General features: G+C 61.9%; 108 protein-coding genes and 2 pseudogenes (2 of these 110 running past the window's edge). 64 read left to right on the top strand and 46 right to left on the bottom strand.

The genetic code is table 11. The annotated features are described in order from the left end of the window. The 3 genes in view from CO666_RS10305 to CO666_RS10295 are tightly spaced (at most 47 nt apart) and all read left to right on the top strand, a layout consistent with a single transcriptional unit that may run on beyond the window. Nucleotides 1-947, top strand: partial view of a DUF4153 domain-containing protein gene (locus CO666_RS10305; RefSeq protein WP_097611976.1) — the 3' portion only. Its footprint begins 550 nt before the window's first position; 947 of the gene's 1,497 nt are visible here — the last part of the coding sequence; the start codon falls outside the window, past its left edge; the stop codon is at nt 945-947. Nucleotides 948-994: 47 nt separating this feature from the next. Continuing rightward, on the top strand, nt 995-1,699 hold the full coding sequence (locus CO666_RS10300) for a response regulator transcription factor (RefSeq protein ID WP_097611975.1): 705 nt from the start codon (nt 995-997) through the stop codon (nt 1,697-1,699). Beyond that, nucleotides 1,699-2,736 carry a HAMP domain-containing sensor histidine kinase gene (locus tag CO666_RS10295; protein WP_097611974.1) on the top strand — a complete coding sequence of 346 codons (1,038 nt, stop codon included), beginning with the start codon at nt 1,699-1,701 and terminating at the stop codon, nt 2,734-2,736. Before CO666_RS10300 ends, CO666_RS10295 begins: the two co-directional genes overlap by 1 nt. Before the next feature lie 130 nt (nt 2,737-2,866). On the opposite strand, the gene CO666_RS10290 is transcribed toward CO666_RS10295, so the two are convergent. The 3 genes from CO666_RS10290 to CO666_RS10280 all read right to left on the bottom strand — a co-directional run bounded on the left by CO666_RS10290 (nt 2,867) and on the right by CO666_RS10280 (nt 6,050). After that, entirely contained in the window at nt 2,867-3,697 is an 831-nt protein-coding gene (locus CO666_RS10290) for a carbohydrate ABC transporter permease (protein ID WP_097611973.1), read from the bottom strand. A 3-nt stretch (nt 3,698-3,700) separates the two neighbouring features. Then, entirely contained in the window at nt 3,701-4,630 is a 930-nt protein-coding gene (locus CO666_RS10285) for a carbohydrate ABC transporter permease (RefSeq protein ID WP_097611972.1), read from the bottom strand. A gap of 145 nt (nt 4,631-4,775) precedes the next feature. Beyond that, the gene (locus CO666_RS10280; protein WP_179869654.1) at nt 4,776-6,050 is read right to left on the bottom strand and encodes an extracellular solute-binding protein; all 1,275 of its coding nucleotides are present in this window, start codon (nt 6,048-6,050) and stop codon (nt 4,776-4,778) included. Between the two features lie 203 nt (nt 6,051-6,253). Here CO666_RS10280 and CO666_RS10275 point away from each other — a divergent pair, with 203 nt between their 5' ends. From CO666_RS10275 to CO666_RS10265, 3 genes are all read left to right on the top strand, one after another. Further along, the gene (locus CO666_RS10275; protein WP_097611970.1) at nt 6,254-7,762 is read left to right on the top strand and encodes a hypothetical protein; all 1,509 of its coding nucleotides are present in this window, start codon (nt 6,254-6,256) and stop codon (nt 7,760-7,762) included. A gap of 27 nt (nt 7,763-7,789) precedes the next feature. Next, nucleotides 7,790-8,812, top strand: a complete 1,023-nt coding sequence (locus tag CO666_RS10270) for a LacI family DNA-binding transcriptional regulator (protein ID WP_097611969.1) — start codon at nt 7,790-7,792, stop codon at nt 8,810-8,812. Between the two features lie 88 nt (nt 8,813-8,900). Then, nucleotides 8,901-9,836 (top strand): 2-hydroxyacid dehydrogenase, encoded by a 936-nt coding sequence (locus CO666_RS10265; protein ID WP_097612229.1) that lies wholly within the window; start codon nt 8,901-8,903, stop codon nt 9,834-9,836. Nucleotides 9,837-9,913: 77 nt separating this feature from the next. Here CO666_RS10265 and CO666_RS10260 read toward each other — a convergent pair whose 3' ends face one another. From CO666_RS10260 to CO666_RS10240, 5 genes and pseudogenes are all read right to left on the bottom strand, one after another. Beyond that, a complete protein-coding gene (locus tag CO666_RS10260; protein WP_179869663.1) occupies nt 9,914-10,924 on the bottom strand; it encodes a LacI family DNA-binding transcriptional regulator in 1,011 nt (336 codons plus the stop codon). 122 nt (nt 10,925-11,046) lie between these two features. Next, nucleotides 11,047-12,057, bottom strand: coding sequence for a zinc-dependent alcohol dehydrogenase family protein (locus CO666_RS10255; protein WP_097611968.1), 1,011 nt, complete (start codon nt 12,055-12,057; stop codon nt 11,047-11,049). A gap of 36 nt (nt 12,058-12,093) precedes the next feature. Next, nucleotides 12,094-12,864 (bottom strand): annotated as a pseudogene (locus tag CO666_RS10250) (L-iditol 2-dehydrogenase). Nucleotides 12,865-12,893: 29 nt separating this feature from the next. After that, entirely contained in the window at nt 12,894-13,301 is a 408-nt protein-coding gene (locus tag CO666_RS34885; protein ID WP_097611967.1) for a TOBE domain-containing protein, read from the bottom strand. After that, nucleotides 13,249-14,562, bottom strand: coding sequence for an ABC transporter substrate-binding protein (locus CO666_RS10240; RefSeq protein WP_179869653.1), 1,314 nt, complete (start codon nt 14,560-14,562; stop codon nt 13,249-13,251). The genes CO666_RS34885 and CO666_RS10240 overlap by 53 nt, the downstream gene beginning before the upstream one ends. Before the next feature lie 333 nt (nt 14,563-14,895). Here CO666_RS10240 and CO666_RS10235 point away from each other — a divergent pair, with 333 nt between their 5' ends. Together CO666_RS10235 and CO666_RS10230 are read left to right on the top strand one after the other, a co-directional pair. Then, nucleotides 14,896-15,879, top strand: a complete 984-nt coding sequence (locus CO666_RS10235; RefSeq protein ID WP_097611966.1) for a tagatose kinase — start codon at nt 14,896-14,898, stop codon at nt 15,877-15,879. Between the two features lie 3 nt (nt 15,880-15,882). Further along, nucleotides 15,883-17,151 (top strand): D-tagatose-bisphosphate aldolase, class II, non-catalytic subunit, encoded by a 1,269-nt coding sequence (locus tag CO666_RS10230; protein ID WP_097611965.1) that lies wholly within the window; start codon nt 15,883-15,885, stop codon nt 17,149-17,151. A gap of 64 nt (nt 17,152-17,215) precedes the next feature. Here CO666_RS10230 and CO666_RS10225 read toward each other — a convergent pair whose 3' ends face one another. The 7 genes from CO666_RS10225 to otsB all read right to left on the bottom strand — a co-directional run bounded on the left by CO666_RS10225 (nt 17,216) and on the right by otsB (nt 24,056). Continuing rightward, nucleotides 17,216-17,980 (bottom strand): SDR family NAD(P)-dependent oxidoreductase, encoded by a 765-nt coding sequence (locus tag CO666_RS10225; RefSeq protein ID WP_097611964.1) that lies wholly within the window; start codon nt 17,978-17,980, stop codon nt 17,216-17,218. 39 nt (nt 17,981-18,019) lie between these two features. Then, nucleotides 18,020-18,748 (bottom strand): SDR family oxidoreductase, encoded by a 729-nt coding sequence (locus CO666_RS10220; RefSeq protein WP_097611963.1) that lies wholly within the window; start codon nt 18,746-18,748, stop codon nt 18,020-18,022. A 25-nt stretch (nt 18,749-18,773) separates the two neighbouring features. Continuing rightward, nucleotides 18,774-20,033: a sugar ABC transporter permease gene (locus tag CO666_RS10215; RefSeq protein ID WP_097611962.1), complete on the bottom strand. Its 1,260-nt coding sequence runs from the start codon at nt 20,031-20,033 to the stop codon at nt 18,774-18,776. Continuing rightward, nucleotides 20,030-20,851, bottom strand: a complete 822-nt coding sequence (locus CO666_RS10210) for an ATP-binding cassette domain-containing protein (protein ID WP_097611961.1) — start codon at nt 20,849-20,851, stop codon at nt 20,030-20,032. The genes CO666_RS10215 and CO666_RS10210 overlap by 4 nt, the downstream gene beginning before the upstream one ends. Before the next feature lie 72 nt (nt 20,852-20,923). Next, entirely contained in the window at nt 20,924-21,997 is a 1,074-nt protein-coding gene (locus CO666_RS10205) for an ABC transporter substrate-binding protein (protein ID WP_179869662.1), read from the bottom strand. 241 nt (nt 21,998-22,238) lie between these two features. After that, on the bottom strand, nt 22,239-23,123 hold the full coding sequence (locus tag CO666_RS10200) for a helix-turn-helix domain-containing protein (protein WP_097611960.1): 885 nt from the start codon (nt 23,121-23,123) through the stop codon (nt 22,239-22,241). A gap of 201 nt (nt 23,124-23,324) precedes the next feature. After that, nucleotides 23,325-24,056: a trehalose-phosphatase gene (gene otsB / locus CO666_RS10195; protein WP_179869661.1), complete on the bottom strand. Its 732-nt coding sequence runs from the start codon at nt 24,054-24,056 to the stop codon at nt 23,325-23,327. 172 nt (nt 24,057-24,228) lie between these two features. Here otsB and CO666_RS10190 point away from each other — a divergent pair, with 172 nt between their 5' ends. Together CO666_RS10190 and CO666_RS10185 are read left to right on the top strand one after the other, a co-directional pair. Continuing rightward, a complete protein-coding gene (locus tag CO666_RS10190; protein ID WP_097611958.1) occupies nt 24,229-25,311 on the top strand; it encodes an ROK family protein in 1,083 nt (360 codons plus the stop codon). Nucleotides 25,312-25,474: 163 nt separating this feature from the next. Further along, nucleotides 25,475-26,266 (top strand): hypothetical protein, encoded by a 792-nt coding sequence (locus CO666_RS10185; protein ID WP_097611957.1) that lies wholly within the window; start codon nt 25,475-25,477, stop codon nt 26,264-26,266. A gap of 52 nt (nt 26,267-26,318) precedes the next feature. Here the strand turns inward: CO666_RS10185 and CO666_RS10180 are convergent, their stop codons facing one another. Then, nucleotides 26,319-27,803 (bottom strand): DUF1254 domain-containing protein, encoded by a 1,485-nt coding sequence (locus tag CO666_RS10180; RefSeq protein WP_097611956.1) that lies wholly within the window; start codon nt 27,801-27,803, stop codon nt 26,319-26,321. Between the two features lie 926 nt (nt 27,804-28,729). Here CO666_RS10180 and CO666_RS34130 point away from each other — a divergent pair. The 4 genes from CO666_RS34130 (at nt 28,730) to repC (ending at nt 32,896) form a co-directional block, all read left to right on the top strand. Beyond that, entirely contained in the window at nt 28,730-28,906 is a 177-nt protein-coding gene (locus CO666_RS34130) for a hypothetical protein (protein WP_164740441.1), read from the top strand. A 282-nt stretch (nt 28,907-29,188) separates the two neighbouring features. Then, on the top strand, nt 29,189-30,406 hold the full coding sequence (gene repA / locus CO666_RS10175; protein WP_097611955.1) for a plasmid partitioning protein RepA: 1,218 nt from the start codon (nt 29,189-29,191) through the stop codon (nt 30,404-30,406). Continuing rightward, complete coding sequence (repB, locus tag CO666_RS10170) at nt 30,403-31,392, top strand: plasmid partitioning protein RepB (protein WP_097611954.1); 990 nt, start codon at nt 30,403-30,405, stop codon at nt 31,390-31,392. The genes repA and repB overlap by 4 nt, the downstream gene beginning before the upstream one ends. 199 nt (nt 31,393-31,591) lie before the next feature. Further along, entirely contained in the window at nt 31,592-32,896 is a 1,305-nt protein-coding gene (gene repC / locus CO666_RS10165; RefSeq protein ID WP_097611953.1) for a plasmid replication protein RepC, read from the top strand. Between the two features lie 63 nt (nt 32,897-32,959). Here repC and CO666_RS10160 read toward each other — a convergent pair whose 3' ends face one another. Both CO666_RS10160 and CO666_RS10155 read right to left on the bottom strand, forming a co-directional pair. Next, nucleotides 32,960-33,283: a type II toxin-antitoxin system RelE/ParE family toxin gene (locus tag CO666_RS10160; RefSeq protein ID WP_097611952.1), complete on the bottom strand. Its 324-nt coding sequence runs from the start codon at nt 33,281-33,283 to the stop codon at nt 32,960-32,962. After that, nucleotides 33,283-33,564 carry a type II toxin-antitoxin system Phd/YefM family antitoxin gene (locus CO666_RS10155; protein WP_018099727.1) on the bottom strand — a complete coding sequence of 94 codons (282 nt, stop codon included), beginning with the start codon at nt 33,562-33,564 and terminating at the stop codon, nt 33,283-33,285. The genes CO666_RS10160 and CO666_RS10155 overlap by 1 nt, the downstream gene beginning before the upstream one ends. A gap of 207 nt (nt 33,565-33,771) precedes the next feature. Between CO666_RS10155 and CO666_RS10150 the strand changes: the two genes are divergently transcribed. The 10 genes from CO666_RS10150 to CO666_RS10105 all read left to right on the top strand — a co-directional run bounded on the left by CO666_RS10150 (nt 33,772) and on the right by CO666_RS10105 (nt 44,522). Then, nucleotides 33,772-34,764 carry an LLM class flavin-dependent oxidoreductase gene (locus CO666_RS10150; protein WP_097611951.1) on the top strand — a complete coding sequence of 331 codons (993 nt, stop codon included), beginning with the start codon at nt 33,772-33,774 and terminating at the stop codon, nt 34,762-34,764. A 23-nt stretch (nt 34,765-34,787) separates the two neighbouring features. Next, complete coding sequence (locus CO666_RS10145) at nt 34,788-36,137, top strand: LLM class flavin-dependent oxidoreductase (protein ID WP_097611950.1); 1,350 nt, start codon at nt 34,788-34,790, stop codon at nt 36,135-36,137. Nucleotides 36,138-36,154: 17 nt separating this feature from the next. Further along, a complete protein-coding gene (locus tag CO666_RS10140) occupies nt 36,155-37,354 on the top strand; it encodes a M20 aminoacylase family protein (RefSeq protein WP_097611949.1) in 1,200 nt (399 codons plus the stop codon). A gap of 8 nt (nt 37,355-37,362) precedes the next feature. After that, nucleotides 37,363-37,908: a GNAT family N-acetyltransferase gene (locus CO666_RS10135; RefSeq protein ID WP_097612223.1), complete on the top strand. Its 546-nt coding sequence runs from the start codon at nt 37,363-37,365 to the stop codon at nt 37,906-37,908. Nucleotides 37,909-37,945: 37 nt separating this feature from the next. Continuing rightward, complete coding sequence (locus CO666_RS34880; protein ID WP_097611948.1) at nt 37,946-39,721, top strand: amino acid ABC transporter permease/ATP-binding protein; 1,776 nt, start codon at nt 37,946-37,948, stop codon at nt 39,719-39,721. Between the two features lie 92 nt (nt 39,722-39,813). Continuing rightward, a complete protein-coding gene (locus CO666_RS10125) occupies nt 39,814-40,758 on the top strand; it encodes an ABC transporter substrate-binding protein (RefSeq protein WP_097611947.1) in 945 nt (314 codons plus the stop codon). Nucleotides 40,759-40,822: 64 nt separating this feature from the next. Continuing rightward, nucleotides 40,823-41,758 carry an ABC transporter substrate-binding protein gene (locus CO666_RS10120; RefSeq protein ID WP_097611946.1) on the top strand — a complete coding sequence of 312 codons (936 nt, stop codon included), beginning with the start codon at nt 40,823-40,825 and terminating at the stop codon, nt 41,756-41,758. A 4-nt stretch (nt 41,759-41,762) separates the two neighbouring features. After that, nucleotides 41,763-42,800, top strand: a complete 1,038-nt coding sequence (locus CO666_RS10115) for an LLM class flavin-dependent oxidoreductase (protein WP_097611945.1) — start codon at nt 41,763-41,765, stop codon at nt 42,798-42,800. A 61-nt stretch (nt 42,801-42,861) separates the two neighbouring features. Further along, nucleotides 42,862-43,458, top strand: a complete 597-nt coding sequence (locus CO666_RS10110; RefSeq protein WP_097611944.1) for a 2-hydroxychromene-2-carboxylate isomerase — start codon at nt 42,862-42,864, stop codon at nt 43,456-43,458. 146 nt (nt 43,459-43,604) lie between these two features. Further along, nucleotides 43,605-44,522, top strand: coding sequence for a fatty acid desaturase (locus CO666_RS10105; RefSeq protein WP_097611943.1), 918 nt, complete (start codon nt 43,605-43,607; stop codon nt 44,520-44,522). A gap of 180 nt (nt 44,523-44,702) precedes the next feature. On the opposite strand, the gene CO666_RS10100 is transcribed toward CO666_RS10105, so the two are convergent. The 3 genes from CO666_RS10100 to CO666_RS10090 form a co-directional block, all read right to left on the bottom strand. Beyond that, the gene (locus CO666_RS10100) at nt 44,703-45,053 is read right to left on the bottom strand and encodes a hypothetical protein (protein ID WP_245436764.1); all 351 of its coding nucleotides are present in this window, start codon (nt 45,051-45,053) and stop codon (nt 44,703-44,705) included. A gap of 99 nt (nt 45,054-45,152) precedes the next feature. Further along, nucleotides 45,153-45,773, bottom strand: coding sequence for a helix-turn-helix domain-containing protein (locus CO666_RS10095; RefSeq protein ID WP_097611941.1), 621 nt, complete (start codon nt 45,771-45,773; stop codon nt 45,153-45,155). Next, the gene (locus CO666_RS10090) at nt 45,763-45,948 is read right to left on the bottom strand and encodes a hypothetical protein (protein WP_097611940.1); all 186 of its coding nucleotides are present in this window, start codon (nt 45,946-45,948) and stop codon (nt 45,763-45,765) included. Before CO666_RS10090 ends, CO666_RS10095 begins: the two co-directional genes overlap by 11 nt. A gap of 374 nt (nt 45,949-46,322) precedes the next feature. Here CO666_RS10090 and msuE point away from each other — a divergent pair, with 374 nt between their 5' ends. The 7 genes from msuE (at nt 46,323) to CO666_RS10065 (ending at nt 49,174) form a co-directional block, all read left to right on the top strand. After that, nucleotides 46,323-46,883 carry an FMN reductase gene (gene msuE, locus CO666_RS10085; RefSeq protein ID WP_097611939.1) on the top strand — a complete coding sequence of 187 codons (561 nt, stop codon included), beginning with the start codon at nt 46,323-46,325 and terminating at the stop codon, nt 46,881-46,883. An 11-nt stretch (nt 46,884-46,894) separates the two neighbouring features. Further along, on the top strand, nt 46,895-47,092 hold the full coding sequence (locus CO666_RS10080; RefSeq protein ID WP_097611938.1) for a hypothetical protein: 198 nt from the start codon (nt 46,895-46,897) through the stop codon (nt 47,090-47,092). Between the two features lie 103 nt (nt 47,093-47,195). Beyond that, nucleotides 47,196-47,369, top strand: coding sequence for a hypothetical protein (locus tag CO666_RS34125; RefSeq protein ID WP_179869652.1), 174 nt, complete (start codon nt 47,196-47,198; stop codon nt 47,367-47,369). A gap of 12 nt (nt 47,370-47,381) precedes the next feature. After that, entirely contained in the window at nt 47,382-47,534 is a 153-nt protein-coding gene (locus tag CO666_RS34120) for a hypothetical protein (protein WP_179869651.1), read from the top strand. Beyond that, nucleotides 47,531-48,112 (top strand): RBBP9/YdeN family alpha/beta hydrolase, encoded by a 582-nt coding sequence (locus CO666_RS10075; protein WP_097611937.1) that lies wholly within the window; start codon nt 47,531-47,533, stop codon nt 48,110-48,112. Before CO666_RS34120 ends, CO666_RS10075 begins: the two co-directional genes overlap by 4 nt. Before the next feature lie 9 nt (nt 48,113-48,121). Further along, entirely contained in the window at nt 48,122-48,430 is a 309-nt protein-coding gene (locus tag CO666_RS10070; protein ID WP_097611936.1) for a hypothetical protein, read from the top strand. Between the two features lie 45 nt (nt 48,431-48,475). Continuing rightward, complete coding sequence (locus CO666_RS10065) at nt 48,476-49,174, top strand: gamma-glutamylcyclotransferase (RefSeq protein WP_425352408.1); 699 nt, start codon at nt 48,476-48,478, stop codon at nt 49,172-49,174. Nucleotides 49,175-49,198: 24 nt separating this feature from the next. Here the strand turns inward: CO666_RS10065 and CO666_RS10060 are convergent, their stop codons facing one another. From CO666_RS10060 to tauA, 3 genes are read right to left on the bottom strand one after another with little or no spacing between them, the layout of a single operon-like run. Beyond that, on the bottom strand, nt 49,199-50,053 hold the full coding sequence (locus CO666_RS10060) for an ABC transporter permease subunit (protein WP_097611934.1): 855 nt from the start codon (nt 50,051-50,053) through the stop codon (nt 49,199-49,201). After that, nucleotides 50,050-50,838 carry a taurine ABC transporter ATP-binding protein gene (locus CO666_RS10055; protein WP_097611933.1) on the bottom strand — a complete coding sequence of 263 codons (789 nt, stop codon included), beginning with the start codon at nt 50,836-50,838 and terminating at the stop codon, nt 50,050-50,052. Before CO666_RS10055 ends, CO666_RS10060 begins: the two co-directional genes overlap by 4 nt. A 56-nt stretch (nt 50,839-50,894) precedes the next feature. Then, the gene (gene tauA / locus CO666_RS10050; RefSeq protein WP_097611932.1) at nt 50,895-51,908 is read right to left on the bottom strand and encodes a taurine ABC transporter substrate-binding protein; all 1,014 of its coding nucleotides are present in this window, start codon (nt 51,906-51,908) and stop codon (nt 50,895-50,897) included. 224 nt (nt 51,909-52,132) lie between these two features. On the opposite strand from tauA, the gene CO666_RS10045 reads away from it, so the two are divergent. The 14 genes from CO666_RS10045 to CO666_RS09980 all read left to right on the top strand — a co-directional run bounded on the left by CO666_RS10045 (nt 52,133) and on the right by CO666_RS09980 (nt 66,164). Further along, nucleotides 52,133-53,503 carry an FAD/NAD(P)-binding protein gene (locus tag CO666_RS10045; RefSeq protein ID WP_097611931.1) on the top strand — a complete coding sequence of 457 codons (1,371 nt, stop codon included), beginning with the start codon at nt 52,133-52,135 and terminating at the stop codon, nt 53,501-53,503. A gap of 156 nt (nt 53,504-53,659) precedes the next feature. Beyond that, the gene (locus tag CO666_RS10040; protein WP_097611930.1) at nt 53,660-54,355 is read left to right on the top strand and encodes a GntR family transcriptional regulator; all 696 of its coding nucleotides are present in this window, start codon (nt 53,660-53,662) and stop codon (nt 54,353-54,355) included. 387 nt (nt 54,356-54,742) lie between these two features. Continuing rightward, nucleotides 54,743-55,345, top strand: a complete 603-nt coding sequence (locus tag CO666_RS10035; protein ID WP_097611929.1) for an amino acid synthesis family protein — start codon at nt 54,743-54,745, stop codon at nt 55,343-55,345. Nucleotides 55,346-55,361: 16 nt separating this feature from the next. Further along, nucleotides 55,362-56,207, top strand: a complete 846-nt coding sequence (locus tag CO666_RS10030; RefSeq protein WP_097611928.1) for an alpha/beta fold hydrolase — start codon at nt 55,362-55,364, stop codon at nt 56,205-56,207. Continuing rightward, entirely contained in the window at nt 56,204-57,139 is a 936-nt protein-coding gene (locus tag CO666_RS10025) for a flavin reductase family protein (RefSeq protein ID WP_097611927.1), read from the top strand. The genes CO666_RS10030 and CO666_RS10025 overlap by 4 nt, the downstream gene beginning before the upstream one ends. Then, entirely contained in the window at nt 57,136-58,176 is a 1,041-nt protein-coding gene (locus CO666_RS10020; RefSeq protein WP_097611926.1) for an LLM class flavin-dependent oxidoreductase, read from the top strand. The genes CO666_RS10025 and CO666_RS10020 overlap by 4 nt, the downstream gene beginning before the upstream one ends. A gap of 4 nt (nt 58,177-58,180) precedes the next feature. Continuing rightward, nucleotides 58,181-59,644: an aldehyde dehydrogenase gene (locus CO666_RS10015; RefSeq protein WP_097611925.1), complete on the top strand. Its 1,464-nt coding sequence runs from the start codon at nt 58,181-58,183 to the stop codon at nt 59,642-59,644. A 5-nt stretch (nt 59,645-59,649) separates the two neighbouring features. Next, nucleotides 59,650-59,982 (top strand): NIPSNAP family protein, encoded by a 333-nt coding sequence (locus CO666_RS10010; RefSeq protein ID WP_097611924.1) that lies wholly within the window; start codon nt 59,650-59,652, stop codon nt 59,980-59,982. A gap of 40 nt (nt 59,983-60,022) precedes the next feature. Next, nucleotides 60,023-61,033: an ABC transporter substrate-binding protein gene (locus CO666_RS10005; RefSeq protein WP_097611923.1), complete on the top strand. Its 1,011-nt coding sequence runs from the start codon at nt 60,023-60,025 to the stop codon at nt 61,031-61,033. Between the two features lie 77 nt (nt 61,034-61,110). Further along, the gene (locus tag CO666_RS10000) at nt 61,111-61,983 is read left to right on the top strand and encodes an ABC transporter permease (RefSeq protein ID WP_097611922.1); all 873 of its coding nucleotides are present in this window, start codon (nt 61,111-61,113) and stop codon (nt 61,981-61,983) included. A 1-nt stretch (nt 61,984) separates the two neighbouring features. Further along, a complete protein-coding gene (locus CO666_RS09995) occupies nt 61,985-62,785 on the top strand; it encodes an ABC transporter permease (RefSeq protein WP_097611921.1) in 801 nt (266 codons plus the stop codon). Beyond that, nucleotides 62,782-63,858, top strand: coding sequence for an ABC transporter ATP-binding protein (locus tag CO666_RS09990; RefSeq protein WP_097611920.1), 1,077 nt, complete (start codon nt 62,782-62,784; stop codon nt 63,856-63,858). Before CO666_RS09995 ends, CO666_RS09990 begins: the two co-directional genes overlap by 4 nt. A 10-nt stretch (nt 63,859-63,868) precedes the next feature. Beyond that, entirely contained in the window at nt 63,869-65,323 is a 1,455-nt protein-coding gene (locus CO666_RS09985) for an NAD-dependent succinate-semialdehyde dehydrogenase (protein WP_097611919.1), read from the top strand. Nucleotides 65,324-65,363: 40 nt separating this feature from the next. Continuing rightward, entirely contained in the window at nt 65,364-66,164 is an 801-nt protein-coding gene (locus CO666_RS09980; RefSeq protein WP_097612222.1) for a phosphate/phosphite/phosphonate ABC transporter substrate-binding protein, read from the top strand. Between the two features lie 33 nt (nt 66,165-66,197). Here the strand turns inward: CO666_RS09980 and CO666_RS09975 are convergent, their stop codons facing one another. From CO666_RS09975 to CO666_RS09935, 9 genes are read right to left on the bottom strand one after another with little or no spacing between them, the layout of a single operon-like run. Continuing rightward, complete coding sequence (locus CO666_RS09975) at nt 66,198-67,727, bottom strand: FAD-dependent oxidoreductase (protein ID WP_097611918.1); 1,530 nt, start codon at nt 67,725-67,727, stop codon at nt 66,198-66,200. Further along, the gene (locus tag CO666_RS09970) at nt 67,724-68,941 is read right to left on the bottom strand and encodes an NAD-dependent epimerase/dehydratase family protein (protein WP_097611917.1); all 1,218 of its coding nucleotides are present in this window, start codon (nt 68,939-68,941) and stop codon (nt 67,724-67,726) included. The genes CO666_RS09975 and CO666_RS09970 overlap by 4 nt, the downstream gene beginning before the upstream one ends. A 9-nt stretch (nt 68,942-68,950) precedes the next feature. Continuing rightward, nucleotides 68,951-69,931 carry a GHMP family kinase ATP-binding protein gene (locus CO666_RS09965; RefSeq protein WP_097611916.1) on the bottom strand — a complete coding sequence of 327 codons (981 nt, stop codon included), beginning with the start codon at nt 69,929-69,931 and terminating at the stop codon, nt 68,951-68,953. Further along, nucleotides 69,928-71,877: an HAD-IIIA family hydrolase gene (locus CO666_RS09960; protein WP_097611915.1), complete on the bottom strand. Its 1,950-nt coding sequence runs from the start codon at nt 71,875-71,877 to the stop codon at nt 69,928-69,930. Before CO666_RS09960 ends, CO666_RS09965 begins: the two co-directional genes overlap by 4 nt. Next, nucleotides 71,867-72,808, bottom strand: a complete 942-nt coding sequence (locus tag CO666_RS09955; RefSeq protein WP_097611914.1) for an SDR family NAD(P)-dependent oxidoreductase — start codon at nt 72,806-72,808, stop codon at nt 71,867-71,869. Before CO666_RS09955 ends, CO666_RS09960 begins: the two co-directional genes overlap by 11 nt. A gap of 32 nt (nt 72,809-72,840) precedes the next feature. Beyond that, nucleotides 72,841-73,800 (bottom strand): lysylphosphatidylglycerol synthase transmembrane domain-containing protein, encoded by a 960-nt coding sequence (locus CO666_RS09950; protein ID WP_097611913.1) that lies wholly within the window; start codon nt 73,798-73,800, stop codon nt 72,841-72,843. Continuing rightward, complete coding sequence (locus tag CO666_RS09945; RefSeq protein WP_097611912.1) at nt 73,797-75,767, bottom strand: hypothetical protein; 1,971 nt, start codon at nt 75,765-75,767, stop codon at nt 73,797-73,799. The genes CO666_RS09950 and CO666_RS09945 overlap by 4 nt, the downstream gene beginning before the upstream one ends. A gap of 20 nt (nt 75,768-75,787) precedes the next feature. Beyond that, nucleotides 75,788-77,026: a glycosyltransferase family 2 protein gene (locus tag CO666_RS09940; protein ID WP_097611911.1), complete on the bottom strand. Its 1,239-nt coding sequence runs from the start codon at nt 77,024-77,026 to the stop codon at nt 75,788-75,790. A gap of 17 nt (nt 77,027-77,043) precedes the next feature. Beyond that, a complete protein-coding gene (locus CO666_RS09935; protein WP_097612220.1) occupies nt 77,044-77,670 on the bottom strand; it encodes an SIS domain-containing protein in 627 nt (208 codons plus the stop codon). 344 nt (nt 77,671-78,014) lie between these two features. Here CO666_RS09935 and CO666_RS09930 point away from each other — a divergent pair, with 344 nt between their 5' ends. Beyond that, nucleotides 78,015-78,266 (top strand): ribbon-helix-helix domain-containing protein, encoded by a 252-nt coding sequence (locus tag CO666_RS09930; protein ID WP_097611910.1) that lies wholly within the window; start codon nt 78,015-78,017, stop codon nt 78,264-78,266. A 3-nt stretch (nt 78,267-78,269) separates the two neighbouring features. Next, a complete protein-coding gene (locus CO666_RS09925; RefSeq protein ID WP_097611909.1) occupies nt 78,270-78,620 on the top strand; it encodes a type II toxin-antitoxin system RelE/ParE family toxin in 351 nt (116 codons plus the stop codon). Between the two features lie 46 nt (nt 78,621-78,666). Here the strand turns inward: CO666_RS09925 and CO666_RS09920 are convergent, their stop codons facing one another. The 5 genes from CO666_RS09920 to CO666_RS09900 form a co-directional block, all read right to left on the bottom strand. Further along, nucleotides 78,667-79,644, bottom strand: coding sequence for an ABC transporter ATP-binding protein (locus CO666_RS09920; protein ID WP_097611908.1), 978 nt, complete (start codon nt 79,642-79,644; stop codon nt 78,667-78,669). A gap of 4 nt (nt 79,645-79,648) precedes the next feature. After that, nucleotides 79,649-80,476 (bottom strand): carbohydrate ABC transporter permease, encoded by an 828-nt coding sequence (locus CO666_RS09915; protein WP_097611907.1) that lies wholly within the window; start codon nt 80,474-80,476, stop codon nt 79,649-79,651. Beyond that, nucleotides 80,473-81,351, bottom strand: coding sequence for a carbohydrate ABC transporter permease (locus tag CO666_RS09910; protein ID WP_097611906.1), 879 nt, complete (start codon nt 81,349-81,351; stop codon nt 80,473-80,475). Before CO666_RS09910 ends, CO666_RS09915 begins: the two co-directional genes overlap by 4 nt. A gap of 65 nt (nt 81,352-81,416) precedes the next feature. Continuing rightward, a complete protein-coding gene (locus CO666_RS09905) occupies nt 81,417-82,700 on the bottom strand; it encodes an ABC transporter substrate-binding protein (RefSeq protein ID WP_097611905.1) in 1,284 nt (427 codons plus the stop codon). A 37-nt stretch (nt 82,701-82,737) separates the two neighbouring features. Further along, complete coding sequence (locus CO666_RS09900; RefSeq protein ID WP_097611904.1) at nt 82,738-85,056, bottom strand: alpha-L-rhamnosidase; 2,319 nt, start codon at nt 85,054-85,056, stop codon at nt 82,738-82,740. Nucleotides 85,057-85,197: 141 nt separating this feature from the next. On the opposite strand from CO666_RS09900, the gene CO666_RS09895 reads away from it, so the two are divergent. Further along, entirely contained in the window at nt 85,198-86,256 is a 1,059-nt protein-coding gene (locus CO666_RS09895) for a LacI family DNA-binding transcriptional regulator (protein WP_097612219.1), read from the top strand. A 47-nt stretch (nt 86,257-86,303) separates the two neighbouring features. Here the strand turns inward: CO666_RS09895 and CO666_RS09890 are convergent, their stop codons facing one another. Continuing rightward, nucleotides 86,304-87,215: a dihydrodipicolinate synthase family protein gene (locus CO666_RS09890; protein WP_097611903.1), complete on the bottom strand. Its 912-nt coding sequence runs from the start codon at nt 87,213-87,215 to the stop codon at nt 86,304-86,306. Between the two features lie 150 nt (nt 87,216-87,365). On the opposite strand from CO666_RS09890, the gene CO666_RS09885 reads away from it, so the two are divergent. Beyond that, the gene (locus tag CO666_RS09885; RefSeq protein ID WP_097611902.1) at nt 87,366-88,070 is read left to right on the top strand and encodes a GntR family transcriptional regulator; all 705 of its coding nucleotides are present in this window, start codon (nt 87,366-87,368) and stop codon (nt 88,068-88,070) included. Nucleotides 88,071-88,131: 61 nt separating this feature from the next. Further along, a complete protein-coding gene (locus tag CO666_RS09880; protein WP_097611901.1) occupies nt 88,132-89,274 on the top strand; it encodes a M24 family metallopeptidase in 1,143 nt (380 codons plus the stop codon). A 38-nt stretch (nt 89,275-89,312) separates the two neighbouring features. On the opposite strand, the gene CO666_RS09875 is transcribed toward CO666_RS09880, so the two are convergent. Continuing rightward, the gene (locus tag CO666_RS09875; RefSeq protein WP_097611900.1) at nt 89,313-90,650 is read right to left on the bottom strand and encodes an alpha-L-fucosidase; all 1,338 of its coding nucleotides are present in this window, start codon (nt 90,648-90,650) and stop codon (nt 89,313-89,315) included. A 26-nt stretch (nt 90,651-90,676) separates the two neighbouring features. Further along, complete coding sequence (locus CO666_RS09870; RefSeq protein ID WP_097611899.1) at nt 90,677-91,684, bottom strand: LacI family DNA-binding transcriptional regulator; 1,008 nt, start codon at nt 91,682-91,684, stop codon at nt 90,677-90,679. Between the two features lie 191 nt (nt 91,685-91,875). Between CO666_RS09870 and CO666_RS09865 the strand changes: the two genes are divergently transcribed. From CO666_RS09865 to CO666_RS33605, 11 genes and pseudogenes are all read left to right on the top strand, one after another. Further along, entirely contained in the window at nt 91,876-93,801 is a 1,926-nt protein-coding gene (locus CO666_RS09865; protein ID WP_097611898.1) for an ABC transporter substrate-binding protein, read from the top strand. Between the two features lie 104 nt (nt 93,802-93,905). After that, the gene (locus CO666_RS09860) at nt 93,906-94,892 is read left to right on the top strand and encodes an ABC transporter permease (protein WP_097611897.1); all 987 of its coding nucleotides are present in this window, start codon (nt 93,906-93,908) and stop codon (nt 94,890-94,892) included. 12 nt (nt 94,893-94,904) lie between these two features. Further along, entirely contained in the window at nt 94,905-96,032 is a 1,128-nt protein-coding gene (locus CO666_RS09855) for an ABC transporter permease (protein WP_097611896.1), read from the top strand. Beyond that, nucleotides 96,022-97,071 carry an ABC transporter ATP-binding protein gene (locus CO666_RS09850; RefSeq protein WP_097611895.1) on the top strand — a complete coding sequence of 350 codons (1,050 nt, stop codon included), beginning with the start codon at nt 96,022-96,024 and terminating at the stop codon, nt 97,069-97,071. The genes CO666_RS09855 and CO666_RS09850 overlap by 11 nt, the downstream gene beginning before the upstream one ends. Beyond that, the gene (locus CO666_RS09845) at nt 97,071-98,129 is read left to right on the top strand and encodes an ABC transporter ATP-binding protein (RefSeq protein ID WP_097611894.1); all 1,059 of its coding nucleotides are present in this window, start codon (nt 97,071-97,073) and stop codon (nt 98,127-98,129) included. Before CO666_RS09850 ends, CO666_RS09845 begins: the two co-directional genes overlap by 1 nt. Beyond that, on the top strand, nt 98,129-98,962 hold the full coding sequence (locus CO666_RS09840) for a 5-deoxy-glucuronate isomerase (protein WP_097611893.1): 834 nt from the start codon (nt 98,129-98,131) through the stop codon (nt 98,960-98,962). The genes CO666_RS09845 and CO666_RS09840 overlap by 1 nt, the downstream gene beginning before the upstream one ends. A 47-nt stretch (nt 98,963-99,009) precedes the next feature. Beyond that, a complete protein-coding gene (locus tag CO666_RS09835) occupies nt 99,010-100,875 on the top strand; it encodes a GH39 family glycosyl hydrolase (RefSeq protein WP_097611892.1) in 1,866 nt (621 codons plus the stop codon). 27 nt (nt 100,876-100,902) lie between these two features. Then, the gene (locus CO666_RS09830; protein WP_097611891.1) at nt 100,903-101,721 is read left to right on the top strand and encodes a sugar phosphate isomerase/epimerase family protein; all 819 of its coding nucleotides are present in this window, start codon (nt 100,903-100,905) and stop codon (nt 101,719-101,721) included. A 4-nt stretch (nt 101,722-101,725) separates the two neighbouring features. Next, the gene (locus CO666_RS09825) at nt 101,726-102,742 is read left to right on the top strand and encodes a hydroxyacid dehydrogenase (RefSeq protein WP_097611890.1); all 1,017 of its coding nucleotides are present in this window, start codon (nt 101,726-101,728) and stop codon (nt 102,740-102,742) included. Between the two features lies 1 nt (nt 102,743). After that, nucleotides 102,744-104,159, top strand: coding sequence for an enolase-like domain-containing protein (locus tag CO666_RS09820; protein ID WP_097611889.1), 1,416 nt, complete (start codon nt 102,744-102,746; stop codon nt 104,157-104,159). Between the two features lie 37 nt (nt 104,160-104,196). Beyond that, a pseudogene (locus CO666_RS33605) lies at nt 104,197-104,283 on the top strand (gluconate 5-dehydrogenase); the annotation flags it as partial. Nucleotides 104,284-104,306: 23 nt separating this feature from the next. Here the strand turns inward: CO666_RS33605 and CO666_RS09815 are convergent. The 5 genes from CO666_RS09815 to CO666_RS09795 form a co-directional block, all read right to left on the bottom strand. Continuing rightward, nucleotides 104,307-104,519: a type II toxin-antitoxin system RelE/ParE family toxin gene (locus tag CO666_RS09815; protein WP_097611888.1), complete on the bottom strand. Its 213-nt coding sequence runs from the start codon at nt 104,517-104,519 to the stop codon at nt 104,307-104,309. Further along, nucleotides 104,512-104,787: a type II toxin-antitoxin system ParD family antitoxin gene (locus CO666_RS09810; RefSeq protein ID WP_097611887.1), complete on the bottom strand. Its 276-nt coding sequence runs from the start codon at nt 104,785-104,787 to the stop codon at nt 104,512-104,514. The genes CO666_RS09815 and CO666_RS09810 overlap by 8 nt, the downstream gene beginning before the upstream one ends. An 83-nt stretch (nt 104,788-104,870) precedes the next feature. After that, the gene (locus CO666_RS09805; protein WP_097612217.1) at nt 104,871-106,052 is read right to left on the bottom strand and encodes a patatin-like phospholipase family protein; all 1,182 of its coding nucleotides are present in this window, start codon (nt 106,050-106,052) and stop codon (nt 104,871-104,873) included. A gap of 172 nt (nt 106,053-106,224) precedes the next feature. Beyond that, on the bottom strand, nt 106,225-109,371 hold the full coding sequence (locus CO666_RS09800) for an efflux RND transporter permease subunit (RefSeq protein WP_097611886.1): 3,147 nt from the start codon (nt 109,369-109,371) through the stop codon (nt 106,225-106,227). Continuing rightward, entirely contained in the window at nt 109,371-110,468 is a 1,098-nt protein-coding gene (locus CO666_RS09795; RefSeq protein WP_097611885.1) for an efflux RND transporter periplasmic adaptor subunit, read from the bottom strand. Before CO666_RS09795 ends, CO666_RS09800 begins: the two co-directional genes overlap by 1 nt. 206 nt (nt 110,469-110,674) lie before the next feature. Between CO666_RS09795 and CO666_RS09790 the strand changes: the two genes are divergently transcribed. The 3 genes from CO666_RS09790 to CO666_RS09780 form a co-directional block, all read left to right on the top strand. Then, complete coding sequence (locus CO666_RS09790) at nt 110,675-111,361, top strand: response regulator (RefSeq protein ID WP_097611884.1); 687 nt, start codon at nt 110,675-110,677, stop codon at nt 111,359-111,361. Nucleotides 111,362-111,363: 2 nt separating this feature from the next. Further along, nucleotides 111,364-112,632 carry a HAMP domain-containing sensor histidine kinase gene (locus tag CO666_RS09785; RefSeq protein ID WP_097611883.1) on the top strand — a complete coding sequence of 423 codons (1,269 nt, stop codon included), beginning with the start codon at nt 111,364-111,366 and terminating at the stop codon, nt 112,630-112,632. Between the two features lie 99 nt (nt 112,633-112,731). Then, nucleotides 112,732-113,687, top strand: partial view of an efflux transporter outer membrane subunit gene (locus CO666_RS09780; RefSeq protein ID WP_097611882.1) — the 5' portion only. It continues 499 nt past the right edge of the window; only the first 956 of its 1,455 coding nucleotides appear in the window; it begins with the start codon at nt 112,732-112,734; its stop codon lies beyond the right edge, outside the window.

The following is a 113,687-nucleotide window of genomic DNA, read 5'->3' as shown; positions in this document are numbered from 1 at the left end:
GCATTCGTTTTGCCGTTCTCTTGCAGTTTCTCGATCTTTGGCGGATCGGCTTCTGGATCATCATCGCCGTTGCGGTCTGGGCATTGCTGCGGCCGCGGCTGAAGCGTCGCGCTGCGCGGTTGCGGGCCGAAAGGGCCTTCATGATCGTGCCTGCCAGAAATGCGCCGCTCGGCCATGCCTCGCTGCTGCGCTCGCTCGCCCTGTTCAATGCGGTCTTTGCGGTGCAGACGCTTCTCGATCTCGTCTATCTCTGGGGCGGTGCGGATCTGCCCGATCACATGAGTCATGCCGAATATGCTCATCGCGGCGCCTATCCGCTGATCGCGACGGCGCTGCTTGCCGCCGGTTTCGTCCTTCTCGCCATGCGGCGCGGCGGTCCCGGCGATCATAGCCCGCTGATCCGCGGCCTCGTCCACGCGTGGATCGGTCAGAACATTCTTCTCTGCCTGTCGTCGATCTTGCGGCTCGATCTTTACGTCGGGGCCTACTCGCTGACGGAACTGCGTATCGCCGCGGGTATCTGGATGGGCCTCGTTGCCATCGGCCTTGTCCTGATCCTGCTGCGCATTCTGCTCAATCGATCCAACGAATGGCTGATCGCCGCCAACCTCGTTTCTCTGATCTCGGTTCTCTACGTCAGTGCGTTCGTCGATTTTCCCGATGTCATTGCCCGCTTCAACGTCGCCCACAGCCAGGAGAGCAGCCACGAAGGCCCGCCGCTGGATATCTACTATCTTTCCACGCTCGGCCCGTCCGCCATTCCGGCCCTTGATCTCCATATCAGCGCGCTACCGGAATACAGGACCGACAAGATCAGCGAAGCGCAGCTCATCCGGGGCTCGCTCGTCTGGCAATTCGAGCATCGCCCGCGCGACTGGCGGAGCTGGAGTTTTCGTTCTTGGCGACTGGAGGCCTATCTTCTGTCTCCCGCAGCCATTGCAAGATAGAACGAGAACGATAACAACAGGCACGACAAACCAACGCAGGACCGACAATGGCGCAGCGCATTCTCGTCGTCGACGACGAACCTCACATCCGCGATGTGATCTGCTTTGCCCTTGAGCGCGCCAGCCTGACATCGACGGCAGCCCGCAACGGCGCCGAGGCGATAGCGGCCTTTCGGCGCGGCAACATCGATCTGATCATTCTCGATATCGGCATGCCCGATATGGATGGTCTGGAGGTCTGCCGCCAGATCCGCAAGAGTTCCGGCTTGCCGATCCTGTTTCTTTCCGCGCGCGACGAGGAGATCGACAGAGTGCTGGGTTTTGAAATCGGCGGGGACGACTATGTCACCAAACCGTTCAGCCCGCGCGAACTCGTCGCGAGGGTCAAGGCGATCCTGAAGCGCAGCGGCAATGAAACGGGGCTCGACAAACGCCGCGCCACTCTCGTTGCCGGCGAACTCAGCCTGGATCGCCGCGGCAGAACGGTCACGTTTGGCGACAGCGCTGTCACGACGACGGCGCTCGAATTCGCCATCCTGGAGGCGCTGCTGTCACATCGGGATATGGTCTTTAGCCGCGAACAGCTGATGGAAGCGGCCTATGGCCCGAATACCTATGTTTCAGACCGGACGATCGACAGCCATATCCGCAACATCAGAGCCAAATTCTCCACCGCCGGCGGTTCCGGAATCATCGCAACCGTTCACGGCGTCGGCTTCAAACTCGGCGGCGATATCGGGAGGAAGAGCTGATGCCGGCACCGAAAGTCCGGCCGAAGTGGCGGCCGGCGCTGGCGCTGATCGTCTATGCCGTGCTTTTGACCGTCATGGCGCTGCCGGTCCTGATCGTCGTCTGGTTTCGCGCCGTCGAGGCAAATTCAAGCCGGATGGCGCCGGCCGAGATCGGCGCCCTCGGCATCGTCTTCCTCTTGACGCTCGGCGTTGCCTATGTGCTGACCCGCACCATCACCGGCCCTATCGACGCCCTGATCGCCCGCGCGGCAGAAATCGCCCGTGGCGGCAAGGCGGCGATCCGGCCGCTTGAAAGCCATGGAACCCGCGAGATCGCGGTATTGTCGCAAAGCTTCCTCGATCTTGCCGGGAAACTGGTCGATCGCACCGAATATGTCCGCTCCTTTGCCGCCCATGTCTCCCACGAACTGAAGTCGCCGCTGACGGCCATTCGGGGCGCGGCAGAGCTTTTGCGTGACGACGATGGCGAGAGGCCGATGACGAAGGCGGAGCGTTTGCACTTCCTCGACAACATCGTTGCCGACGCGCTGCGGCTCGATGCCTTGCTGCAGCGTCTGAGGGATCTTGCGCAGGCGGAGACGCCGGTGGCGGAGGGCAACAGCAGCGTCACCGACATCCTATCGTCACTGCGCCTGCGATTTCCCGCGCTCGGTATTTCGGCGAGCGGCGATACGGAAATATCGGTTGCTCTTTCCCAGGAGGCGGCCGGTATCGTCTTTGCCAATCTCGCCGAAAATGCCGTTCAGCACGGCGCTACGGCCTTGGAATTCACCGTGTCGCCAGACGTCCGGACAGCCGTCATTCTCCTCCGTGACAATGGCCGCGGTATTTCCGAGGCAAACCGCGAACGGGTCTTTCAGCCGTTCTTCTCCACCCGCCGCGAAGAGGGCGGCACCGGCATGGGTCTCGGTATCGTCCGCGCCATGCTGGGCTCTCACGGCGGGACCATCCGCCTGCTGCAGACGCCCGGCGCCGGCGCCGGCTTCGAAATCACCATGCCGATGCAATTGCCGAACGTGCTCGCACCCGATCCGTAGACCGTAGAAGACGCCGATGGAGAGCGTCGGCGCCGCCACACCGGTCGTTGAATGTCGAATTCGCGCGAGTGCGTCAGGCAATCGCCGGACTGGCCCGATCGGTTTCGGATCGGCAACAAGGCCGCGCCGCTCAGCCTTTCACGGCGCCCATCGTCATCACGTTCGTGATCTGCTTGTGCAGCAGAAGCACCAGCAGCAGCGGTGGCGCGAGATAGATTGATGCCATCGCCATGACGCCGCCCCACGCGACGCCGTCCTCGTTGCTCATCGCGATCGCGATGATGACCGGCGCCGTGCGAGCATCGTTCGAGGTGAACACGAGAGGAAAAAGATATTCGTTCCAGGAGCCGATCGCCACGACGAGCGACACAGCGGCGATTGCAGGCGTCAGGAGAGGCAGGGTGATTCGCATGAAGGCGCCGACGCGGGAGCAGCCGTCCATCATCGCTGCTTCCTCCAGTTCGATCGGGATATCGTCGACGAAGGTCTTGATGAGCAAGGTCGCCATGCTCACCGCGAATGCCGCGCCGCACAGAACGAGGGGCGTGATCGTATCCAGCCACCCCAGCGCGTTGAAGACGGGGTACAGCGGAATGACGACGATGATCGACGGAAACATTCTCACGAAGATCATCAGGAATGCGGGCACCTTCAACCAGGGTTGACGCAACCGGGAAAAGACGAAAGCGGCAGCAACCGCCATCACCAGCGTCAGAACCGTCGTCAGAACGGTGACGATGAAACTGTTGAACAGGCTGCGCCAGAACCGCGGAAACAAGGTGGCGATGTTCTGATAATTGCTCACTGTCGGCTCAGCCACCAGTGTCGGCGGATAAGACCAGATCAGTTCCCCAGGCTTGAACGAGCTGCTGATCATGAAGACGATCGGAAAGAACGCCCAGACGACTGCGACGCAAAGAAGCGCGAAGACCAGGATTCGACCGGTCGGATTTCCGTTCATTGCTCAGGCCTTGCTTTTGGGAAACATATCGCGATAGGCGCGCCAGATGATCAATGCGGCCATCGCCATGGTCAGTGCGAGCATCACCCAGCCGACGGACGCACCCATTCCGAACCGAAACGTTCCGAATGCCGTGCGGTAGAGATAATGCGACAGCAGCGAGGTTGAGGTGCCGGGTCCGCCGCCCGTCATGGTCTGTATGGTGTCGAACTCACGCACGGCGAAAATGGTCTCGAACAGCGCCATGATCGACAGCGCCGGCATGATGAAGGGGAGCTTGACGTACCAGAACACCTGGAACGAATTCGCGCCGTCCATTCGGGCGGCTTCCTTAACCTCATCGGGAATGCCTCTCAGTGCCGCAAACAGGATGATCGCGATGAAAGGGAAGCCGCGCCAGACGGCCACGATAACGACTGCGATCATCGATGTTAGCGGCGTGGACATCCACGGAACCGGCGGCAGTCCGAGAGACGAGATCACGTAATTGACCAGGCCGTAGGACGGATCGAGCAGGTTTTTCCAGATGACGACGCCGACGACCGGGCTGATCGCGAAGGGTGCGATCAAAAGCGCCATCCAGATGCGACGGTAGCGAAGGTCGTTGTCAAGGATCAGAGCGATACCGAGAGCGACGAGCAACTGCAGGCTGACGACGCCGATTACATAGACGATGTTGCGCAGCAGGATCGTATAGAACACCGAACTGTTGAACAGCGTCGTGAAATTCTTCCAGCCGACGAACTTCGTTGGAATCCCCGGTGAATAGTCCGTGAACGCGGTCGCGAGCAGGACGGCCGCGGGAATTCCGATGAACAGCAGAAGCAGCAAAATGGGCGCGGCCATCGCACCGATGGCGACGAAGTCCTCGGCCGTTCTGGTTTTTTTGTGCCGGCGTCTGCCCTGAGCGGCGGTGATGCTGTTCGTAGCCATGCTTGTCTTCCGATTGAAAAGGCAGGACGGAGCAGACGAATCGTCTCCGCGGCCGTGCCGGCGATCAGATTTCGCCTCCGGCTCAGGGCCGACCCGTAAGGGTGCGCGCCCCGAGCCTTGGCGATCGGGATCGCATTCGTCGAAATTACTCGTAGATACCCTTCAGGTCATCTGCGAGGGTGTCGAGCGTTTGCTGGGCTGCGGCGCCGTTCACGACAATATCCTGGACGGCGACCGCGACGGCATCGCTGGCTTCGCTAAGGCGAGGATTGCCCGGAAGCGGCGGGCGCGAGATTGCGAGCGTATCGATGCCCACCCTGTTGGCAGCGACCGTTTCGCCGAGCTTGGCGAGCGGTGCGGCGCGGCACGGCTGGTTGCCGTTGGACATCATCATCGCTTCCGGTCCTGGACCTGCGAGATATTTGATGAGGTCGTAGGCCTGCTCCTTGTTCTGTGAACCCTTCAGGATGCCGGCGCCCCAATAGAAGGACTGACTGCCCGCAAAGTCGACGCCGCCCTTGCGCAGTTCGTCGAGGATCGGAACGTGGAACGGGATGGTTCCGCCGGGACCAAGGGCCTGCGGCGACTCGAAGCGCGAGGTGAAGTTGTCGTTGCTGACGACCATCGAAAGACGGCCCGACGTGAACAATTGATCGGCGTCGATGCTGGACCAATTCGGAGGCATGATCCCCTCCGCATAGAGGCGATGCAGGAATTCGGCCGCCTTGACCATTGCCGGGCTGTTGACCACGACTTCGCCCTTCTGGTCGATGATCGATCCACCGAACATCGCTCCGATGGTGGCAAAGCCCGATGGAACCTGGTCGCTGATGCCGCGCACTGCGAAGCCGTAAACCTTTTCGCCATTGGGCTTGGTGAAGGTGGCTTTCTTCGCTGCTTCGTAGAGCTGCTCCGGCGTCTTCGGCGGCTCGGCCACGCCCTGATCGGTGAGATACTTCTTATTGCCCCAGAAGATCCAGACACCGCAACGTAGCGGCACGGTGTAGTGCTGATTGTCGATCGTTCCGGCTTCCACCGGCGCCTTGACCCAGTCCTGCGGGAAGCCTTCGACGGCATTCGCCGACATATATTTATCGAGCGGCTCGAGAAATGTGGCAAGGCGCGGGTTGGCCATCAACTGCGAGACCATGATGATGTCTTCCGCAGAACTGTTCAGCGTTCCCAAACGCGGCAGTGCCTCCAGGATACCCGGACCCGTCTCGACGTTGACCGCGACCTTGATGTTCTTCTCTTTTTCGAAGTCGGCCAGCGCATCCTTGCCGTTTGCGACGCCCACGCCGCGCATGGAGGCCTCATGGATGTTCACGCCGACAACGGTCAGCTTCTTTTCCTGCGCAAAGGCTGTCGACGAGAGCGCTGCGATGGCGGCAACGGACAGAATTCGAATAGTACGCTTCATTTGCATCCTCCCAACTGTAACGCGATTTGGTGCGCTGACGGCGCCTCCCCGGCACCGGGTCGCTGATTTCAAATTTCGACCGATCCAACGACATATTAAAACTGTTAGATCGGTCTAAATTTGTCAACTTCTTTTCCATTTTCTCTATTGTTGACACATGGATCGGTCTAAATTATCCAAAATACGGTCTTGGAGGAGCATTCATGGAAGCAGGCGTCAAGCCAATCGAACTCGGCGTCGGCCGCCAATTGCTGTTCGACGACCATCTGATTGCCACATCCGCACTCGAGCGGGTGTTCCATCAGCCGAAAGTGCATCCCGCAACGCCCGTGCTGAAGCCGGAAACGCCGATCGAGATGAACGGCGGCTATTGCCCGGTCGCCTGCACGTTCCAGGACGGCGCCTTCTTCGATCCGGAAGATCAGCTCTTCAAGATGACCTATCACGCCGGATGGTTCGCCTCGACCGCTCTGGCGACGAGCAAGGACGGCATCCATTGGGATCGACCGGTGCTCGACGTGGATGGCGTGACCAACCGTATTCTGCCGATCGGCTATCCGCGGATGAGGGATGGGGCCGGCTTCTGGCTCGACACCTTCGCCAGGGACCGGTCCGAGCGTTTCAAGATGATGGTCTACTACCGCCACGGCTCGCACCCGAGCACGCCCTACACCGACTACGACTTTGACGGCGTCAAGGAACAGTATGCGGAGGTTTATACCTCGCCGGATGCGATCCATTGGACGCAGAGGGGCCGGACAGGCGAGTGTGGCGACAACAGCAACTTCTATTTCAACCCGTTCGACGGCAGATGGTACTATTCGCTGCGCGTGCATGCCGACCGCGGCCGCCAGCGCAGCTACGTCGCCCACGCGGATTTCGTCGAGGGCCGTGCGTGGGCCAGGGAAGACCGGAAGAACCTGGTCGTTCCCGACGAATTCGATCATGCAAATCCGTCGGGCGAGCTTCCCTCCGAAATCTATAACTTCGACGCCGTCGCCTACGAGGGCGTCATGCTGGGCATCTACGGCATGTTCCGCGGTCCTCAGAACCCGGACAGCTTCTACCGCGGTCTACCCAAGATCACCGATCTCGAGATCGGTTTCAGCCGGGACGGCCTCGACTGGATCCGCCCGAACCGGGGAAAGCCGTTCCTCGCACCCTCGCAGCGCCCGGGACAATGGGACCGAGGCTACCTGCACGCGACCGGCGGCGTTTGCTTCGTCGTCGGCGACGAACTCTATTTCTACGTCTCCGGTTTTTCCGGGCATTCGCCGATGCTCGGCACGCACGCCTACGCCGGCGGATCGGTCGGCCTGGTCACCCTGCGGCGGGACGGCTTCGTCTCGCTTCATGCCAAGGACGCCGGCGAGATGACCACGAAGCCGATCGTCTTCTCTGGCGGGCACTTCTTCGTCAATGCCGATTGCGCCGCCGGCCGTTTGCGTGTCGCCGTCCTCGACGAGGAAGGACGCGCGATTTCCGGCTACGGAGAAGAGGACTGCCATGCGATCACCGTTGATAAGGTGACACAGTCGGTAACCTGGAAGGCGGGCGATCTGACCGCCTTCGCAGGCCGGCCGCTCCGTTTCCGCTTTCTTCTCGAGAACGCGCATCTCTACTCGTTCTGGGTCAGCCGCTCGGCGGCCGGTCAAAGCGGTGGATATCTTGCGGCAGGAGGGCCGGGCTATTCCGGCGTGATCGATGAGTGACATCCGCGGCAGAGTGAGGGCGATCCGATGAGTGACGAGACCGAACGCCGTCTGACGATCGACGACGTCGCGAAAGTGGCGGGCGTGTCCCGCTCGACCGTGTCGCTCGTCCTGCGCAACAGCGGCCTAGTGGCCGAACGAACGAAGATCGCCGTCCGAGAAGCCGCGGAGCGTCTCGGATACGTCTACAACCGGACGGCCGCGATCCGGGCCCGCCACAGCTATCTGGTCGGGATCATCATTCCCGACCTGACGAACCCGTTTTATTCGGAACTGACGGCGGGTGTCGACCAGGTTCTGAATGACAGCGGATGGATATCGCTTCTCGGCAATTCGTGGGAATCGTCGGCCAGCCAGGAGAAGATCCTGCGTCGCATGCACGAACAGAATGTCGACGCGGTGATCATCTGCCCGGTGACCGCCGCGGATCAATCCGCAGCCGAGAATCTGGCGCGCTCCGGGCTTCGGGTCCTGCAGGTGCTTCGTCGCACCGAGGCCGATACGAGTTACCTCGGCATCGATTATGCGCACGGCGTCGCGCTGGCGGTCGACCACCTGTCGGAACTTGGGCATACCGATATCGTCCTTCTGGGCGGAGAGCGTGTCTATTCGGCGGCCACCGAGCGCTACGAAGGTTATATCTCGTCGATGCGTTCGCATGGGCTTGAACCGAGGCATGTCCCATGTGCGCTTCGCCGCTCCGCCGCGGCCGAGAAGGTGCGAGAGCTATTCGACAAGGAAGAGCGACGGCCGACGGCGCTCGTCTGCTTCAACGACGTCGTCGCGATCGGCGCGATGGCGAGCCTGGAGCGCATGGGCCTCAAGGTCGGTCGGGACGTGTCAGTCGTAGGATTCGACAATGTCGCCGATGCCGAGTTCGTCCAGCCGCCGCTGACCACCATCGATACGCACGCTCGACAGCTCGGCGAACGGGCCGCGACGCTGGTTCTGGACAGCATCCGGAATGGGTCGCCCATGTCAGCCACGACGATCATGGAGACGAGCCTGGTCGTGCGAGACTCGACCGGCAAGGCGCCGCTCAGATCCTGATCAAGCGTCGCGTGCGGCCGATGGCCGCTTTCCGGACGTGGGAGAAGTCTTCCGCGTTCCCCATCATTTGACCGAAAGGAACGTCTTGATGAAACCCGATATCCTTCTTGTCGAACCGCTAATGCCGGTCATCGAAGCCGCGCTGGATGCGAATTACAGGCTGCATCGTCTCTACCGCGCTGACGACGCAAGGGAGATCGAGGCCGCGCTGCCACGCATCAGGGCCGTCGTGACCGGCGGAGGAAGCGGTCTCTCGAACGATTGGATATCGAGGCTGCCGGCCTTGGGCGTCATCGCGATCAATGGCGTGGGCACCGACAAGGTCGATTTGAAATTCGCCCGGAGCCGCAACATCGACGTGACAACGACCCCTGGAATCTTGACGGAAGACGTCGCCGACATTGGCGTCGCGCTCATGCTCGCGCTGCTGCGGCGCGTTACGGAAGGCGATCGATTCGTCCGCGCCGGCCGATGGCCGCAAACCGGCTTCCCTCTTGGAAGAAGTCCCAGGGGCAAGCGGGTTGGAATCCTTGGTCTCGGCCAGATCGGCAAGGCGTTCGGACGGCGAGCCGAAGCGTTCGGAATGCAGGTCGGATATTGGAACCGTTCCCTCGTTCCCGATTGTGCCTGGAAGTCTTTCGGTTCCGCTGCGGCTCTGGCCGCCGAAAGCGACGTCCTCGTCGCCTGCATAGCTGCGACCGCTGCGACGCAGAACATCGTGGACGCCGAGGTGCTGCGCGCGCTCGGTTCCGACGGCATCCTTGTCAACATTTCCCGCGGCAACGTCGTCGACGAAACGGCGCTGCTCGAAGCCTTGAACGACGGCGTCATCGGCGGTGCCGGCCTGGACGTCTTCGTCGATGAGCCAAACATTCGCCCGGCATTCTGCAACGCGCCGAACACGGTCCTCATGCCGCACCAGGGAAGCGCCACTTACGAGACCCGCCTTGCCATGGGAGAGCTCGTCGTTGCGAACGTCGGAGCCTATTTTGCGGGGTCGACCCCGCCCACCACCGTAAACTGATAGAACCCGTTTGCGCAGGGCGAGAACGTCATCCTGTCGCTTGGCGTTGAAGACTGCGAACGCGCGCGACTGCGAGATTACGCCGAAGCCCGCAGCATCAACTCGGCATTGAGAAGAATGCGGCCCGCCGGGGTGGCGGCCCCCTCCCCCTCTCCGAGCTTGTCGAGCAGCAGCTCGATCGCCAGCCGGCCGATCTCGTTATAGTTCTGCGCAACCGTCGTGATCGGCGGGCAGGCGTATCGGGACAGGGGATGGTCGTCATGACCGGCGACGCGCAGGTCGTGGTTGGCGCCGTGGCCGACCTTGACGCCCAGCTGGTAAGCGGCGGCGATGACGCCGAAGGCGACGCGGTCGTTGGCGCAGAGCACGGTCCGCGTCGGGAAGCCCTGGCCCGATGTCAGGATGCGGGTCGCCTCCTCGAAGCCGAAACGCTCGAAATCCCAGCTCTTGCTATCGCTAAGCTCGATAATGCTGGGTGGCATGCGGAATTGCTCCATCGCCTCCAGATAGGCCGTCTGGCGTGTCAAGGCGTTGGTGTTGACATGCGGCATGCCGAAGTAGCAAGGCGGTTCGCCCGAGCGGCAGAGATAGTCGACGATCAGGCTGAAACTCTGACGATTGTTGGTGCCGACGAAGGAGGAGGTCTCGTCGAGCGGCGAGTCCACATAGATGAGGGGCACGCTGCGGCCGAGTTCGTCGAGCGTCGCATGATGGGATTCGACGCCGAGCGGCGCGATGATCGCGCCGGCGACATTCATCGATTTCAGCGTCTTGATCGCCCGGTCCTCCATCTCGGCCTTGCCGTCCGATGACAGCACGATGGCGAGGAAGCCCGTCTCGTTGGCGATCATCTCGATACGGCGGGTGAGCGCCATATAGAAGGGGTCGGTGGAATTGGGAATGATGACGCCGAGAATATTGCTGCGCCGCCGGTTGAGATTGACGGCGAACATATTCGGCCGAAATCCCGATTTCTTCAGGGCCTGCTCGATCGTCTCTCGGGTCTTCTGGCGCACGGACATCGGGTCGCTGAAATATTTCGAGACGGTGGGACGCGACAGGCCGACGAACTCCGAAAAGTCCTCCATGGTTTTGATCGTCTTTCCCACCATCTGATCTCCTGACACGGCGTCTCTGACGGCTTTCTAGATGACTCATCGCCGAACGAAAAGCGGCCTGTCGTTCGGTCCCGATGATGGCGAGGATCGACCTAGTCGATGGAGAACTGCACCTTCATCGTCGCAGGATCGGCGGACTTCTTGGTGATGAAAGGCAGCACCTCGCCGAGCGGCAGGCGATGGGACACCAGCGCCGCCATCGCACCCTCGTCCCGTTTGAGGATGGCAAGCGCCTCGGGAATGTTGCGGTTCAACGAATGAGAGCCGGCAAAACGGATCTGGCGGCGGAAGATCTCGAAGGGGGCGATGGAAATGCGCTGGTCGGGCGCGCAGACGCCGAAGACCAGAACCGTGCCGCCATCGGCCGCGAAGTCGATCATGCCTTCGACGACGCGGGCGATGCCGGTCGCGTCGGCGACGAAATCGAAGGCTCGGCGACGGTTCGCAAGCGCCTGGGATCCCGAGACGGCCGTCTCCAGCCCCAGCTTTTCGGCAAAGGCAAGGCGCCCCTCATTGATGTCGGCGACCGTCACCGACGCGACACCCTCGGCCTTCAAGGAAAGGGCAAGCAGCAGGCCGATCGGTCCGGCGCCGAAGATCAGCGCGGTTTCCGTCCGCGTCGGGCCGGCCCGCAGACCGGCGCTGTTAAGGCCGTTCAAGACGCAGGCGAGCGGCTCGGCGAGTGCGGCAAGGTTGAAGGCGAGGTCGCCGATCTCATAGAGGTGATCGGTCCTGACCAGGCTGTATTCGGCGAAACCGCCGTTCTCCGTCACGCCGTAGGCCTTCAGGTCACGACAGAGATTGGTCAGTCCCTTGCGGCAGGCCGGGCATTCTCCACAGGGAAGATTGGGGTCGACGACGACGCGGGCGCCGACGGCAAGGCCGGAGACCTCGCCCGCGACCGCCTCGACCACGCCTGAATATTCATGGCAGGGAACCAGCGGGAAACGGCCCTCGCCGTAACGGCCGTGAAGGACGTCGATATCGGTATGGCAGAGGCCGGCCGCGCGCACGCGCACCAGTGCATGGCCAGGCCTCAGTTCTGGCAGCGGCAACGTCTTGGTGACCGCGACGCCCTTTTCGGTATAGCAGATGGCTTCCATCTCTCTGGCTCCTGGATTGGTGGCTGGATCGAGCGATCAACTCATCCAGTTGCCGCCGTCGACATTGTAGGTCTGGGCGAGAATGTAATCGCTGTCGGCGGAAGCGAGGAAGACGGCCAGGCCTTTGATATCGTCAGGCGTCGCGAAACGGCCGATCGGGACGGATTTGGCGACGGCGGCCTTCTTCTCGCCCGGCTTCAGGCCTTCCCACTTGGCGAAATGGGCATCGACGATATCCCAATGCTCGCCGTCGACGACGCCCGGTGCGATGGCATTGACGTTGATGCCGTATTTTACCAGCGCCAGTGCGGCCGACTGCGTCGCCGAGATGATCGCCGCCTTCGAAGCACAATAGAGCAGCACCAGCGCCTCGCCGCGTCGGCCGGCCTGGCTCGCCATATTGATGATCTTGCCGCCCCTGCCCCGCTCGATCATGACGTTCGAGACCGCCTTCATCATGAAGAGCGGGCCCTTCAGATTGATCGAGAAGACTTTGTCGTAGCTCGCTTCGGTAATCTCGTTGACGGGCGCCATGTCGAAGATCGCGGCGTTGTTCACCAGGATGTCGATGCCGCCATGCGTCTGGTCGATCTCCTTGACGACGGCGTCGATGGCCGAGAGATCGGTCACATCGAGCTTCATCGCCGTGGCGGCAGGGCCGATCGCGTCCGCCGCCTTGGTCGCCCTCGCGATATCGATGTCGGCGATGACAACCCTTGCACCTTACTTGACGTAGGCTTCCGCGAAGCCCAGCCCGATCCCGCGCGCGCCGCCGGTAATGAGCGCAACCTTGTCTTTCAGTCTCATGATCATGTTCCTTTCCCTGGAAAGCGTGCTCAGTGCGTCGAAATGGATGTGTGGCGCATTCTCTCCAGCGCCAGCCCCTGTTCATCGAACAGGTGGCAGTCGCCGGCATTGAAAGACAGCCGTACTTTTTGATGCAGTTGGTGGCTATCTGCTCCGTCCGTCTCGACGATAACGAGTTGTCCGGGCATGATCTGCACATAAACATAGGTGTGACCGCCGAGTCGTTCGACGACCATGATTTCGCCCTCGACCAGTCCCTCGGCCCCGATCGTGAGATGCTCGGGCGCAGCGATTGGGAAAAACCAGAGCCGGAGTTCCGGCAGCTGACACTGCCGGAACCCTCCGGGAGGAGCCCGCGGCCTTAGCCGCGGGCGAGGCCGCCACTCACTTGGGGTAGCCGGCCTTTTTGATGTCGCGCTCGACCTGTTTCTGGGCATTGTCGAGGGCAGCGTCGACGGTCTGCTGGCCGGCCAGAGCCGCGGAGATCTGCTGGCCGACAATCGTGCCGATCCCCTGGAATTCCGGGATGGCGACGAACTGAACGCCGGTATAGGGGACCGGGTCCTTGGTCGGCTTGGACGGATCGGCCGAAAGAATGGCCTTCAGCACCGTGTCGGCGAAGGGAGCGGCCTTCTGATATTCGGCGAGTTCATAGGTCGACTTGCGGGTGCCGGGCGGAACCGCGACCCAGCCTTCCTTCTCGCCGACCATCTTCACATAGGCTTTCGACGTCGCCCATTTGATGAACGACTTCGCCGCTTCGGACTTGGTCGAAGTGGCGGGGATGGCAAGGTTCCACGACCATGACCAGCTCGATCCGTTTGGCGTGACATTGACCGGAGCGCGGGTAAACGCCGTCTTGTCGGCAACCTGGCTCTGCTTCGGATCGTAGACGCGCCCTGCCGCGGACGTCGCATCGATCCACATGGCGCAATGGCCGGTCGAAAACAGCGCCTGGTTCTCGTTGAAGCCGTTCGAGGTGACGCCCGGAGGACCGTATTTGGTCAGGAGATCGACATAATCGGTGACCGCCTTCTTCCACGGTTCGGAATTGATCTCAGGCTTCCAATCCATATCGAACCAGCGGCCGCCATAGGTGTTGATCATGGTTCCCAAGAACGCCATGTTCTCGCCCCAGCCGGGCTTGCCGCGCAGGCAGAGGCCGTATTGCTCCTTGGATTTGTCGGTGAGCTTCTCGGCAAACTCCCTGATCTGATCGTAGGTGGGCTGCTCCGGCATCTTCAGGCCGGCGGCGTCGAACAGGTCCTTCCGGTAAAGGGTGAAGGAACTCTCGGTATAGAACGGTACGGCGTAGAGCTTGCCGTCGACCGTCAGGCCGGTCTTGATGGGGGCGAGCAGGTCGCCATAGTCATAGTCGTCTCCCAGATCGTCGAGCGGCTCGAGCCAGCCCTGCTTGCCCCAGATCGGCGCTTCGTAGCCGCCGATCGTCAGGATGTCGTACTGGCCGCTTTTGGTCGCGATATCGGTCGTCACCTTCTGGCGAAGGACGTTCTCCTCGAGCACGACCCAGTTCAGTTTGTTGCCGGTCTCCTTTTCCCATTCCGGCGACAGTTTCTGCATGATGATCATATCGCCATTGTTGACGGTGGCGATCGTCAGCTCCTCGGCATGCGCCATGCCGACGGCCAGCGCGAGGCCGGCTGCGGATGCAGACAGAATGACAGTGAATTTGTTCATGGTCTCCGCTCCTCCTTTACGGGTGTTTACGCATAAACTTACATGCGTAAACTTTCTATCTGCTTCTCCATTGATATTGTCAAGCAGGTTTTAAGCGGCCGGTTTGGCCACATGGGGGCGAATTTATATCGGAAATCTCGTAATAGAGCTGGAAAGATGGGATTTTGCAGCGCAATGCGTTTTCGATATTCGCTGTCGCACCGCAATAAAAACTTGTCACGCGTAAAATTACAGTTGACTGACTTCGGCAGGCGGGTTACGGCCGAAACGGGACGCGTTTTTAGAGACGCGCGGAGCGCGGACGCCGCCGCTTCCCGCATAAGGAGATTGCAGATGCCGTTACCTCACAGGGCACTCGCGCCGGAAGCGCTCGGCCCGACGATCACCGTCGGGGAAATCCTGGTGGAAATCATGGCGACCACGGTCGGTGCCGGCTTTCTGGAGCCGCAATCCCTGACGGGGCCTTATCCCAGCGGTGCGCCGGCCATTTTCATCGATCAGGTCGCGCGCATGGGCGGTGCCGCCGGCATCATCGCGAGCGTCGGCAATGACGATTTCGGTCGGCTGAATGTTGAACGCCTGCGGCGGGACGGCGCCGATGTGTCCGCCATCGCCACCAGCGCTGACTGGCCGACAGGCAGCGCGTTCGTTCGTTACCGTCCGGATGGCGCCCGCGATTTCGTCTTCAACATCGCCAGATCCGCCGCCGGTCAGATCGCCCTCACACCGGCCGCTGAAGCTCTGGTTCAGCGCGCCGGCCATGTGCATGTCATGGGAACGGCACTTTCCATTCCCGGCGCCCGCGAGGTGATCCTCTACGCTATCGAGACGGTGTGCGCTCGCGGCGGCTCGGTGTCTCTAGACCCCAATCTCCGTAAGGAACTGCTGACGGATGACGGCGCTCTGGAAAGCTTCGACAAGGTGCTGGCCGCAGCCGATCTGCTGCTGCCATCAGGCGACGAGCTTTTGACTGCCGCCGGAGTAAGCGAAGAGGCCGGGGCTGTCGCAAGGTTGCTGGAAGGCGGCATCGGTGAAATCGTCCTGAAACGGGGCGAACAGGGCGCGTCGTTCTTCGGTCGCGATCGCCCGCGCGTCGATTGCGCCGCCTTCGCGGTTGCCGAGATCGATCCGACCGGCGCCGGGGACTGCTTCGGTGCGGCCTATCTCACCTGCCGCCGCAAGGGCATGACCCCGGAGGCAGCCCTCCTCCATGCCAATGCGGCCGGTGCCCGCAACGTCACCCGGCTCGGCCCGATGGAAGGCGTTTCCACCCTTGCCGAACTGACGGCCTTCATCGCTGAGACCCCGAGGAGATAGACAATGGACCGGATATTGACCCGCCTCGCCGCTGCGCGGCGCAACGGAGCGCCCTTCGGCATCACCTCGATCTGTTCGGCCCATCCCGTCGTTCTTAGGGCGGCGATCCGGCGGGCGGTGCGCGACGGCGGCCCGCTCCTGATCGAGGCGACCTGCAACCAGGTCAACCATCTCGGCGGTTATACCGGCATGACGCCGGAAGCCTTCATCCGCTTCGTCGAGCGCATTGCCGCCGAGGAAGGGCTCGATCGCTCGCGGATGATTTTCGGCGGCGATCACCTCGGCCCCAATCCATGGAGGAAGGAAAAGCCGGCGGCCGCACTCGAGAAGGCAGAGGCGATGGTCGCGGCCTATGTCAAAGCCGGGTTCGGCAAGATCCATCTCGACGCCTCGATGGGCTGCGCCGGCGAGCCGGCCGCGCTCGACGATGCGACGATCGCCGAACGCGCCGCAAGGCTGGCGCAGGTCAGCGAAATGGTCGCGAAGGCAAGCGGCATGCCGCTGCCGCTCTATATCCTCGGCACGGAGGTTCCGGTGCCGGGCGGCGCCGATCATGCGCTCGCCGAGCTCCGGCCGACCGCTGCGAAGGATGCCCTGGCGACGATCGCCATTCATCGCGAGATCTTTTCTCGGGCGGGATTGGAGGACGCCTTTTCCCGCGTCATCGCTTTCGTCGTCCAGCCCGGCGTCGAATTCGGCAGCGAGAACGTCATCGGCTACAGGCCCGAGCTTGCGACCGAATTGACCGCACTGCTCGACGAGGAACCGCAATTCGTCTTCGAGGCCCATTCCACGGACTATCAGACGCGTGATGCCTTAACACGGCTGGTGCAGGACGGCTTCCCGATCCTGAAGGTTGGCCCCGGCCTGACCTTTGCGCTGCGCGAGGCCGCCTATGCGCTTGACATGATCGCGACCGAAATGGTGCCGGGTTACGGCGACAGGCCGCTTGCGGCCGCTATGGAGGCGCTGATGCTGGCAGCACCCAGCGACTGGCAAGCCCATTATCACGGCGACGAGACGGCTTTGCGTCTGCAGCGGCACTACAGCTACAGCGATCGTATCCGCTATTACTGGAACAGGCCCGAAGCCGACCGGGCGTTCGAGAGTCTGCTCGGCGCCCTGCGCGGAAAGACAATCCCGGAGACGCTGCTGCGTCAGTATCTGCCGCAGCTTTCGGCGCCCGAAGCCAAAGATCCCGAAATCATGTTGATTGCCGCGGTCGACCGTGTGCTCGCTGATTACCAGAGCGCCTGCGGCACGGCGCCCTGAACTTCGCCGGGAAAAAGGGGGACGCTTGGCTGCCCGGCGGAGAACCGCTCCCCCTCTCCGACCCTTACCGCGTCGTATAGCCGCCATCGACGACAAGCACTTCGCCGGTGACGTAACTTGCCGCCGCCGAGCAGAGAAACAAGGCAGCACCGGCCACTTCCTCCGGCTGTCCGACCCGTCCCATCGGGGTCATGCTGCGCCAGGTCGGAAACCAGTCGGGATTGTCGATGCCGCCGCGCGACAGATCGGTCTCGATATAGCCCGGCGCAATGGCATTGACGCGGATATTCTCGGCCGCAACTTCGCTCGCCAGGCTCTTCGTCATCATATGGACGGCCGCCTTGGAGGTGTTATAGGCGACCTGGTTCTGCGGGATATTGGACACGATGCCAGACATCGAGCCGATATTGAGGATGACGCCGCCGCCCTGGCGGCGCATCGGGGCGAGTGCGGCGCGGCAGGCACGGAAGACCGCGTCGACATTGACGGTCATGATCTCGCGCCAGATGGCATCGGAGAATTCCCCGCTGTCGCCATGAATGGCGATGCCGGCATTGTTGACGAGGATGTCGAGCCGGCCGCCCCGCGAAAGGGTCTCAGCGACGAGCGCGTCGGCAGCCTCGTCTTTCGTCAGGTCGGCGGCAATGAAATCGCAATCGACACCGGCCTTGGCGAGCCGATCTTCCGCCGCCGCATTGTGGGACCTTCCCGTGATGAGGACTTTGGCGCCCGCCTCGCCGAGCGCCTCGGCGATCGCAAGCCCGATGCCGCGCGTGCCGCCGGTCACCAGCGCCACCTGCCCGTTCAGGCGAAATCTGTCGAAGATCATGTCCGTTTCCTTTCTGCGATTATCGGCGGCGCATCCTCGTCAGATGTCGGTGCTCTGCGGCAGGATGACGAGATCGCGGATGGTGATGTTGCGCGGGCGGGTCAGCATGAAGAGAACGGCTTCGGCCACTTCCTTCGGTTCCATCAGGCCGCCGGCGGCAAGCGCCTCATCCAGCTTCTCCTGCGGCCAGTCGCTGAGAAGTGCGGTGACGACGGGGCCGGGCGCGATGGCGCCGACACGCAGGCCGTGTTTGGCCACCTGCCGTCGGAGCGTATGGACGAAGGCCTGAACCGCATGTTTCGAGGCCGTATAGATCGGCTCCCAGACGACGGGGATCATCCCCGCAACCGAACTCGTCAGAATGATATCGCCGGTCCTGCGTTCGACCATATGCGGCAGGACGGCATGGACCGACCGGAAGGCGGCGTTGACGTTGAGATTGAGCATCCGATCCCAGGCGTCGGGGTCGCCGGTGAGCACCTCGCCGCCGATATAGGAGCCGGCATTGGCGTGGAAGATATCCAGCTGGCCTGTCTCCTCCAAAATCGCAGGCATCATCTGAGCCATGCTCTTCGGATCCATGAGATCGATGACCAACGGAATAGCGTCTGCACCGAGCGTCGAGCAGATTTCCCTCAAACCCTCCTCGTTGCGGTCCACCAGCACGACCCGTGCGCCGGCGGCAAGCATGGCCTTGGCGCATTCCAGGCCGATACCCGATGCCGCTCCGGTGACGGCCGCGACTTTTCCAGACAGATCCTGTCCCATTTTCTTCCTCTGCTTTCCTGTTGATTTAGGCCCTGCCGTGCGAAATGCGCGATCGGCGTGCCAGCGAGTCGACGATGACGGCGACGGCAAGCACGGCCCCCGTGATCATGTACCGAAGCGACGACGACAGATCGAGGAGCGTCAGCCCGCTGGCGATCGACTGGATGACGATGATGCCGAGAAGGGCCGAATAGGCGCTGCCGCGCCCGCCGAACAGGCTGGTGCCGCCGATGACCGCCGCAGCGATGGCGTTGAGATTGACGTCGCCGGTGCCGGCCTGCTGGCTGGCGGTCGCCAGCCGCGCGGCTGAAAGCACGCCCCCGGTCGCTGCAAGCAGGGCACAGGTGACGAAGGCACTGGCATAGATGCGCGACACGTTGATGCCTGAGCGGCGGGCAGCCTCTCTGTTGCCGCCGACGGCCTGCATGGAGCGCCCCCATTTGGTGCGGGTCAGCGCATAATTCATGGCAGCGACGAGCCCGACGAAAAGGCCGAACATCCAAGGGATGCCGCGCGACTGGTTGAGATAGAAAGCGACCGCTTCCAGGGCGACGGTGACGACGACGGCGCGCAGAAGCAATCCTGTGACCGATTTCGAGGATAGGCCGGCAGCCCGTCGTCGTGCCGCCGTGCGGTAGCTGGAAAAAAAGAAGGCAATGCCGGCCAGCGCAATGAGCGCATAGGCGACCACGTCCGGCATCACCATGATCTGCCCGAAATTCACCAGCCAGGAGCCATAGGTCAGATTGATCGAACCGGTCGAGCCGAGGATATAGAGCTGCAGGCCGAGAACCGCGAGCAGTCCCGACAGGGTGGAGACGAAGCTCGGCATGCCGAAGCGGTTGAAGAGGAAGGCATAGAGCGAGCCGATCAAGGCGCCGACAACCATAGCGGCGAGAATGGCCAGCACCACCGGCCAGCCCTGGTTGATCCAGAAGACGCCGGTGAGCGCCGAGGCGAAACCGCTGACGGAGCCGACGGACAGATCGATTTCTCCGACCATCAGGATGCAGACGATGCCGAGCGAGATGACGCCGACCGTCGAGCAATCGAACAGCATGTTGACGAGGTTGGCGCTGGAGAGAAACACCGGATTGAGCGCCTGAAAGACCGTCCAGATGATCGCCAGGCCGACGATGACAGGCAGCGAGCCGAGGTCGCCGGAGCGGATGCGATCCCAAAAGGCGCGGATCGAGCCGGCAAGGCTATCGTCATGGCGCACCCTTTCGTCACGCCGGTCGAGGAGAACAGGCGCTGCCGGTTCGTTCTGCAAGGTCTTCATCATGGTCTTCCCTCCTCGTTCTCTAGGCTTTGTGCCTTGCGGCGCGTGGCGCGGCGGGAGACGGAATTGTTGGATGCGCCGGTGATCGCGCTGACGAGCTCTTCGTTGGAAGCGTCGGGCATGAAGGTGCCGTTGTTGCGCCCGAGCCGAAGCACGACGATGCGGTCGGCGACCGCACGCACATCCTCCATATTGTGGCTGATCATGATGACGGCGAGGCCGCGTTCACGCACGCGCTCGATCAGATCCAGCACCTCGGCGGTCTGGGCGACACCAAGCGCTGCCGTCGGTTCATCGAGCATTATCAGTTTCGGTTCGAGCAGCAGCGACCGGGCGATCGCCACGGTCTGGCGCTGGCCGCCGGAGAGCGAGGCGACGGGCTCGCGCACGCTGGGGATTCGGGCCGAAAGCTCGTTCAGCAGCTTCCAGGCGCGGATCTCCATCGCGACCTCGTCGAGCTGGAACGGATTGAGCTCCTTGCCGAGAAAGATATTGGCGACCACATCGAGATTTTCGCAAAGGGCCAGATCCTGGAAGACGGTGGCAATGCCGAGGTCGAGGGCGGCACTTGGGCTCGACAGGTTTGCCTGTTTTCCCTCGAACAGGATGGTGCCCGAGCTCGGCTGATGCACGCCGGCCAGGATCTTGACCAGCGTCGATTTGCCGGCGCCATTGTCGCCGACCAGCGCCACAACCTCGCCGGCATGAACGTCGAGCTCGATATCGGTGAGCGCCGACACGGCCCCGAAGTTTTTCGATATTCCGCGCAGGCTGAGGACAGGCTGGCGGGAGCCGTCAAGGCTATGAGAGGTTTCAGACATCGCCTGGCCTTTCGGAAAGAAGCAAAAACCGGAAGCGCGACCGGCGATCCGGCCGCGCTTCCCTTGGCTCGATTATTGGGTGATGCCGAGCTTCTTGCAGCCGTCGGCATAACGGCCGGTGCACAGTTCCTCGGCCGTGTTGATCTTCTTGTCGATGATCTCGGCCTTGAGGTTTTCGGCGGTGACGACGGCAGGGACGAAGAGCTGCGCCGGCGTGTCGTAAAGCGTCATCTCGGCCTTGATCGTTTCGCCCGCCAAGAGCTTGACGGCGACGTCGGCCGCGGCCGCGGCGACGATTTCGCTCGGCTTGGAGATCGTGTTGTACTGATCCCCCGATATGATCAGCTGCAGTGCGGCGATCGTCGCGTCATTGCCGGTCACCGGCGGCACGGGATCGACACCGGCTGCCTTGAAGGCGGCGATGGCGCCACCGCCGGTGCCGTCATTGGCGGCGACGACGCCGACAATCTGCTTGCCGAAACGGGTGATCTGGCCGGCCGCCCATTGCTGGGCATTCGCCGGCTGCCAGTTCGGCGTGTCGAATTCGGCAAGCGTCTTATAGCCGCCGCTGGCAAGACCCTCGTGAATGCCGTCCTTGATCAATCCGGCGGCGGCATCGGTCGGCGAACCGTTGATCTGCAGAATGCCGCCGCCATCGGTCGGCACATTCTTCGCCTTCAGATGCTGGACGAGCGATTCCGCGATCGCCTTGCCGATCGCCTTGTTGTCGAAGGAGACGTAGAAATCGGCCTTGCCCTTCGGGATCGGGCGATCATAGGCGATGACCTTGACGCCCTGGCTCTGGGCGAGCTGGACAAGCGATGCGGCCGCTGCCGAATCCACCGGATCGAGCACGATGACCTTGGCGCCCTGGGTGATCGCCGAATTGAACTGCTGCTGCTGTTTGGCAATATCGGCGTCGGCATTCTGATAGAGGACCTTGCAGGACGCGCAGAGCTTCTTCATCTCCGCGACGAAGCCCGGATGGTCGTGCTCTTCGTAACGGGTCGAGCCCTGGTCGGGCATCAGGAAGGCGACCGTCGCATCGGCAACGGCGCTTTGGGCAAAGGCGGACGTCCCGCCAAGCAGGGACAGGGCAAATGCTGCGGCACCTGCCGCCTTCATCGAGAATTTCATCATTTCCATCTCCTCCCATTGGAAAAAATTGTGTAGCTTCGTCGTTGCATTGTTCTGCTGTGGCCGTTCGACTGAACGAACGACCATGCCTGTCCCGGCGGTTTGCAGTTTGTCTCAGGACAAGCGTCTCCCGTCGCGAACCGCTCGTTGCGCGCTCGCGTCCAAATCAGTGTCGGTTTGGGTTCCTCCTCCTCGTCCTCCCTGTTCGCTGTCTTCGGCGGGCTTTCCTGGTACTTCTCGTGCGGCTGGCTCAGGCCGCCTTCGCCACGTTGATATTGTCACCCAGCAACCGCCGGAAGCGGGACGGCGTCATGCCTTTTTCCGCGAGAAATTGGCGGTTGAAGTTGGATAGATTGTTGAAGCCGACTTCGAAGCAGATATCGGTGATCGAGGCGTGGTCGTCGCTCATCAGGATCTGGCAGGCGAGATTGATGCGCAGACGTTTCACATATTGCACGAGCGACATGCCGGTATGGCGGCGGAAGGCGCGCGAAAAGGCGCCTGTGGACTGTTCGGCAATCCCGGCGAGATCGGCTTCGTCGAAGGATTTCGTCAGGTTCTCCCGGATATAGGCGAGCGCCTTGTTGATCCCGGCCGACATGTAACCGGACGGATCGGGCAGATAGCTGGGGCTGGCAAGAAGCTGAGCATCCTGTGCCCGGCTGAGCAGGCCGACCATCATCATGAAGAGCTCGATGCGCCGTACGCCCTGTGCCTGCTGCACCTCGTTCATCAGCGGCGCCACCTGCCGGCTGGTCTCGGCGCCGAAGAGCACGCCGCGGCGGGACGCTTCGAGAACCGGCTCGAAGGGGCCGAGTTCGGCCAGCACTTTCATCGTGTCGCTGATGAAGTTTTCGCTGAACTGGATAAGCTGGCATCGAAGCGGAATGCTCGATCCTTTTGGAACGTCGCTGATCCAATTGTGGGGAAGATTGGGGCCGGCAAGCACCAGATTGCCCGGCTCGAACTCCCCGATGAAATCGCCGACGAAGTAACGCCCGGTTGTCGCCACGACGAGATGGAGTTCGTATTCCGGATGAAAATGCCAGCGCACCGTATGATAGGGATAGCCATGCGCCTTCGTTGCGAAGGATTCGCCCGGCCTGATCTGAACGACTTCCAAGTCAGGTTCCATTGTTTCCTCCTCCGAGGGGCGGGTTCCAAGTCCGCACGCCAAATTCCCGTTTGGCTTATTGTTGTAGGCGAGTGTAGTGGGCTCGTTTCACGCCCGCCACCACGATTCCCGGTCAAAACCGATACTTTTTTGATGATTGGCGTCGCGCAGCCGGTGTAAAGACGGCAGCAACGGGCATCGCTCGTCCTCCAGGGACGTATCTCAGGCCGCCAGGGCGGCAATGACGTTCCTGACCAGCGCCGCCGAGGACAGCCGGCTCGTGGCACAGCTCGGGGCGCCGATCGCGCCGACACGCACGGAGACGCCGCCGCGTGCATTGGCGATCGCAAACATCGACTCGTCGGTCAGATCATCGCCAATGGTGATCGGGTTCCTGTTCTTGAAGGGGTCGGCTTGAAAAAACCGCTCCAGCGCATCCCCCTTGCTCGACCGTGCCGGCCGCAGTTCGAAGACCATTTTGCCGAGCTGCAATGCCCAGTTCGGCCCGGCAAGCTCCGCATAATGATGCATCCGCTCTTCGAGGATCTTTTCATAGTCGGGTGCCAGCCGGTAATGCGCGGCGACGGCCGCGCCTTTATCCTCGATCAGAACGCCTGGATAGTGCTCGGCTTCCGTCGTCAGCGCATGCTTCAGCGCCTGGAATTCAGGTGTGGCCTCGACGGTGTGCATTCCGGCAGCGCTCCTGATTTCCGCGCCGTGAAGGCCTGCCGTCGGAAATGCAAAGGGTTTGAACAGTGCGTCCGCATAGGCAAGCGATCGTCCGGTGACCAGTGCCAGGGCGCCGCCGAGCTTGTTCGACAGGCGATGAAGCTGTCCCGGAAGAGCCTCGGGAACTTCGATTGCATCCGGTGTCGGCGCAAGGTTGAGCAGCGTTCCGTCGATGTCGAGAAACATCGCCCAGCGCTCCGGTTCTTCCAACACCATTGAAAGCATTTCCTGGGTCGCGGCGTCATCCTGCACGGTCTTCTCCAAATTCCTGCAATCATTGAAGCTAGGTCGCAGGCCGTCGAGGGCAAGATGGTTATCTGCCTCTGGAACATCCATGGGCAAATCCGCGTTAAAATTCGCCCACCGTTCAAGCGCTCGCACAGCGAAAGGTACTTTGATGGTCAAAAGCAATCCGGAGCGCCATGATGAATTCAATGCCCCGTTAGCGCATGGCGCGACGGTTCTGCCGGCGGTGACCATCGACGATTACAACAATGAGCTTCGTGACAAGGATGGCTTCGTCGGCGACAACGCCAACAAGAAGACCTTCCAACTGAAACTCGACGAGTTGCGAAAACGCCTCCGCAAAGTCGGAGACGATCCGATCGGCAAGATTGCGACGGGAAAGCTCTCCAAAAAGAAAATCGACGCTCTCCTAAAGGGCGATGATCTGGAAGCGGCGGCGCTGATCATGGGGGCCGTCGAGGATTTTGCGCAGGACTTTGCCGATGTGATCGGCAAGTTCCTGAAGGACAAGCGGTGGGGAAGGACGGAACGCATCGTTGTTGGCGGCGGCTTCCGGCGGAGCCACTTTGGCGAACTGACGATCGCGAGGACGATGGTCATTCTCAAGGCGGCCGGCATCGACGTCGAGGTGGTGCCGATCGTTCATCATCCCGATGAGGCCGGACTGATTGGAGCGGTCCACCTCATGCCCTCCTGGATGTTCAAGGGCCATGAAGCCATGCTCGCCGTCGACATTGGCGGCACGAATGTTCGCGCCGGCGTGGTGAAATTCGGAGACGGAGAAACCCAACTTGCAGAGGCGAGTGTCTGGGAATCAAGCATCTGGCGTCACGCCGACGACGAGCCGAGCCGTACGGCAACGGTCGAGAGGCTGGCGGCGATGTTGCAGCAGTTGATCGACAAGGCCGAAAAGGCCAATCTGAAACCTGCTCCGATCATCGGCATCGCCTGCCCCGGCATCATCAAACCCGATGGCTCGATCGAACGCGGCGGACAGAACCTGCCCGGCGGAAACTGGGAAAGCGACAGCTTCAACCTTCCCGCCGCGCTGATGAAGGCCATTCCTGAGATCGGCGACGACAGCACGTTCGTGATGATGCACAACGATGCCGTCGTGCAGGGATTGTCGCAGATCCCGTTCATGACCGACGTGTCGAGATGGGCGGTGCTGACCATCGGCACGGGTTTGGGCAATGCGCATTTCACCAATCGCGATGGAATAAAACCGCGATAGCGCTTGCCAAGAACTGACCCAGCCTTCGCTGACTGACCCGTTGCACTCGGTAAAGACATCGAACGTAGAATTTTAGAAAATGCTTGTTTAAACCGTGGTCCTCGATCATGTTCGCATTGGAGTAGGGAATCGAGACTGAAGCGACCGTGACGGAGGGACCACCATGTCGTTTTACCTGATCAGAGCCCTGGCGGCGGCCGGGGGCATCTTCGTTGCGGGCGGCACGATGGCTGCAGACATCTATTCGCCGATGACGCCGGAGGGCCAGAAGGTCAGCACCGAGAGCGGCTGGACGGTTTCCGTCGCGCCCTATTTCTGGGCAGCAGGGCTTTCGGGGGACGTCGCGCAGTTCGGATTGCCCGCGGCCCATGTCGATACGAGCTTCAGCGACATTTTCGACCATCTTGATTTCGGCGCGATGGCCATCGGGGACGCTCGATATGGACCTTACAGCATCTTCGCCGATGTGATGTACACGAAGATTTCCGGTCAAAGCGGCACGCCGAGAGGCATTCTTGCCGACGATGTCGAACTCACGTCCGAGACCTTCGCCGGCTTTCTCGGGGCCGGCTACGCGATCTACGAGGACGAGGCCGCGCGCCTTGAGATCGCGGCCGGCTTGCGCGTCTGGGCCGTCGAAAGCGAACTCTCCTTCAGCGGTGGCCTTCTCGACGGAGTTTCCAAAACCGACGACGCGACCTGGGTGGACGCGCTGGCCGGCTTTCGTGGCACCTATTCATTGACGCCTGAAGTTTATCTAACCGGATGGGGCTTTGTCGGGGCCGGCGGCGCCGACCTCGACTGGGACGTCGCGGCAGCGATCGGCTATCGCTTCACCGACAGCGTATCTGCCGTTGCTGGATATCGCGCTCTGGGCGTTGATTACAGCAAGGACGGCTTTGTGTTCGACGTCGTTCAGCAGGGCCCCGTACTCGGGCTCGAAGTCCGCTTTTAGTCAGTCATCACAAGAGCCAATCGAAACCGCGTGCAACCGTCTGTTCGTCGCGTCATTGCGCCGCGAGTGGGAATGCTGCGCCGGCTTTCGTCACCGGCGGCGGGTTCCACCTGCCCGTCAGGGCATCGGGTTCGGGCGCATAGAGCCGCATCGTCAGATTGTACGGTCCTGCAGGTGCGGGCAGCCAGTTCCATTCCTTGTCCTTGCCGGGGCTCTCGTGCTGGAAATAGAGATCGAGCGAGCCATCGGCATTGTATTGGAACGGCATCCAGCTGCTGACCGCGAAGCGGTTGAGGGCATTGGCGACCTGAAACCCGTCATTGTCATACAGCGTCACGGACCAGAAGGCTTGGACCGGCGGAATCTGCTCCTTGTCGAAGTGGATCGTGTAGTCGCTCTTCCCATCGAGCGGGTGGCCGTTTTCGTCCGCAAGATTGAGCGGATAGATGGCGTCCTCCGGCAGGTTGGCGCCGAGACCCTGCTGAGCAACGATGGCACGCTTCAGATAGTAATTGCCGTAGGCGCCCATGGTGTCGGTATTCATCGACCAGCCATTGGCGACGCGCGCCAGGGTCTTCACCTTCCAGGCCATCAGCGCCTGAGCGTCCTGGGGGACTGTCTCGAGTGCCGTCTGGACAATCGCATCCGCCTTGGAAAGATCGAAGCTCTTGCCGGGTTCAAGACCGATCCGCTTCATTCGGGCAATTATCGGCTGATCGGTGAGGTGCGGCCGATGGACCTTCAGGAGCTCGGCAGCGTAGGCGAAATAGGCTCCCGCCGGAGCAGTATCGACCTGGGTCTTGGGTGGTGTCTTCATGTCCACCGAGGAATCGATGTTCACCGCTGCCGGTTTTGGCTCTTTGCCCCATTCGGAGAGCAAGGTGACCATGTACCCATCCTGAACCTTATGAACGGCGTCATAGTCTGGGGGGCCGTCTGTTTTCGTCCGGCCGATGATCCAGACATAGGGGGTTGGTGCATCGATCCTTTGTGTGCCTTCCGGCAGCTTGAATTCGTCGAACCCGTCGCGCAGATCCGGCCGCCAGCCGGGAGGGGCGATGAGGAAATGGCCGGCCGCCGTCCCGGTGGTTCGCCAGCCCGGAGCCGCAAACACATCCGTCCACATGTCGAGCATCGGCAGCAGGTAGAAGCGTCCGCCGGTGTCGGGAGCCGAAACCACGACCGGTTCCTTCGTCAGATCAAGCCAGGCGCTCGAATACAGCGTGTCGAAATTCGGTCGAACCACCACCTTCATGTCGGCCGGAGGGAACGCGGGGATGTTGGCGAACCGATTGGGCGGACCGCCGATCGCACCTTCCTTGGCTTCGACGTTGGTCAATTGCTTCCGAGTGACGTCCATCGATAGCAGTGGATAGAAATAAATATAGGCATCCACGCCGATCGCGTGAGCTTCCTCTTGGGTGATGGCGCTCGCATCTGTCGCGCCGATCGAAAGGGCCGCAAGGCCAAGAGCGAGAAAAGTGACCGGCCTGCCTCCGCAGGACAGGATTCTGGCATCATCCGTCAAACCACGCATTGCGTCCTCCCACTGTCAAATTAGGTGAAATGCGAATGAACCTGCTGAATGGATCCCCTGTGGCAGATAGCTGCCCGATGGCTAGTGACTGTTCGGATTGCAGATGGAAAGCTGAACTTGGGGTGTCGTGATCAATGGTCGCTCCGCCGTCTCGCGCGAGCTTCCCGGCCCTCCGGCTATCCGGGGTCGCAGAGAAAGGAGACGATGGGCGTTGTTTGGCGTGGCCGACGGGGGCTGCTTGCGGGCCGGACGTTCGGCCTGAGCCTGGCAATCGTCCTGATCGTGCTCATCCGGCCTTCTTCTCCCCGTCGTTCATCAGATGTCTCAAAGACTTCGTATAGACGGTCGTAGTCCGAGCGTCATTGACGCGCGTCAATGCCAAGGCCCGGCATGGCGCTTCCTGTCCGGAGCGCTCCGCAAGGGGCGATCTGCTTCTCTCAGGCCAGCCGCGCGACCGCGATGCGGGGGTCGATCGGCCTGACGGCGTCTTATGGTAAATGGCAGGTAAACAAGGAGGAATTCCGCAAACGGAAGGAAAGCGGCTGATAAGTTCCGCTAGGAAGGATACGGTTTGGTGGGAGATGCGAGAGGGGCTGGTTGGCTTGCTACCCTCCAATGCCTTCTAGCATAGCCACCACGACCTGATTCGCCTAGCGCTTGCCTTAGCAAATCCTTGCTGTCGGCGCATTCGGCTGGTTCGGCGCATAGTGCAGCGGCCGGGCAAGCCTCATCAGGCGATTCGTCGGGTCGCAATTCTCCCCGATTGTGAATGGTAGCGGCGCATTCTGTCGGCAGCGATGAGCCCCTCCCCTTTTCCGCCCACATCGAAAAGATGGTGATAACGCCGGCAGGCGGTTCTCGGCGGGTTCAAATTGCGCTTATCTCTATGCTCGACACAAGCTCCATACGCAGACGAAAGATGGAAGATGAACTTCAAGGGAATAAGCGCTCCGCTCAATGCCGGCCGTCTCGAACAGATGCTCGGCCTTGCCCCGTCCCGTCGCGATCCCGAAGCCCAAGACGCAAATGACAAGTCTTCCGGCAACGAGCCCGTCCGCGGGATGGAGGCCGAAAGCCTGTACCGATCTTCTGCCTATAAATGAGCATTGGCTGAGGCGATCTCAGCCAAGCGACGGAAGTCGCTCTGAGTCGGCAATGGCGGTTAGTTCTTTCGAAAATGTGTGGCGATCGTTCAGGCCGGCTTCGGCGGAATGCGGCGTGGCCGCCATTGTCAGCTGACAATTGCGCTAAGATTCCGGAATTCCACAGGATTTTCTCATCGAATCCGGTTTGTTATATATGCGCTAACCAAGAAATCGCTTGACCGACTCACCAGACTCACGATCATTTGCGCAAAATTACCCGATTTATCAGGATTTGCGTGAATGCCGACCAAGGCCGCGATTGTTGAGAAAGCCAAGAGAGCGAGTCAAGTCTCGATCGATGAGACGATCGCGCAGGACTCGACGATGCTCAGCAGCCAGCTGCAGGTGCTGTTCGAGCGTTTGTTTTCGCCCGATGCCCGCAAATCCCTGCGGCGATTCAGCAGCACCGAGGCCGCCAAGCTGCTCGGCGTCACCGACAGCTACGTTCGCCACCTCGCCGCTCAGGTCGAAAGCATCAATCCCGAAAAGACGGCGTCCGGGCGCCGGGTGTTCTCCCTCGAGGAAATCCATGCGATGCGCCAGCATCTCGGGCGCACCAAACCCTCCTATCTGCCGATGCGCCGGCCGGGCGACCATCTCCAGGTGATCGCCGTCACCAATTTCAAAGGCGGCTCGGGCAAGACGACGACGTCAATCCATCTGGCGCAGTTCTTGGCGCTCCGCGGCTATCGTGTCCTCGCCGTCGATCTCGACCCGCAGGCGTCGATGTCGGCGATGCTTGGATATCAGCCGGAATTCGACGTCGGCGAAAACGAGACGCTTTACGGCGCCATCAAATATGACGAGACGCGTCGCGACGTTGGCGACATCGTCCGCCAGACCTATTTCCCCGGCCTCGATCTCATCCCCGGCAATCTCGAACTGCACGAATTCGAACATGATACCCCAAAGGCGCTGGCCGACACCAACCGCGACGACCAGGACATGTTCTTCATGCGGGTCGGCAATGCGCTGCATTCGCTGGAGCAGAGCTATGACGTCGTCATCATCGATTGCCCCCCTACCCTCGGCTTCCTGACGCTGTCGGCTCTCTGCGCCGCCACCTCAGTGCTCATTACCGTTCATCCGCAGATGCTCGACGTGGCGTCGATGAACCAGTTCCTGACGATGACCTCCGACCTCCTGTCCGTGGTCAAGGAGGCTGGCGGCAATCTCGATTACGACTGGATGCGCTATCTGGTTACCCGCTATGAGGCCAATGATGGCCCGCAGGCGCAGATCGTCGCCTTCCTGCGCAGTCTGTTCGGCGAGCGTGTGTTGACCTCGATGATGGTCAAGTCGACGGCGGTTTCGGATGCGGGCCTCTCCAAGCAGACGATCTACGAGGCGGGACGCGAGACGATGCATCGCCAGACCTATGATCGCGGAGTCGAGTCCGTCGACAACGTCAATGCCGAGGTCGAGCAACTCATTCGCAGTGCGTGGAGCAGGACATGAGCCCAAAAGGTCGCGATATCCTGAAGAGCATGGTTGGCGCCGTGGAGCCGACACGGCCGGAGGCGCCGGCTGCGCCGCCGCCGCATCGGCCCTCGGGCGCGGTCAAGGCGATGAACCTGTCGCTCGGACGGTTGGGTGAAGAAGCGGCGGCCGCCAAGGCGCTGCGCGAATCGCTGGCCGCCGGCGACAAGGTGCTGGAGATCGATCCGGCAGCAGTCGAAATGTCCTTTATCCGCGACCGCATCCCGGTCGATAGGGATGCCGAGTTCGAGCGGCTGAAGCAGTCGATCCAGGAAAGCGGACAGCAGGTTCCGATCCTTGTGCGGCCGGATCCGGTGAAGGCGGGCCATTACCAAGCCGCCTACGGCCACAGGCGTCTGCGTGCGGCCGCGGAGATCGGGGTCCCCGTCAAAGCCGTCGTGCGCAAGCTCACGGATGAGGAACTGATCCTCGCACAGGGTCAGGAAAATGGCCCGCGTGTCGACTTGAGCTTTATCGAACGGGCGCTGTTTGCACGGCGCATGGATGAACACGGCTTCAGCCGCGACATGATTGCCCAGGCGCTGGCGACGGACAAGCCGGAGACGTCGAGGCTGCTGCAGGTAGCGCAGACGATCGACCCCGACATCATTCTTGCAATCGGACCGGCGCCCAAGGTTGGCCGCCCGCGCTGGCTGGCTTTTGCCGAAAAGTTCAGGGAGGCCGGCGGGAAGAAGAAGGCGCAGGCCGCAGTCGGCGCTGCCGCTTTCCACGCGTTGGAGAGCAATAGTCGCTTCGATGCCATCTGGAAGGCGCTGGAAGAAAAGGGTGCGCCGCAGCGGGCCGAGCAGACGCTTCGGACCCAGAGCGGCGGCACGCTCGCTTCGGTCAGCCGCTCCGGAAAAACCTTTCGCATCACCGTCAAATCGGCGGCGTTTTCGGAATTCCTGGCTCGGCGGTTGGCAGGCCTCGCTGCCGAGTTCGAAGAGGAAAATGAGGGAAAATGAGGCAGTTAGGCCGGTTGTCAGCTGACAATCGGGATAGGAGATAACGCGCAAAAGAAAAAAGCCCCCGAACGTCACCGTCACGGAAGCTTTCCTCGTAGTCTTGAACACCTCCGAGAATCGCACTTCCGAGAATCGCTGTCAAGAGTTTTTGGCGCCGTTTTGGCGAGCAGACTTCTTTTGCCTCGTTGAGGTGGAAGAGATGGAAATCGGAAATATAACGACGCCCTTCGGGCGGCGATCGATGACGCTTGGCATGCTGGCAAACCAGGTCATGGCCGGTGAGATCAAGCCGGATCAGTCGGTCGACAAATGGAAGTTGTTTCGCGCGCTGTGCGAAGCAAAGCCGCTGCTCGGCATCAGCGATCGGGCACTTGCCGTGCTCAACGCGCTCTTAAGCTTTTATCCGAAGAACGAGCTGGCCGAGCAAAGCGGCTTGATCGTATTCCCGTCGAATATCCAGCTTTCGCTGAGGACGCACGGCATGGCCGAGCAGACCGTCCGGCGCCATCTCGCCGCGCTCGTCGAGGCGGGGCTGTTGCTGCGCAAGGACAGTCCCAACGGCAAACGTTATGTCCGCAGGGACAGGGCAGGGGAGGTCGACGAGGCCTTTGGTTTCTCGCTGGCGCCGCTGCTTGCCCGCGCCGAGGAGATCGAACGGCTTGCAGCCGAAGTAACGGCAGAGCGGCTGCATGCCCAGCGGCTGCGCGAACGGATCACTCTTTGCCGGCGCGACGTTGCAAAGCTGATCGAGACGGCCGTCGACGAGGAGATCCCCGGGGATTGGCAAGGCCTCTATGGCGAATTCCGAGACCTTGTCGAAGGCCTGCCTCGGTCGCCGACGACGGGGCAGCTCGAACAATTGCTGGATGAATTGACGGCCCTGCGCGCCGACATCCTTAACCGGCTGGAAATTCGGGTAAAATCGACAAAACAAAGCGGCAATGCCCATCATATCGAGCGTCACATACAGAATTCAAATCCCGACTCCAATTCTGAACTTGAACCACGCTTCGAACCGAAGCAGGGGGCGATGGCTGAGCAAGACAACCGGCTAACCGCCGTGGCGCGGGAGCAGGGCAGGGGGGAGGCAGCCGTTTCGAACAGGCAGGACGAAGCGCCAGGCCGACAACCGGGCAACCACGATGAGCGTGGCGGACTGAAAACCTTCCCGCTCGGCCTGGTTCTGCAGGCCTGCCCGGAAATCCTTGCCTATGGTCCGGGCGGCGCGATCCGCAATTGGCGCGATCTGATGGCTGCGGCCGTCACCGTTCGATCGATGCTGGGCGTCAGTCCCTCGGCCTATCAGGAGGCGGCAGATGTGATGGGTCCGGAAAACGCCGCGACCGTGATGGCCTGCATCTTGGAGCGCGGTGGCCACATCAACTCGGCCGGCGGCTACCTTCGTGGCCTGACGCGGCGAAGCGAAAAGGGAGAATTTGCGATCGGCCCGATGCTGATGGCGCTGCTGCGGGCCAATGCGCCAGCCGGCCGAAAAGCCGGATAGTCTTGGAGCGCCGTGCGTTCTTTTGGTCGCACCGCGCTCTGACACCCTGAAACTGCGTGCGTGTTAGCGGATGAGCCTGCGCTCCAGAAATGCCTGCATGTCGCGGCGTCCGTCGGCAACGCAGTAGACGACGACATCGGTGCCCAGGATGCGATAGATCAGGCGCCATGGCTTGTGGTGGAGTTCGCGATATTCGGAGATTCCAATGCTCGCCAATTCCTTCGGAATATTTCCGCGGGCCGGGAAATCTTCGAGATCGGCGCAGGCGCTTTCGATGTCGCTCAGCACGCGCTCTGCAGTTCCGGCGCCGTCCCGGCCGGCGATGAACCGATAGAGATCCTCAATGTCGCGTTCTGCGTCCTCGGCGAAAAGAACACGATAGGCCATCAGGACTGGCTATCGGCCAGACGTTTGCGGATGCGCGCAAAGCTTTCCGCAGCGGGGCGCAATTTGCCCTCGTCGACCTGCCGATTGGTGAGCGCCAGCACTTTCAGGAGCGCCAGCGTCTCCTGCGTTTCTTCATATTGTCCGACATCCTGAAGAATGGCCTTCGCCTCGCCATGCAGGGTAATGACCACCGGCTGTGGATTATCCTTCAGCGTCCGGATGATCTCGGGCGCATGCGCCTTGAGATAGCTGATCGGCTTGACCTGTTCTGACAGCTTCATGCGGGTACTCCTTTCGACCAGAATATAGATCATCAAATGGTCGATTGGAAGAGTTCGGCCAGCCCTCCCGACATGCGATCGGGAGGTTCGGTGCGCGCCTGTTTTTTTCCTTCAGCGGCTGCGAAAGAGAAAGTCATTTCTTATAAAGAAGTTTGTCTACTGATTTTATAGACTAAATTTTGCAACCAACGATCGGATCGTGGTGTCATGACCTACCTTCTCAGCCTTCTCGACAAAAGCCCGATCGAACAGGGGCTTACCGCGGCGGATGCGTTGCGGGCGACGGTCAAGATTGCCGCCCGGGCCGAGGAACTCGGTTATCACCGTTTCTGGGTCGCGGAACATCATAACATGTCCAATCTGGCGAGTTCCGCGCCAGAGGCGCTGATCGCCTATCTTCTCGCCAGAACCTCGAAGATCCGCATCGGTTCGGGCGGTGTCATGCTGCAGCACTACAGCGCCTATAAGGTTGCCGAGACCTTCAATCTTCTGGCCTCGCTGGCGCCCGGCCGCGTCGATCTCGGTGTCGGCAAGGCGCCGGGCGGTTTTCCGCTGTCGACGCGCGCGCTCCAGCTTGCCGTCGATCCGTCCAGGAAGCCGGATTTTGCCGACCAGCTTTCCGACCTCAACACCTATCTTGCCGCCGACCCGAATTACGACGGTGCGCAGGCGACCCCTTTCCCGCCCACTCCCCCCGAACGTTTCCTGCTCGGCGCCAGCGTCGAAAGCGCCGAACTTGCTGCCGAGAAGGGCTGGGAGTTCGTTTTTGCCGGTCACCTGAACGGCGATCCGGACAATCTGCGCAGGACCTTCGAGACCTATGAGCGGGCATCCGGCGGCAAGCGGCCGATCTTGGCGCTCGCAGCCTTCGCCGCCGAAAGCGAGGACTATGCCCGCGAGCGCGTCGGCAAGCTGCGCATCGTCAAGGTGTTCCTGCCGAACGGTCAGACCGTCAATGTCGGCAGCGAGGAGCAGGCGGCCGAATTCGCCCGCCAGGCCGGTGTCACCGATTACCACATCGAGGAGAAGGTGCCGAGCGTCCTGCACGGCACGGCAAAGCAGATCCGCAAGGAATTGGATGCGCTTCACCGCCGCTACGGCGTCAAGGAGTTCGTGCTCGACACGCCGGCGCTTTCGGTCGCCGAGCGACTGGCTTCCATCGAGTTGCTCGCCGCCGAGCGGCTTTCCCTCGTCGCCTGACCGTTTTCAAGGAGATCGATCCCATGGCTCAGAAACACGTCACGTTCGGCATCATGCTGCAGGGTCCCGGCGGCCACATGAATGCCTGGAAACATCCGAGCGGACCGGCCGATGCCAGCGTCAATTTCGACTTCTTTGTCAAGACGGCGCGCAAGGCGGAAGCGGCCGGCATCGCCTTCGCCTTCGTCGCCGACGGGCTCTATATCAACGAGCAGTCGATCCCGCATTTTCTCAATCGGTTCGAGCCGATCGCCATTCTCTCGGCGCTTGCGGCCTCGACCTCGAAAATCGGCCTCGTCGGCACGGTCTCCACCTCCTACAGCGATCCCTTCACCATTGCCCGCCAGTTCGCCTCGATCGATCTCATCAGCGGCGGCCGGGCAGGGTGGAACGCGGTCACCTCACCACTCGAGGGCTCGGGGCGCAACTACAGCCGCGAACATCCCGAACATGAGCTGCGCTACGAGATCGCCGAGGACTATATCGATGCGATCAAGGGCCTGTGGGATTCCTGGGACGACGACGCTTTCGTCCGCAATCGCGAGACCGGCGTCTTTGTCGACAAGGCGAAGATGCATCGTCTCAACCACAAGGGCCGTTTTTTCCGCGTTGAGGGGCCGCTCAACATCGGTCGTTCCAAGCAGGGCCAGCCGGTGGTCTTCCAGGCGGGAGCCTCGGATTCCGGCATCAGGCTCGCCGGCAAACATGCCGATGCCGTCTTCACCAATGGTGGGCCTTTCGAGGAGGCGCAGGCCTTTTATCGCCAGCTGAAGGACAGCGTCATTGCCCATGGGCGCCCGGCGGCGGAGGTCGGCATCTATCCCGGTATCGGCCCGATCGTTGGGGCAACGCCTGACGAAGCCGAAGCCAAGTACCAGGCCATCCGCAACCTCGTCACGATAGAGGAGGCACTCGCCTATCTCGGCCGCTTCTTCGATCACCACGATTTCAGCGTCTATCCTCTCGACGAGCCGTTCCCCGAACTCGGCGATATCGGCAGGAACAATTTCCGCGCCACCACCGACCGCATCAAAAGGACGGCGCGGGAGAAAGGCCTGACGCTCCGCCAGGTCGCACTCGATTCGGCAACACCGCGCACCGCCTTCATCGGCACCGCCGAGCATATCGCCGGCGAGATCATCCGCTGGGTGGAGCAGGGTGCGGCCGATGGGTTCATTCTCGGCTTTCCCGTCATCGCCGAGGGTTTCGACGATTTCTCCAGATATGTTCTGCCGATCCTTACCGAACGTGGTTATTTCGATCCGGTCCTGAAGGGCGAGACGCTGCGCGACCATCTCGGTCTGCCCTTCCGCGAAAGCCGCTATGCGGCCGGCGCCGATCAGCTCGAGCGCGGAAAGGCTGTCGGCGCCTGAGGCGCCGGCGAACCGCCATGGATATCATCGCTCAAAACCCGCGCAGCAACGATCCGGTCGAGAAGAACATCGCCTCTTATCTCGACGAGATCATCGCGCTTCGCCACGACCTGCATCAATATCCGGAGCTGGCGTTCCAGGAGCTGAGGACCAGCAAGCTCGTGGCATCCCGGCTTTCTGCCTGGGGTTATGAGGTGGCGACGGGCATTGCCGGCACCGGCATCGTCGCCACCCTCAAGCGCGGGGGCGGCAAGAAGCGGATCGGCATTCGCGCCGATATGGATGCGCTGCCGATCGAAGAGGCGACCGGCCTTGCCTATGCCAGCAGCAATCCCGGCGTTATGCATGCCTGCGGCCATGACGGCCATACCTCGATCCTCTTGGCCGCTGCCCGCTATCTTGCAGAGAGCGGCAATTTCAGCGGCACGCTGCGGCTGATCTTCCAGCCCGCCGAGGAGATCGGCGCCGGTGCCCGCAAGATGATCTCGGAAGGCCTGTTCGAACGTTTTCCTGTCGATGCGGTCTTTGGGCTGCACAATTGGCCGGGTGTGCCGACCGGCCAATTCGGCTTCGTAGCCGGCCCGGCCATGGCTTCGGTCGACAAGGCGGTCATCAAGATCATCGGCAAGGGCGGCCATGGTGCCGAACCGCACCGGACCGTCGATCCGGTGCTGGCTTCGGCCTCCTTCATCACTGCCCTGCAGAGCGTCGTCTCGCGCAATGTCGATCCACAGGATATGGCGGTCGCCACCGTCGGCTCGATCCATGCCGGCTCCGCCTCGAACGTGATCCCCGAGAGCGTGGAGATGAAGCTCACCATGCGGGCTTTCAGCGAGACCGTCCGCCAGCTGCTGCAGAAGCGTATTCCAGCCCTTGCCCGTGCCCAGGCCGAAAGCTTCGGCGCCGAGGCGGATGTGAACTACCGCCTCGGCTTTCCGGCGTTGGTCAATCACGCCAAAGAGACGGCATTTGCCCGTGATGTCGCCTATGACGCGCTCGGCCTCGCCGCGATCGAGAAGGATTTCCGGCCGAGAACCGCAAGCGAGGATTTCGCCTTCATGCTGCAGGCCAATCCCGGCAGCTATCTTTTCGTCGGCAATGGCGACAGCGCTCCTCTTCACAGCGCTCACTACGATTTCAACGACGCGATCATCGCGCCCGCCGCCCGCTACTGGGTGCGGCTCGCCGAAACCTTCCTCACTGATGACAACGGGTGACGAACGATATGAGCGATACGTTTCTCTATACGAGCCCTCTCGATCCGCGCGCCAAGCCGCTGATCGATGAATTGATCCACGAATATGACAGCCGCTACGGCACCTATTTCAATGCCGAAGGTGCGGCCGCCGAACTCAATCGCTATCCGGCTGAAGCCTTTGCGCCGCCTCACGGCAATTTCCTGCTGCTGATCCGCAATGGTGAAACCATCGGCGGCGGCGCCTTCAAGCATTATGATGAGCGCACGGCCGAATTTAAACGCATCTGGACGCGTTCCGACCTGCGCCGCCAGGGGCTTGCCCGCAAGGTGCTGGTGGAGCTGGAGATCCAGGCCGCCCGCCAGGGCTATGCCCGTATCTACCTCACAACCGGCTTTCGCCAGCCCGAGGCCGTCGGCCTCTATCTGAACTATGGCTACACCGCGCTCTTCGACACATCAGCCGATCCCGAAATCTACAAGAGCCTGCCCTTCGAGAAGGACATCACCCATCTCGCCGGGCCTGCTCTCGAAGATGCGGCACCGCGCCTGCGCGTGGCCGGCGCAAATCACTGAAAACGGCAAAGACCGACAATCATAAAAGGGAAGCACAATGGCACTGACGACGGATTTCGCCGGTATCGATCCCGGCAGCAGGACGGCAGAATCGAAGGACTATTCCCGTTACCGCATCGTGCCGGCACGCCATCCCGGCCGTCTGGCAGGCACGATCTTTGCCGCCGTCGTCATCATTGCCGTGCTCTATTCGACCTTCACCAATCCGCGCTGGGGTTGGAACGTCTTTGCCGAATGGTTCTTCGCCGAGCCGGTGCTCGTCGGCCTCGGCAGGACGTTGCTCCTGACCGTGCTTGCCGCCATATCCGGTTCCATTCTCGGAACGGCGCTGGCGCTTGCCCGCGTCTCCAGATCGCCGCTGCTCTCCGGTCTTTCCTGGGGCTATATCTGGTTGCTGCGCTCGATCCCCGTCATCGTGCTGCTGCTGATCTTGAACAATCTCGGCTACCTCTATGAGACGATCAAGATCGGCATTCCCTTCACCGATACGGTCTTCATCGACTATCCCACGGTGCAGCTGCTGACGCCGTTTGCCGCCGCTTTCCTCGGTCTCACGCTCAACCAGTCGGCCTTTTTCGCCGAGATCGTCCGCGGCGGCATCCTGTCGGTCGACCATGGGCAGCTGGAGGCCGCCGCCGCACTCGGCCTGCCGCGCCGGCGCCAGGCCTTTCGTATCGTGCTGCCGCAGGCCATGCGATCGATCCTGCCGACCGGCTTTAACGAGCTGATCGGATTGGCGAAGAGCACGTCGATGGTCTACGTTCTGGCGCTGCCGGAACTCTTCTACACGGTGCAGGTGATCTACCGCCGCAATCTCGAAGTCATTCCGCTGCTGATGGTGGCGACCGTCTGGTATCTGATCATCATGACGGTGCTGTCGATCGCGCAGCGCTATATCGAGCGCTACTTCTCCAAGGGCGCCGTGCGCAATCCGACACCGCTGCCTTTTCAGGCATTTTTCGAGCGCTTCCGCCGTCCGCTTCCTGTCCTCGATGCGGCAACCGACACGGTGCGCAAGACCGGCTTCCGGGATGCGGCGGTCCTCAGGGCCGCAGGCGGCGCAGTGCGTATCCAAGGCATCTCGAAGAGTTTCGGCTCGCTGAAGGTGCTTGATAAAGTCGAGCTCAGCCTGCCGGCCGGCAGCGTGACCGCCATCCTCGGCCCATCCGGTTCCGGCAAGTCGACGCTTCTGCGCGCCATCAACCATCTGGAGCGTGTCGATGAGGGCTTCATTTCGGTCGACGGCGATTTCGTCGGCTATAGCAGGAAGGGCGACACGCTCTACGAGCTCAAGGAGAAACAGATCCTTCAGCGCCGTGCCGATATCGGCATGGTCTTCCAGAGCTTCAATCTCTTCCCGCATCTGACCGTGCTCGAAAACCTGATCGAGGCGCCGATCCAAGTGCGCGGCGTCAGCCGCGAGGATGCCGTGCAATTGGCGCAGGAGCTGCTTGCGCGCATCGGCCTCAGCGACAAGATCAACGCCTATCCGCGCCAGCTCTCCGGCGGCCAGCAGCAGCGCGTGGCGATCGCCCGCGCGCTGGCGCTCCGCCCGAAGGTGCTGCTCTTCGACGAGCCGACCTCGGCACTCGATCCGGAACTCGTCGGCGAAGTGCTCGATGTCATCAAGGAGCTTGCCCGCACCGGCACGACACTCGTCATCGTCACCCATGAAATCGGTTTTGCCCGCGAAGTCGCCGACACCGTCGTCTTCATGGAAAGCGGCCGTATCCTCGAAGCAGGCCCGCCGGCCCGGATCTTCACGCAAGCCGAGCACCCCCGAACACGCGAGTTCCTCGCCAAAGTTCTCTAGCGCCTGACAGCGCTGGCGAAATGCCGGGCCGCGACGGGCTGCTCCGGTGGAATGACAATAATCACAACCTCAAGATGAAATGGAGAAGGGGCATGACATTTGCAGTTAAAGCAAGGCTTCTGATAGCGGGAGCCGTCACCGTTGCCGCGATCGGTTTCGGTTCGGCGCAGGCCCAGCAGAAGTTCGATCTCAGCCCGGAACAGCCGAACCGGCTGCGGCTGGAAAAGAACGACAAGCGCATTGCCGAAGTCAAGGACTTCAAATTCGTCGAAAGCGGCGTCTTCACCGTCGGCATCAGCTCGAGCGGCAACCTGCCGCTGCATGATTATGCCTCCGATTCCAAAACGGTGATCGGCTACGACGTCGACCTCGCGCAGGCGATTGCCGACAGCCTTGGCCTGAAGCTCAATCTCGTTTCCGTCGCCTGGGCCGATTGGCCGCTGGGGCTGACCTCAGGAAAATTCGACGCGGTGATCTCCAACGTGACGGTCACGGAGGAGCGCAAGGAGAAATTCGACTTCTCGACCTACCGGAAGGACGAGCTTGGCTTCTACGTCAAGGCGGATAGCCCGATCACGGCGCTCAAGCAGCCGAAGGATATTGCCGGCCTGAAGGTCATTACCGATGCCGGCACCAACCAGGAGAAGATTCTGCTGGAATGGGACCGGCAGAACGTTGCCGCCGGCCTGAAGCCGATCGAGGTGCAATATTATGACGACGACGCGGTGAAGGATCTCGCCGTCCAGTCGGGCAGGGCCGACGCCGTCTTCAGCGTCAACGCGACGCAGGCCTATTCGGCGGGGATAAACGGCAAGACCAAGCTGGTCGGCACCGTCAGCGGCGGCTGGCCGATCACCGCCGAGATTGCGGTCACCACCCGCAAGGGCAGCGGCCTGGCGGCGCCGGTGACCGATGTCGTCAACGACCTGATCGCCGGCGGCGCCTATAAGAAAATCCTCGATACGTGGAATCTCGGCCCGGAAGCGATCGACAAGGCGCAGACCAACCCGCCCGGCTTGCCGAAGAGCGGCTCCTGATGCTTGTCCGGCCGGCAGTATTCCTGCCGGCCATCCCTGCCTGCCAATTTGGAGATTGAAGACGATGATTGCCTTTCCGGCATTCCGGACCCTGCTGATCGCCGCGATCGCGTCCGGCCTTTCCTTCGGCGCAACCCGTGCGGCCGACGAGTTCGACCTCAGCCCGCAGCAGCCGGGCAGACTGCATGCCGCCAGGAACGAGGCGGCAATTGCCGCGATCTCAAAGGATTTCAAGTTCGTCACGCCAGGCAAATTCACCATCGCCGTCAGCCCCGGCGGTCCGCCGCTTTCGACCTATGCGACCGACGCCAAGACCGTCGTCGGGGCCGATCCCGACTATGCCTACGCCATTGCCGACAGCCTCGGCCTGACGCTGGAGATCGTGCCCGTCGCCTGGATCGACTGGCCGCTCGGCCTCACTTCCGGCAAGTACGATGCCGTCATCTCCAATGTCGGGGTCACCGAACAGCGCAAGGAGAAGTTCGATTTCTCCACCTATCGACAGGGCCTGCACGGTATTTTCGTGAAATCCGACAGTGCCGTTGCCTCGATTAAGGAGCCGAAGGACGCCGCCGGCCTCAGGATCGTCGTCGGCGCCGGCACCAATCAGGAGCGCATCCTGGTGAAATGGAGCGAGCAGGATGTCGCCGCCGGCCTGAAGCCGATCGAGCTGCAATATTACGACGACGAGGCGACGAGCCTTCTTGCGCTGCAGTCGGGCCGGGCCGATGTCATCGTTCAGCCGCACGCGCAGCTGGTCTTCATCGCCGCGCGCGACAAGAACATCAAGCGTGTCGGCACGCTGAGCGCCGGCTGGCCTGATCGTTCCGACGTCGCGATCACCACGCGCAAAGGCAGCGGGCTCGCCGATGCGCTGACTGTCGCCACCAACGGCCTGATCAAGGACGGCACATATGCAAAAATCCTCGACCATTGGCATCTTTCCGAGGAAGCCTTGCCGGCATCCGAGACCAACCCGCCCGGCCTGCCGAAATACTGATGGGATGACAGGCGTGGGCAACATATCCATCAGCCATATCGGCTTCCTCACCCCCGGCAACTATCCCGACGACGATCCGCTGTCGGGATTGGAGCAGACGCTGCAGCAACTGCAATATGGCGAGGAGCTGGGCTTCGAGAGCGCCTGGGTCCGCCAGCGGCACCTGGAGCCGGGGATTTCTTCGGCGAGCGCCTTCCTGGCGGCGGCCACGCAGCGCACCAGCCGGATAGAGCTCGGAACGGCGGTCATTCCGATCGGCTATGAAAGTCCCTATCGGCTTGCTGAAGACCTGGCGACCGTCGATGTTCTCGCACGCGGGCGGCTGAACATCGGCGTCAGCGCCGGCCGGCCGCTGCATGCCGAGCTGATCGCGCCGCTTGTCTTCGACGGCGACTGGAGCGGTTACGATTTCTCGCATGATCGCGTGCTGCGCTTCGCCGACAATCTGCGCGGCACCTATCTCGGTGACGAGCGGACCTTGATCAAGACGCCGTTCGGCCCGCAGCGGCCACGCCTGCAGCCTTATGCGAGGGGGTTGATCGACCGGATCTGGTATGGCGGCGGGTCGCAGCGTTCGGCCGCATGGGCCGGCCGCAATGGCTTCAACCTGTTGACCGGCAATGTGATCACGGGCGAGGGGACGGATGATTTTTTCACCGCGCAATCGCGGTTGATCGAAACCTTTCGCAGCGCCGGCAGCCATCGCCGAGTCGCACTCGGTCGCGTCATCGTACCTTTCGACCGCGCCGATGCGGCGACGCGCCGGCGGTATCGCGACTATGCCGATGGCCGCCACGCGCGGACGCTTTCGCCGCAGGGCGAGCGGCGCACCTTGTTTGCCCGTGATGTCGTCGGCACGTCGGACGAGATATTGGAGCAGCTTTTCGCCGATCCCATCCTGCCCGAGGTGGGCGAGCTGCGGCTGGAGCTTCCCTACGAGTTCGAGCACGAGGAATATCGCCAGATCCTCCACGACTTCGTGACAACGATCGCACCCGAGCTCGGCTGGAAACGGCAGCCGGAAATCCGGGTTGCTTCCTGACAGCCGCCACGACGGCGATCTCATCGCCGCCGCAACAGTCATTTACGAGGAACATTGATCAGTGACCAAAACGGTAGAGTATTTCTTTTCGATCGGATCGCCCTGGTCCTATATCGGCTTCGACGCTTTCACCGAACTCGCAGCGAAGAACGACGTCGTCATCACGCCCTATCTGACGACGGTCGTCGAGGAAAATGGCGGCATCTTCTCACGCAACCGTCCGGAAATCCGGCGCGCTTACTGGACGCGGGATCTCAAGCGCTGGGCGCGCGTGCGCGGCAAGGAACTGCGGCTCGATCATCGTCCCGAGCTCGGCGATCCGACGCCGGCCTCCCTCTTCGTAATTGCAGCCTATCTCGACGGACAGGATTGGATCGGCGTTGCCCGCGCCCTCCAGCACGCCTTCTGGAGCGAAGCGAAGGATATCGGCAGGCCCGATGTGCGCGAGGCGATCGTCGTCGCCGCAGGTTTCGATGGGGCGGCCCTTCTCAGGCGGCAAGCCGACGACGATGTCCAGAACAAGTGGGCGGCGGATCGCGTTCATGCCCGCGACAGCGGCGTCTTCGGTTTTCCCACCTATGTCTATGACGGCGAGATTTATTGGGGACAGGACAATTTACCGTTCCTCGAACGCCATCTTCGCGGCGACAAGCCTTGAACTCGGGTAAGTCCGCGCTTCGTCGATCATCGGAAAGCCCGGGTTGAAACGGATTTTTTCAGATAAGTCTATAAAATAGATAGTCTTTATTCTCTACTGCGAAAGCCGTTCGATACATTGGTGTGGTTGAAGGGGAAACCACACGCATGCTCGACAGAACGTCACAGGCCGCCGCCATTTCGTCGCGTTCGACGGAATGGCCGACAGTCATTCTTGCACTCGTTATCCATGGCGGATTTCTCGCGCTGACTTGGTGGTGGCAAGCATTGCCGATGATCGTGGCGGTGATTGCCGGAGGCTGGTTGATCGCCTGGCATGGATCCCTTCAGCACGAGGTCATTCACGGCCATCCGACAGGAAACCAAAGAGTAAACGACGCGATCGGATCGATCCCGCTGTCGCTGTGGCTGCCCTATCCGATCTATAGGGAAAGCCATCTGGAGCATCATCGCGACGAATATCTGACCGATCCGATCGAGGATCCCGAATCCTCCTATTTCACCAGGGCGGCCTGGGAACAGCTCGGCGCGGCCGGCAGGCTGCTGGCGCGGTGGAACACCACCTTATTCGGCCGTTTGACCATCGGCCCTGCCGTGATGCTGCTGAGTTTCCTCGGGCAGGAATGGCGGCTGGTCCGGGCGAACGAACCGGGACGGCGGCGGATTTGGGCGGTGCACGGCATCGGCGTCGCCTTCGTGCTCTTCTGGGCGACGATCGTTTGCGGCGTGCCGCTGTGGCTTTATCTTGCTTTCGTCTATACGGGTGCGGCGATGACGCGGCTCAGATCCTATGCCGAGCACCGATATGCCGACAGCCACGAGGAACGCACCGCCATCGTCGAAAACAGCCGTCTCTTCGGCTTGCTGTTTCTCTACAACAATCTGCACGTTCTCCATCACCGTCGGCCGGGCATCTCCTGGTATCGTCTTCCTGCGGTCTATCGGCACAACCGCGAAACGCTCATCCGTTCGAATGGCGGGCTTGTCTATGACGGCTATTGGGATATCGCACGCCGGTTTTTGCTGAAGCCGCACGACGATCCCAAGCATCCCCGCCACTCATAGCGGGTCGCGGCCTGTCGGGCGCAGCGGGCCTTGCTCCCCGCGGGCGATCATAGCGGATGAAATTCCGTTATCTTGGCGATATTGCGCAATCCCACCGAAACAGCTCCATTCTATTGGAGGAAAAGATATGGGAAGATTTTTTTACATTGTTTGCTGCAATTAGTTCTTTTATCTCCCGTTTCATTGAAACGCGAAACGCTGCTGTATTGATCGGAGAGAAACGATGAACCCCGCCATGAACATGATGCCGATGATGAACAACATGATGCCTGCCATGATGAACCCGATGATGGGTGGAATGATGCCGATGATGTCGGGCATGCCCATGATGAACGGCGCGATGATGCCGATGATGATGATGATGGGCGCCATGAAGTGCACCATGACCGCCGAAGGCATGGTCTGCGAAATGAAGCCGATGGAAGGCATGGACAAGGACATGTTCATGGAATGCTGCAAGCGCATGATGTCGATGATGTCTGGCGGCATGCCTGTCATGATGAACTGCGGCGGCATGATGATGTGCTGCATGATGGCCGCCTGAGCCGTCTCCAGCGCATCTGAAAAGATGCGCGGCGCTGTCATGGCAAGGATGACCGAGAGCCTCCGGAGACGGGGGCTCTTTTTGCGTCAGACGCGAACTTCTTCGAGATAGGTCGTCACCAGAAAGAGGATCGCTTCCGTTCCGGTCATGTTTCGGTAAATATGGGGTACGTCGGCCTCGAAGATGATGGCGTCGCCTTCACCGAGGATATGCGGCGCCTGCCTGCCGGCGATGATTTCGACGGTGCCTTGGGCGACAACCAGATTTTCGACCGTTCCATGCTGATGAGCATCGGCGTTTTCGGTGTGGTGGGGAGCGATCCTCAGCTCGTAGAATTCGACCTTCCGTTCGCCTTCGAAGGGGAACAGCGCCCTCGTCCGGAAGCGCCCCTCGGAAGAGGCGAGGATTTTCGATCTTGCCCGCGGCACGGTAACGATCGCGGTTTCGCTGCGTTCGGCGATCAGGGCGGCACAGGGAATGCCGAGAGCCAAGGCGATCTTCGAGAGGATACTGAGCGTCGGGCTGCTTTTGCCGGTCTCGATCTGGCCGAGCATGGCGCGGCTGACGCCGGCGATCTTTGCCAGCCTGTCGAGGGAATAGCCGCGGCGGGTGCGAATGCGCCGCAAATTCTGTCCTGTCTGAACGGTGATCTCCTCGGCGGCGTCTATGGCTTCGCCGTCGGAGAGAAGCGCTTGATCAGGCGCCATATCCGGCAATGCCCATCGCCATGACCGGGACAAAGCCCCAATAGGGCACCCACATCAGAACGGGCTGCATGGCAAAGGATACCGGCGTCGCCGCCTTGAGCGCATCGGACGCATCTTTGCTGCGCGCCTGCCGGTAGGCCTGGAAATCGATGACATCAGCCGTCTGCAATGGCATGAAAAACTCCCGCTAAAATCTATAAGGATTGTATATTTTTGACAGCGGAAAGGGCAGGGTGTGTCATCCAATCGTTCGCCTGAACCGGAAATCTTATACCAATAATATTCGACCTTACGGCAAAGCCATTTATCGCAAGCCGTTCGCAAGGTCTTGCCGACGGCATCATTGAGCCGCCGCCGCCGGGTTCCTCCATGCCAAGACGCGCCCTTCCCACAGCCGCTATCCCGATCCATGACGATCACCATGCAGCCTATGCGTGCCGCGGCGTGGGCGAACGTTTTTTTCAACCAGGCGAACAAGGAGAGACGCATGTTCCTTTAATCTATCAATTTTATAGACAATATTTGAGGCAATCAAAGAGAGGAAAAACCATGTCAGGTTTCAAACTCGTCGGCATAGCCGGCAGCTTCAACCGTCCATCGAAGACGCTGGCGCTTGTGCGGCACGTCGCCGAACGCGCGAGCATTCGCTACGGATTTACGAGCAAGACCTATGATCTGCATGATGTCGGTCCGTCGCTGGGCAGCGCTTTGTGGCGCAAGGACCTCGACGAGCAGGCCAGACATGTCGTCGACGAGATCGTGCATGCCGACGCGCTGATCATCGGCTCACCGACCTACAAGGGTTCTTATCCGGGCCATTTCAAGCACCTCATCGATCTGATCGATCCGCACGAACTTCGCGGCAAGCCGATCATCATCACGGCGACAGGCGGCGGCGACCGGCATGCGTTGATGGTCGAGCATCAGCTTCGGCCGCTGTTCGGCTTTTTCATGGCCCACACCCTGCCGACGGCCGTTTATGCGTCCGATCGCGATTTCACCGATTATGCCGTCTCGTCCGATCCGCTTCTGAGCCGCGTGGGCGAGGTGGTCGGCGAATTGGCAGCCTTCTTTCCGGGCGCAAACCCGGCATTGGCGGCGGCGGAATAAGGGCCGTCGCCATGGCCCGATCTCAGGAAGCAATGATCCCCGATGCGGAAAGGCCGGCTTCCGGCGAGCAATTGTGGAGCGTCTTCGAATTCGCCCGACGCTATCGCCTGGCCAAACGCGAGGAGAACCGCCTGCTGATGCTCTACAGACCGACTGCGTCGCTTCACGAGCTTCTTGCCAATGCGCAACGCCATTCGCTGATTTCCTAGAGCGTGTTGCGCAGAAGTGTGCAGCGGTTTTGGCGATGCGTCGATTCAAAGAGTGAGAGCACGATTCCAGCCGGAGAATATCGGTCCCTGACAGGAGGTTCGCATGACGCTTGATTTCCACTCATGGCTGAAACGCGCGGTCGGTTTGGTCATGGCGAAGATGCCTGTTGCGCGGAGGCCTATAGACGCCTCGTCCGGGCGGGACGACGAGCGGGACCGGTCGGCCCGCGAATACGAACTCCACTATTGGGGCACTGTGCCCGGCCTTTGGTATTGAGGAGGTAGCGTCATGGCAGTCGTCTTTGAGAGCGGCCCCGGCCGGCACGGCGGGAGAAGAGCAACGGCAAGCCTGATGGCGCAATTTCGGGATGCGGCCGGGCTCTGCGCGATCATCGGCTCCTTCACCTTTCTGTTCGCTCTGGTGATTGGGCTGATTCGATGAGCGAAGTCCTCATCCTTCCCGGCCTCTTCGGCTCGGGAGAAGGGCATTGGCAACAGCACTGGCTGGAGGATCAGCCGGGCAGTCGTTGCGTCGCTCAAAATGACTGGGATCGTCCGAACCTCGACGCCTGGCTGCTGCAGCTGGAAGGCGCGCTTGACGAAGCGGGCGAGGCCTATCTCGTTGCCCATAGTCTCGGATGCCTGCTTGCCGCCCGGCTGGCGGGGCGAAATGCAGCACGCCGCGTCAAAGGGGCGCTGCTCGTCGCTCCCTGCGATCTGCAGGCCACCGAAATCCTGCATCCGGGACATATCACCTTCGGCGGCATGCCGACGGCGCCTCTGCCTTTCCCCAGCATCGTTGTCGGCAGCATGAACGATGCCTACATGACGGTCGACCGGCTGACGCTTTTCGGCCGCCTGTGGAACGCCGAGACCAGGAATATCGGCCTTGCCGGCCACATCAATGTTGCCAGCGGCTTTGGTCGCTGGCGCAGCGGCTACCGGCTGCTGGAGGCCTTGAAGACGCAGGCGCGGGGGCGCAGGCCTACGGTTTCCATGTCGCCGGCCTTTGCGGTGTGAGGCAGCGCAATGTCCGATATCGTCGCCGACCTCTTGCGCCTGAGTGAAGATCCGAATGCCGATCCGAGGAGCCGGCGCCGGCAGACAATGGAACGGCTGGTGCAGACGCTGCTGGCCATGGCCGATGCCGAAACGGGATCGGAAGATGCGCAGCATCGCACGTCGATCGTCCGTCTCACGACGATCATCCGCGACATGACAGGAAGGATCGCAGAGGCCGATGATGCGACATTCTCGGCAATTGTCAGGGAAGCCGCGCTGCTGCTGCGCAGCTTGCAACTGCGGCAGGCAGAGCCCGCCACATCCTCGGTGCATTGACGGATGACCGGCCTGGGAAGCACCATTTTGATGCCCGGACCGAGAATGGCTCTGACGGACGAACTTGTGTCGCTGAGCCTTCGCCCCGAGGTCGATGTCGGTCCGGAACCGCACCGAAAACCGTTGACCGAGGCGGAGCTGGAGATGCTGGCCGAGCGGCTGTTTCACGAGTCGGCGGGCGCGCCGCTTTGGATCTTCGCCTACGGATCATTGATATGGAAGCCGGACTTCGATGCCGTCGAAGCACAGCATGGCGCGACACGAGGCTGGCACCGCTCCTTCTGCCTGGAGATGACCCGCTGGCGGGGAACGCGGGCTCAGCCGGGCCTGATGATGGCGCTTGACCGGGGTGGCCGTTGCAACGGCATCGTCTTCAGGCTCGCCGACGACGATCGCCTTGGCCAACTGCGGCGATTGATCCGCCGTGAGGTCGGCACAATGGAAGACGCCGCGACGGTTCGCTGGATCCCGGTCGCGACCGCGCATGGGTTGGTACGCGCGCTGGTCTTTTGGGCTGGCCCCAAGGGCGAGCGTGTTTCCCGCAAATTGCCGCTGGAGACGGTGGCGCGGGTGCTGGCGCGCGCCTGCGGACACATCGGCTCCTGCGCCGAATATCTGTATCTGACCGTGAAGCATCTGGAGGAACGCGGCATTCGGGACCGCAATCTATGGCGGCTTCAGCAACTGGTCGCAGCCGAACTCGTCGCCATACACGGGCTGAACGGGGCATCAGGCAGCCGTTGAACAGGGCTGCCTGGTGCCATTCGGTCAGAGCTTGCCCTTCCAGGGCACGAGGAACGCTTCCAGAAAGCGGATAGCGGCCGAGAAGGTGAAGGCGCAGATCGCGATGATGCCGATGCCGACGAAGACGACGTCGGTCGCCAGGAACTGCGACGCCGACATGATCATGAAACCGATCCCGCGCGTGGAGGCGATCAATTCGGCCGCGACCAGCGTACCCCAGCCGATGCCGAGCGCGATGCGGATGCCGGTGAGGATCTCGGGCAGGGCCGACGGCAGGACGATATCGAGGAAGAGCTGCAGCCGGCTGGCGCCCAGCGAACGGGCGGCATTGACGCGCTCGATCGGCAGCGAACGAACGCCGGCCTGGGCCGACAGGCAGATCGGCGCGAACATCGCCAGCACCAGCAGCGTGATCTTCGACGTTTCGCCGATGCCGAGCCAGATGATCATCAGCGGCAGGTAGGAAAGCGGCGGAAGCGGCCAGTAGAACTCGATCGGCGCGTCGAGCACGCCTTTCGCCCAGCGATTCAGCCCCATCAGCAAGCCCAGCGGAATACCGGCGGAAATGGCGATGAGGGCTGCGACGACGATGCGGAACAGGCTCGCAAAAACATGCTCGGAGAGCGACGCGCCGGCGTAACCGTCGCGATAGACGGCGCCGATCTGCGTCAGCACCTCGTCCGGGCGCGGCAGGAACAGATGTGGAACGACGCCGAGCGCCGATACGACCCACCACAGCAGCAATATGGCAAGCGCCGTGGCAATGCTGATGACCACCGTCGATTTCTCACCGGCGCCGAAGCTAGCCATTTTCACGAGCTTGACCTGGTGGTCCTCTCTACCGGCCGCAATCGGCGGGGCCTGGACGATATCGCTCATGCGGCGCTCCTCAAATCTTCGGTGCTGTGCAGAATGGCGCGGATTTCCTCGCGCAGCTCGGCAAATTGCGGCGACGCCTTGATCGACCGGGCGTCGCCGGTTTCGGCGAAGCGGCGGACGAAATCGAGATCGAAGCGCGCCACGACGCGTCCCGGCCGCGGCGACATGACCAGGACCTGCGTCCCCAGGAACAGGGCCTCTTCGATCGAGTGGGTGATGAAGAAAACCTTCTTTGCCGTTTTATTCCAGATGGAAACCAGCAGCTCCTGCATCTGTTCGCGCGTCAGGCTGTCGAGCGCGCCGAATGGCTCATCCATCAGCAGGATGTCGGGATTTGTCGCCAGAGCCCGGGCGATGCCGACACGCTGGCGCATGCCGCCGGAGAGTTCGTAGGGAAAAGCGCCGGCGAATTCATCAAGGCCGGTGAGCCTGAGCAATTCCAGCGCGCGCGCTTCGCGCTCCTTGCGCTTGACGCCGGCGAATTTCAGACCGAGCGCGACATTGTCGGCCACGGATTTCCACGGCAGCAGCGAGTCCTTCTGAAAGACGACGCCACGATCGGCACCCGGCCGTTCGACAGCACGGCCGTCGAGGGTGATCCGGCCTTCCGAAAGCGGAAGGAAACCGGCAATCGCGTTGAGAAGAGTTGACTTGCCGCATCCCGACGCTCCGAGTGCCACGACGAAACCTCGTTCGGGAATATCGAAAGACACGCGATCGAGCGCGTGAACGGTACGCCCGTCGCGGGCTGCGAAGAAAACGCTGGCGTGATCGACTTTAAGCATGGTGCCGCTCGCAAATTAGACGCCGACGCGGCAAGCCGCGCCGGCGTCGGGGAGGATCAGTTGCTGACGGCGGTCAGCGCGTCGGCGGTGACGAAGGCGCCGTAATTCGCCAGTACGTCGGACACCTTGCCCTGTTCCTTCAGGAACGAAGCAGTGTCCTTGAGGATCTTGCCGGCACCCGCCTTTTCGCCGCCGCCGAGCCAGGCATCCGATGCCTGGACCTCGGGCGTGAGCAGCGTCAGGTTCTTCAGGGCCGATGCCTGCTGGTCGGCTGTGCCGCCGAGAAGCTTGGCGAGCGACTTGGCATTGTCGCTGTCGGGACCCCAGGCAGCTTTGTCCGAGGCGAAGGACGCGTAATATTTGTTGATGACCGAGGCGAAGCCTTTCAGGAAGGCTGGGTTGTCGGCGGCAAATTTCGAGGTCGCGACCCAGGCCGAGAAGGTCGGCGCACCCTTGTCCGCCACGTCCTTGGAGGTGACGAGAACCTTGCCGTTTTTCTTCAGTTCGGTGAGCGCCGGATCCCAGACGAAGCCGCCATCGATATCGCCGCGGTTATAGCTGGCGACGATTTCGGGCTGCGGGATGGCGAAGACCTGAACGTCCTTCTCGGTCAGGCCGAGCGATTTGATCAGCGCCAGCAGCTGATAGTGGTCGGTGGAAACAGGCGCGGCAGCAAGCTTCTTGCCCTTCAGATCGTTCAGGCTTTCGATGCCGGAACCGTTGCGGACGACGAGAGCCTCGTCGATGCCGGAGATGGAGGCGAGGTAGAAGGCCTTGACCTCGAGCCCGCGCGAGACCGCAGCCGCAAACGGGCTGGAGCCGACATAGCCGACCTGGACGTCGCCGGAGGCAATCGCCGCAAAGATCTCGGCGCCGGAGTTAAACCTGCGAAAGTCGATCTCGTATCCGGTTTCCTTGGCGAATTCGCCATTGGCGATCGCCACGGAAGACGGCAAGGCGTCGGTTTGATAACCGACGACGACCTTCTTGTCCGCGGCTTCCGCGATAACCGCCGTTGCAAGAGTGCCGACGCCGATGGCGATCGCGGCAACCAATTTTTTGAAATTCATCTTGAGCCCCTGTGTTTGAGGGCCACCCGGCCCCTTGATCTCACCCTCGAAAGGGTAATGGGTGGGAATGGGCTAGCGGGAGAAATAACAAACTATATTTATAGACAATGGAGACATTTGTTTTCATGATTCCGTTGCCGGTGCAATCTGGAAGGGCCTGCGGGTGACGCGGGCTTGAACGACGAGATGCCTCGATGGCGGTGTGAAGCTTCAGGGAGAATGCGTTGATATACGATGTGATCGTCGTTGGTTCCGGTTTTTCAGCGATCGCTGTGACCTGCAATCTCATCGAGCAGCTTCCCGTCTCGGCGAAGGTTGCCGTCGTCGGTGACGATCCCGGTTTCGGCCGCGGGACGGCGTACCGGACGGAACTTTATCTCCATCGCCTCAATGTTCCAGCCGGCCGCATGAGCCTGCTGCCGCATCATCCCGACGATTTTGTCGACTGGCTGAAAAGCCGTGGACGCCAGCTGCAGGCCGGCGATTTCGCCTCGCGCAGCGATTACGGTCTTTATGTTAGAGATACGCTTGCGCGGCTGCTGCGAAAGCGGGACGGCCGTTGCCGGGTCGACTTCATCAAGGCCAAGGCGGCGGGATGCGTGGAGCGCTACGCGAGCACGCTCGCCTTCCACCTCGGCAATGGCGATGAGATTGCCGGGAAGAATGTGGTGCTCTGTCTTGGTGTCGGAAACGCGAACCTTCCGGTCGATCCGGCCGGCGTCCCGCCATTTTTGCGGTCGCGGATCATCGAGAACCCGTGGCGGCTCTCATGGCTGAGGCGCGTCGCACCTTCCGATGCGGTCTGCATCCTCGGCTCCGGCTTGACGATGATCGATCAGGTTCTCGCTCTTCGCGCCCACGGCCATAGAGGCAGGATCGACGTGCTTTCGCGGCGCGGCCTGGCACCACTCGGACATGCGAAGATGCCGCCGGCGCCTCTGCCGATCGACGTCGAGAGACTTCCCCGGACGATCAGCGTCCTGTTGAAGACCTTGCGGGGCAAGAGCAGGGAGGTCGCCGACTGGCGGAGTGTGATGGACGGCCTGAGGCCGGTCACGCAGGCGCTCTGGCAAAGGCTTTCGAGCGAGGAGCGGGCGCGTTTCCTCAGGCATGCGCTTCCCTGGTGGAACATCCACCGTCACCGGGTCGCGCCCGACGTGTTCGCCGCATTCGAGAAACTGGTGTCGGACGGAACCGTTCGCTTCCACGCGGGCTTCCTGAAATCGCTCGAGGCCGGGCAAGACAGGCTCGTCGCCGGTTACAGGGTCAGGGCGAAGCGCGAGATCGCCGAGATCGGCGCGGACTGGCTGGTCAACTGCACGGGGATGGAGCGCGCCGGGCTCAGCCATTCGCCGCTTTTGAAGGAAATGAGCCGGTTCCAACTGATCGTCCCCGATCCTCTCGGCCTCGGCATCCAGGTGGATGCGGCTTCCGAGGTCATGGCTCCGTCCCGGAGCTCGTCTGCCCGGTTGTTTGCCGTCGGCGCCTTGACGGCGGGGCAATTCTGGGAGATCACCGCCGTCCCCGACATCCGGGTGCAGGCGAAGACCGTGGTCGAAGAGATCGTCAGGGCGCGGCCCGTTTCCGATGCATAGGCCGACAATCCTAGGGCCGACAATCCTGGGATCAGCACGGTGCTGTTGAATTGCCGGCCGCCGACAGCTACAGTATTTGGTAGGCCATAATACGATTCCTAATTCGGCTGCCGCTGGAACTGAGCGTGCAACGTCAATCCAACACTGAGGTACGGTATGAGCGGTGCTCTGAAGGACGCAGCAATCAGGGTCGAGCGTCCTGCGAAGACATTGCGTGAATTGGCACTCGACAAGGTTCGCGAGGCCATCGTCAACGGATATTTTCGTCCCGGAGACCGCCTCGTCGAGCGTGATCTCTGCGCCCAGCTCGGCGTCAGCCGGACGGTCGTGCGCGAGGTTCTGAGACATCTGGAATCGGAAGGGCTGGTCGCCAATCTGCCGAACAAGGGACCGATCGTCGCCCAGCTGGATATCGACGAAGCCAGGCAGATCTATGAGATCCGCGGTGCGCTCGAAGGCATGGCGGCGCGGCTATGCGCGGAGCGTGGCAGCCCCGAGATCGTCGCCGCGCTCGAAGAGTCCCTCACCGCAATCCGCAACAGCTATCGCGATAGCGATATGGCGGGCGTGCTGGCCAATACCTCGTCTTTCTATCAGACGCTGTTCACCATGGTCGACAGGCATGTCGCCTGGGGCGTCGTCAACCTGCTGACCGTGCGCATCAACCACCTGCGCTCGATGACAATCAAGACGGAAAGGCGCGGCATCGAAGGGCCGCTGCAGATGTCGAAGATCGTCGACGCCATCCGCCGCGGCGACGGCGAGGGTGCTCAACGGGCGGCGATGGATCACGTCGCGGCTGCGAGCGCAATTGCCGAGGCGGTCCTGTCTGCGCAGAAGCCTGCCGAATAGGGCTGGGCGCGACCACTGCGATCTTCGCGAGAGAGGGTAGCAAAGCCGTCTGCTGCATCGACATGTGTCGATGCCTTCCCGCATCCTTAATCACGTTCTTGCCGGAACGAGGAGAATCCAAACTCCACGCTTGACACTCAACTTTGCTCGATGTGATGGTATGCCATATTCAATAATATATAAGGCGGTATCATATGGGCTGGGATCGTTTTGACCTTCCGATACGTCGCGTCGCTGCGAGCGAGCGCCGCACCGTGCGGCTTCTGACAATAGGCTGAGTGAAGAAAGCGCTTCCGGGCGATCGGGCCTCTGCGTCTTCGCCGAAACCAACTTGACACTCACATATTATGGTATACCATAATACAAAATAAAGAGGTGAGGTGTTCCATGGCCATTCAAATTCGCAAGACGGGACTGCAGATCGAAACGACGCTGATCGAAGGCGGCAAGACCGCGGCAGTGCCGCTCAAACTGTTTTCCGCTTTTGCAGTCGTGAAGAACCCTTGGGCGGGCCGCGGCTTCGTCGAGGACCTCAAGCCCGAAATCCATGCGGGCGCTCCGGTTCTCGGCGAGTTGCTGACCAAGATGATCATCGATGCCGTCGGTTCCGGCGATGCCGTCGAAGCCTATGGCAAGGCCGCCGTCGTCGGCCTGGACGGCGAGATCGAACATGCCTCCGCGCTGATCCACACGCTGCGCTTCGGCAATTTTTATCGCCATGCTGTCGGCGCCAAATCCTATCTCGCCTTCTGCAACACGCGCGGTCCTGCCAATGCGCCGATCATGATCCCGCTGATGGACAAGAACGACGAAGGCCGCCGTTCGCACTATCTGACCATCCAGACGGCGATCCCCGACGCGCCTGCCGCCGACGAGATCGTCGTGGCTCTCGGCGCTTCGGTCGGCGGGCGTCCCCATCACCGCATTGGCGACCGCTACCAGGATCTGAAGGATCTGGGGCAGGACGTCGCCAACCCTGCGGGCGTTTGAAGGGGTGGGCTCCGAGATGCTGACAGCCGGATCGATCTCAGGCGCCGCTACAGCAAAGAGCGCCGCCGGTGATTTGCCCCGAAAGAAGACGGCAAGCGGAACGGCCTATCACGAGGCCGGCAGCGGCGAACCGCTGGTTCTGATCCATGGCGTCGGCATGCGGCTCGAGGCCTGGGCTCCGCAGATCGCCTTTCTGTCGGCCGGCCACCGCGTCATCGCCGTCGACATGCCGGGACATGGCGACAGCGCAAAATTGCCGGCGGGCAGCCGCCTCGAAGAGTTCGTCGCCTGGTTCGGGCGCTTTCTCGACGAGATGGCGATCGAGACTGCGAATGTTGCCGGCCACTCCATGGGAGCGCTGGTATCGGGAGGGGCGGCGGCGACCTTCGGCGAACGTATCAGCCGTGTCGCCTACCTCAACGGCGTCTACAGGCGCGACCGGCAAGCAAAAGCTGCCGTGCTCGCCCGCGCCGCGGCCATCCCGGTCACCGGCGTCGACAAGGAAGGTCCCTTGGCTCGCTGGTTCGGCGACGATCCGAATAGCGTTGTTGCGCGTGAATTGACGCGGACATGGCTCAACCTCGTCGATCCCGAGGGATATGCTGTCGCCTACGCTGCGTTTGCCGGCGGAGATGAGACCTATGCCGATCGCTGGAAAGACGTCCAAGGTCCGGCCCTGTTTCTGACGGGGTCCGATGATCCGAATTCGACGCCTTTGATGGCGGAGCAAATGGCGGCGCTCGCGCCGCGAGGCTGGGCCCGTATCGTGGACGGTCATCGTCATATGGTGAACCTGACCGCGCCCGATGTCGTCAATTCGCTGCTCGCTGAGTGGCTGTCGTTCGGGGAGGATGAACGATGACAATGCAGACTGTCGACCCAAGGGCATTGCGTGATGCGTTCGGCGCGTTTCCTACAGGCGTGACCGTCGTCACTGCCTGCGACGCAGATGGAAATCCGATCGGCTTCACCGCGAACTCCTTCACATCGGTCTCTCTCAATCCGCCCTTGCTCCTCGTTTGCCTTGCCAAGACCTCGCGCAATTTCGCCACCATGACCGGCGCGCAGCATTTCGCGATCAATGTGCTTTCGGAAACGCAGAAGGACGTGTCGAATACTTTTGCGCGCCCCGTTGAAGACCGATTTGCGGCGGTCGAATGGGCCAAGGGGGCGGCCGGCTGCCCGGTCTTCTCGAATGTGGCGGCCTGGTTCGAATGCGCCATGGAAGAGGTCATCGAGGCCGGCGACCACGTCATCCTGATGGGACGCATCGAAGCTTTCGACAATAGCGGTCGCAACGGTCTCGGTTATGCCCGCGGCGGCTATTTCACGCCGACGCTCGCAAGCAAGGCGGTTTCGGCGGCAGCCGAAGGCAATATCGAACTTGCGGCCGTCGTCGAACGCCGCGGCGAGGTTCTGCTCCTCGGCGACGACGTGCTCTCCCTGCCGAGCATCGATGCTCATGACGGCAATCCGACCGAGACGCTGGAGAAATATCTGGAGACATCAACCGGGCTGAAGGTCAGCATCGGCTTTCTCTATTCGGTCTACGAGGGCAAGAGCGACGGCAAGCAGCACATCGTCTACCACGCTGTCGCAGGCGATGGGGAGCCGGCGAGCGGCAGGTTCGTAAAACCCGATGCACTGGCTGCGGCAAAATTCAAGACCAGTTCGACCGCCGATATCGTCAACCGCTTCGCGATGGAAAGCTCGATCGGCAATTTCGGCGTCTATTTCGGCGACGAGACCGGCGGCACTGTCCATCCCATTCCAGCCAAGGGCGCAAAAGCATGAAGTTCTCCCTCTTCGTTCATATGGAACGGCTCGACGCCAGCCAGAGCCATAAGAGCCTCTATGAGGAATTCGTCGCGCTCTGCGAGATCGCCGACAAGGGCGGCATGCATGCGATCTGGACGGGCGAACATCATGGCATGGATTTCACCATTGCCCCCAACCCGTTCGTGACCATTGCCGATCTGGCGCGCCGCACATCGCGGGCAAGGCTCGGCACGGGAACGGTGATCGCTCCCTTCTGGCATCCGATCAAGCTTGCCGGCGAGGCTGCTATGACCGACATCATCTGCGACGGCAGGCTCGATATCGGCATTGCGCGCGGCGCCTATTCCTTCGAATACGAGCGTCTGCTGCCCGGCCTCGATGCCTGGGGTGCCGGCCAGCGCATGCGCGAGCTCATCCCGGCGGTCAAGGGCATATGGGCCGGCGACTACGCTCATGACGGCGAGTTCTTCAAATTCCCTGCGACCACCTCGGCGCCGAAGCCGCTGCAGCAGCCGAACCCGCCGATCTGGGTCGCTGCGCGCGATCCCAACTCGCACGAATTTGCCGTCGCCAATGGCTGCAACGTCCAGGTCACGCCGCTCTGGCAGGGCGACGACGAGGTCCAGTCGCTGATGGACCGCTTCAACGATGCCTGCGCCAAGAATCCGGATGTCGAGCGGCCGAAGATCATGCTGCTGCGCCATACTTATGTCGGCTCATCGGAAGAGGACGTCGCCCAGGCCGCGCATGAACTCAGCGTTTACTACAACTATTTCTTCGCCTGGTTCAAGAATGAGAAGCCGGTCACCCAAGGCCTGATCGAGCGGATTCCGGATGAGCAGATCAGAGCGAATGCCATGCTGTCGGACCAGGTCATGCGCACCAACAATGTCGTTGGCGACGCCCGGACCGTCATCGATCGGCTCAAGGCCTATGAAGCGCTCGGCTATGACGAATATTCCTTCTGGATCGACACCGGCATGAGCTTCGAGCGCAAGAAGGCGTCGCTCGAACGCTTCATCGCCGAGGTCATGCCGGCATTTCAGGAGTAGGACCATGCGGCGTTTCCAGGATTATATCGACGGCGAATTCTCGGACGGTGAGGCCCGTTATCAGAGCATCGATCCGGCCACAGGCACGGTCTGGGCCGATATGCCGGAAGCGCGCGAGGGCGATGTCGACCGGGCTATGAACGCTGCCGACAGGGCGCTCTACGAAGGCCCCTGGTCGAAAATGACGGCGACGCAGCGCGGCAAGCTGCTTTACAGGCTGGCTGACCTCGTTGCCGCCAACGCGCAGGTGCTGGCCGAACTGGAGACGCGCGACACCGGCAAGATCATCCGCGAAACATCGGCGCAGATCGCCTATGTCGCCGAGTACTATCGCTATTATGCCGGAATCGCCGACAAGATCGAAGGCGCCTACCTGCCGATCGACAAGCCCGACATGGATGTCTGGCTTCGCCGCGAGCCGATCGGCGTCGTTGCCATGGTCGTGCCGTGGAACAGCCAGCTCTTCCTGTCGGCGGTCAAGATCGGCCCGGCGCTCGCTGCCGGCTGCACGATGGTGGTCAAGGCCTCGGAAGACGGGCCGGCGCCGCTTCTCGAATTTGCGCGTCTGGTGCATGAAGCAGGCTTTCCCGCCGGCGTCGTCAACATCATCACCGGCTTCGGCGCCTCCTGTGGCGCAGCACTCGGCCGTCATCCGAAGGTCGCGCACGTCGCCTTTACCGGCGGTCCCGAGACCGCGCGGCACGTCGTTCGCAATTCGGCCGAAAACCTCGCCTCCACCTCGCTTGAGCTCGGCGGCAAGTCGCCCTTCATCGTCTTTGCCGATGCCGACCTCGAAAGTGCCGCCAACGCCCAGGTGGCGGGCATTTTTGCCGCGACGGGGCAGAGCTGTGTTGCCGGATCGCGGCTGATCGTCGAACGCAGCGTCAAGGACAGGTTCGTCGCCCTGCTGCGCGAGAAGGCGGAGGCGATCCGGATCGGCGCACCGCTCGACATGGCGACCGAAGTCGGCCCGCTTGCCACCAAGCGCCAGCAGGACAATATCGGCGCCCTTGTCGAGAGGTCAGTTGAAAGCGGCGCCCGTCTCGTCACCGGCGGGCGCAAGATCGACGGCGAAGGCTTTTACTTCCCGCCGACGATCCTCGATTGCGACGATGTCGCCTCGCCCTCGCTGATCGAGGAATTCTTCGGCCCGGTCCTGTCGGTCGTGTCCTTCGAGACCGAGGCCGAGGCGCTGAGGCTTGCCAACGACACCCGCTATGGCCTTGCCTCCGGCGTCTTCACCCAGAACCTCACCCGGGCGCACCGGCTGATGAAGGGCATCCGTGCCGGCATCGTCTGGGTCAACACCTACCGCGCGGTATCGCCGATCGCACCCTTCGGCGGCTTCGGCCTCTCGGGCCACGGCAGGGAAGGCGGCATGGCCGCGGCGCTCGATTATACCCGCACCAAGACGATCTGGCTTCGGACATCCGACGATCCGATCCCTGATCCCTTCGTGATGAGGTAGCGCCGATGTTTTACGAAATCCGCACCTATCGGCTGAAGAACGGCGCGATCCCGCAATATCTCAAGGTCGTCGAGGAAGAGGGCATCGAGATCCAGAAGAGCCATCTCGGCACGCTGGTCGGCTACTTCTTCTCGGAGATCGGCACGATCAACGAGATCGTCCACATCTGGGCCTTCACAAGCCTGGACGACCGGGAGGCGAGGCGCCAGCGGCTTCTGGCCGACCCCCGATGGCAGGCCTTCCTGCCCAAGATTCGTGACCTCATCGAGGTGGCGGAAAACAAGATTATGAAGCCAGCAAGCTTCTCTCCCCAAGAGCGAGGCGCACTGACGGCATAAGGCATAACCCGTAGGACAAACCAAACAGGGATAAGGGAACATGAAAACGACATTTGCATTCGCGGCGGTTGCCGCCTTCGTCGCGGTCTCCGCGCCGGCCAAAGCCGACAATATGGTCTTCTCGAGCTGGGGCGGAACGACCCAGGACGCGCAGAAGGCGGCATGGGCGAGCCCGTTCACCGAAAAGACCGGTATCACCGTCGTGCAGGACGGCCCGACCGACTATGGCAAGCTCAAGGCCATGGTCGAGGCCGGTGAGGTCACCTGGGACGTCGTCGACGTCGAAGGCGATTTTGCCGCCCAGGCCGGCAAGGCCGGCCAGCTCGAGAAGCTCGACTTCTCGGTCATCGACAAATCCAAGCTCGATCCGCGCTTCGTCACCGACTATTCGGTCGGCAGCTTCTATTATTCCTTCGTCATCGGCTGCAATGCCGATGCCGTCAAAGCCTGCCCGAAGACATGGGCTGATCTATTCGACACGGCGAAATTTCCCGGCAAGCGCACATTCTACAAGTGGTCGGCGCCCGGCGTGATCGAAGCGGCGCTGCTGGCCGACGGCGTGGCTGCCGACAAGCTTTATCCGCTTGACCTCGACCGCGCCTTCAAGAAGCTCGATACGATCAAGTCCGATATCATCTGGTGGTCCGGCGGCGCCCAGTCGCAGCAGCTCCTGGCATCCGCCGAAGCCCCCTTCGGCAGCGTCTGGAACGGCCGCATGACGGCGCTTGCTGCGACCGGCATCAAGGTTGAAACCTCCTGGGAGCAGAACATCACCGCTGCCGATGCGCTGGTCGTGCCGAAGGGCTCGCCGAATGTCGAAGCTGCGATGAAGTTCATTGCACTGGCGACTTCGGCCGAACCGCAGGCTGCCCTGGCAAAGGCCACCGGTTATGCGCCGATCAATGTTGAATCGGCCAAGCTGATGGACCCGGAAACGGCCAAGACCCTGCCGGACCAGCAGACGGCAAGCCAGGTCAATGCCGATATGAGCTACTGGGCTGATAATCGCGATGCCATCGGCGAGAAGTGGTACGCTTGGCAGGCGAAATAGGCTGAAGCTTGAGATCAACGGGCACGGCGAAGGTCGCCGTGCCCACCTGCGGAAATTGACGGGTGGGAAGGACTGTCATGTCGACGTTTAGCGATGCCTCCGGCGTAATTACACCCTTACCAAAGGTACGCAGGCCAACAGGGTTCAGCGGGGTCGTTCCGGCTTTCGCTTTCGTCGGCATCTTCTTCGTCGTGCCGGTGGCGATACTGCTGCTGCGAAGCGTGCTGGAACCCGTGCCGGGCTTGGGAAATTATGCGCAGCTGATCGGCTCCGCCACCTATCTCAAGATTTTCGCCAACACCTTCATCGTCTCGGGTCTGGTCACGGTGATTTCACTGCTGATCGGTTTTCCCGTTGCCTGGGCGCTGGCGATCATGCCGGGGCGGCTGATCTCGGTGATTTTTGCGATCCTGCTTCTGTCGATGTGGACCAATCTGCTCGCCCGCACCTATGCCTGGATGGTGCTCCTGCAGCGGACCGGGCTCATCAACAAGATGCTGATGGGAATGGGTCTGATCGACCAGCCCCTAGCGCTCGTCAACAATCTCACCGGGGTGACGATCGGCATGACCTATATCATGCTGCCTTTCATCATCCTGCCGCTCTACGGCGTGATCAAGAAGATCGACCCGTCGATTCTGCAGGCGGCCGCCCTTTGCGGCGCCAACCGCTGGCAATGCCTGACGCGTGTTCTCCTGCCGCTGGCCACGCCCGGCATGGCGGCCGGCGCCCTGATGGTCTTCGTCATGTCGCTCGGTTATTTCGTCACGCCCTCGCTTCTCGGCGGTACCGCCAACATGATGCTCGCAGAGCTGATCGCGCAGTTCGTGCAGTCGCTGGTCAACTGGGGAATGGGCGGTGCGGCGGCGCTGGTTCTCCTCGTGGTGACCCTGTCGCTCTATGCCGTGCAGCTGCGCTTCGTCGGCAACCAGAACCCGGGAGGGCGTTGATATGTTGCTCAATTTCGACCGTCTCGGCTGGTGGAAATACGTCCTTCTCGGCATAACGCTTCTGACGGCCGCCTTCCTGCTGCTGCCGATCGTCTTCATCGCGGCGCTCTCCTTCGGCTCCTCGCAATGGCTGATCTTTCCGCCGCCCGGCTGGACGTTTCAGTGGTACGGCGAGCTCTTCGCCGATCCGCGCTGGCTGGAATCGGCTTTGACGAGCTTCAAGATCGCGGTCATCGTGACCATCCTGTCGGTGCTGCTCGGGCTGGTCACCTCCTTCGGACTGGTGCGCGGTTCGTTCATGTTCCGCGATGCGCTGAAAGCGCTGTTCCTCACGCCGATGATCCTTCCGGTCGTGGTTCTGGCGGTTGCCCTCTACGCCTTCTTCTTGAGGATCGGCCTCGGCGGCACCTTGACCGGCTTCGTCATCTCGCACCTCGTGCTGGCGCTGCCCTTCTCGATCCTGTCGATATCGGGCGCGCTGGAGGGCTTCGACAAGTCGATCGAGGATGCGGCGGTGCTCTGCGGCGCCACGCCCCTCGAAGCCAAGATCCGGGTCACGCTTCCCGCGATCAGCCACGGGCTGTTTTCGGCCGCCGTCTTCTCGTTCCTGACATCCTGGGACGAGGTGGTGGTGGCGATCTTCATGTCCAGCCCGACCCTGCAGACGCTGCCCGTGAAAGTATGGGCGACGCTGCGACAAGATCTGACGCCTGTTGTCGCAGCCGCGTCGACCCTTCTCATCCTTTTGACGATCATCCTGATGGCCCTGGTTGCCGTCGTGCGTAAGGTACTGAAACAATGAACGAACCATTCCTTCAGATCCGCGGCATACGCAAGGAATACGGCCCTGTCGTTGCCGTCCACGATGTCACTCTCGACGTCCGGCGCGGGGAGTTCCTCACCTTTCTCGGTCCGTCCGGATCCGGCAAGAGCACGACGCTCTACATTCTGGCGGGATTTGACAATCCGACGAAAGGCGACATTACGCTGGAGGGCAAGACCCTGCTCGCCACGCCCTCGCACAAGCGCAACATCGGCATGGTGTTCCAGCGTTACACCCTGTTTCCGCATCTGACGGTGGGCGAAAACATCGCCTTTCCGCTGAAGGTCCGGCGCAAGTCCAAGGCCGAGATCGACAGCAAGGTGAAGGAGATGCTGCGCCTCGTCCGGCTCGAAGGTTTCGAGGATCGGAAGCCCGCGCAAATGTCCGGCGGTCAGCAGCAGCGCGTCGCCCTTGCCAGGGCGCTCGCCTATGATCCGCCGGTGCTTTTGATGGACGAGCCGCTGTCGGCGCTCGACAAGAAGCTGCGCGAGGAAATCCAGCATGAGATCCGCCGCATCCACCAGCAGACCGAAGTGACGATCCTCTACGTCACGCACGACCAGGAAGAGGCTCTGCGGCTCTCCGACCGCATCGCCGTCTTCTCCAAGGGTGTTATCGACCAGATCGGGACCGGCCCCGAACTCTACGCCAATCCCAAGACCCGCTTCGTTGCCGAATTCATCGGCGACAGCGACTTCATTTCCTGCGACCTGGTGTCTTCTTCCAATGGGCAGGCCACCATTTCGCTCGGCGGCGGGACGGTCTTCAATCAAATTCCGGTACATGGAAAAGGGGCATCCGGCGCAAAGGCGGCGCTGATGCTGCGGCCGGAGCGCATTCGCTTGTCGCGCGCTCGAGCCGGCGCGGGTCTCGCCGCCACCGTCAGCGACATCACCTTCCTCGGCAACAATATTCACGTTTCTACAGAAACGGCGAATGGCGAGGCGCTGGCGGTTCGCCTGCCGTTCGGTCATGAGGCGATCACCGGGCTGAGCCGCGGCGATACAGTCCATCTGGATTTCGATCCCGGCGCCGCCCACGTGTTCTGCTGAGAGTTGTCCTATGAAGCTCAATGATCCCTCGCTGTTCCGTCAGGCGTGCCCGGTCGCCGATCGCTGGATCGAAGCGGAGAGCCGGCAAGCAACGACGATCCGCAATCCCGCGACAGGCGAGGCGCTTGGCGCAGTTCCTGATCTCGGGGCCACGGAAACGGAAGAGGCCATCCGCGCTGCCGTCATTGCCCAAAAGCTATGGGCGAAGAAGACTGCCGGCGAGCGCGCCGCCGTTCTCAAGGCGTGGCACCGCCTGATGATCGAAAACCGTGACGATCTGGCGATGATCCTGACGCTGGAGCAGGGAAAACCGCTCGCCGAGGCCAAGGGGGAGATCACCTATGGCGCAAGCTTCATCGAGTGGTTCGCGGAAGAGGCGAGACGCATCAACGGCGAAACCGTACCGGGACACCAACCCGACAAGCGCATCCTCGTCCTACGCCAGCCGGCAGGCGTGGTGGCGGCGATCACCCCCTGGAATTTTCCGAACGCGATGATCACGCGCAAGGTCGGCCCGGCGCTCGCCGCCGGCTGCGCCGTCGTTCTCAAACCGGCGCCGCAGACGCCGTTCTCGGCAATGGCGCTTGCCGTTCTGGCGGAACGGGCCGGCCTGCCGTCCGGTCTGCTCAGCATCGTTACCGGCGATGCGGCGGCAATCGGCGGGGTGTTGACATCAAGCCGCGACATCAGGGTCCTGACCTTCACCGGCTCCACCCGGACGGGCGAACTGCTTTACCGGCAATGCGCGCCGACGATCAAAAAGCTTGGCCTGGAGCTCGGCGGCAATGCCCCCTTCATCGTCTTCGACGATGCCGATCTCGATGCCGCGGTCGAAGGCGCGATCATCGCCAAGTTCCGCAACAATGGCCAGACCTGCGTCTGCGCCAACCGGCTTTACGTCCAGGACGGCGTCTACGAAGCCTTCGCCGCCAAGCTCGCGACGGCCGTATCGGCATTGAAGGTCGGCAATGGCCTGGAGCGCGATGTCGTGCTGGGGCCGCTGATCGACGACAACGCCGTCGCCAAGATCGAAGCCCATATCGGCGATGCCGTTGCAAAGGGCGCCGGGATCGTGTCTGGCGGCAAGCGCCACGCGCTGGGCGGGCATTTCTTCGAGCCGACGATCCTGCGCGATGTCACCGCCGGCATGCAGGTCGCGCGCGAGGAAACCTTCGGGCCGCTTGCACCGCTTTTTCGTTTTCGCGACGAAGAGGACGTCATCGAAAAGGCGAACGACACCGAGTTCGGACTTGCATCGTATTTTTACGCGCGCGATCTGTCGCGGGTCTTCCGTGTGGCTGAAGCGCTGGAATACGGGATGGTCGGCGTCAATACCGGCCTCGTCTCGACCGCCGAGGCGCCGTTCGGCGGCGTCAAGATGTCGGGCCTCGGCCGCGAAGGGTCGAGGCACGGGTTGGACGAATATACCGAACTCAAATATGTATGCCTGGGCGGCATCGCCTGAGCTGGTCGATGCTTGCGCTTCGCCGCAGGAAAAGACCGGAATGCCTCTCGTCAGCATCGCCATGTATGTCACATCGGAACCGCTCGCGGCCGCGACGGGCGAACTCTGGTCGTTCCTCCGGCATTATCTCACGCAAGCCGGCCTGACGGACTTGCCCGAGACGCCCGATCGGACCGTGCCCTATGACGAAGCCTGGCTGAGGCCGGATCTCCTCCTCTCGCAGACATGCGGCTATCCCTTTGCCAGGAACCTGCGCGGCAGGGTTCGCCTGGTGGCGACGCCGGTCTACGGCCATCCCGGCTGTGACGGCCCGGCGATGTGCAGCTTCATCATCGTCCGCAAGGATTCGTCGCTTGGTTCGCTGGAGGATTTGCGCGGCACCACGGCTGCGATCAACAGCCCCGACAGCAACTCCGGCAGTAATCTCTTTCGCGCCGCCGTTGCTCCGCTTGCCCGGGACGGCCGCTTCTTCGGCCGGATCATCGAAACCGGCAGCCATGGCGGCAGCATCGCGGCGGTTGCCGAAGGCCGGGCCGACGGCGCGGCGATCGATTGCGTCACCTATGCCAATATCCGCCGTTTCGATCCCACCCTTGTCGAGGGAGTTCGCATCATTGCCGAAACGCCCAAAGGCCCCGGCCTGCCCCTCATCACCTCAGGCGATGCATCGGACGACAGGGTCCTTCGGTTGCGAGATGCGCTTAGCGCCGCCATCAAAGAACCATCGCTGGCCGCCATGCGCGCCACCCTCGGCCTCGTTGATTTCTCGGTACTTTCCGAAGCCGACTACGAGCCGCTCTTGTCGCTGGCCGGCGAGGCGTTGCCGCAGCTGCGGGCTTGAACGGCAGGCCGATTTTACCCTGCCTGTTCTGTGTCAGAGCGCCGGCTTTGCTTCCGTTTCGGCGAGACGATGAGCGATGCGGTCGGCATTGGCCATGATCGTCATCGTGATGTATTTCGAGGACAGATCGGGAATAACCGAGCCGTCGACGATGTGGAGGCCGGGGTGCAGATTCAATTCGCCGTCCGACGAGGTGCCGAACGCACCGGTTGCGCCCATCGGCAAAGTGCCGGCGAAATGCGCGTCGACACCCGGCTCCGCCAGCGATGCGCCCGGGAGCGGAATGAGTCCCAATCGTTTCCATTCCCGGCGGAGCGCCTTTTTCAAAGCTTCGGCGCGAAGGCCAAAACCGTCTGCGAAGCCGCCGCGGACAGTCAGGCGCTTTCCCGTTGCTGCATCTCGGTGGATGTAGCTCCGGCTTTGATCGCCGGGATAGTAGATCGTCGCCACGAGGAGGCTGCTGGCGATCGTCTCGAATGCGGCGCGTCCGGCCCTTCGGCCGAGCGGCATCCTGTTGATGAAGCTCTGCGCCGGCAGGGAACCGACTTCATAGATGGCGCCCGTCACGTAATCGGATGCGCCTTCGCCATAACGCAGAGACAGTCCAAGCTCCGCCAGACTGTGTGTCGGCGTCGCCGGGCGCAGCAATCGTGCGGGGGAGAGCAGGGGAATGGCCAGAGTAGGACTGTTCAACAGACGCAGTCCCTGCTCGTCAATCGGCAGGAGATCGGCCAGCAGGCCGGCCGTTCCAAGCACGCCAGCGGCAAGAATGATCTTCGGCGCAGAAAATGACGATCCGTCTGCCGTTCCCACAATCCAGCCTGCACTGCGGATCAAGGAGACCGCTCGCATATTGTCGAGCAAACGAAAATGCGGAGATTGTCGTAAGAGAAGCAGGTCTTGCCTGCTGTTATAAATTGCACCGCTGGGACAGCCATAGAGACAATCGCCGCGCAGATCGCATGCCGCCCGTCCGGGCCTCGCTTGCGAAAGGATGGCATTGATTGCCGGATAAAGCCGAAACGATCCATCCGCCGGGGTTTCGGCGTGGTGTTTGCGAAGAACATGGGCGGCGGTTGCACCAAGCGGTAAAACGGGCTCGCCGGCGGCATCAGCCGCAACATCGGCATTATTACTGATGCCGATGCGTTTGGCGACATGTTCGTAGGATCTCTGGAGGGAGGCGATGTCTATCGGCCAATCCGCAATGTCCTCGGCGTCGAGATAGCTGACTTGCGCCCCCCAGATATTGGAGAGGCCGCCGCGGGCAAGGCTGCCGATCGGCGTGAAACCGTTGCCCGATATGCCGGACTGGCGTCGAAAGGGTTCGAGGATCCCGCGTGCGGCAGGCGTCTGCAATTTCGGCGAGCTGCCGTCGTCGCCGCGCAGTGATTCCAGATCGCTTCCGAGGACGCGGACGCTGCGGTTTTCCTCCTGCGGCCCTGCGTCGTTGCCGGCATCCAGCATCAGAACGCGGCGGCCGGCCGCTATCAACGGAAAGGCGGCGGAGACGCCTGCAGGTCCGCTGCCGATGATGATGAAGTCGGCGTCGGGCGCAATCATCGATATCTTCCGGCCAGAAGCGTGCGCAGCGGAAACAGCAGGAGATCGCCGGCAATGGTCAGTGTTGCGTTGAAAAATCCGGTTTTCCTGCCGGGATGCCTTTCCGGTTCACTGGCGAGATCGGCCAGGTAGAGGGCGCGTGCGAGGCGATGTTTCGTCCGGTTGGCCGGCGGTTCAAAGAGCGCCAGCAGGCCGGGGTGCCGGATGAGCGCCGGGGAAAGGCGAAGCGGCGACAGCCCCTCACGCCGAAGTCCTTCGCAGAGCCGGTGCAGCTGTATTGGCGTGGGTCTGATGCCGAGATATCGCAGCAGAGCCTGTGCTTCACTGCGCGATTGCTCGTCGTCGGTTTGGCCGAACTCTTCGGCAAGCACAGTCAGCGGGTCAGCCGGGTTCAACTTCAGAAGCCTCAGACTTTCGCCGCTTTCCATGGGTGCCGCGCCCGCGAGCCCGAGCACGCGTTCCGGATCGACCGTGGGGATCAACGGCAGGAGCTTCGTCATATGGCAGGCAAAAAGGGCAGCGCTCAGGGGGATCGGTATGAAATGGAGGTTGCCCTTGCCCTGGCTGTGGCGAAGAATTCTGAGCCAACCGGCAAAGCTGATGGGTTTTTCCTGCGCGAGCACGAATGTTTGCCGCGGCGGATTTTCTTCTGTCGCCAGCGCCAACAGGCCGGCGGCGACTTCGTCAAGATGAATCGGCTGGACCTCTCGGCTGAGCCCGATCATCGGCAAAATCGGACTCAAGGCTGCCAGCTTGGCCATCAGGCCGTACATGGCCGTCCGCGGGCCACCGTAAACGAGCCCGATTCGCGCGATGCGAACGATCGGCGCTGCGGAGCTGGCCGCCAAATGCTGCTCGATCCTGAACTTGGTGCGGCCGTAAATGTTGAGCGCTTCCTGCCGGGACGAGGTAGAGGAAGAAAAGACGAAGCGCGGCACTCCGGCTGCCCTTGCGGCTTCCGCCAATTTCACCGTGCCTGATATATTGAAATTTTCTTCCTCGGCCGCATCAGGCGCAGTCGCCCAGGAATGGGCGAGATGGACGATTGCAACCGCCCCTTCCAGATCGGAAGCGAGGGGTTCGTCACCGATGCGCCACGTCGTTCCGGGCCGCCGGCCCAGCTCAACCACCTCGAAGCCGCGCTCACGCGCCATCGCCGCAAGTCTTGCGCCGATATAGCCGGTCGACCCGGTGATGATGAGACGCGGTGCCATTCACAGCCTCTATTGTGCAAAGGCGATGCGTGCGCCGCTCCAGTCGAAACGAAACTCGATTTCCTTGAGTTGCGACAGCGCTTGCCGGACTTTTTCCTGACGATCTCTCGGGCAATAAAGCACGAGGAAGCCCCCTCCGCCGGCGCCCGCTAGCTTGCCGCCGATAGCGCCGGCCGCACGAGCTGCCTCGTAATATTCGTCGATCGTGCTGTTCGTGATCTTCGAGGTCAGCGATCTTTTCATCATCCATCCCAGGTGCAGCGCCTCGCCGAAGGCATTGAGGTCTCCACCCATGAGGATGTCGCGCATCTCGTAGCTCAACTGTACCATGCGCTCGACGGTCCGGAATTTATCCTCGTCCGTCTCCATGGCCTGCACCTGCGTCGACAGAACCGAGCGGGTATCCCGCTGGTTTCCGGTGAAAAACAACAGGATGTTGCTCTCGAGCTCAGCCATCTTTTCGGAGCTGAGAACGACGGGCTGAACATTCACGCTGCCGTTGGAGTTGAATTCGATGAAATTCAGGCCGCCATGTGCGGCCGCATATTGGTCCTGTTTGCCGATCGGCTCTTTCAGGATATCGATTTCGAGTTTGCAGGCCTCTTCCGCCAGCTGATCCTTGGAGGCAAAGCGCGACCTGTGGGCATAGAGCGCGTTGATCAGCGCTACGGAAAAGGAGCTGGATGATCCTAGGCCGGTTCCGGAGGGAATGTCGGCGACGGAAGCGACTTCGATGCCGGGCTCGACCCGATGCATCCGCAGGGCCTCGCGCAACAGCGGATGGGCGATCTCTTCGAGCGTCTCGGCGAGTTCGGTGCGCGTATATTTCAGATGATATTTGTTTTCATTGAAGTAGTTGTGCACGATGACGAAGCTGTACTTGGCTATCGCGCAGGACAGGACCGCGCCCGACTGACGGCGGTAATAGGAGGCGATATCGGAGCCGCCGCCGGCGAAACTGACACGAAACGGTGCGGATGAAACGATCAAAGGATTGTCTCCTCGAGATTGATGACGATATCGGCCGATGCCCGCTGCAGATCGATCGCCGGCCATTCTTCCTGAATGCGCGAGGTCAAGAGGTCTTCGGCGGCAGCTGACGTGAGGCCTTTCCAGGCGTAAAAATTATGAAAGCGATTGAACAGCGACGGCTGCGACGCTTCGACGAAGACAGCCATATCGACATCTTCGCGGATCGATGGATGTCCGGCAAAGATGCCGTCGAGGAGAATGACTTCGGCGTCACGGGCATCGTAGATGGCCGCATCCGTGCGCCGGCTACGGCTTGCAGCGTCGTAACCTGGCGCCTCCAACCGTCCGGATTGGCGCAGCACGCTGACGATCTCGGGATAGAGTTCGACCCGGTTGCGTTCTTCCGCGCTCATATCCGGGCGGCGATGTTCGAGCGGCAGGATCCAGCGATCGAGTTCCAGCCTCAGCACCCGGCGCCCCGATTCCGAGAGCAGGCGCTCGACCGCATGCGCAAGCGTGCTTTTGCCGGAGCGGGAACGACCGCATATGCTGACGAGCAGCGGGCCGGCATGATTTGAAAGCCGCTGATCAATCGCTCCGGACAGTTCGCGGCCGATATGCTGATAACCGCATTGAAAGCGAGCGGCGTCATAGACCGTGTCGAAGACGAGATCGGCACGCGGGATGTCAGCCTCCGCGGCGGGATAGCTCTTCTCATCCCGCAGGCCATAACCTGTCCGAACGCCGTAAGCCCAGATGCCTGCCTTGCGGCCCGCACCGATGTCGCGCAGGCTGTCTCCGATGATGACGGATTTCGATCTTTCAATCGGCAGCTCCGCCATTGCCTGGCGGATCATCAGATCTCCCGGCTTGCGGCATTCACAATTGATCTTCAGCGCCGCGACTTCATTGGGAAATCCTTTGTCCGGATGATGCGGACAAAAATAAATCCGGTCGAGGACGCCGCCTTCCTCGGCAAGCTCAGCTTCCAGACGACCAAGAACATGATCGAGGCCGGTCTCATCCAGCAAGCCTTTGGCGACCTGCGGCCGGTTCGTCACAGCGACGGCAAGGAAGCCCGCCTCGCGGGCGAGCCGCACCGCTTCGCCGGCCCGGCCGATCAGTTTCACTTGGTCGGGATGGATGACACCGTGGCCGCCGACATCCTCGTTGAGCACGCCGTCGCAATCGAAAAATACTGCCGGTCTTTTCACGGATAGATGAACGGCATGAACTCTGTCCTGGCGGAGGTCTTCCTCGGCGGCGGTATGCCGGTTTGGCGACCCGGTATCCTTCATATATTCCGGCGTGTCATAGATCGCGACCGGGATGGACCGATCGAGAAGACCGGGAATGACGTCATGAATCATATCCGCCGTCTGCCCCGGCAGGAGCTCCTCGAAAAATCGGTCGGAAGCCACGTATAAACCGGCCGGCACCAGATTGCGCCAATCCGCATCGCGCGGCGCTTTGCGGGGCAAAAGGCGCTGGAGATAACCATCTTTCTGGACGACGAGATCGGATGTGCGAGGATGGTCGTTGGGGTGGGCGATGATGGTCAGGGCGGCAGGAAATTGCCGACGATGACGCGCCAGTGCCGAAAGATCGATATCGAACAGCATGTCGCCATAGACGATCAGCACGTCCCCGATGACGCTGTCCAAAGTCGTCAGGCATCCCGCAGTGCCGAGCGGAGACATCTCGACCAAAACCTCGATCTCGATGCCGAGTTTTTCAGCTTCAGGCCCTAGTGCAGGCTCGAGCTGGCCGCCGAGGTGGCCGCCAAGCACTCGCACATGCCGAACCCCCTCGCGGGCAAGGACACGAATCTGCCGGAGAATGATCGGTACGCCGGCAAGCGGCAGGAGCGCCTTCGGAATGGCGTCGCCGGTCATGCTGCGCGCGCGCGTTCCAAGGCCTCCGGCAATAATGATGGCCTGGCGGATACCGGCGTCAGAAGCCATTCGCCAGGATCCGTTCGACGGCAAGTTCAGCGGCTTCCGTCGATTTTCGCTTCGGAGACCAGCCAAGCGTAACGAGCCGGCTTATGTCGTAGCTGAAGCGCGGCACATCGCCCAGCCAGCCGCGGTCTTCGCTTCCGTATTCGATGGCAGCGCCGGCCGCAACTTTGGAGACCACGATCTCGGCAATATCCCGGACGGATGTTTCGCCGATGCCGCTGGCGTGAAACACCTCATAGGTGCCGGGCGCCTTGTCCCAGGCAAGGAGAATGGCATCCACCAGGTCGCCGACATAGAGATAGGGCTTTGTCTGCATTCCGTTGCCAAGCACTTGGAGTCTGGTCGGATCAGCCTTCAGCCTGTTGATGAAATCGTAGATTGCTCCATGCGTGGAGCGCTCTCCGACGACATTGGGAAAGCGCAGGACAAGCGTCTTGATGCCGAATGATAGGGCGTAGACGGACAAATAGGCTTCCGCGGCAAGCTTGCTGGCGCCATACAGGGAGATCGGCCGCAGGGGGCCGTGGTTCTCATGGATGTTTCCTTCCGCTTCGCCGAACACTGCGGAGGTGCTGGCGAAAAACAGTCTGCCGATCTGATACTTGCGCATGATGGCAAGCAGCGTCGTCGTCGTCAGCTGGTTCAGCTGCAGGTCCAGTTCCGTATTGGCATTGCCTGCAGCAATATCGGAATTGGCGGCAAGATGAAAAACGGCGTCGGGACGGTCCGCCGCAACGAGTTGGTCCATGCCTTCCCGATCGAGCATATCCAGCTGCTGAAAGCGAAAATCCGGTCGACCCCTCAGATGGTCGATGTTGCGCATCCGGCCAAGATGAAGATTGTCGATCGCGGTTACCCGATAGCCCAACTCCAAAAGGCGATCGCAGAGATGGCTGCCGATAAATCCGGCCCCTCCCGTTACCAAGGCATGCATGTCGGCAGCTCCATATGATCTGTTAAGGCTCATCAGAGCGCTTTGATCTTTCCCGAATGAGGACGCGAAAGGACGAATACACCACCGGCCAAGCCGATCAAAAGTTGCAAGAGGCCAAACACCACCGAGAGCGTTGCGGCGTCCGTCGTGCCTATGCCGAACGCCGCAAGTGAAACGATCATGCCGCCCTCGCGGAGGCCCCACCCGCCAACGGAAATCGGCATCATCGCGATCAAAAGCACCGGCGGGAAAGCGGCTGTCGCCTGGCCCCAGCCGAGCGGCAGACCGAGGCCGAGAACGAGGATCTCCAATGAGACGACGCTCACCCCGTGAATGACGAGGGTCAACAGAAATATGCCGACCATTCTCCGGTGGGTGATAAAAGCCTGTAACGCGGTGCTCAGCGCGTGCAGCCTTGCCGGAAGAAACCGGATGAAGAGCCGGTGACGCCAGCCGAATGCGACGGCCAATGCGATGGTTCCCGCGACGCCAAGCGTCGTGAACTCGGTCAGATAGGGGATGGGAAAGTCGAACTGGTAGACGGCACGCATGATGATCAGTCCGATCAGCGCAACGACCGCCAGTCCGAAAAGCGTGAGCATGCGGTCCATGACGACACCGAGCGTGGCTTCGCCGACCGTCAGACCGTATTTCACGGCGCCGAATATGCGTGCGGCATCGCCCGGAATGGGACTTGGAAGAGCCTGATTATAGAACAGACTTTGCATGAAGAGCTTCATGGCGCCCGATATCTTCAGCCTTCGCCCTATCATTTCCGAGAGAAGGCACCATCGCCACGCCGAAAGCAGGGCCTGCAGGAGCAGAAGGAGGATAATGACCGAGATGGTCGTCGCCGACAGAGCCCGGACAGCAGCCCATCCTTCAGAAAAATCTACCTTGCGCGCGATCCATATGACGAGGCCAAGCGCGACGGCCACTTTCAGGGCCGGTATGCCGATGCGCAGCAATGCTTTGGAAGACGGAGCAGTCACGATGCCCGATCCGCGTCGAAACGATAGAGCTTCCAGCCGAACCGATCCATCAATATCAGTGAGGAACGGGGCATCATGTGGGCTATGACGCTGTTGGCGATCGCTATTTTGTCTTCTCCGATACGTTCGGCAAGGAACGCGCTTCCGGCATCGGGGGGAACGATGAAGTAAGCTATACGATTGTTCTTGATGAAAGCATCGATATCCGAACCCGGCGCAGGCAGCACGTAGCGCGGCAATTGCCAACCGCCATCCCGGCCGTCGTTGTAAGCCGTGGACAACAGTGTGTTGGCCGTATCGAAAGGTTGAAAAACGGCGCGCAGGTCATGATCTGCGATGTAGCGATACATGAAATAAGCTTCGCGGTGGCTCTCCATATATTTGTCGACGCTTATCATCCCGAGCGCGACGTCGAATTCTTTCGTCTGGACCGGATCGATGTCGCTGCCGCCCAGGCGATGCCAGTGGGCAATCCAGAGCCCCCCTGCCAGCAAGCTGATGATCACTAGGCTGGCGACCATGCATGCCGGCGAAGAGGCAACTTTCTTAAATGGGGTTATCCGTGGCAGGATCTGCTCGTCGAGCCAACGGTCCAATCGTTCGCGAACCAGAGAGGCGCCGATAAACCCGGTCGAAAAGAACAGCAGATAGGCTGGCGTCGCCCACCTGATATGATTGAACATCACGGTGTACCATATCACAGACATGGCAGCGGTCATCGCTGCGAGAGATGCGATGCGCCGAAAAGCCATGGCAAGGCCGGCCAGTATCAAAGCGAGAGCGACGAAAGCATTCGGCTTGCCGGCGAGGAACCAGTTGTAAAGGATATGGAGGAAGTCGTGCCAGCCTTGCAGCGTTGCAAGGTTCGTCACGAAGTGCCGGTTGGCAGGATCGAAGGCCCGGCCCAATTCGAGCATATAGTCCGCCATCCAGGCATCGGTGAGGCCTGGATGGCCGAATATGAATGGATAGATCGGATTGCCGAGAACAATCAGATTTTTCGCATACCAGTAGCCCGCGACCGCGAGGAATGCGCAGAGGCATGACAGAAAAAGCGGCAGCGATACCCTTCCCCTAAAGAGCGTCGGCATCAACGCCAGCCCTATAAGGCCAACCATTTGCAGTTCCGTGTATTTTCCTCCGACCGCTCCCCCTAATACGAGCGCGCAATGGAAAAGCTCGCCCGGCCGCCGGGTTTCCAGATAGCGCCACAGGAAAAGCACGGCTGCGATCGAGAAACACGACCGGGCCAGATCCGTCATCGGTTCACCGACACTTCCCCTGAAGAAGGGGATGCTGAGGATCAGCACGGCCACCAGGAAAAAACCGCAAGCGCGCCAGCGACTGGCGCAGCTTGAAAGCAGGAACAGAAATCCGAAGAAAATCGCAATATTCATCACCGCCGCGCCGGTCCAGTGACCGCTGACCAGCATGACGAGGGCAAACAGCAGATTGAAGAAGAGCGGAATATTGCCGTAGAAGGGATGGTCAATTTGCGGCGAGACAAAGCCGGCGTGATCGATGATGCTGTTTGCGAGCGGAATATGGAAAACCCACACGTCGGCAATTCCTGATGGAAATTGGGACTGCACGCTCCACACGTAGCAAATTATGAGGCATGTGAAGGCCGCAAGCGCAGGTATCGGATTTCCGTTCTTCGTTTCAGCGGCAATTTTACGAAACAGCGCCGCCAGGTCGCCAAGAACGGCGACGAGATCGCGGCGCCGCCAGATCATCGAGACGACCACCAGAGGGAGAACGATCTCCCATCGCAATCCGTGAAATGCACCAAGGATGGTCGCCGCGCCGCCTGATATCGCCAAAGCCGGCAGAATACTGCTGAATAGAAAGTCGGTGCCGTCCCGGAAGGGCTGATCGCAGCGTCGGTTGAGCCAGGCAACGACGCCTCTGTCGATCACGAGGCCCCATAATATTATGGAAAGAACCGTGCACCAGCCTACGATCATGATCACCCCTTTCGTGGCTCCTATCCCGCGAGAGGAGGTGTAGGCTTCTTGACCGGCAGCATGACCCCGAGTGCTCTGATCATGAGCCCTGATATAAAGATCTGAAACGCCGTGATGATAAGCCAGAGCCCGAAGACGGCCCAGTTCGTTTCGACGCCGATCTCAGGCAGCACATATCCGTTTCCGACATAGGAATCGAACAGCGGAACCGCCAACAGGACGCCAGCCAGAACGGCGATGACGGATCCCCAGATCGTCGCATTGTAAGGCAGCCGCCGCTCGAAGCGATGTTGCACATGTCCCGAATAGTCGAAAATCACTCGACCGATTGCCGCCGAAACCAGCATTGATTGACCGAGAACGGCCAGGGCCATGGCAAACAGCATGGCATTGGACGAGAACCGCACACCGGCGATAGACATAGGCCCGGCGAGCAACGGCAGCATGACGATCAAACCGAGGGCCAGAAGCAGAAAGCCCGGCCAGATGAGAAAGAAATCGAAGCCGTAGACGAACATCGCCTGAAGATTGCGCCAGCCTGCGCGCCACGGCTCCATCCAGCCCCGCCGCTTCATGTGGCTGAGCCGGCCTTCGGGATCCTTCAGGAAGTGGATCGGCACTTCCGTGGTCGGAAGCTCCATATGCACGGATTTCAGCACCATTTCCGACGCATATTCCCAGCCTTGCGAGCGAAGATCCATGCGAAGCAAGGCATCGACGCTGATGCCCCGCATGCCGCAATGGATGTCGGAAAAGCGGCTGCTGAACATTCGGTTGAGAATCCACGTCGTCAGCGGCGTTCCGAAATAGCGATGCAGAGGCGGCATCGCGTTCTCTTCGATCGAGCCCTTGAACCGCGAGCCCATGACGAAGTCGTAGCCCTTTCGAAACGCCTCGATGAATGGCGCTATCTGCCGAAAATCGTAGGTGCAGTCCGCATCACCCATGATGATGAACTTGCCCCGGACGAAGGGAATGGCATCGATGTAAGCCCTGCCCAAACCGCGCTTCGGTGTTCGCAACACGCGGGCTCCCCTGTCGCGGGCGATTTCGGGTGTACGATCGCTTGAACTGTCGACGATCAGGATCTCTACCGCCGCACCGCTTGCCGCAATACCTTCGCGGCACCAGTCGACGAAGGTGCCGATCGTCAATTCCTCGTTGAGGGAGGGGACGAGGATCGTCACTTCAGGGTTGGCGACGTCATCGTCGGGCGTAAGGAGCGCCAATTCCGGATCGTGGATGTGGGAGAAATTCATGCGCGTGAAATGGCTCTTTAGGAGAGGGGCGGCGGGATAAGTCCGCAGGAAAAATCCAATACGGCATGGCATATCGCCAGATGCGCGATCTCCACATAGCCATATTGATCGGAAGCAACGTAAAAGTTCAGGTCACCCAACGCTCGCAGGGGATTGCTGGGAGCGAACCCGCTCAAAGTCAGGACAGCGCCGCCTCTTTCCCGAGCGACGCGAACGGCCTTGGTAATGCTTTCCGACCTGCCCGAACTGCTGATCGCAACCACCAGATCCCCTTCGGTCGCATGCATGTCGATCTGCTTTGCGAATACGTTCTCATATCCGAGGTCGTTCGACAGGCAGGTCAGCGTCGCGCCGTCGTTCATCGACATGGCACGGAGTCCGCCATTTTTGGAATAGTCCGTCGCCATATGGCTGGCGATCGCCGCGCTGCCGCCATTGCCGATGAATATGATCTTGCGTCCGGCATCATGCGTGGCACGGGCCAGTTGCATGGACTCACTCACCGCCGCGGCATAATCCAGGCTTTCTCCATCCGGCCTGGTCGCGCTCGTATTCACGAGCACGTGCCGAAGAAATGTGAAGTAGCGATCCAGATCGCCGGTGGTCACGCGAAGCTCCGAAGGCGTGTTCTCGGTATGCGACATGCTCATTGAGCCCCTACGCTCTCGGTTAATGCAGGTTAGAAAACATGGCGAGGCTGCTAGCCATGTTTTCACGAGACACGAGCGCCTTGAGTCCCACAGCAGAAGGCGATCGGCGTTCCCCGCACGCGGAAGATCGTTTCCATCTGCCGCCGACGAGATTCGTAGGGATGCTTAAATGGGAATTTTTCCCATTTGTCAATCACTGCCCTGATGGATCTGGAGCAATGGCTTCAGCTTTGAAATTGGTGTGCCGTGTGAGCTTGAATAGGCAGACCGGAACGTGATGAATATTGACAATATATGCTACGCCACCCAAGGTAAGACGAAACGAAAAGGATAGGCCGATGGCATCGGGCAGCATTCATGTGAAGGTCAGCGGGCAGCTGCAGGATCATATCCAGCAGCAGATCGGCGATGACGGCCTCTATGAAAACGCCAGCGAATATATTCGTGCTCTGATCCGCCGCGACCTGCAGACCCGCGATGAGGCCTGGGATGTGCTGCAGAAGGAACTTGCGCCGGCGATGCGGGCCGACGACGGCGAATTTATCGCGGTTTCGGCAGAAGACGTCATCCGCCGCAACAAGCGCCGATAGGCTATGACGGCTTATCGATTTTATCCGCGCGCCGACGCCGCGCAGGACAAGATTTGGCGCGATACTTTGGAGGCGTGGGGAGAGAAACAGGCGGACGCCTATATTCTCGGGCTGCACGCCTATCTGCAGCGTCTATGCGCGGATCGGCCGATCTGGCGGCAGCTTCCGCAGCGTTTGGCGGTTCCGGCAGATATCCGGCGTTCGGCCTATTTCGGTCGCTATGAGCATCACTATGTGTTCTTTCGCGAGCTTGAGAACGGTGATCTCGGTGTCATGAGCATTCTTCACGAACGGATGAATCTGCCCGTCCGGCTCAAAGAGGACCTGGTGGCTCTCTCCAGCAAACAACCGTAAGGATCTTCGGCCGGCAGGACGGGTCCTTGGGAGCTTTGGCCCGGCCTCAGAACCGGTGTTCCGCCCCTTCGACCGGATTTGCCCAGACGGTCATACCTGATGCAAACGGCGTCTCGCCTTCGGCGCGCACGACCATTTCGCCGAGTTCGGCAACGTCGAGATAGAGGATCGCGTCGGCGCCGAGCCGTTCCACGTGCCGAATGGTGCCCTGCCATTGTCCGGCGCCTTCGGAAAGCCTGATATGTTCGGGACGGATGCCGTAGGTCGTGCAGTTCATCCGCCGTGCGGTTTCGCCGCCGTAGAGGTTCATCTTCGGACTGCCGATGAAGCCGGCGACGAAGGGTGTCGCGGGATTGCGGTAAAGCTCCATCGGGCTGCCGATCTGCTCGACCTTGCCGCCGTTGAGCACGACGATCTTGTCGGCCATGGTCATGGCTTCGACCTGGTCATGGGTGACATAGATCATCGTCGATTTCAGTCGCGCGTGCAGATCCGATATCTCAAGACGCATCTGGGCTCGAAGCGAAGCGTCGAGGTTGGAGAGCGGTTCGTCGAACAGGAAGACCTTGGGATTGCGAATGATCGCGCGGCCGATGGCGACGCGCTGGCGCTGGCCGCCGGAGAGCGCTTTCGGCTTTCTCTGCAAGAGGGGGGTGAGCTGCAGCGTTTCGGCGGTCGCCGCCACCTTGGCGGCGATTTCGGCCTTCGGGTGGCCGGCAAGCGAAAGGCCGAAACCGATATTCTCGGCAACCGTCATATGCGGATAGAGTGCATAGCTCTGGAAGACCATGGCGATGCCGCGGCCGGAAGGTTCGGCATAGGTCACGTCCTTGCCGCCGATGGTCAGCGTGCCCGACGTCGTCTCTTCCAGGCCGGCGATGATGCGCAGCAGCGTCGATTTTCCGCAGCCCGATGGGCCGACGAACACGACGAACTCGCCGGAGGTAACTTCCAGATCGACGCCCTTGATCACCTCGAGAGCGCCAAAGCTCTTGCGAACCTGTTTGAGAGTGAGCTCAGCCATTCTGCTACCCTTTGACCCCGCCTGCCGTCATGCCCGCGACGATCTGCCGGTTGAAGAAGATGAAGACGATCAGTGGCGGGATCGTCACGAGGAGGATGTTCATGAAGAGCAGATTGTACTGGCTCGAATACATGCTCTGAAAATTATAGAGCGTCAGCTGCACCGTCACGTTCTCCTTGCCGGGAAGATAGTAGAGCGGATTGGTGAAGTCGTTGAAGATCGCGATCGACTGCACGACGATGTTGGTGACCGTCACCGGCTTCAGAAGCGGCAGCACCACCCTGAAGAAGATCTGCCGGGGCTTGGCGCCGTCGATCAATGCCGCCTCGTCGAGATCGCGCGGAATGGTCGAGATGAATGACCGGTAGAGCAGGACCGAAAAGGAGAGATTATAGGCGACCTGGATCAGGATCATGCCCGTCATGGTCTTGAAGAGGCCGACCTCCTGCAACAGGCCGATGGTCGGCACGACAGCCGGCGGCATCATCAGGCCCGTGAAAAGGGCAATGAAGGCCACCTTGTTCCAGGCGGTTCTGCGGCGCTGCATGACATATCCGACCATTGCCGACAGCAGGATCAGGATCGCGACGGAGACGACGGTAATCAGGGTCGAATTGAAATAAGCGAGCACCAGCTGATAGTCGCGCGCCTTGAACACGGCGACGAGATTGTCCCAGAACAGCCACTGTCCCGGCAATTCGAAATCGAGGCGGGAGGCTTCGGATTTCGATTTGACTGCCTGGAGAGCGACGAAGACGAACGGCATCACGAAGATGACGGCCGCCACCGCAAGGGCTATCGCGCCGGTCGCATAAGGCCGGATCCGTCTCATTCCTCGACCTCGCGCCGGTTGAACCATAGGGTGAAAGGCAGGATGATCACCGCGATCAGCGCAAACAGGATAACGTTTCCAGCCGTCGACAGGCCGTAAAAGCCCGCCTGGTACTGCTTGTAAATGACCGAGGCGATCACGTCCGAAGAGAAGCCGGGGCCGCCGCGGGTCATGGCCCAGATCAGGTCGAAGGAGCGAAGCCCGCCGATCAGCGACAGCGTCACGACGATGACGGTGGCGGGACGCACCAGAGGCAGGGTGATCCGGAAAAATTGCTGGAGGCGCGTGGCGCCGTCGATCCTCGCCGCCTCGTAATAATCGGGGCTGATCGCAGCCAGGCCGGCAATGAAGATCAGCGTGGCCAGGCCGACACCCTTCCAGACATCGACCAGGGCTACCGAAAAGAGTGCCAGCGCCGGATTGGTCAGCCATCCCGGCCCGGGAATGCCGAGCGTCTCCAGCGCAACATTGATGATGCCCTTGGTCGGATGCATCATCACCGTGAAGGTGATGCCGATGCCGATCGTCGACACCAGCACGGGAAAGAAAACCAGCGTGCGCAGGAAGCCGCGGGCGAAGATATTGCTGGTCAGCAGCACTGCCAGCAACAGCCCGAAGACGGTCTTCAGGCCGGAGGTCGTGACGGCGTAGATCAGCGTGTTGACCAGACCCTTGACCAGGAAGGGTTCGGAAAAGAACTGCCGGAAATTTTCGAGCCCGATGAATTCGGCCGTCGAAAGATCCCAGCGCGTCAGGCTGTACCAGAGGGACGAGATCGTCGGAAACAGAAACAGCACGCCGTAGATGACTGCGGCCGGAATGAAAAACCACAGCGGGTAGGGCGATTTGCGCGAACGGGGGCGTGTCTCGGTCATGACTACCTCTTCGATCGGGTGGAACCTCGCTCCTTTAGGAGCGAGGTGATTGGCCCGAAAGACCGCTACCAGTTGGGCAGGCCGAGCTGCTTGGCCTGCTTGCGCACGTCGTCGTCATAGAGTTTCGCTGCCTCGGCCGGCTGGCGAATGCCGGAGCCGACCTCGACGGTGATCTGTTCGAGCGCCGGCCCCTTGACCGGCGACACGAATTCCAATGCCGGGGTCGTCATGCCCTTGGTGTCGAAATAGGGAAGCATGTCCTTTACGGCAGGCGGCACGTCGGCCGGCAGATCGCAGCCGTCGATCAGCGGGGGCCCCTGCACGGTATTGGTTTCCACCATGATCTTGCAGCCTTCGACGCTTCCGGCGAAGTCCACGAATTTCTTCGCTTCCTCGGCGTGCTGGCTGGTCAGGGGAATATAGAGGGCGGGCGGCATCCATACCGTCAGGCCGTTGGTCGCCGCATCATCGCTCGGCTGCGCGAAGAAACCGACATCTGCGAGGTTGTCGGGATAATTCTGCTTGAGCGCGCCGATGGCGAAGCTCAGCATCGGATAATGCGCGGCCTCACCGGTCGCGACCATTCTCAGGCCGTCATCATAGCTTGCCGCGCCGAAATCCTCGTTCATCAGGCCGGCGTCGTGAACGTCCTTCAGCCGTTCGAAGCCTTTCATCGCCGCCGGCGTCTCCGCGTATTTCGCCTTGTTGGCGGTATAGTCGGCGGCGAAATTCGGCACGGCGGCATGCAGATTGTAATAATCGGCCAGAACGAACAACTGCGACGTCCAGGTATCGCGATAGGTCTGCGCCACGGCGACCTTGCCGGAAGCCTTGATCTTCGCGTTATTGGCCATGAAGTCGGCCCATGTCTTCGGAACGGTAAGGCCGAGATCCTGATAGATTTTCCTGTTGTAGAGGATGCCGCCGGCCATCGCCGTGCCGAAAGGCACGCCGTAGAGCTTGTTATCGGCCCGGACGACCGACTTGAAGCCTTCGTCCACCTTCGCCTGCGATGGGAGACCGCTCAGATCGACAAGCGTCTGCGTCGGCTTCAGCGCCTGCAGGAGCGAGCCGGAATTATAGAGGAACACATCGGACATCTCCCCCGTCGCCAGGCGTGTCTTGATGATGTTGTCACCCTCGCCACCGCCTGCCCGCGGCTCGATTTCGATCGTCACGTCGGGCGCCTTGGCCTGGTAAGCGGCAACGAGGGCTTCGGCTGCCGCGACCGTGTCGGGATTGTTGTCGATCAGGAAAGACAGCGTGGTTTCCGCATGCGACGGGCTGGCCGCGATCAAGGCCAGAAGCGCCGATGCGCCGGCGAGTATGCGCTTTATCCGATGTGTCATGACGTTCCTCCTCTGAACGATGTGACGTGTATGCTCCTCAGGAATCCGGTAGCGAAAAGACCAGCCGGTGCGTGCCCGAGGGAAGAATGGCTTGCTCGCCGACAGGCTCGCCGTTGAGCGACGGGTTCTGGTGCCGCCACCCGGGCCGGAAGCGGCCGGTGCAGCCGTCCGGAAGGGTCAGCACATAGGTGACCTGGTTGCCGGTGCAATGCCAGCCGGCCTCGATGCGTCCCTGGCTGATGTCATGATGGGCTGAAACCGGTGACAGGGACGGAATCGGCGCGGGATCGACGACCACCTCGGCAAAGCCGGGTGCGTCCGGGTTCGGTGAAATTCCGGCGACGCTTTCGAACAGCCATTGGCAGACGGCACCATAGGCATAGTGGTTATAGCTGTTCATGTCGGGTTCGTAGATGGTGCCGTCGGGCGCCATCGAATCCCAGCGCTCCCAGATCGTCGTCGCTCCCTTCGAGACCTGATAGAGCCAGCCCGGCACATCCTCCTGCAGGAAGACCTTTTCGGCGAGATCGTCCATCCCGAGCTTCGTCAGCGCCGGCAGAAGGGCAGGCGTGCCGATGAAACCGGTACCGATCCTGTAGTCGGCGTCGATGATCACTTGGCGGAAATGCTGCTCAGCGGCTTGCCTATGTTCTGCCGGTATCAGCTCGTGGAGGAAAGCCAGCGCATAGGATGTCTGGTCGTTATGGGCCAGCCGTCCCGCCGGCGTGATGAACTCGTTGGCGAAGGCCGATCGGATCTCGCCGGCGCGCCGTTTCATCTCATTTTCAATCGTATGCTCGCCGAGAACGGCTGCGATCCTGGCCAGAAGGTCGGTCGAGATGAAGTGGTAGAGCGTGGCGGCGCAGTCGTCGGCAATGGTCGGACGAGGCTTGCGGTTGTCGCCGACCGGCTGCAGCCAGTCTCCGAAAGTAAAGCCGCGATCGCCCCAGCGCGACGGCGGGCGCACGAGCGGACCATCCGAGATCGACCAGACGAAATCGACCCAGCGAACCATGGAATTGAGGCACTCCGACAAAACCGCCCGGTCGCCATAATGGCTGTAGAGAACCCAGGGGATGACGACGATGGCGTCGCCCCAGCCGGTCGAGCCGGCATAACCTGGGAAATTGGCAGGATGCAGGCGGGTCGGATCCGGCGAAAAATGCGAGACGGCGCCATCCTCGCGCTGGTCGGCCATCACGTCGCGCAGATATTTCCTCAGGAACGACTGGCTGTCGCTCAGCCAGCAGGCGGTTGCGGCAAAGACCTGGGCATCGCCCGTCCAGCCCAGCCGTTCGTCGCGTTGCGGGCAATCCGTCGGTACTTCGACGAAATTGGCGCGCTGCGACCAGATGGTATTCTCAACGAGGCGGTTGACGAGCGGGTTGCCCGAGGTAAAGCCGCCAGCGGGCTCTGGCACCGACGAGATCGGCACGGAGGCGATGGCAAGGATCTCGGCATCGCCTGATATGGTCACCCTGGCATAGCGGAAACCTTGGAAGGTGAAATGCGGGGCGTAGGTCTCGTCGCCGTCGCCGGAGAGCGTATAGATGGTCTGCGCCACGGCCGTGCGATAATTGCGGTTGTCGAAGTGACGGTCGGGACCGAGCACTTCCGAATGCTCCACCCGCACTTCGGCGCCGGCAGCCCCGCGCACCGTATATCTGATATAACCACCGGCATTCTGGCCGAAATCATAGACGGTCCTGCCGTCGTCGGTCCAGCTTTCCACAGGGGCGAGCGGCGGCAATTCCCGCACCGCCGCGGTTTCATGGGCAACGAGCAACGCCTTGTCGAACGGCAATCTTTCCGTGCCATGGGTCTCGACAAGATTTTCCGCCCGGGCATCATACACCTCGCCGAAATAGATCCCCGACTTCAGGATCGGCAGAAGCCCGCTGCGCCATGTGGTGTCGGTGGAAAGAAGGGTGCCGCCCGGTCCGATCATCTCGGCGATGGCGCCGACCCTGTCGCCCCAGCAGTTCGGGATCGCCTTGGCGCCCCACATCAAAGGTGAGCGGTACCAGCCATCGGCAAGCCAGATCTCGATGCGGTTGAGGCCCGGCTTGAGCAGCTCCGAGACATCGTATCGCTGATAGGCGATGCGATCGTCGTAATTCGTCCAGCCCGGCGTCAGCAGGTCGTCGCCGACGCGGGTGCCGTTGATGAAGCAGCGGTAAAGGCCGAGGGCGGAGATGAACAGTTCGACCGGCAGGCCGGCGCCATCATGGTCGAAGCTTTTGGCGATGAAGCTTGCCGGCGTTCCCTGGCCGCCATCCGACAGCGGCGCGATCATATTTCCGGACCAGGGGCGCGAAACGCGATTGCCGCTGACGGCGGCCGGCTGAAAGTTCATCAAAACCTCCCGATGATTTGTAGAACGTTCTCCATATAACGTTCTACATTTTCTTCGGAAGCGCAATAGAAATTTCGTTGCCAGTCTGCCATGGTGGTGTTGCGGGCGATTGACGACCCGCAGCCGCAAGACAGAGATTTCATGCCCATCGACGACAAACAAACGCGACAACGAAACGATCGGGTGACGATCCGGACCGTGGCAGCCCATGCAGGCGTATCGGTCGCAGCGGTTTCCAAGGTGATGCGAAACGCCTACGGCGTCAGCGAAGCGCTGCGGGCAAAAGTGACCGACGCGATCGATGCGCTTGGATATCGCCCCTCGCGGGCTGCGCGGGGGCTGCGCGGCCGCAGTTTCACCATCGGCGTGCTCTTGATCGACATCCGCAACCCCTTTCTTCCGGAGGTGATTGCCGGCGTCAACGGCGTGCTGGCGCCGTCGCACTATCAGGCGATGATCGGCGTCAGCGATGCGCGGGTGCAGCTCGAGACGTCGCTGATCGAGTCGATGATCGACTACAAGATGGACGGCCTGATCCTGGTTGCGCCGCGCCTGCCCGCGGAGATCATCGCCAAGTTTGCGGTGCAGATCCCGATCGTCGCGGTCGGTTACCACGCTGCCGGCGCCACGGCCTTCGATACCGTCAACGCCGACGATCAGCGCGGGGCGGAGATTGCGGTGGAAGCGCTGCTTGCCTGCGGCTATCGCGACATCGAAATGCTCAGTCTCGGCGAGCGCGAGGGCCATGCGGTTTCGGTCGTGCGCCAGCGGGAGATCGGCTTCCGCCGGGCGATGCAGCGCGGGGGCTTGGGTTCCTCTGCGCCGATCGGCAAAATTCCGATCGCCTCTCCGAAGCGGGAAGAGGCGATGCGAAGGTTCCTATCGAGGAAGGACCGGCCGCGTGCCGTGTTTTGCTGGAGCGATCTCGACGCGATCACCCTGCTGAGCCTGGCGAGGGAGATGAACGTGCGTGTGCCCGAAGATCTCGCCGTCATCGGATATGACAACTCGTCGACGGCCGCCCTCGGGCTCGTCAATCTCGCCAGCATCGATCAGTCGGGCCGGGAGCTCGGTCAGGTCGCAACCCGGGCCCTGATTTCGAGAATTGAAGGCCGCAGCGCGGCCGAGCATATTTTCCAGATACCGTCGCTGGTCAGCCGCAACAGCCTGGTCCGGTCCAGAGACACGGAACAAGGCTGAAGGTAAGGCCGGCAGCGGCGCTCGACGCTTGCCGGCCGCAATTTGTCTCAGGCCGCCTGGCGGATCTTCGAGGGGCGCGTGGCAGCGGCCTTCTCGACCATGGCGGTGACTTCGGCGCGGCGCGCCCCGGACAGCGGCAGGCGCGGCATTCGCACGCGTTCGGAGCCGCGGCCCATGATCTGCTCGGCAAGCTTGATCGACTGCACGAGATCGTGCTCGGCATCGAGATGCAGCAGCGGCATGAACCAGCGATAGATCCTGCGGGCTTCTTCCCAGTCGCCGCGTTCGGCGGCAGCAACGAGCTGCACGGATTCCTCCGGAAAGGCGCTGGTCAGGCCGGAGACCCAGCCCTTGGCGCCGAGCATCAGGCCTTCGAGCGCGACGTCGTCGAGGCCGGCAAAGATATCGAACCGATCGCCGAACTCATTGATGAGATCGGTGAAGCGGCGCGGATCCGGCGCACTTTCCTTGACCGCTTTGATATTCGGCACGTCGGCCAGCACCTTCAGCACATCGGCGCCGATGTTGACGCGGTAGGCCGGCGGGTTGTTGTAGAGCATGATCGGCAGCGAGGTCGCTTCGGCGACGGCGCGGAAATGCGCAATCAGCTCTTCCGGCTTCGGCACATAGACCATGGCCGGCAACAGCATCAGCCCGTCGGCGCCGAGCTTTTCGGCGTCGCGGGCATAGGCGACGGCACGGCGCGTGTCGAATTCGGACACACCTGTCACAACCGGAACGCGGCCGTTGACGACCTCGACAGCGGCTTTCAGGATCGTGCGCTTCTCATCGGGATCGAGCGAATTGTTCTCGCCGCAGGTGCCCATGACGATCAGCCCGTTGACGCCGTCATTGACAAGCGCGTCCTGGACGCGCTGGGTCGCGGTCAGATCCACCGACAGATCTTCGTTGAATTGCGTCGTTACGGCGGGAAATACGCCCTTCCATCCTGTTGTCATCGATCGAAACTCCGTTAAGATTGACCTCGTTATATACAAACTGTCGACAAGACTCAATCCGGCTTGATGCGGAAATTTGAAGACGGAAGACTGTCGTTGCAGGAATCGGCGGAAACGCCATACAAGGCTGTCATGACAGGGGAGGGACGGATGCAGAACGAGGCGGAAAATGTGCGGGTGCGGGGCTCCGGCACGCAGAGCGTCTATGCCAAGCTGCGCCGGGAAATCCTGTCGATGGCACTGGAACCCGGTAGTCCGCTCGACGAGGTTCGGCTGTCGGAACGCTTCGGGATGTCGAGGACTCCCATTCGCGAGGCGCTGTTGCGGCTTGCCGCCGAGGGGCTTGTCACGACACTGCCGAACCGGAACACGATCGTGGCGATGATCGATTTCGCAAGCCTGCCGACCTATTTCGAAGCGCTGACGCTGATGTATCGGGTGACCACGCGCGGGGCAGCCCAACGGCGGAACGAAGCCATCATGAAGACCATCCGCCGGCATCAGAAGGATTTCGCCGACGCCGTTGCCGCGCGCGACGCCTATGCGATGATCGAGGCGAACCGCGAATTTCACGTGGCGATCGCCGAGCTTGCCGGCAATTCCTATTATACGACCTTCTTCGCCAGGCTGCTCGACGAAGGCCGGCGCATCCTTCGCCTTTATTATTCGACCTTCGACGACCGACTGCCGCGCCAGTATGTCGACGAACACGAGGAAATCATTGCCGCCATTGAGGCCGGCGACGCCGAGCGGGCCGACCGGCTGGCGATCGCTCATGCCGGGCAGATCGTCCGCCAGATCCAAGATTATATCGCCCGCGACCTCGACCGGCCGGTGGCGATCAACCTATCTTGACAGGCGTGGGTCAGAAGCGTCCGGGACAGAGGTGAGCGGAACAGAAAAGCAGGAAAACAACATGTCGTGGCGCCACCCCGTACCCCGCATCACCGAGAATGAACGACAAGCCCGCCTTGCCAGGCTTCGAGAAGCGATCGAAGCCGACGGACTGGCCGGCCTGCTTCTCGGCCCGAGCGAAAGCCTGCGTTACTTCACCGGGCTCGTCTGGCATCCGAGCGAAAGGTTCCTCGGCGCGCTGATCACACCCGCGGCCATCTTTTATATCGTTCCCGGTTTCGAGCGCAGCCGCGTCGAAACGCTGCCGCATCTGCCGGGGGAAATCCTGGTCTGGGAAGAGGAGGAAAGCAGTGCCGCGCTCATCGCCCGGCTTGTCGGCCAGGGCGGCAGGCTCGCCCTCGACGATGGTTTGCCGCTGTTCTTCTATCACGCCTTGGCAGCGGCGATGAGCGCCGAAAGGCTTGCCGATGGCGGCCGGCTGATCCGCGATCTGCGGCGGATCAAATCGGACGCCGAGATCGCCCTCATCCAATATGCGATGACCCTGACGCTCGACATCCACAGGCAAGTGCATGCGCTGTTGAGACCGGGCATCAGCTCATCCGAGGTGGTCGATTTCATCGATCGGCAGCATCGCCAGGCCGGCGCCGATGCCGGCTCGACATTCTGCATCGTCTCCTTCGGGCTAGCGACCTCGCTGCCGCACGGCGCCGACGGCGATCAGGTCCTGGGCGACGACGACGTCGTTCTCATCGACACCGGCTGCCGGATCGACGGTTATCATTCCGATATCACCAGAACCTATATGCTCGGCGGCGGCAATGGCGACTTCGAACGCGCCTGGTGGATTGAACGCGAGGCGCAGCAGGCCGTCTTCGACGCAGCCCGGATCGGCGCCGCCTGCGCAAGCCTCGACGATGCGGCCCGCAAGGTGCTCGCCAAACATTGCCTCGGCCCCGACTACCGGCTGCCGGGATTGCCGCATCGCGCCGGTCATGGCCTCGGGCTCGAGATCCACGAGGAGCCCTATATCGTTCGCGGCAACGACACGCCGCTTGCGGCCGGCATGTGTTTTTCCAACGAACCGATGATCGTCTTTCCCGAAAAATTCGGGATCCGGTTGGAGGATCATATCTATATGACCGCGGAGGGGCCGCGCTGGTTCACCGATCCGGCGGCGGGACCGACCGAGCCGTTCTCCTGAGCGGGCGTGGTTCGCCCGCTCGACGCCATCAGCAGCCTTCAATCCTGAAGGCCGGCGGCATTCCTCGCCTTGAGCTTGACCTCGATGACCGGCACTACGACCTTGGGTCGGCGCACGGGCAGCACGAACGTCAACTCGTCCTCGGCGACGGGGAACTGGGTATTTGCCCACAACGTATTGGCGGACGGCTGCAGCCAGGTGACTTCGCTGCCGTCATGCAGGAATTGCGCATATTCGATCTTGCCGGCCAGCGCATCGAAATGCAGATGCTTATAGGGCCAGTTGAAGAGGTGGATATAGAGGCGATCGCCGTTCTGGGTCAGGCGGCAATCGGGCGGCGCGGCGAAATCGGACTGGGTGCAGCCGACGATGCTGCGCTCGTGCAGCGCCATCCACTCCTCATAGGCGGAAAGCGCCGATAGGGCGCGATGGTCGAGCGTGCCGCGCGCCGTCGGCCCGACATTCATCAAAAGATTGCCGCCGATGGCGACTGTGCCGACCAGCATCTGCACCAGTTGCTCCGTGCTTTTCCAGGTATCCTCGTCGCGGTGATAACCCCAGGAGCCGCTGAGCGTCTGGCAGGCTTCCCAGACGACCCGCCTGCCGTCGCGTTTCGGCCAGGCGCGCGGCATATATTGTTCCGGCGTGACGATGTCGGGCTGCAGGCCGGCGAGGTCGAGCCGGTTGTTGATGATGATATCGGGGGCAAGCTCGCGCACCAGACGCACGAGTTTCTCGCTTTCCCAATCTTGATGGCCCTTGCCGACCAGCTCTCCGAGCTTCCACTGCGGATAGCTGAAATCGAACCACATGATGTCGATCTGTCCGAACCCGGTCAGCAACTCGCGCACCTGCTCGCGCATGAAAGCGGCGTAGCGGCTGATGTCGCGGGCTTCATTGATCTTCATGGCATCTGGGTGATTGCGCTGCGGGTGGCGCGGATCGACGGTGAAGTCGGGATGGTGCCAGTCGATCAGCGAATAGTAGAATCCGATCCTCAGGCCCTCGGCGCGGAAGGCGTCGACGAAAGGCCTCAGCAGATCTTTTCCGTAAGGCGTGTTGGTCACCTTGAAATCGGTGGCCTTGGTGTCCCAGAGGCAGAACCCTTCATGATGCTTGGTCGTCAGCACCACATATTTCATACCGGCGGCCCTGGCGCGTCTTGCCCATTCCCTGGGGTCGTAGAGGTCTGGATCGAAATGGTCGAAATATTTCTGATAGTCGGCGTCGCTCAGTTCTTCGCGGCTCTTGACCCATTCGTGGCGTGCCGGCAAGGCATAGAGCCCCCAATGCACGAACATGCCGAACCGGTCGTGAACGAACCAGGCCTTCTTCTCCTCGGGCAAGGCCAGTGACTGCAGATTATCGGCATCCATGGGTATTCCTCCTGTTGGGATTGGAATCAGGTCGTTTCGCGGACAATGAGTTCGGGGACGATGACGATGCCGTGCTGGCGGTTCTTGGTGGCGATGCGGCTGAGCAGCAGGCGTACGGCTTCCTCTCCCATTTCCCGCTTCTGCACCCTGAGCGTGGTCAGCGCCGGCGACAGCAGTTCGGCCGTCGGAATGTCGTCGAAACCGATGAGCGCAATCTGCCCGGGGATCGAAATGCCGGCAGCCCGGCAGGCCTTCATGGCGCCGATCGCATTGAGGTCGTTGTAGCAGACGAGGGCGTCGATCCCGGGCGTGTCCGCCAGCAGTTGCGCCGCCGCTGTCTGTCCCGCCGCCGCGGTGGGATCGCAGTAGACGATTCCTTCTGCCTTCAGCCCGTGGGAGGCCAGCGTCTTGCGAATGCCGACGAGGCGGCTCTTGCCGCCGAAGGAGCTGCGCGGCCCTGCGACGATCGCGATCTTGCGCCGCCCACGCTCGACCAGATGGTCGATGGCCCGTGACGCGCCGGTCTCGTAGTCGGTGACGATGGTTCCGGCGATTTCGGTCGGAGCCTCGCGGTTGATGAGCACCACCGCCCGATGCGGCGCCAGCGCCTTGTGAAGCGCGGCGTCGGGCAGCCGCGCGCTGCAGACGATGATGCCGTCGACCCGATGCCTGAGCAGCGTCTCGATCAGTTCCTCCTCCCGCTTGCTGCTCTCGACGACATTCGACAGAAGCAGGTTGTAGCCGGCGGCACTTGCCGCATCCTCGGCGCCTCGGATCACTTCAGGAAAGAATGGGTTGGTGATGTCGGGAACGAGAAGGCCGATGGTCTTCGATCGATCGGACCGCAGCCCGCGCGCAAAGGGATTGGGCCGATAATTGAGTTCGTTCGCCGCCAGGAGAATGCGCTGGGTGGTTTCCGCGCTGGCGCCGCCCTGGTCGTTGAGGACGCGCGATACCGTCATCGGTGACACGCCTGCGGCGCGGGCGACATCGGCGATGGTGATCTTGGATTCTGGCTCTTTGGGCGTGCGCAATGGGGCGGTCTCTGTCGCGGCAAGTTTTTACGATAACGATAACTAACACAATTTCCTCGAAAGCCAAGTCAATGCTGGTGTTGATCAGGCTTCCGAGAATCTCTTTGACAAGAGTTAACGGTAACGATAACGTTAGGGAAAGAGGAGAATACGTTAACGATAACCTAGAGTGAAATCTTTGGGAGGAGAGAATGCAACACGTCAGTATTCTACGGCGGCAGGTCGTTTCCACCGTTGCCGCGGCGATCCTCATCGGCGCAGGTTGGGCCGGCGCCGCCTTCGGCTTCCAGGAGTCGCCTGATCTCAAGGCGCTGGTCGATGCCGGCAAGCTGCCGCCTGTGGAAAAACGCCTGCCGAAGGAACCGCTGGTGCTGACGCCGCTCGAATCGGTCGGCACCTATGGCGGCACCTGGCGTACGGCGACCTTCGGCGGCGGCGACAGCGAGATCGAGCGTTCGATTGGCTATACGAGGCTGGTCCGCTGGAACCCGGAATGGACCGAGGTGATTCCCGACATCGCCAAGAGCGTCGAGGTCAATGACAATGCGACCGAATATACGTTCACCCTGCGTGAAGGCACGCGCTGGTCGGACGGCGAACCTTTTACCGCCGACGATCTGGTGTGGTGGAACGAAAACGTGCTGCGCAATACCAAGATCACGCCGGCCGCACCCGACTGGCTGACCGCAGGCGGGCAGACCGTCAAGGTCGAAAAGCTCGCCGGCGACAAGGTCGTCTTCAAGTTCGCTGCACCGAACGGCCTGTTCCTGATGAACATGGCGACCGTGCGCGGTTCCGACATCCTGGCGGCCGCGCCGGCGCATTACCTCAAGCAGTTCCACAAGGATTTCAATCCCGACGGCATCGACGCCCTGGTGAAGGCGGCGGGTGCCACCGACTGGGTCCAGCTCTTCAACAACAAGATCGGCTTTCCCGGCCGCTGGCGTGATCTCGGCCGCCCGACGCTCGACGCCTGGGTGCTGACCGCGCCCTATAATGGCACCACCCAGGTCGTTGCCGAGCGCAATCCCTATTATGCCAAGGTGGATACCGCAGGAAACCAGCTGCCTTACTTCGATCGCATTACCATCGACGTGATGCAGGATACCCAGGCAATCATCCTGAAGGCGATCAGCGGCGAAATCGACATGCAGAACCGCTTCATCGAGACGACGGATGCCCGCACCGTGATCGTACAGAACCAGCAGAAAGCCGGCTACGGCCTGTTCATCGCCCGGCCGGCATGGTCGAACGCCCTGCTGATCACCCTCAACCAGACCCACAAGAATCCGGCGCTGCGCGCCGTCTTTTCCAACAAGGATTTCCGCATCGGCCTCAGCTACGCCATCAACCGCGAGGAGCTCAACCAGCTGATCTATGCCGGGCAGGCCAAGCCCTATCAGGCGGCACCCCGCGAAGGCACCGCGCTCTACGACGAGAAGATGGCGACACAGTATCTGGAATATAATGTCGATCTTGCCAATCAGTATCTCGACAAGGCGGGCATCAGCAAACGTGACGCCGAAGGCTATCGTCTCGGTCAGGACGGCAAGCGGATCACCTTTGCGATCGATGCCCTGACCGGAAGCCCGATCCAGGTCGATGCGCTCGAGATGATCCAGCGCTATTGGCGGGCTGTCGGCATCGACATGCAGCCGCGCCCGGCCGAACGGTCGCTGATCTTCTCCCGCCTGCAGAACAACGACAATGACGGCCTGGGATGGGTCGGCGGCGGCGGTTACGACTTCCTCGGCCTGCTCGATCCCAAATGGTACTTCCCGCACGAATATGAATCGAGTTTCGCCACCGCCTGGGGCCTCTACTACCAGAACCCCAAGGATCCGAACGCCGAGGAGCCGAGCCCGGCCGCCAAGAAGCAGATGGATCTCTACCGGCAGGTGCAGGAAGCCCCGACGCTCGAAAAGCAGCTCGCCGCCATGAAGGAGCTGCTGGCGATCACCCGTGACGAATTCTACGTCATCGGCACCAACCTGGAGCCGGACCGCGTCGGCATCGTCAAGACCAACATGCACAACGTGCCCAAGGTCATTCCCAGCACGTCCTTCTACATGACGCCGGGACCGGCAAAGCCGGAGACCTTCTACTACCAGCAGTAACGCGCGCGACCGACAGGGATGGCGTCTACAGGCGCCATCCCCTCAACCAGCCCAGTCCCAATCATCCAATCCGATCGGTGAATGCCGGTCGAAGGAGCTAGACCATGGCCGGCTTCATCATCAGACGTCTGATTTACATGATCCCGATGATGTTCGCGATTTCGATCGTCACCTTCATCATCATCCAGCTGCCGCCGGGCGACTTCCTGACCGCGATGACCGCGCGTCTGGCTTCGCAGAACGAAACGATCGATCCCAGCGTCATCGCCGGCCTGCGCGAGCGCTATGGCCTCGACCAGCCCTGGGCGGTGCAATATTGGAAATGGATCAGCGGCATCCTGCTGCGCGGCGATTTCGGCCAGTCCCTCGATTGGAACAAGCCGGTCAGCGAGCTGATCTGGGCGCGCATGGGCATGACGATGGTGGTCTCGATCACGACGCTGCTCTTCGTCTGGGCGGTGGCCTTTCCGATCGGCATCTATTCGGCCGTGCGGCAATATTCGGTAGGAGACTACGTCGCTACCTTCTTCGGCTTTCTCGGCCTTGCCATTCCGAATTTCCTGTTGGCGCTCGTGCTGATGTATGTTTCGGCGCAATATTTCGGCCAAAGCGTCGGCGGGCTGTTTTCACCCACCTATATCAATGCCGCCTGGAGCTGGGCCAAGCTCGGCGATCTCGTCTCGCATATGTGGATCCCGGTCGTCGTGCTCGGCACCGGCGCCACGGCGGCGCTGATCCGCATCATGCGCGCCAATCTGCTTGACGAGCTCAACAAGCCCTATGTCGACATGGCGCGGGCCCGGGGTTTGAGCGAAATCCGGCTGCTGCTCAAATATCCGGTGCGGGTGGCGCTCAACCCTTTCGTCTCCACCGTCGGCTGGGTGCTACCGCACCTCGTCTCCGGCTCGGTGGTGGTCTCGATCGTGCTCAGCCTGCCAATCACCGGGCCGCTGCTGCTCAACGCGCTCTTTGCCCAGGACATGTATCTGGCCGGCACCTTCATCCTGCTGATGAGCATGCTGACGCTGATCGGCACGCTGATCTCGGACCTGCTGCTCGCCTGGCTCGATCCCCGCATTCGCAACGGCTGAAGGACGATAGATATGACCGATCAAGCCATCGCGCTCGCGCCTGAAGTGATCCGGAATTCCGACGCCGTCGCCGGGCAGTGGAAACTGATCTGGCGGCGCTTCTGCCGCCACCGGCTGGCGCTTGCCGCCGGCGTCGTCATCTTCCTGATCTACATGGTCGCCCTGTTTGCTGAGGTTCTCGCGCCGGTTTCGTCGCAGACCTACGATTCCCGCTACACCTATGCGCCGCCGCAGCAGATCAGATTCGCCGGCCGCGACGCGGCCGGGCAGTTTCATCCGCTTTATGTCAACGGTTATTCGATGAAGGTCGACCCGATCGCCCTCAGCCGCAATTACGTCGCCGATCCGGCCGTCGTCATCCCCATCGGCTTCTTCGTCAAGGGCGAACCCTATCGGCTCTGGGGCCTGTTCGATCTCGACCGGCACCTGATCGGCCCGGTCGAGGCGGGCAAACCGTTCTATCTGTTCGGCGCCGACCGGCTCGGCCGCGACGTCTTCAGCCGGACGGTGCATGGCACCCGTGTTTCGATGTCCGTCGGCCTGATCGGGGTGGCGATCAGCCTGATCCTCGGCATCATCCTTGGCGGCATCTCCGGGCTCTATGGCGGCTGGGTGGACGATGTCATCCAGCGCTCTATCGAACTCATCAACTCGATCCCGACCATTCCGCTGTGGATGGGCCTTGCGGCCGCCGTTCCGATCAGCGCCGATCCGATCCTGGTCTATCTCTGGATCACGGTCATCCTGTCGCTGATCGGCTGGACCGACCTCGCGCGTGTGGTGCGCGGTCGCTTCCTGTCGCTGAAGACCGAGGACTTCGTGATCGCCGCCGGCCTCGATGGCTGTTCGCGGATCATCTGGCGGCATATGGTTCCGTCTTTCATGAGCCACATCATCGCCTCGGTGACGCTCGCCATCCCGACGATGATCCTGGCCGAAACCGCGCTCTCCTTCTTGGGCATCGGCCTGCGCCCGCCTGTCGTCAGCTGGGGCGTGCTGCTTCAGGAAGCGCAGAACATCCTCGCGGTCTCGAGTGCGCCATGGCTGTTTCTTCCCGGTATCGCGGTGATCGTCACCGTGCTCGCCCTCAATTTCCTCGGTGATGGATTACGTGATGCTGCAGATCCCTATGAATACTGACTCCAACTTCGCTGCCGCTGGCGGACGCCGCGCCGATCGCGACGCGCTGATCGAGGTCGACGACCTCAGGACCCATTTCTTTGGCGGCGCGGGCACGGTGAGGGCGGTCGACGGCATCTCCTTTTCCATCCCGCGCGGCAAGACGGTCTGCGTCGTCGGCGAATCCGGTTCGGGTAAGAGCATCACCGGCCGCTCGATCCTCAACCAGGTTCCGCGTGGCGGGCGGATCGTCTCGGGCGCGATCCGCTACCGGCCCGATCCGGCAGCCCCCGCCATTGATCTCGCGAGGCTCGACCCGCGCGGCCGCGACATGCGGGCGATCCGCGGCGCCCAGATCGGCCTGATCAGCCAGGAGCCGATGGCAGCGCTTTCTCCCGTCCATACGATCGGCAACCAGATGGTGGAGGTGATCCGCCTGCATCTGAAGATGGGAAAGAAGGAGGCGCGCGAACACGCGATCGAGACATTGGCGCTGGTGGGAATCCCCCGGCCGGCCGAGCGCATGGAAAGCTATGCCTTCCAGTTTTCGGGCGGCATGCGCCAACGCGTCTGCATTGCGCTGGCGCTCGCCTGTCGTCCGAAGCTCCTGATCGCCGACGAGCCGACCACGGCGCTTGATGTGACCACCCAGGCCAATATCCTCGATCTGCTCGCCTCGCTGCAGGCTGAATTCGGGCTCTCCGTGCTGTTCGTCACCCACGATCTCGGTGTGGTGGCCGAGATCGCCGACGAGGTCGTCGTCATGTATGTCGGCCGGGTCGTGGAGGCGGGCGATGTCGACACGATCTTCCACGCGCCGGCCCATCCCTACACCAAGGCGCTGCTGCAATCCGTGCCGCGTATGCATGGGGCGCCCAGCGAACGGCTCGCGGTCATCGAGGGCATGGTGCCCTCGCGTTTCGCCCGGCCCGAGGGCTGCAGCTTTCATCCGCGCTGCCAGCAGGCGAGGGCGGGCCTCTGCGACCGCAAGGACCCCCAATCCGTTGTCATCGGTGAGGGGCATGTCGCCAGCTGTCTGCTTTACGAGGGAGGACTGTGATGACCGGTTCCGCGACATCACGCAGCCCGCTGCTCGAACTCGACGATCTCAGGATGCATTTCCCCATTCGCAAGGGGGCGTTCCGGCAGGTGGTCGGGCATGTCAAGGCGGTCGACGGCGTTTCGCTTCGTGTCGAGGACGGCGAGACGCTCGGCATCGTCGGCGAATCCGGTTGCGGCAAGTCGACGCTTGCCCGCACCGTCCTGCGCATCTACCGGCCAACCAGCGGAGAAATCCGCTATCGCGACCGCAGCGGCGGCACGGTCGATCTCGCGGCGCTGTCGGGTCCCGCGCTGAAGGACATTCACCGCGATTTGCGCATGGTGTTCCAGGACCCGCAATCCTCGCTCAACCCGCGCCTTCCGGTGATCGACATCATCGGCGAGGTCTTGAGCGTCAACGGCATCGTCAAGGGCCGGGAACTCGAGCACCGGGTCGCCGATCTCATGCAGAGCGTCGGCCTGCGCCCCGAATATATGCGCCGCTATCCCCATGCTTTCTCGGGCGGCGAGCGCCAGCGCATCGGCATCGCCCGGGCGCTGGCGTCCAATCCGCGCCTGGTGATCGCCGACGAAGCCGTCTCGGCGCTCGATGTCAGCGTGCAGGCGCAAACCATCAACCTGCTGCAGGACCTGCAGGAACAGTTCGGCCTGACCTATCTTTTCGTCGCTCATGACCTCTCGGTCGTCAGGCACATCTCGGACAACATCGCCGTCATGTATGTCGGCCATGTCGTCGAAAAGGCGCCGACCGAGCAGATCTTTTCGCGCCCGCTCCACCCTTACACCGAAGCGCTGCTCTCGGCCGTGCCGATCGCCGATCCGCGGCTGCGCCGCCATGGCCAGCGCATCCGGCTGGCGGGCGAGGTTGCCGATCCCGCCCATCCGCCGCCCGGCTGCGCCTTTCATCCGCGCTGCCGCTACGCCACCGCGCTTTGCAAGCAGGAGGTGCCGGCTCTGCGCACCGTCACCGACGATGGGCACGCCGTCGCCTGCCATCACGCCGAAGCCTTGAACCTCAATCCCTTTGCCGACCGTACCGTTCCGGAGTTCAACTGATGCCCGATTTCATTCCACGCTCCGAGCAGCGTCCTATTGTGGATACCTCCTCCAAGACGCTCGATCTCATCTATTTCGATCTCGTCACGCTCGCCTCCAACGAGCAGGACATCCGCCGTCTGCCCGCACACGAAAGCCTCTACGTCGTGCTGTCTGGCCAGGTGGATATCGAGGTGGACGACATCATGTTCGAAGCCGTGGGCCGGCGGGCCGATATCTGGGGAGGCGATGCGGACTCGGTTTACGCGCCGGTCGGCGCCAATGTCCGGGTATCGGCTCACGGCGGTCTGGCGGAAGTCGCCATCGCCGGCGGCCGTTGCGACAGGCGCCACGCGCCGTTCCGGGTGACGCCCGACGAAGTCGACGCGGTCAATGTCGGCTCGCCTGACACGCACAGCCAGCGGCGGATCGTCCATCTGCTCGGCCAGCGGCAGAACGGGCGCTGCGGCAACCTGCTGGTGAGCGAACTCTATGCCGGCGAAGGCTGCTGGTCCGGCTATCCCCCTCACAAGCACGATACCGAAGACGGCGATGCCGAGACGCTGCATGAGGAACTCTATCACTACCGATTCCAGCCGGAGACCGGCTTCGGCAGCCAGATCACCTATGACGAGGATGGCCCGGTCAAGATCCTGATGACCCGGCACGGCGACACCTTCCTGCTCGATCGAGGCTACCACCCGACGGTCACCTCCCCGGGGCATCGCGGCTATATCTTCACCATCCTCGTCGGCAAGCACCGCCGCGGGTTGATCCAGCGCTTCGATCCCGCCCATCAGCATCTGACCAAAACCATCCCCGGCATCGATGCGATGCGCGACAAGTTCAAATAATCCGGCCTGGCCTTTGCTGCCGACTTCCGTTCAAGGAGAAACGATCCATGCGTGAACGTACGCGAATAAGCGTCGATGCCGGTGAAGCGGTGCGCCCGTTCAACCGGTTCTGGCGCGGCACCGGCTTTTCGCCGGCCGAGCTGCTGCTCGAACCCGAGATGCGCCAGATGCTCGCCTATATCGGCGCTCTGCCGAACGAGGGCATCCGGTATTTGCGCGTGCACTACCTCTACAATCTGCTGCGCTCGACCGGCGGAGCCGGCTATGACTGGTCCCTGCTCGACCGCGCGCTCGACGTGATGATCGAGCACCGGCTGAAGCCGTTCTTCGAGCTGATGGGCAATCCGTCGGGCCTCTTCACCGATTACGAAGACATGGATCAGGTCAAGCGCTGGCGCGATCTGGTCACGGCGACGGCGGATCGTTACGGCGCGCGCTACGGCATGGACGAATTGCGCACATGGTATTTCGAAACGACCAACGAGGCCGATTCCGGCTGGTGGACCTACGGGATCAAGGGCTACACCAACTATTACGACGCCTGCGTCGCCGGGCTCGATGCCGTCGACCCGAACCTGCCGATGGGCGGGCCGGGCACCGCCCGCACGCTCTCGCCGATCTTCCGCGCCCTCATGGCCCATTGCGACAGCGGCACGAGCTGCCTGACTGATAACGGCCCGCCGCGCCTCGACTACATCTCGATCCACGAAAAGGGCGTCAACGGCAGCAAGGACGACCTGACGCCGAGAACCAACGCCATCGTCGACCGCACGCTTCTCGTCGTCGACTATCTCAAAGAGCATCACCCGCGCCTGGCGGGCCTGCCCATCGTCAATGACGAATGCGATCCGCAGCTCGGCTGGAGCGATCATCACAGCTGGCATGGCAAGGCCTACTACGCCGGCATCATCGCTCGCATCATCGAACAGCACGACCGGCGCATCATCGCCCCCAAGGCGGCGGATTTCACCTTCCTCAGCAATGACCATGCCTTTATCGGCGGCTGGAGCCAGCGCACGATCTTCGCCTATTTCGGCCCGCGCAATTTCACCAAGGCGCAGTGGGAGCACAAGACCGATCTCGAGACGCTGGTGACGGATGTCGATCGGGCGCCGCCCTTCGACATCATCAAGAAGCCCGGTCTCACATCGATGGAACTGCTGGCAACGCTCGGCGACACTGTCTGCAAGGTGACGGCTGAGCCGCCGCTCACCCCCGATCAGGATGGCCTGGCGATCCTGCCGACACGGTTGCCGGGCGGCGGCGTTTCCCTCAGCCTCATCCACAGCGTCGATGCCATCAATCGTTCCGGCCGGACCGCTGTCCGCCTCGATGTGCGCGGGCTGGTTCCCGGCCGCCACGCGCTTTGCCTGCTGCGCATCGACGAGGAATTCACCAATCCGATGGAGGTCTGGGAAGCGCAGCGCGACGAAAGCAACCCGCGCGGGCCTTTTGAGCCTGTCTGCGCACCGCCGCAGCCTGATGAAGCGCAGTTTGCCGAACTGCGCCGGGCGCAGGAGCCCGCGCTGCTGCATCCGATCAGCACCGTCCAATGCGACGACGGGCGGATCAGCTTCGATCTGGATGTGCCGTTGCCGTCGCTGACGCAGGTGATTGTCGTTCCCGACACCGGCGCGGCTCCGGCGACACCTGTTGGTCTTGTCGTCGAACGCTACCTCGGCCTTGGTGGCCGGGAGGAGCGCATGCTGTTCTGGGCTGGCGGTGATGCCGGCCCGGCCACTTTCTACGATGTGCTGGCCGGCGCCGACGGCGGACCTTTTGAAAAGGTCAGTCCCGTGCCGCTGCTCTCGACGGCATTCCTGCATATGTCGCCGGCGGCGGGTGTGCGTTATGCGGTGTGCGCCCGCGATGCCTTCGGCCGCCGCAGCGAGCTTTGTATCGCCCGCTCATGAACAGCGTCTTTCTCTGGGATTTGATCCATGGATATCGCCTATTTCACCAAGACCCTGGAGGGCTTACCGCTCGAGACGGCGGCTGAGATCACCGCCGGTCTGGGCTTCGACTGTGCCGATCTTCTCGTCCGCGATGGGCACGCCGTTTCCCCCGGCAGGCCGGAGGAGATCGTCAAGGCCGCAAAGCTCTTTGCTGCGGCTGGCCTGCGCACCCCGATGGCGACGATCGATTCCACGCGGCCCGACGATGCCGCATCGCGGCTTCTCGGCTGTTGCGGCGAGGCCGGCATCGGGCAGATCCGGCTTGGCTTCTGGCGTTACGACCCGCTGCGGCGCTGGCAGGTTCAGGTCGACGAGGCGCGGCGTGATCTCGACGGTTTCGAGCGCCTGGCCGAACGCTTCGCCATTAAACTGACCATCCAGCTTCACGGCGGCACCCTGCACAGTTCCGGCGCGCTGGCGATGCAATTGCTGGCCGGGCGCGATCCGATCAGGATCGGCGCCTATGCCGATCCGGCCAATCAGATCATTCGCGAGGGAAGCGAGGACTGGCGTCTGAGCCTCGATATTCTCGATCCGTGGTTCTGCTGCATGGGCGTCAAGAACAGCGGTTGGTTCCCCGGCGCTTACGGAGCCGACGGCCAGCGCGCTTGGCATTCGGACTGGTACGGGCTCGACGAAGGCATGGTGCCCTGGAACGACATCGTCCCGCATCTGGTGGCCACCGAATTTGCCGGCGTTCTCTCGGTGCATTCCCAATACCGGGTTCCCCGGCAACAGGCGCTCGACAAGGTCCGCGCCGATCTTGCCCATCTCAGGCGCCTGGTCGCCGCAGCGAAAGAGTAGAAGCATGAACAAACAGGCTCCCGTCATCGCCGTATTGCTGACCGAAAAAACCCGCCGTATGATGCTGGACGATGCGGCGATCACCCAATTGAATGCTCTTGGTGATGTGCGCTGGCCGGCCGATGCCACAATCGACGCCGGCGATGTCGAGCACCTGTTACAGGGCGCTGTCGCGTGCCTGACCGGATGGGGCACGCCGCCCTTCGATGCCGCCGCGCGCCAGCGCCATCCGCACCTTGCCCTCGTCGCCCATTCGGCCGGCAGCGTCCGCACACTGGTCCCGGCGCGTCTGTTCGACGACGGCCTTCGCGTCAGCCATGCCGCCTCGAAAATTGCCGCCTCGGTGGCCGAATTCGTCGTCGCCGAAGCGCTTCTCGCCCTGCGTGGCATCCATCGGCTACATCATCGGCTGCGCAACGGCGGCGAATGGCTCGACGTCCGCGCCGCCGTGCCGCAGAGATTGCTCGGCGCCAGAACGGTCGGCATCGTCGGCGCCGGCTATGTCGGCCGGGCGGTCATGCGCCTGCTGGTTCCCTTCGGCTGTCGTGTGCTGGTCGTCGATCCCTTTCTCGACGACAATGAGGCGGCGGCACTCGGGGTTTTCAAGGCCGGGCTCGACGGTATGCTGGCGCAGGCCGACGTGGTCTCCCTGCATGCGCCTGTCCTGCCCGAAACACATCACATGATCGGCGCCCGCGAACTGGCGCTGCTGCGTCCCGGCGCGCTGTTCATCAACACCGCGCGCCCGCAGCTGGTCGATGAGGCCGCACTGCTCGCCGAGATCCGCTCCGGCCGTATCGAGGCCGCACTCGACGTCTTCGACGACGAGCCGTTGCCTTTCGATAGCCCCTTCCGCGACCCGGCTCTGGCCAATGTCATCATTTCACCGCATGCTGCCGGCCACACTGAAGAGGCGCATTTCGCTCAGGGGCAGGCGATGGTAGACGAGATCGGCCGGCTGCTGCGCCGCGAGCCGCTCCATCACGAAGTGACCCGCGCCATGCTCGACCGGATGGCATGATATGGACAGAAGCATCGGAGGTTCCGTGACGGCTCCACGCATCAAAATCATTGAGATCGACGCCTTCGAGCGCGATATCAGCCTGCGCCTGCCGTTCCGCTTTGGCGCGGCCACTCTTGAAAAGGCGCCGCAAGCCTTTCTCAGGGTCCGTGTCAAGGATGAAGAGGGGCGAACCGCGATCGGCGCCGCCGCCGAATTGATGGTGCCGAAATGGTTCGACAAAAACCCGGCACTGACGCCGGCGCAGAATGTCGATCAATTGCGCGGCTCGATCCGCGTTGCGGCCGCCGCGTCGCTGGAAGCGTCCGCACCAGCGACATTGTTTGCCGCCGCCCGCCTGAACGAGATGGAAACGGTGCGGCGCCTGCCGGGAAATCCGCTGGCCGCCGGCTTCGGCCCGTCGCTCATCGCCCGCGCCGCGCTCGACGCCTATTGCCGCCTTGCCGGCATTTCCTTCTTCGAGGCCGTGCGGGGCAATCTCATCGGCATCGGCGGCCCGATGCTGCCCGGCGATATCGGCGCGGATGCCGCCTCGGCGGTGCTGGCCGATCTTCGCCCCGCCGGTGCGATCTCGGCCCGGCATACGATCGGGCTTCTCGACCCGATCAGCGATGGCGATATCGTCCGGCCCGTTAACGACGGCCTGCCGGAAAGCCTCGAGGCGGTGATCAGGCGCTATGGCAATCGCTGGTTCAAGATCAAGCTTTCGGGCGCGATCGAGGCCGATATCGACCGCCTGCTGCGGATCGCCGCGGTGCTGGAGAGCGTGCCCGACTATCGGGTGACGGTCGACGGCAACGAACAGTTCGGCTCTGCCGAACAGCTCGCCGCCTTGCTGGCGCGGATCGAGGAGATGCCGCGGCTCGCCAGGCTGCGCGCGGCCATCGCCTTTGTCGAACAGCCGTTCTCGCGCGCGATCACTATGGAAACGCCGCTGGGCGATCTCGCGGCGCAATTGCCCTTCCTGATCGACGAGAGCGACGACGGCGACGAGGCCTTCGCTCGCGCCCGGGCGCTCGGCTATACCGGCGTCTCCTCGAAAACCTGCAAGGGCATCTATCGCTCGCTGATGAAGGCGATCCGCATCAAGACGGGAACCGTGCCGGGCCTGTTCCTCTCGGGCGAGGATCTGACCTGCCAGGCCGGACTTGCCGTCCAGCAGGATCTCGCGCTGGTATCCTTGCTCGGCCTTTCCCATGTCGAGCGCAACGGCCATCACTATGTCGCCGGCATGCAGGGTGCGCCGCAGGCGGAAAAAGCGCGCTTTGCCGCGGCCCATCCCGATCTCTACGAGCAGGGTGCCGAGGGGCCGCTGCTGTCGATCCGCGATGGCCGGATTGCCATCGGTTCGCTCGGGGCGGTCGGCTACGCCAGCGGCGCCCTGCCCGATTTCGAGGCGATGACGCCATTGCCATGACGCCCGAGAAGTTCAGCAAGAGCCGGGGAGCGGTGCCGTGCCAAAGGGTCTTGAACTGTTCGATCTCACTGGCAAACGGGCGCTGATCACCGGATCGAGCCAGGGCATCGACTTCAGCCTGGCGGCGCGCCAAGCACGGCCGTTAAATTAGGCCAGCCAATTTTCAATATCGCGGGGGCCGTAGACGACGGCCACCACGAAGATGCCGTAGGGCATTGGCTCATAGATGGCGATATAGCGCCCCTCGATCAGAATCCGCGCTGTGGGGCTGAGTTCGGGGCGTTCGTTGTCAGGCGCAATTGCGCGCCAGATATCGCGCAAATCTTCTTCGGCACGAGGGCTGAGGAGATACTTAGCCACGCCTGCGGGCTTCCGCCTTCAATTCTGCCAGCAGCGTATCCGCATCGACTGCGCGGCCTTCGCCGCTGGCCATGCCTTCGTCGTAAGCCTTTTTCAGGCTGGCCAGCTCCATCTGCCGGACTTCCTCGCGCTGCGCCCATAGGCGCAGTGCATCGCGGACGATTTCGCTGTTAGAGGCATAGCCGCCGCTCTCGATGGCGCTCTCCATCATAGCCGCTTGGTGCGGTGTCAGGGATACGGTGAGGGTGCGCATGTTCGTGGCTTTCATTCTTCAGGCTTATAGCACAGGCAACAAGAACTAACAAATATTGTTGGGAGCAGGTGTTTTGGCCATGGCGACGCGTCGCTCGATCAGCGAAAAACCGGGCTGTCCTTCCACAGGGTTCCAGCCATGAACTCCGCATAGCCGAGATTATAGACGGCCCGCATATAGTTGGTGTTGAACGGATCGAGCATGGAATAGGGAACCTGCACGTCGATCGATGCGAGATGGAAGCGCGCGCCCGTCAATTTCGAATAATTATAGAGGGCCGTCAGCGCGCTCTGCGTCTGGGATTTGACGAAAATGGAGAAGGCTCTGGCGACCACGGATAGCGTCTTGTCGGGCGTCTTGGCGAATTCGGGCATGAGCGCATTGTTGACGATCACATAGAAATTGACGGTCGCCCGCCTTGTCGGTCCGAGGCGATCGGAGCTCGTCAGCAGTGCCTGCGGGAGTATCAGCACCTGAGAGGCGGAGCCGCCATCCGAATGCATTTCCTCGAAGTGGCGTCCTCCGGACTCGGCCTTGATCATCACTGCCGGATAAACGCCCGGTATGCTTGCCGAGGCCACCATGATGTCCTGAAACAGCCTCAGCGCATCCGGCCGGCCGCTGGTCGCGATGGCGCCCATGTTCCAGACGACGGCTCTCTGCGTGTCGAGGTTGGTCGTCAGGACGAGGAGACGGCGGCCTTTGCAATGCTCGGCCGCAACCTGCCGCAAGATTGCCGGCGTGATGAACTGCTCGACCATTCGCCGCAAGGGATCGGCTCTGAGCAAGCTCGGGCCGAACAATCCGCCGGCTCGCTTGCTGCGGGCGAGCTCTTCGGCAACGCCGCTCGTGTAGAGATGCACCAGAGTATCGTCATAGGCCGATCCGAGGAAGGCAAAAGGCGCGATCAGAGCACCCGTGCTGACCCCCGTCACGACATCGAAGCGAGGGCGGGTCTTCATCATGCTCCATGCGGAAAGGACGCCGACGCTGAAGGCGCCGCCGGCGCCGCCACCTGAAATCATCAGTGCGTCGACGCGATCCCGCCTGGTCGCTGGTTCCCAATCGAGGATGTCCTTCGGCGCTTCGTCGAGCCGGGCATCGAGATAGGTCCGGATCTCGCCATAACCGGCAATCGAAGCCGTTTCCGCCTCCTTCGCATCGAGCGCCCTGTCCATGATCTCGGTGCATCCAGACAGGACAAGCGCGAAAGAGAGCAAGGCGGCAAGGGTTCGCACCAGGCTCCTCCCCAGTCGCCTGGTTGCCGGCAGGCCCGACATCATGCCGTCTCCGTCGAATGGCAGGACGCGCAGGCGGCGCGAGGCCGCCTGCGGGGGAATACGTCCCGCGGCCTTGTTCCGGGGGGAGGAACTCGACCGAAGAGGGTGACGATTGCCAGGGGTCGTCCGTATCGGGCGCGGGACCGTCTGGCCAATAACCCGGCGAGAGCGGTCATCTCGGACCTTGCCCTCGCTTCGAAAGTTCGGGCTTGAAACTGATTGCGGCGTGATCGTTGGATGCATGTGGTTGTTCGCCGGCGGTATCAGGCTCGGTCCGGCGCACCAGGCGCTTGAGTGCCTCATTGAGATCGTCGACGAAGGTGAAGATGACGGGGATGACGATGAGGCTGAGCAGCGTCGACATCATCACGCCGCCGATCACCACGATCGCCATCGGCTGCCGGAAACTGGAATCGCCGCCGGTCAGGCTGAGGGCGACCGGCAGCATGCCGGATGCCATGGCGATGGTGGTCATGATGATCGGCCGGGCGCGCTTGTGGCAGGCATCCACAAGCGCCTCGAACCGGGGCATGCCCTGGTGGCGCGACATGATCGCGTATTCGATGAGAAGGATCGAGTTCTTCGTCACCACGCCCATGAGCATGAGCAGCCCGATGACGGCAGACATCGAGAAGCTGGTTCCTGTCATCACCAGCGGCAGCAGCGCGCCGCCGAGCGAGAGCGGCAGAGCCATCAGCAGCGTGAACGGCTGCAGGAAGTCGTGGAAGAGCAGGACGAGGATCGCGTAGATGCAGAACACCCCGATCGCCATCGCCAAGCCGAAGCTCTGGAACAGTTCCGAACTGCGCTGAAGTTCGCCCTGTTCGACAAGGGTGACGCCCGACGGCAGATGCCGGAGCGCCGGCAGCGCCTGCGCCTCGCGGTTGACGTCGCCCAGGATGCGGCCGTTGAGCTCGACCGATACGGTGACGTTGCGCATCCGGTCGATGCGGTCGATTTCGGAGGGGCTGCCGCCGATCCGGATATCGGCGATCGATCCGAGATCGACATTGCCGTTCGTTCCCACAACCCGCATGTTCTTGATGTCGTCGAGCTTCGTGCGTGTCTCGGGGCTGAAGCGGACGACGATCGGAACCTGGCGCTGCGGCAGGTTGAGCTTCGGCAGATCGGCGGAATAATCGCCGTTCGTCGCCACGCGCGCGGCCTCGGCGATGGCGCTCGACGTCACCCCCAATGCGGCGGCGCGCGCAAAGTCGGGGGTGATCTGGATCTCGGGCGCTTGTCTCGCCGCGGTCGACGTCACCGCGCCGATGCCCTGCAGCGTGCGGAGCTGTTCTTCGAGCGCGGTGCTTGCGCTGTCGAGGGCGTTGGCATCGTCACTGGCAAGGGTGATCTCCAGCTTCGTGCCGTTGCCGCCGCCGCCGACCGCGACCCGCACGCCTGATAGGACCGAGAGAGCCTGCCGGATGTCGTTTTCGATTTCCGATTGCTTGCGGTCGCGCTCGCCGATGGGGGAGAGCACGGCGACGATCGTCGCCGATCCGACGCTGCTCGTCGTGCTGGTGTCGGGGCCGCCGCCGGAGGATGCGGAACCGACCGCGGAGAAGACATGCGTCACGTCCTGCAGCTTGCCGACGAGATCGGCGGCCTGCCTGGTCGCGGCGTCCGTCTGCTCGATGGTGGCGCCCGGCTGCATGGTAAGCGTGATCTGGGCTCGCGCGTCGTCGGAAGCGGGCAGGAAACCGGATTTCAGGAGCGGGATGGTGGCGAGCGAAAGCGCGACGACGACGGCGGTCAGCGCCACCGTGGTCTTCCTGTGGTTCATGGCGGCCTTCACGATTGCCATATAGGCGCGCATGATGCGGCCGTCCTTCTCCTCTATCGGATGGGCCTTCATGAAATAGGCGGCCATCATCGGCGTCAGCAGGCGTGCGACGACGAGCGAGACGAGGACGGCAACGGCGGCGGTGATGCCGAACTGGCGGAATATCAGCCCCGGTATGCCGCTCATGAAGGCCGTCGGCAGGAAGACGGCGACCAACGTGAAGGTGGTGGCGATGACGGCGAGCCCGATCTCGTCGGCCGCTTCCAGAGCCGCGTCGATCGGCCGCTTGCCCATCTGCAGGTGGCGGGCGATGTTCTCGACTTCGACGATGGCGTCGTCGACGAGGATGCCGACGACGAGCGACAGCGCAAGCAGGGTGACGATATTCAGGCTGAAGCCGGCCAGATACATGACGAGGAAGGTCGGTATGACGGACAATGGCAGCGCCACGGCCGACAGGACCGTCGCGCGCCAGTCCCGCAGGAAGAGCCAGACGACGACGATCGCCAGGATCGCCCCTTCGTACAGCATGTGCATCGAGCCATTATAGTTGTCGATGATCGGCCCGAGCGTGCTGTAGGCCTCCTCGATCTGCACGTTGGCATGCTTGGCCGCGAACGCTTTCATGGCCTTGTCGACATCGGCGGCGACACCGCTGTCCGAAAAGCCGTTCGAGCGCTTGATCTCGACCGCGATTACCGGTTTGCCGTCGAGATAGGCCATCGAGGATCGCTCGGCGAAGCTGTCGGTGACGGATGCGACGTCGTCGAGGCGAACCTGCTGGCCGTTGGCCAGGGGAATTCTAAGTTCCTTCAGGGCATCGACCGAGGCGACGGCGCCGAGCGTGCGCAATGTCTGACGGGTGCCGCCGACTTCTCCGAGGCCGCCCGACGTATCGGCCTGCACCGATTTCAACTGCGCCGACACAGTGGTCGCCGTGACGCCGAACGCGGCCATCGTCGTCGGATCGAGATCGACGTGGACCTCGCGGTCGATGCCGCCGATGCGGTTGACCTGTCCGACGCCCGATACCGACAGCAGCGCCTTGGTCAGATCGTTGTCGATAAACCAGGAAAGCTCGGTTTCATTGAGGGCGGTGGACCGGACGGCATAGGTGACCAGCGCCGAATTCTGCACGGTAACCTTGGTAACGCTCGGCGACTGCATCTGCGCCGGCAGATCCGCCTTGGCGCTGTCCACGGCGTTGCGGACCTCGTTCAGGGCCGTTTCGCTGTCCTTCTCCAGTTTGAAGGTGACGTTGATCGACACCGTGCCGTCAGTGATCGTCGTGGTGATGTGGTCGAGATAGCTCAACGAGGCAAGATTGTCCTCGATCGTGCGGGCGACCTCCGTCTCCAGCTGCGACGGTGCGGCGCCGTCGAGCGTCGCGGTCACCTTGATGGCCGGGAGGTCCATATCGGGGAAGTTCTGCACCGGTAGGTGCTTGAAGGCCAGCAAGCCGCCGACGGCAAGCATCGCAAACAGCAGGATCGCCGGGACCGGATTGCGGATCGAAAATGCGGAAAAGTTCATCAGCCTTCTCCCGCGATCTTCACGAGATCGTTGTCCGAGAGAAATGCTCCGCCCGACGTCACCACGCGCGCCGATTTATCGATGCCCGAGACGATCTCGACTTCGCCGCCGTTGCGGCGGCCGGTCTCCACCCGCACCCGTTTTACCCGCTTGTCCTCGCCGGCTGCAAAGACGTAGTTGATCCCGTCGCGAAACACGATCGCCGTCTCCGGCACCGTCAGCGCCGGCGTGGTCCTGAGTTCGATGCTGCCGGTGACGTAAAGGCCGGTGCGCGGGTGCACATCCTGGGGAAGTGCGACATAGACGATCGCCCGGCTCGTATTGGTGTCGACCGAAGGTCCGACGAGCCTCACTTTGCCCTGAATGCGTCCGTCCGGCCCGTCGATGGCGACGTTCAATCCTTCCGAGATGCGCGAGAGATAGCGGGCGGACACCTCGGCCTGCCATTCGACCCGCTGCTGGCGAACCATGCGAAACAGCTCGGTGCCGGAGGAGACGACCGCGCCGAGTTCGGCCGAGCGTGAGGTGATCAGCCCGTCGTCGACTGCCCTCACCGTCGTCTGGTCGAGCTTGATCTTCTGGTTGTCGAGTGCGGCCTTTTCAGAGGCGAGACTTGCTGTCGCCGTCCGCTCGTCGGCGAAATATTCGACGATCTTCTCATCCGAAAGCGCGCCCGAGGGCTGAAGCTGGCGTGCCCGATCCGCATTGGCCTTCGCCTTTGCGAGCGTCGCATTGGCGGTCGCGACGGCCGCCTCCTGCTTGCGAAGGTCGGCCTGCACGCTGTCCTGCGACAACAGGACGAGGGTCTGCCCTTTCTTGACCACGGAGCCGACGTCGGCCAGGATTTCGGTGATGCGCAGGCCGCTCGTCTCGGACGCGATGATGGCTTCCTGCCAGGGCTTCAGCCAGCCGCTTGCGGGAACGGTTTCCGGCCAGTCCCGCTCGGCCGGCGTCGCCAGCGAGACGGTCAGGGCGGGGGCGGCGGCTTGATCCGCCAGGGCATTGCGCAGCGGAAGCAGAAGCGCCGCCGCGACAAGAGCGGTGGCGAATATTCCAGACGGTTTTCTCAACGATATACTCCTTGAGGTCAAAGGCATCGCTGCCTTTTCCCGATCCGCGCCACCTCGACGGATGATTGCCGCTCATGCGCGGCAACCGGCCTCGGCGCGCGTCTATGTCATGGCAGGATAGGTAACGGGGCGAACGTTAAGTGCGGTCAAGTTAGTGTTAAGTTAGGTAAAACTCGCTCATGCCACGATGTTTGTGCTGTATGGCTTGACGGGATTGATAATGGATAACGCGAATGAACAAGGTTCTCCTCATCGACGACGATGCCGAGCTGACGACGCTTCTGCAGGAATATCTGGTCGAGGAAGGATATGACGTCGTAACCGATACGGATGGCCGCGCCGCCATTGCGGCGGCTGCCGGCAATACGGTCGATATCATCGTGCTCGACATCATGATGCCGCGGATGAACGGGATCGAGGTGCTGCAGAGGATCCGGAAGCTCAGCCAGGTTCCCGTGCTGATGCTGACCGCAAGGGGCGATGACGTCGACAGGATATCGGGCCTCAATCTCGGGGCCGACGACTACGTGCCGAAGCCATGTTCGCCGGGCGAGCTGGCGGCGCGGCTGCGCGCCATCCTGCGCCGGGCGGGCCAGCCGGCGGCCGGCGTGTCGACCGACACGATCAGGGCGGGCCAGCTGGTGCTTCATCCGGGCAGCAGGATTGCCGAATGGCGCGGAGAAACGCTTGACCTCACCGGCACCGAATTCAGCCTGCTCGAGGTGCTTGCCCGCAGCGCCGGCCAGCTCGTGTCGAAGCAGGAGATTTCGAAGCGGGCTTTCGGCAAGCCGCTCACCCCGTTCGATCGCCGGATCGACGTTCATATCAGCAGCGTTCGCCAGAAGCTCGGACTGAGGGAGGACGGGCAATCCTGGATCCAGTCCGTTCGCGGCCAGGGCTATCAACTTCTCGTGGACTGACCATGCCCCGGCTTTTCTGGAAATTCTTCAGTATCATCTGGCTGACGCTGGCCGCGACAGTCTCGGTCATCATCCTGCTCGTCAACCTCTTTCAGCTGCCGCCCCCCGGCCGCGACCGGGAATACCAGGAGCGAGCGATCATTCTGCAGCTGACGGCGAACGTGCTCGCAAGAGACGGCGAGGACGCCGCCGCGCGCTTCATCCGCACCAGCGAGGAGACGGTGCCACTCGGCCTGACGCTTTTGAAAAGCACCGAGTCGTTTGTGTGCGCGGACGAGAGCACGGCAGAGATGAAATCCATCCTGAAGGACGGAACTTGCTACCGGATTTCGGTGACGCCGCCAGGCAGTTTTCTTCTCAACATTGTGGACAACCTGGCTCTGCTGATGCCCTGGCTTTCGATCTTCATTGCGAGCACGGTCGCTGCGGCCGCCCTGGCCGGATATCTCATTCGCCCTGTCGTGCACCTTCGCGACGGCCTGAGTGCGCTCGCCCATGGCCGCTTCGACGTCCGTATCGGCGACCAGATGGCCGGCCGAAAGGATGAAGTTACCGCACTGGCGCACGACTTCGATTCCACCGCCGCGCGGCTTCAGGAGCTTCAGGATGCGCAGCAGCGGCTATTCCACGATGTCTCCCATGAATTACGTTCGCCCCTGTCGCGTCTGCAGGCCGCCGTCGGCGTGCTCCGGCAGAGCCCGGCCAAGCTCGGTGCCATGCTGGACCGCATGGACCGGGAGGTCGAACGGCTCGATGCGCTGGTCGGCGAAGTTCTGACCCTTGCCAGACTGACCGCCGGCTCCGGCCTGCCGCTGAAAACCCAGACACTGGATGTCATCGAACTCCTCAATGAAATCCTCGGCGACGCCGCATTCGAAGCCCAGGCCCGGGATGTCTCGATCACGACAGGCGTCGACGGCAGCTTCCGCGCCGAGGTCGAAGGTGAGCTGATCTACCGGGCGCTCGAAAACGTCGTGCGCAACGCCGTCAAATACACGGCCGAACATTCATTCATATCCGTGTCCTGCGAGGCGGTGGCCGACCGCCTCAAAATCTGCGTCACGGATCAGGGGCCGGGTGTCAAACGGGATGAACTCGAACGGATCTTCCAGCCGTTCTCACGGGGAAAAGAGGCGGTGCCGAGAGGCGGATACGGTCTGGGTCTCGCCATCACCAGGCAGGCCATCGAACGCCATGGTGGGCGGGTGCATGCGTCGCTTCCGGATGCCGGCGGCCTGGCCATCACCCTGGAGCTTCCGAGAAGGCCCTGATCCTTCTGCCGGTTTTACCTAACTTTACAGTTTCTTAACTGTCATTAACGCTGGCCTCGCTAAGCCTGAACCTCCGATCCCGGTTCAGAAAGCTCGCCAGTGAGTCCGTCGCACCGCACCAGACTATCATCCCTCCGCTACGCCACCTCGGCTCTTGCGCTGCTGCTCGCGGGCTGCGTCAGCGGCCCGGACCACGTTCCGCCCGAGATGCCGCTCCCCGCCCAATTCGAAGAGGGGGGCAGCAAGAGCAACGGCAACGTCGTGACGGCTGAGTGGTGGACGGCCTATCGCGACGAACGGCTCAACGGGCTGGTGGCCCACGGCCTCAGCGAGAACCTCGATGTGCTGCAGGCGCTGGAGAGCATCAACGCGGCTTCCGCCAATGTCACGGTTGCCGGGGCCGGCGCTCTGCCGAGCCTCAGTGTCGACGCATCGCACACGGTCTCCGGCGAGAAGGGGCGGCTGTGCACGACGGTCGGCACCACCAACACGACAGCCGGCGGGGTCAGCCTTTCCTGGCTGCTCGACGTCTTCGGCCAGTACCGTCGCTCGAAAGAGAGCGCCATCGCCTCGCTGGGGGCCGCCTATGCGACGGCCGACAATGCCAAGCTCACCTTCCTGAAAGACCTGGTCGAGAGCTATATCGACGCCCGCTACTATCAAGAGCGCATCACGCTTTCGCAGGCGAATTTGAAATCCCGCCAGCAGACTTACGAGCTCACACAACTGCAGCTCAAGGCAGGCGCGGCCTCCCGCCTCGACGTGGTTCAGGCCGAGGGCCTGGTACAGTCGACGAAATCGGAAATTCCCGGCCTCGAACAGAGCTTCACCGAGTCGGCCCATCACATCGCCACTCTGCTCGGGATGCCCGCGGCCTCGCTGATGGGCGAGCTGCAGAAAAGCGCGGGTCAGCCGGTCTTCCGCGGCGACATCCGCGCCGGCATTCCGGCCGATCTCATCCGCAACCGTCCCGATATAAGAAAGGCGGAACGCGAGCTGGCCGCTGCCGTGGCCGATATCGGTGCTGCGGAAGCTGAGCTTTATCCGTCGATCTC

It is taken from the genome of Rhizobium chutanense (assembly GCF_002531935.1).
GTDB lineage: Bacteria > Pseudomonadota > Alphaproteobacteria > Rhizobiales > Rhizobiaceae > Rhizobium > Rhizobium chutanense.
This window is presented reverse-complemented; position numbering and strand designations above follow the sequence as displayed.

Coding starts and splice junctions, on each gene's coding strand:
- CO666_RS10300 (WP_097611975.1), top strand. CDS start 995: ATGGCGCAGCGCATTCTCGTCGTCGACGACGAACCTCACATCCGCGAT.
- CO666_RS10295 (WP_097611974.1), top strand. CDS start 1,699: ATGCCGGCACCGAAAGTCCGGCCGAAGTGGCGGCCGGCGCTGGCGCTG.
- CO666_RS10290 (WP_097611973.1), bottom strand. CDS start 3,697: ATGAACGGAAATCCGACCGGTCGAATCCTGGTCTTCGCGCTTCTTTGC.
- CO666_RS10285 (WP_097611972.1), bottom strand. CDS start 4,630: ATGGCTACGAACAGCATCACCGCCGCTCAGGGCAGACGCCGGCACAAA.
- CO666_RS10280 (WP_179869654.1), bottom strand. CDS start 6,050: ATGAAGCGTACTATTCGAATTCTGTCCGTTGCCGCCATCGCAGCGCTC.
- CO666_RS10275 (WP_097611970.1), top strand. CDS start 6,254: ATGGAAGCAGGCGTCAAGCCAATCGAACTCGGCGTCGGCCGCCAATTG.
- CO666_RS10270 (WP_097611969.1), top strand. CDS start 7,790: ATGAGTGACGAGACCGAACGCCGTCTGACGATCGACGACGTCGCGAAA.
- CO666_RS10265 (WP_097612229.1), top strand. CDS start 8,901: ATGAAACCCGATATCCTTCTTGTCGAACCGCTAATGCCGGTCATCGAA.
- CO666_RS10260 (WP_179869663.1), bottom strand. CDS start 10,924: ATGGAGGACTTTTCGGAGTTCGTCGGCCTGTCGCGTCCCACCGTCTCG.
- CO666_RS10255 (WP_097611968.1), bottom strand. CDS start 12,057: ATGGAAGCCATCTGCTATACCGAAAAGGGCGTCGCGGTCACCAAGACG.
- CO666_RS34885 (WP_097611967.1), bottom strand. CDS start 13,301: ATGCCCAGAAACAGGTCGAGCGCGACATCAAAAAGGCCGGCTACCCCA.
- CO666_RS10240 (WP_179869653.1), bottom strand. CDS start 14,562: ATGAACAAATTCACTGTCATTCTGTCTGCATCCGCAGCCGGCCTCGCG.
- CO666_RS10235 (WP_097611966.1), top strand. CDS start 14,896: ATGCCGTTACCTCACAGGGCACTCGCGCCGGAAGCGCTCGGCCCGACG.
- CO666_RS10230 (WP_097611965.1), top strand. CDS start 15,883: ATGGACCGGATATTGACCCGCCTCGCCGCTGCGCGGCGCAACGGAGCG.
- CO666_RS10225 (WP_097611964.1), bottom strand. CDS start 17,980: ATGATCTTCGACAGATTTCGCCTGAACGGGCAGGTGGCGCTGGTGACC.
- CO666_RS10220 (WP_097611963.1), bottom strand. CDS start 18,748: ATGGGACAGGATCTGTCTGGAAAAGTCGCGGCCGTCACCGGAGCGGCA.
- CO666_RS10215 (WP_097611962.1), bottom strand. CDS start 20,033: ATGATGAAGACCTTGCAGAACGAACCGGCAGCGCCTGTTCTCCTCGAC.
- CO666_RS10210 (WP_097611961.1), bottom strand. CDS start 20,851: ATGTCTGAAACCTCTCATAGCCTTGACGGCTCCCGCCAGCCTGTCCTC.
- CO666_RS10205 (WP_179869662.1), bottom strand. CDS start 21,997: ATGGAAATGATGAAATTCTCGATGAAGGCGGCAGGTGCCGCAGCATTT.
- CO666_RS10200 (WP_097611960.1), bottom strand. CDS start 23,123: ATGGAACCTGACTTGGAAGTCGTTCAGATCAGGCCGGGCGAATCCTTC.
- otsB (WP_179869661.1), bottom strand. CDS start 24,056: ATGCTTTCAATGGTGTTGGAAGAACCGGAGCGCTGGGCGATGTTTCTC.
- CO666_RS10190 (WP_097611958.1), top strand. CDS start 24,229: ATGGTCAAAAGCAATCCGGAGCGCCATGATGAATTCAATGCCCCGTTA.
- CO666_RS10185 (WP_097611957.1), top strand. CDS start 25,475: ATGTCGTTTTACCTGATCAGAGCCCTGGCGGCGGCCGGGGGCATCTTC.
- CO666_RS10180 (WP_097611956.1), bottom strand. CDS start 27,803: ATGCGTGGTTTGACGGATGATGCCAGAATCCTGTCCTGCGGAGGCAGG.
- CO666_RS34130 (WP_164740441.1), top strand. CDS start 28,730: ATGAACTTCAAGGGAATAAGCGCTCCGCTCAATGCCGGCCGTCTCGAA.
- repA (WP_097611955.1), top strand. CDS start 29,189: ATGCCGACCAAGGCCGCGATTGTTGAGAAAGCCAAGAGAGCGAGTCAA.
- repB (WP_097611954.1), top strand. CDS start 30,403: ATGAGCCCAAAAGGTCGCGATATCCTGAAGAGCATGGTTGGCGCCGTG.
- repC (WP_097611953.1), top strand. CDS start 31,592: ATGGAAATCGGAAATATAACGACGCCCTTCGGGCGGCGATCGATGACG.
- CO666_RS10160 (WP_097611952.1), bottom strand. CDS start 33,283: ATGGCCTATCGTGTTCTTTTCGCCGAGGACGCAGAACGCGACATTGAG.
- CO666_RS10155 (WP_018099727.1), bottom strand. CDS start 33,564: ATGAAGCTGTCAGAACAGGTCAAGCCGATCAGCTATCTCAAGGCGCAT.
- CO666_RS10150 (WP_097611951.1), top strand. CDS start 33,772: ATGACCTACCTTCTCAGCCTTCTCGACAAAAGCCCGATCGAACAGGGG.
- CO666_RS10145 (WP_097611950.1), top strand. CDS start 34,788: ATGGCTCAGAAACACGTCACGTTCGGCATCATGCTGCAGGGTCCCGGC.
- CO666_RS10140 (WP_097611949.1), top strand. CDS start 36,155: ATGGATATCATCGCTCAAAACCCGCGCAGCAACGATCCGGTCGAGAAG.
- CO666_RS10135 (WP_097612223.1), top strand. CDS start 37,363: ATGAGCGATACGTTTCTCTATACGAGCCCTCTCGATCCGCGCGCCAAG.
- CO666_RS34880 (WP_097611948.1), top strand. CDS start 37,946: ATGGCACTGACGACGGATTTCGCCGGTATCGATCCCGGCAGCAGGACG.
- CO666_RS10125 (WP_097611947.1), top strand. CDS start 39,814: ATGACATTTGCAGTTAAAGCAAGGCTTCTGATAGCGGGAGCCGTCACC.
- CO666_RS10120 (WP_097611946.1), top strand. CDS start 40,823: ATGATTGCCTTTCCGGCATTCCGGACCCTGCTGATCGCCGCGATCGCG.
- CO666_RS10115 (WP_097611945.1), top strand. CDS start 41,763: ATGACAGGCGTGGGCAACATATCCATCAGCCATATCGGCTTCCTCACC.
- CO666_RS10105 (WP_097611943.1), top strand. CDS start 43,605: ATGCTCGACAGAACGTCACAGGCCGCCGCCATTTCGTCGCGTTCGACG.
- CO666_RS10100 (WP_245436764.1), bottom strand. CDS start 45,053: ATGCAGCACATCATCATGCCGCCGCAGTTCATCATGACAGGCATGCCG.
- CO666_RS10095 (WP_097611941.1), bottom strand. CDS start 45,773: ATGGCGCCTGATCAAGCGCTTCTCTCCGACGGCGAAGCCATAGACGCC.
- CO666_RS10090 (WP_097611940.1), bottom strand. CDS start 45,948: ATGCCATTGCAGACGGCTGATGTCATCGATTTCCAGGCCTACCGGCAG.
- msuE (WP_097611939.1), top strand. CDS start 46,323: ATGTCAGGTTTCAAACTCGTCGGCATAGCCGGCAGCTTCAACCGTCCA.
- CO666_RS10080 (WP_097611938.1), top strand. CDS start 46,895: ATGGCCCGATCTCAGGAAGCAATGATCCCCGATGCGGAAAGGCCGGCT.
- CO666_RS34125 (WP_179869652.1), top strand. CDS start 47,196: ATGACGCTTGATTTCCACTCATGGCTGAAACGCGCGGTCGGTTTGGTC.
- CO666_RS34120 (WP_179869651.1), top strand. CDS start 47,382: ATGGCAGTCGTCTTTGAGAGCGGCCCCGGCCGGCACGGCGGGAGAAGA.
- CO666_RS10075 (WP_097611937.1), top strand. CDS start 47,531: ATGAGCGAAGTCCTCATCCTTCCCGGCCTCTTCGGCTCGGGAGAAGGG.
- CO666_RS10070 (WP_097611936.1), top strand. CDS start 48,122: ATGTCCGATATCGTCGCCGACCTCTTGCGCCTGAGTGAAGATCCGAAT.
- CO666_RS10065 (WP_425352408.1), top strand. CDS start 48,476: ATGGCTCTGACGGACGAACTTGTGTCGCTGAGCCTTCGCCCCGAGGTC.
- CO666_RS10060 (WP_097611934.1), bottom strand. CDS start 50,053: ATGAGCGATATCGTCCAGGCCCCGCCGATTGCGGCCGGTAGAGAGGAC.
- CO666_RS10055 (WP_097611933.1), bottom strand. CDS start 50,838: ATGCTTAAAGTCGATCACGCCAGCGTTTTCTTCGCAGCCCGCGACGGG.
- tauA (WP_097611932.1), bottom strand. CDS start 51,908: ATGAATTTCAAAAAATTGGTTGCCGCGATCGCCATCGGCGTCGGCACT.
- CO666_RS10040 (WP_097611930.1), top strand. CDS start 53,660: ATGAGCGGTGCTCTGAAGGACGCAGCAATCAGGGTCGAGCGTCCTGCG.
- CO666_RS10035 (WP_097611929.1), top strand. CDS start 54,743: ATGGCCATTCAAATTCGCAAGACGGGACTGCAGATCGAAACGACGCTG.
- CO666_RS10030 (WP_097611928.1), top strand. CDS start 55,362: ATGCTGACAGCCGGATCGATCTCAGGCGCCGCTACAGCAAAGAGCGCC.
- CO666_RS10025 (WP_097611927.1), top strand. CDS start 56,204: ATGACAATGCAGACTGTCGACCCAAGGGCATTGCGTGATGCGTTCGGC.
- CO666_RS10020 (WP_097611926.1), top strand. CDS start 57,136: ATGAAGTTCTCCCTCTTCGTTCATATGGAACGGCTCGACGCCAGCCAG.
- CO666_RS10015 (WP_097611925.1), top strand. CDS start 58,181: ATGCGGCGTTTCCAGGATTATATCGACGGCGAATTCTCGGACGGTGAG.
- CO666_RS10010 (WP_097611924.1), top strand. CDS start 59,650: ATGTTTTACGAAATCCGCACCTATCGGCTGAAGAACGGCGCGATCCCG.
- CO666_RS10005 (WP_097611923.1), top strand. CDS start 60,023: ATGAAAACGACATTTGCATTCGCGGCGGTTGCCGCCTTCGTCGCGGTC.
- CO666_RS10000 (WP_097611922.1), top strand. CDS start 61,111: ATGTCGACGTTTAGCGATGCCTCCGGCGTAATTACACCCTTACCAAAG.
- CO666_RS09995 (WP_097611921.1), top strand. CDS start 61,985: ATGTTGCTCAATTTCGACCGTCTCGGCTGGTGGAAATACGTCCTTCTC.
- CO666_RS09990 (WP_097611920.1), top strand. CDS start 62,782: ATGAACGAACCATTCCTTCAGATCCGCGGCATACGCAAGGAATACGGC.
- CO666_RS09985 (WP_097611919.1), top strand. CDS start 63,869: ATGAAGCTCAATGATCCCTCGCTGTTCCGTCAGGCGTGCCCGGTCGCC.
- CO666_RS09980 (WP_097612222.1), top strand. CDS start 65,364: ATGCCTCTCGTCAGCATCGCCATGTATGTCACATCGGAACCGCTCGCG.
- CO666_RS09975 (WP_097611918.1), bottom strand. CDS start 67,727: ATGATTGCGCCCGACGCCGACTTCATCATCATCGGCAGCGGACCTGCA.
- CO666_RS09970 (WP_097611917.1), bottom strand. CDS start 68,941: ATGGCACCGCGTCTCATCATCACCGGGTCGACCGGCTATATCGGCGCA.
- CO666_RS09960 (WP_097611915.1), bottom strand. CDS start 71,877: ATGGCTTCTGACGCCGGTATCCGCCAGGCCATCATTATTGCCGGAGGC.
- CO666_RS09955 (WP_097611914.1), bottom strand. CDS start 72,808: ATGCATGCCTTGGTAACGGGAGGGGCCGGATTTATCGGCAGCCATCTC.
- CO666_RS09945 (WP_097611912.1), bottom strand. CDS start 75,767: ATGATCGTAGGCTGGTGCACGGTTCTTTCCATAATATTATGGGGCCTC.
- CO666_RS09940 (WP_097611911.1), bottom strand. CDS start 77,026: ATGAATTTCTCCCACATCCACGATCCGGAATTGGCGCTCCTTACGCCC.
- CO666_RS09935 (WP_097612220.1), bottom strand. CDS start 77,670: ATGTCGCATACCGAGAACACGCCTTCGGAGCTTCGCGTGACCACCGGC.
- CO666_RS09930 (WP_097611910.1), top strand. CDS start 78,015: ATGGCATCGGGCAGCATTCATGTGAAGGTCAGCGGGCAGCTGCAGGAT.
- CO666_RS09925 (WP_097611909.1), top strand. CDS start 78,270: ATGACGGCTTATCGATTTTATCCGCGCGCCGACGCCGCGCAGGACAAG.
- CO666_RS09920 (WP_097611908.1), bottom strand. CDS start 79,644: ATGGCTGAGCTCACTCTCAAACAGGTTCGCAAGAGCTTTGGCGCTCTC.
- CO666_RS09915 (WP_097611907.1), bottom strand. CDS start 80,476: ATGAGACGGATCCGGCCTTATGCGACCGGCGCGATAGCCCTTGCGGTG.
- CO666_RS09910 (WP_097611906.1), bottom strand. CDS start 81,351: ATGACCGAGACACGCCCCCGTTCGCGCAAATCGCCCTACCCGCTGTGG.
- CO666_RS09905 (WP_097611905.1), bottom strand. CDS start 82,700: ATGACACATCGGATAAAGCGCATACTCGCCGGCGCATCGGCGCTTCTG.
- CO666_RS09900 (WP_097611904.1), bottom strand. CDS start 85,056: ATGAACTTTCAGCCGGCCGCCGTCAGCGGCAATCGCGTTTCGCGCCCC.
- CO666_RS09895 (WP_097612219.1), top strand. CDS start 85,198: ATGCCCATCGACGACAAACAAACGCGACAACGAAACGATCGGGTGACG.
- CO666_RS09890 (WP_097611903.1), bottom strand. CDS start 87,215: ATGACAACAGGATGGAAGGGCGTATTTCCCGCCGTAACGACGCAATTC.
- CO666_RS09885 (WP_097611902.1), top strand. CDS start 87,366: ATGCAGAACGAGGCGGAAAATGTGCGGGTGCGGGGCTCCGGCACGCAG.
- CO666_RS09880 (WP_097611901.1), top strand. CDS start 88,132: ATGTCGTGGCGCCACCCCGTACCCCGCATCACCGAGAATGAACGACAA.
- CO666_RS09875 (WP_097611900.1), bottom strand. CDS start 90,650: ATGGATGCCGATAATCTGCAGTCACTGGCCTTGCCCGAGGAGAAGAAG.
- CO666_RS09865 (WP_097611898.1), top strand. CDS start 91,876: ATGCAACACGTCAGTATTCTACGGCGGCAGGTCGTTTCCACCGTTGCC.
- CO666_RS09860 (WP_097611897.1), top strand. CDS start 93,906: ATGGCCGGCTTCATCATCAGACGTCTGATTTACATGATCCCGATGATG.
- CO666_RS09855 (WP_097611896.1), top strand. CDS start 94,905: ATGACCGATCAAGCCATCGCGCTCGCGCCTGAAGTGATCCGGAATTCC.
- CO666_RS09850 (WP_097611895.1), top strand. CDS start 96,022: ATGAATACTGACTCCAACTTCGCTGCCGCTGGCGGACGCCGCGCCGAT.
- CO666_RS09845 (WP_097611894.1), top strand. CDS start 97,071: ATGACCGGTTCCGCGACATCACGCAGCCCGCTGCTCGAACTCGACGAT.
- CO666_RS09840 (WP_097611893.1), top strand. CDS start 98,129: ATGCCCGATTTCATTCCACGCTCCGAGCAGCGTCCTATTGTGGATACC.
- CO666_RS09835 (WP_097611892.1), top strand. CDS start 99,010: ATGCGTGAACGTACGCGAATAAGCGTCGATGCCGGTGAAGCGGTGCGC.
- CO666_RS09830 (WP_097611891.1), top strand. CDS start 100,903: ATGGATATCGCCTATTTCACCAAGACCCTGGAGGGCTTACCGCTCGAG.
- CO666_RS09825 (WP_097611890.1), top strand. CDS start 101,726: ATGAACAAACAGGCTCCCGTCATCGCCGTATTGCTGACCGAAAAAACC.
- CO666_RS09820 (WP_097611889.1), top strand. CDS start 102,744: ATGGACAGAAGCATCGGAGGTTCCGTGACGGCTCCACGCATCAAAATC.
- CO666_RS09810 (WP_097611887.1), bottom strand. CDS start 104,787: ATGAAAGCCACGAACATGCGCACCCTCACCGTATCCCTGACACCGCAC.
- CO666_RS09805 (WP_097612217.1), bottom strand. CDS start 106,052: ATGTCGGGCCTGCCGGCAACCAGGCGACTGGGGAGGAGCCTGGTGCGA.
- CO666_RS09800 (WP_097611886.1), bottom strand. CDS start 109,371: ATGAACTTTTCCGCATTTTCGATCCGCAATCCGGTCCCGGCGATCCTG.
- CO666_RS09795 (WP_097611885.1), bottom strand. CDS start 110,468: ATGCCTTTGACCTCAAGGAGTATATCGTTGAGAAAACCGTCTGGAATA.
- CO666_RS09790 (WP_097611884.1), top strand. CDS start 110,675: ATGAACAAGGTTCTCCTCATCGACGACGATGCCGAGCTGACGACGCTT.
- CO666_RS09785 (WP_097611883.1), top strand. CDS start 111,364: ATGCCCCGGCTTTTCTGGAAATTCTTCAGTATCATCTGGCTGACGCTG.